This window comes from Paludibaculum fermentans, from assembly GCF_015277775.1.
GTDB classification, from domain to species: Bacteria; Acidobacteriota; Terriglobia; order Bryobacterales; family Bryobacteraceae; genus Paludibaculum; species Paludibaculum fermentans.
Window position 1 is genome coordinate 9,069,393 of sequence record NZ_CP063849.1, and the last position, 115,343, is coordinate 9,184,735.

Here is a 115,343-nt window from a genome sequence, read left to right on the forward strand (position 1 = left end):
CAGCCCCTCTTCCCGTAGAACTTCCGTACCATTCACTGTCAACCCGGCGTTGCAGGCTGTCTCCAGCCGCACGTGCTTGCCGCTCAACCCTGCCGGTGCCGGAAACCGGCAGACCACCCGCCCGTCCTGGCCCGCCGCGCCGGCCTCCAACGGAATCCGCTCCAGCCCTCTCACCTCCAACAACGCGGCGAGTAGCAGGAGTAGGCCCATAGTCCCGCCGTCTATTGACCCAGCGCCTCGTTCAGGATCCGGGCCAGCCGGACACCCGCCCGGCGCAGCTGCAGCTCAGTCGGCGGCAGCGCCTTATTGAAGTACTCGTCGCCCAGCGGAGCCGGACGCGCCTCCGGCAGGTTCGCATAAACCACATCGCGCGAAACGTCGCGGGATTGCCAGGCCCAGTCAACGAGCGAACCCTTGGCCAACCGGCGCCGTTCAAAGAATCCGGGCTTGCGGCCCAGCGCCGCCTTCAAATTGGCATCCTTCTGCTCGGCCATCTCCAGAATGCTGGAGTCCCACGTCGAGTGCAGGTTGCTCGGCTTGCCGAAATACAGGACTTTCACGTCGTTGCCGCCGCGGTCATGCTTCTCGCCCACATGCAGGGGTTGGTGCATGTCGCTCACCAGGTGCACCAGGAACTTCAGGGCTTCCGCCCGGTCACGCTGCGCCAGGTTCTTGTTTCTCAGGCGGCTCTCCATCTCCGGAATCTGACCCACTACACAACCGGTTTGCGGGCAGAACTTCTTCCAATCCCCACGCGGGATGTCCAACGGCAGGTCGATGAAGTGCCACGTTGAGGTCTCTCTCCTCTGCGGCCTCACCTCATCCGCCCATGACGCAATGCTCTCCAGCGACTGGCCGTCCAGCAGCTTCTGCACCTCGGCGCGCGCCTTTGCGTTCAATTGCCTTGACGCAATCTCCGCGATCAGCCGGTGCCCCTCACGCCCCCAACCAAACAACGCGGGCGCGCTCACCAGCAGCAGCCCGAGGCAGGACACGCGAAAACGGCTCATCTCTCCAGTATCTGGGAGACAATCCCCGGCCCACAACCGGAACAAGGATTTTGTCACCAAGCGCGCGTAAGCGAACATCAATTGAATGGGGAGGCATCTCAGTCCCCCCTGGCGCGGCTCCGTTCAGGCGCCGCCGGTTGGAAGGAACAACAGATCTTCATGACGTACGCTCGAGCGCGGCTTGGTCCGGGCCTCACCGGTGCCGGACTCCTCTTACTGCTGACCATCGCCGCCTATGTCTACCAGATGCCTTCCACCTTCTTTCCTTATTTCGGAGGCCCCTGGTACTCCGATTGGGCCGGCTTCGTGGTCTGCTTCCTCGCCTACGCGAGCGTCAGTCTGCCGTTTGACATCTGGGGCGGCTACACTCTGCCCTGCAGCCACCAGCGCCTCTGTCTGCTCTTTCCCGAGTTCCTCATGAAGTGGTTGCGCGGCGTCTTTGTGCAAGGCGCCGTCATGACGTCATCCGCGCTGGTCCTACTCCAGGCTGGTAAACATTGGGGCGTCTGGGGCGCCACCGGCGCACTGCTGGCGCTTCAGATTACCTTGCTCGCCCTCCAGTGGCCGTTGGCCCGCTGGACCGGAGGCCTGGCTCCTGCGCCTGCGCTTCCAGGCTCCGGCGCGGTGACTGTGCTCGCCGTGGATATGGGCTTCACCGGCGGCCCCGCCGGTCTTCCCGGCCTGGAACGCAACATTCAGCCCCAATCCTGGAACACCAGCCTCTCTCCTCCGGCCCTGCTGGCCGAGCACCTCCGCCGCCAGGGCCTCATCAAAACCGGCGCCCGCACTCGCGGCGTCCTCCTCGCCCTGGGCTGGAACCTGCTCGGCTTTGTGCTGTCCGCCTCTCTTCCCTGGGGCGGGGTCGACACAATCTTCTCTTTATTGGAAACTTTGCTTGGCTGTACGCTTTGGTCGTTCCTCGGCCTGCTGATCCTGCCCTCGTTCAGCCGGCCCGGGACCCTCGAAGCCGACCGTTACGCCGCGGCCAACGGAGCCACGCGGCCGCAATTGGAGGCCGCCATCTGCGAGATCGACCAGTTGCAGGACGAGGACCTCAGCCGCCCCCGCTGGCTGGAAACCATGAGCTCGATACCCTCCGTGGAAAACCGACTCAACGCACTCGACTCGAAGCACCAACCTTACGGCGCGTGGCTCGCCGCCCGCACAACCTTATACCTGTCCTGGGCCAACTTCGGATTGCTCAGCCGCGCCGTTCATTTGAACGTCGGGCGGCCGGAGCTGTGGGTCCTGCCGCCCGGCGATTGATTCACTTGGCTGTACTGAATGCCTTTACAGCCCTAGAAACAAGACGATACCGTTCCAAATTTCATCCACTACATTGGCCAGCTCATGATCGGAATCCACTTCCCGCAACTCGGCGCAGGTCCTGGTCCTCACAAACGAACGGGATACGCCCACCGGCACGACATCATCGTGCACCCCGTGGTAGATCAGCGTGGGCTGCGTCAACGCCGGTTCGTCTTCATACCGCAGCGCGTCTTCCATCAGCTGCCAGCCCAACTCCGCCAGGCCGCCCTCGGCGTAGTTCATCGTTTCGATCACACCGGTCCGCTGCCAGGCCTCCATCGCTGCCGCGCCGAGCTTTTCGCTCCACAGCCGGCCGAAGCCGAACGCCGGAGCCAGCAGGACCGTCTTCTCCACCTCGGGGTGACGCGACGCGTACAGCGCCGCCAGATACCCGCCCATGCTGGAACCGATGATGGATACCGGCCGTCCGGCCGCCGTCCGCTCGATGATCGCCAGCTGTCCTGTGATCGTCAGATTGCGGAAGCCGCCCTCTGCGAGGTCCGGAACCAGCAGTTCCACGCCTCGCGCGGCAAAGTGCTGGTGAAAAACACGAGCCTTCCTCGATTGCGGAGAAGAGGCAAAACCATGCAAGTACAGGATCGAATTCATGCTCTCCTGTATGTTACCGGACCCGCGACACCGAAATTCAGGCCGCCCTTCGTTGCAATATATCCGGACTGTCGGTAGAATCGGAGCTTTGTGGACTTCTTGGAGGTTTCATGTCTGTTGAAGCAAAAGTGAAGCAGATCATTGTCGAGCAGCTTGGCGTCGACGAAGCACAGGTGGATAGCACCGCCTCTTTCGTTGACGATCTCGGTGCGGATTCGCTCGACATCGTCGAACTCGTCATGGCGTTTGAAGAGGCGTTTGACCTCGACATCCCCGACGAAGACGCGGAAAAGATCCAGACGGTCAAAGACGCCGTCGAGTACATCGACGCCAAGGCGAAGAAGTAACAGCCTTTAGGCGCCGGTTCCTAGAACACTCTTTTCCCCCGGGAGAATCTCATTGTCACGTAGGGTGGTAGTCACCGGAGTGGGTTTGCTTTCCGCTCTCGGCCATACGGCCGAAGAGACTTGGGCCGGCATCCTCGCTTCTCAAAGCGGCATCGAACCGATCACTCAGTTCGATAGCACGCAATTCAGTGCCAGGATCGCGGCCGAAGTGAAGAACTTCGATCCGCTTCAGTTCATCGAGAAGAAAGAGCTGAAGAAGGTCGGGCGTTTCATTCAATTCGCGGTCGCCGCCTCGGATGAAGCGATGAAGGCCTCCGGACTTCAGGTGACGCCTGACATCGCCGAACAGGTGGGTGTCTACATCGGAAGCGGCATCGGTGCCTTTGAAGTGATTGAACGCGAGCACCGGAACCTCCTCGAAAAAGGGCCCAGCCGCATCTCCCCCTTCTTCATCCCTGCCACTATCGTCAACCTCGCCTCCGGCAACGTCTCGATCCGGTTTGGGGCCAAAGGGCCCAACTCCGCCACCGCGACAGCCTGCACCACCAGCGCGCATTGCATCGGTGACTCCTTCCGCCTCATCCAGCACGGCTATGCCGATGCCATGATCTGCGGCGGCGCCGAGGCCTGCATCACGCCGATGGGTGTGGGTGGATTTGCCGCCCTGCGAGCCCTCTCCACGCGCAACGACGATCCGCATGGCTCCTCCCGCCCCTGGGATAAGGACCGTGACGGCTTCGTTGTCGGCGAAGGCGCCGGCATCCTCGTCATCGAGGAGCTTGAGTTCGCCAAGGCCCGCGGTGCGAAGATCCTGGCCGAAATCGTAGGCTACGGCATGAGTGGCGATGCTTATCACATCACCGCCCCGTCCGAAGACGGCGATGGCGCTTTCCGCGTCATGCGCAACGCCCTCAAGGACGCCAAACTCGCGCCGGAGTCCGTCGACTACATCAACGCTCACGGCACCTCCACGCCCGTCGGCGACATCATCGAATGCAAGGCCATCAACCGCGCCTTCGGTGACCACGCCACCAACGGCCTGGCGGTCAGTTCCACCAAGTCCATGACCGGTCACCTGCTCGGCGGCGCCGGCGGTCTCGAGGCAGGCATCACCGTGCTCGCCATCCGCGACCAGATCGCACCGCCCACCATCAACCTCTACGAGGTGGATGAGCAGTGCCAGAACATCGATTTCGTCCCTCTCACCCCGCGCAAGATGAAGATCGATTACGCCCTGTCGAACTCCTTCGGGTTCGGCGGCACCAACGGCAGCCTGATCTTCAAGCGCTACACTGAATAAGTCCCCTTCATCCGGCGCGCCCTTCCCTCACGGGGAGGGCGCGTCTCTATATCTCCGCGAGGTGCCTATGAAGATCCTCGTCGCCCTCAAACAGGTGCCGGCGCGCGACTCGCAATTGAAAGTCGATGCGGCTGCCCTCTGGCTGGACGAGTCCGATTTGAGTTTTGAAATCAATGAGCCCGACGCTTACGCCCTGGAAGCAGCTCTACAGTTGAAGGAACAACACGGCGGCGAAGTCGTCGTCCTCTGCGCCGGACCCGAACGCGCCACCTCCGCGATCCGTGAGGCGCTGGCCAAAGGGGCCGATCGCGCCATCCACATCGAGGACGACAGCCTGGGCGCTTACGATACGCTCAGCCTCGCCCGCCTGCTCTCCAAAGCCGCTTCGGCTGAACAGCCCGACCTCATCCTCACCGGCCTCCAGTCCGACGATCTCGGCAGCGGCCAGACCGGCGTTGTGATGGCCGAAGTCATGGGCCTGCCCCACGCCACCATCATCATGGCCGTCGAGGTCGACGGCGCCTCCCTGCGCGTCAAACGCGAGCTCGAAAACGGCTGGTTCCAGCATGTTGCCATGCCCCTGCCCGCCGTCCTGACCATCCAGAGCGGCATCAACAAGCTCCGCTACGCTACGCTGATGGGCATCAAGAAGGCCAAGACGAAGGAAGTGAAGCACCTCACCGCCGCTGACCTTGGGGTCGCGCCGGCCGCCACCGTCCGGCTGCAGAGCGTCTACCAGCCCCAGCGCGTGAAACAGACCCAGATGATCGAGGGCAACCCTGCCCAGCAGGCCGCCACGCTGGTCGAGAAACTCAAGTTTGAAGTGAGGGCGCTATGAGCGGCATTCTCGTAATCACTGAACAGTCGGGCGGCGTCTGGCACAAGATGTCCTTCGAGACGCTGGCCGCCGGACAGCAACTCGGCCGCGAACTCGGCCTGCCCGTCCGCGCCTGCGTCTTCGGCAAGTCCACTCCCTCCGCTGACTTGGCCGCCTATCAGCTCGACGCGGTCATCGCCGTGGAGCACGATCTGCTCGAGCAGTACACCGCCGATGGCGTCACCGCCGCCCTCGCCGGGCTCGTCAAGGATCTCCAGCCCGACTACGTCCTGCTGCCGCATACCTACCAGGTGCGCGACTTCGGCCCCAAGCTGGCCACCCGCTTCGAACGGGTCCTGCTCAGCGACGTCATCGCGTTCAAGGTCGACGGCCAGAGTGTCGCTTTCGAGCGCCAGCTCTTCCAGGGCAAGCTGAACGCGTCATACGCCTCCGCAGCCGGAGCGCCCGTGTTTGTCTCGCTCCAGGCCGGCGCCTACCGCGCCGAAACCCTGGTGGCCGGTTCCGCCCCCGTCGAAACCCGCAATCCGCTTCTCGAGGCCTCCCAGATCCGCCAGAAGCCCGAAGCGCCCTTCCGCGAGTCCGCCCGCGCCGTCGATCTCTCCGCCGCTGAGCTGATCGTCGCCGTCGGCCGCGGCATCAAGGAAGAAGGCAACGTCCCACTCGTCCAGGAACTCGCTGAAGCCCTCGGTGCCGAACTGGCTGCCTCCCGCCCCATCTGCGACTCCGGCTGGCTCCCCATGGAGCGCCAGGTCGGCAGTTCCGGCCAGACCGTAGCCCCCAAAGTCTATCTGGCCGTGGGCATCTCCGGAGCCATCCAGCACCTCGTCGGCATGAAGGGCTCCAAGTGCATCGTTGCCATCAACAAGGATGCCGCCGCCCCCATCTTCGAAGTCGCCGACTACGGCATCGTGGGCGATCTGTTTGAGGTGGTGCCCGCACTCACCGAGGCTGTGAAGAAGGCTCGATCCTGAACAGGTTCAGGCTGTACTTGAAAGTATTGCTTTAGCCTCAGGAATCGCTTCTCGTACACTTCGTAGCTGAGCCAACCCAGCAAACTGGAACCGGCCAGACCCGCCACCAACAGGGCGATCTGGCCGGTTCCTTTTTGTAAGCCCATCGCGGGATAGGAATAGTACAACGCATACGCCAGGGGCCAGTGCCAGACATACATCCCATAACTGTGGCGACCGAACCAGACGAGCACCGGATACTCCAGAAACCCGCCGCCGCGCGGTGCGGTCACAATCACCGTCAAAACGACGGCAAACGCCACCGCAAACACGGTCAAACCGGTGGCTAAAACCGGCGGATGGAGATAGTGCGTGCCGCGGCCGGCCGCCAACACCGCCAGGCTGGCTGCACCCGTACCCCACAGTGCGGTTTTGAGCCACGGACGGACCAGCACCACCCACGATGTCTCCCGCACCAGTACGGCCGTCATGGCGCCCATCATCAGCGCGTCCGACCGCAAGATCGTATTGCGGTAGATCCAACTCGGATCCCAGCCTAACCAAATACATGATGTTCGTGCCGCAAGCACAAGTAAACAAGCAATATTGCACCATCTAAAAAGCCGTCGTGCCGGCAGCAGCCAAACCACCACCGGCCAGGCCAGGTAGAACTGTTCCTCCACGGCCAGCGACCAGAAATGGCCTAGGATGTGCTCGAGTCGTCCATCCGCCGGCAAAGGCACCCAATTGTTCAAGTACATCCAATAGTAGATTCGATCTGCTTGATTCGGAAGATACTTATCCCCTAAAACGACAACTGTTGGGAAGGCAAAAAGGAGCACCGTCAGAGCCGCGAAATAGAGCGGGAAGATACGCAGGATCCGCCGCATCCAAAAGGTGCTGAAGTAGTTCGGAGCCTGACGCGTATCCAGCAGAATTCCGGTGATCAGGAAGCCCGAAAGCACGAAGAAGAGCTGCACGCCTACCCACCCGAGGCCGAGAATACCCTTCCATGGATGCATCAGGTCAGGTGCTCTAAAGTGAAGTAATAGAACAAGAAGCAGCGCAATCCCGCGCAGTCCATCCAAGGCGGGAATGTGGGCTTTCGGCGCGACACCGGAATCACCAGTCACGCTTGCTTAGTGGGCAGGAAAGACGAATGCTCTCAGCGCGGCGCGTCTTTCAGGACGCCTGGAACCCGCGGACCCGGGTGGCGCAGGCTCGACCGCGCAGGAGCGCCAAAGAGCGCAATATAGACCAACAGGCTAAGTGCAATGGCGAAGGTGCAGACGAAGGCAAGAATCACACGGCGGCCTACTCGATCCCGATAGGCATCGAGTTGATCGATCTCGGCAATGAGCCGTTCAATCGCCCGTGACTCCTGGTCAGTGGGGAGTTCCATCCCGCCCTCGTTCCTTCTAGAATGCAGCAACTAAGGCGTTTCGTCCAGTAGCGCAGAGTAGTCGGATAGAATCGATTGCTCGTTCCGATTGAACTTCTTTTTGAACTGCTGGCTCTTAAGTCGATCAAGGCGTTCAGTTTGTGACAGAGTGCGGAGAGAATCCATTTCGCTCTGCACCTTGGCCCTGCGGTTGTCATCCAGCGCATTGAACTGCTGGAACATGTCGCGGGCGCGCTGCTGATGCTCGGAGGGCAGCTTCTGGAAAGCCTCATACCGGCGCTGCAGCGCCTCCCGCTCGTCGGCCGGCAGCGCGTCCAGTCTCTGCATCCGCATCTCGGCCTGTTTGCGGCGATCGGGCGGCAGCGTCTCCAGAGTTCGTTTGCGTTGATCCTGGGGCATGCCCCGGATCCGGTCTACCGGTCCGCCGGACGGTCTCCGTGCCGGCTGGGCAAGCGCGAACAGGGGCCGGCAAATGACCATTAAAGCTATAAACTGCAGTAGCTTCAGTGGTGTCATTTGTTGCTCAACTTTAGCTGCTGCAGCATCTCCAGATCCTGCAGGGTCTGCTCCACCTGCTGGACCTCAGTGCCGGCCATCAGGGGCTGCTGATCCTGGGGCTGTGGGGCGACGATCACGAAATACGCGGCGAGAACAGCCGCCGCGGGCAGTACAGGCTTCCAGGAGATCTCTCCCAGCCATTGCCGCAGCCGCACCTTCCAGTTCGGTCTCGCTTCGATTCGGGCCAGCAGCCTGGCGTCGAACCTTGTGTCGACCGGCCCGGGCTCCCACGCGTCGAGGGCATTCCAGACCCGCTGTTGCTCGGCGCAGAATTCTATACAGAAGAAGCAGTTGGCGATATGTTCTTCAAGTGATGCTTTGCGCAATTTGTCCAGCCGTCCGGCACAATACTCCACTAGCAACTGCGTATGGTGTTCGGATTCCAGTGGGCAACCGGGATGCTGAGTCATTTCCGCATCAGGCGTACTGCGCCAGCCTCGCGCGCAGGCTCTCGTACGCCCGGAACAGCAGTGACTTCACCGCCGACTCCGAACAGCAGAGCACCTTCGCGATCTGAGCATACTCCATCTCTTCGTATTTGTGCATCAGGATTGCGGCCCTTTGCTTGGCAGGTAGCTTAGCGATAGCCTCCCGCACCTCATGGAGCTTCACTCGATGCACCAGTACGGATTCCACGCTGGGCTGTCCGTCCGTCAGCCGCCGGGTCGCACCGCTCGTGCTGTCGTCCTGGAGGCTATCCTGCGACTTGAGGTTCTTCTCGTCGCGCAACCAATTGAAGGCCAGATTCGTGGCGATGCGGAACAGCCAGGTGGTGAACTTGGCGGAGGCTTCGTAGCTCAAACGCGAGCGGTAGACCCGCAGGAAGACCTCCTGGGCCAACTCCTCGGCGATGGCTTTATTTTGGACCATGCGGAATAGAAAGTTGATGACCGGTGTCCGATGCCGTTCCAGCAACTGCGCAAAGCAGGCAGGATCCCCATCCCGCACACGCAGCATCAAGGCCGCATCGAGATCGATCGCAGCCGCAACCGCCACACCCGATTGAACCCGTCCAGGAGTGGAAGGTTGCAGAGAGATCCCGCTGGTCATGCCTCTGATGACGCAAGCGAGGCTGCGCTGGTTTACAGCAGGTAACAGAAATTCACTATCGGCCCGTCCGGTTTGGGGTACTACTCTTCCTTCAAGGAACGGTCCATTAGATCATGCAGGCCTTCCCTGGGAGATTTACCCTCTCGAAGGATGGCGTACATCTGCCGGGTGATCGGAAGTTCCACACCTAGCCGCGCGGACAGGTCCATCGCCGCGTAAGTTGTCTGGACCCCCTCCGCCACCATGCGCATCCCGCCGAGAATCTCCTCCAGCTTGCCGCCCTGGCCCAACTGGTACCCGACGGTGCGGTTCCGGCTGAGCTCGCCGTTGCAGGTCAGCACCAGGTCACCAAGACCGGCCAGCCCGGCCATCGTCCGGCTCTCGCCGCCGGCCGCCACGGCCAGCCGGGTAATCTCCGCAAGACCCCGGGTGATGAGGGCGGCCATGGTGTTGGCGCCCAAACCCAGGCCGGCGCAGACGCCCGCCGCGATGGCGATCACATTCTTCAGCGAGGCCCCGATCTCGACCCCGATCGGATCGCTGTTCGTATACAGGCGGAGCGTCGGTCCCGAGAAAGCATGCTGGACGGTTTTGGCCAGTTCCGCATCCTGGGAGGCGATGACGATGGCGGCCGGCTCGCGCCGCGCAACCTCCTTGGCGAAAGTGGGTCCGCTGAGCACCCCGATGCGAGGCGCAAAACGAGGTGCGATCTCCTCGTGGATCACTTCACTGATGCGGGCCAGCGAACCGTTTTCCAGGCCCTTGGTGGCGCTGACGAACAGCATGTCGGGATGCAGTACCGGCAGAAGCTGGCTGTAGATCTTCCTTGCGTGGTGTGAGGGCATGACGCCCAACAGCACCTCCGCCCCCACGGCGGTCGCCTGCAGGTCAGAGAGAACCTCGATGTTCATCGGCAGCGCGTTGTCGGCCAGGTAGATGTCGTTGCGGCGCGTTGTGCGCATCCGCTCCGCCAGATCCTGCTCGTACACCCACAGCCGGACTCTCTCGAAGCGCGGCGCGAGGACGATGGCCAGGGCCGTACCCCAACTGCCTCCGCCGATGACTGCAAGATCCTTCACTTACTTCTTACCCCCAAACCGGAAGACGTTTTCGGTGCCGGCGCGCAGGCGCTGGATGTTGGACTTGTGCCGCCAGACGACGAAGGCCCCGCAGAAGGTAACGGCCAGCATCACGGGCCACTCGGGGTGGTAGATTAGCCAGACACCCAGAGGGAACAGGGCGGCACCCAGGATGGACCCGAGCGAAATGAAGCGCGTGACGGCGACTACCAGGACAAAGACAATGATCACCCCCAGCAAAGCAGCTGGGGCGAGGGCGAGCGCGGCGCCGGCAAAACTGGCGACGGCCTTGCCGCCCTGGAATTTCAAGAAGATCGGGAAGGCATGCCCCAGGACGACGGCCACCGCCGCGGCGGCCATCCACGACAGGTCGCCGTTCGTGAAGTGGCTCATGATCCAGACGGAGAGCCAGCCCTTGCCGATATCCAATAAGAGCGTGAGGATGCCGATGCCGCGGCCGGAGGTGCGCAGCACGTTGGTGGCGCCGATATTGCCGCTGCCCATCGACCGGACATCCTGACCCGTCTTCAGCCGTACAAGAATGTAGCCGAACGGGACGCCGCCCAGCAGATAGGCGGCCAGCAGAATCAACAAGGGAGTGGTCATACTTCTTGGGAGGCTTCCAGGGGATACGTCGCGAACTTGGTGTAGACGGAGCCGGTGGCGGTGGGGCGGCTCTGGTAAAGGTGGAACTCCTTGGCGGTGTACGCGCCGAAGTCGGAGTTGGGCAGGTCGGCGATCGCCTTTTTGAGAGGGAACAGGTCCACCGTGGTCTTGATCCGGGCCAGGGTCAGATGCGGGTGGAACTCCTTGGTCTCCGGCGGCACTCCGATTTCCGTACAGGCATCGTCGCAGTCCTTGGCCAGTTGACGCAAGGCGTCGGGCGCCTGAATGCCCGCGTAAAGCACATGGGGATGATGGGGATTCGGGAACCAGCCCAACCCGCGGATCCCGATCTTCATGGCGCCAGGGCGCGGCACCTGTTTGAGGGCGTCCTTCAGCTCATCCAGCCGCTCCACCGGCCACATGCCTACAAACTTGGTGGTAATGTGCAGATTGGAAAGCGGACTCCAGGCGATGTCCGCCTTCGGCTGCAGCAGCTTCAGCAGCAGTTCGAGGTTGCGCCGCATTTCGTAGGGCACGTCGAGACCGATGAACAGACGCATATGACTTGGGACGCTCGCGGGAATCCGGGAAGGTATTTTGAGCTGTCAGCTCCCCCTTCGCCTCGCTATCCTCGTACTTAGCGTACCCTGACGTGCTTTGATATGCATCCTCGAGTCCTGCCTCGCTCCTTCTATAAGCGGCCTACGGTGGAGGTCGCTCGCTCCCTGTTGGGCCAGATCCTGGAGTTCAACGGCCGGCGGGGGCGGATTCTGGAAGTCGAGGCGTACCTCGGCGAAGGCGACCGGGCGGCGCACTCCCACCGCGGCATCACTCCGCGGACAAAGGTGATCTTCGGTCCTCCGGGGCATGCCTATGTCTACTTCATCTATGGGATGTACTACTGTCTGAACGTCGTGGCGGAACCGGAGGGTGTGGCGGGCGGGGTCCTGATCCGTTCAGTGGAAGGCGCAGGCAACGGACCGGGCAAGTTGACGCGCTCGCTGGGCATCACCCTGGAACAGAACGGCTGCGATCTGACGAAAGGGCCGATTCGAGTGCTGTCGGGGCCGCCGATCGACCATGAGGCCATTGAGGTGACGCCGCGCATTGGGATCCGACTGGATGCGCATTTGCCGCTACGGTTTGTGCTGCGCGGCTGATCGCATTCTCCGGCCGCGGACATTTCCACCGATTCGCCAAACTCGGCCTGAAAATCCTTGATTCCTCAGTCCGGCAGCAGTACTATGCTTCCGGGAGGATTTGCCCCGTGCGCACCTATCACACCCCCCAGGTCGCGGACTGGCTCCGCGAGGCCTTTGTTGTGTTCGTCATCCTGGCAGCGCTGCTGTCGCTGCTGGTATTGGTTATCCCCTCTAACGCCTGACCTCCAGCGGCCGGCCGGAGTAGCTGATGGGACTCCGGCCGGCCCGGCCGATTCAATTTCACATTGAGATATGCTCGGGAGCATGCTTCGCGCTGCGCTCCTGCTCTGCCTGGGTTGTGCCCTTGTCTCCGGGCAACCCGGCTGGTGGATGAACGAGCCGATCCGCTGGGTCCAGACGAATCTGCGCGAGACCGATGCGGCGATGGATACGGGCCGGCTGGCGCGGCAACTGGCCGAGATGCGGGCCAACGTCGTGCTGATGGGCATGGGCGGGATCTGCGCGTATTATCCGACGAAAACAGAGTTCCATTACCCGAGCGCCTATCTGCCGGCGGGCAAGGATATGTTCGGCGACATTCTGCGCGAGGCGCACGCCCGACACATTCGCGTGGTGGGCCGCTACGACTTCAGCAAGACGCAGAAGGCGGTTTACGAAGCGCACCCCGAGTGGTTCTTCCAGAAGGCCGATGGCTCGCCCGTCGTCTACAACGGCTTGTACTCCACCTGTATCAACGGTGGTTACTACCGCGGGCAGGTGATGAAGATCCTCGCTGAGGGGCTGGAGAAGTACGACGTCGACGGGCTGTTCTTCAACATGTTCGGCAACCAGCCGACCGACTACAGCGGGAACTACGTGGGTCTGTGCCACTGCGATGCCTGCAGGAAGAAGTACCGCGACGAGTATCACCGGGAGATTCCGGAGAAGCCGGACGAAATCTATCGGGAATTCCTGCAGCAGAGCGCACGGGAGGTGTCGCAGGCGATCGGCCGGCTGATTGGAGAGAAGCGCGAGCGCGCCGGGTATTTCAATTACATGCAGGAGTTCACCGACGGCATCATGTCGGAGTCGAACACCGCCGTGAACCGACCGCTGCCGCTGTGGCCATATGCCACCAGCGACAATGTGAACCGCGCCCGCAACAGCCAGCCGGACAAGATGGCGGTGGATCTCAACATGCAGTTCGTCGATTACGCCTGGCGCTTCGCGACCGTGCCGCCGGCGGAGATTGCGCGGCGTATGTGGCAGGCGCTGGCGCACGGCGGAGCCCTGACCTTCGAGGTGAACGGCACGCTGGACCTGCAGGACCGTCAAGCCTATGAGACGGCTCGGCCCATCTTCCAGTGGGCCGCCGCGCACGAACGAGAGTACCTGGGGCTGCATAGCGAGGCGCGGGTCCTGTTGCTGACGAAGAGCGGCAGGAATAGCGCGGAAGATGCCTCCTACCGGGGCCTGTTCCGGCTGCTGAGCGAGGAACATATCCCCTTCGCGGTCTCCAACAATCTGGAATGGATCGGCGCCCACCCCTACGATCTGGTGATCGCCTCGGATTGGGCTCCCTCGCAGTTGAAGCGCTATGTGGAGCAGGGTGGCCGGCTGTTGCTGGTGAGTTCGAAGCCGCCGGAGTTTGAGGCGGCGATGGTGGTGGGGACGCAGGCGGATGTGAAGGGGTACGTTCGCGTGCGCGATCACAGCGCCTTTCCGTCGCTGAAGTCCACTGATCTGCTGATGCTGAACGGGGGCTTTACTCAACTGGAGGCGGAAGGGGGCGTGCCGCTGACGCTGGTGCCTCCCTCCATGATTGGACCGCCCGAGAAGATCCATGTGGATATGAAAGACACCGACACTCCGGCGGTGTGGGCGCGCGCGGTGGGGCGGGGCCGGATGACCTGGCTGCCCTGGAACCTGGGCGCGCTGTACTACCGGCTGAGCCTGCCGGCGCACGCCGCATTGTTCCGGGACCTGGTGTCGGCGCTGATGCCGAAACGGCAACTGGTGACGAACGCGCATCCCCTGGTCGAGATGACGCTCATGGAGCGGGAAGGGGAGACGCAGGTGCATCTGATCAACCTCTCAGGCCACTCGCAGACGGCCACGTTCGAGCCCATCCCCATGCAGGGCATTGAGGTTGCGGTGGAAGGCGTCTTTCGGAAGGCCCGGACGGTGCGCGGCGCGGGTGAGTTGAAGGTGTCCGTTGTGGACGGGTATACGCGCTTCGCCGTGCCGCGGTTGGCGGACTACGAACTGGTGGTGCTGTTCCGCTGAGCTGTTGGGAGCGCTCAGGCGGCGGCGATGGACGCGGCCACCCTGCGGATCTGTGCTCCGATGGTCAGGCGCAGTTCGGGCGGCAACAGGTCCTTCTGCGGAAGGTCTTTCCAGGCGCGCGCTGTCAGTTCGGCTGTTGTGCGCACCGTGTCCCAGGCCGGGGCCATGGGCAGGCCGGCCCGATCCGCGAAGCGGCGGACCTGATCGAGGGTGATTTCATGCAAGGCGCGGCTGCCCCCGAACGACAGAGCCAGTTGGTCTTCGCGGAGGTAGGGCAGGGTAGAGACGTAGTCGTAGGCAGGCGCCAGCGTCGGGACGCGGCCATCGGGGTAGAGCAGCGCCCAGTTCTTGAGGTGCATGTCGCCGTTACCGATGAGGACTGAAAAGACGATGCGCCGGAGGAAGTCGCCGGTGGCGTCGCCCGCCGTCTCCGCACGGAGCACGGCCGCGATGTTGGCGTAGCTGCGGCCCTTGTGTTTGTCCTCGGGTAACTGGCCGAAGACCTGGGCGAAGTCCTCCATGTGGATGCGCCTGCCGTTCGCCGTGCGATCAAAGCGCTGCACCGCAAGGGCTTGGCCGGGAAGGCGGGCAAAGTCCGCCGGGAGTCCGCCGATCTCGGCGACGGGCAGCAGGCGTAGGGGTGGTACCTGGATTCCGATGGCCCGCGCCAGTTCCAGCATCACGAACTCGTTCTCCGGGACCGACGGGCATTGGGTGGAGGGTAGTTTCACGATCCAATTGCCACCAATGCCTTGCGCCGGGATGGTCAGGCCGCCCGCTGCTTCCAGGATGGCCGGGAACTTCAAATGCGTTCCGGCCAGCGAGAAGCGAATGGCTCCGGGGCGCGGCGGTTGCGCTGCCGGTTTGACACTGTCCATGGGACGGATCACGACGGCGCCACTTAGGTCGGCGCCCAGCACCGCCATCAGGGAGAACTCGCGCTCCAGATGGACGCCTGCCTTGGCCGCGAGGTATGTCCGCAAATGCCCCTCCGGCAGTAGGTTTGCGAAGAATGGCGGGAGCCGACGGAGGGTCGGGCGGGCGCGGGTGACCAGTCCGCCGCTGGAGGCCTTGAAGCCCAGGCTGAGCGTGGCGCGGCCTGGATCGTCCACATAATGCTGTTCGAAGGAGAAGAGATGTTGGTCGCCCGCCAGCCGGGTGAGCGTGCCGGCCAGGCGGTCGTGCAGATAGACGCCGAGGACGTGCGTCCGCTCAAGCTCAGGCGTCATCGCCGGCCTCGTCGTCGGGATCGGTGGCGTAGAGCGGGCGGTCGTCGTCGCTGGCGGGCTGAGCGTAATCGCGGACCATCGATTGGACGGCGGGCACCAATGGCCGGGGGATGAGCAGCAAGTCGAAGTCGAGGACGCGTACGAGGTCGAGAAGGGTGTTGAAGCGGGGTGTAACCTTACCCGACTCGATGGCAGAGATGTGGACCTGCGGGAGGCCGATGCGGCGGCCCAGTTCGAGCTGGCTCCATTTGCGGGCGCGGCGAGCCGAGGCGAGGGCTTGGCGCATGGCTTCGGGCAGGCCTGCGAGTCGCTGGGAATCGATATGCGCTGGCATATGGACCTGCAATCAACATATGCCATCGCATATCGCCTGTCAATCAAATTCGATCAGTAGATATGCGATCACATATCAATGTAGATCATCAATATGCTATCGCATATGAAAGAGATAGCCGGAAACGCGCGCTACCCCCGCACCACATACACCTCGCCCGGCTTCGTCTCAAACTCCACGATCTCGCCCTCCGCCTTCTGCGGCCAAACCGTTCCATCCGCCTGCCGGACGACCTGCGGCTTGCCCTTCGGCCACGGATTCACCAGCCGGACTTTGGCGCCTTTCTCACTCCTGATACTCAACGCAGTCACCCGCGACCCGTTCCAGGCAGCGGAAACGAGGAACGCTCCAGCGGCGCGCAGGTCCCGGAAATTCGCCGGACCGAGGTTCTGCGTATTCGGGAACAGCCGGATCACCCCGCTGTAACTCTGCAGCAGACACTCATTGAGGACCGCGGGTAGCGAGAGGTTCTCCGTCCAGACGCCCATCTCCATCATGTAGTCGTAATTGGTCTCATCGCGATAGCGGCCTCCGGTCTGGCGCAGGCGATCGTTGGCGACGCCGAGCGGGGTAGTGCAGTAGCGGACTTCGCGCTTAAACCAGTCGAGATCCAGCATCCCGAGCCGGGCCCGCGCCAGCGGCTGCCAGACGAGGTCGTTGCCGCCCTCCAGTCTCACGGTGCGGGCCGTGCGGCGCGCGATTTCCAACTGGTCCCTGCGCTGGTCGAGCCCTACCTGTTCTCCGGGAAAGACCGGAGCCAGCGTCACCGGCACGTTGTAGACATACTCGGCCGGGGCGTCGAGCACGTCGAGCCAAACACGGCCGTACGGCCCTTCCACATCGGGATACGGCGCCAGATTCTGGCGGACCTCTTTCCAGCGCGCCAACTGATCCCGATCGGTGTTGAGACGCGCGGCGGCTTCGCCGACGGCATCGAGCAGGAACGCGGTGAGGGCGATGTCGATGATGCAGTCGCGGTTCAGACGGAAGTCGACGGTGGCGCCCCAGTTCTCGGGCGAGACCGTGGGGGCGATGTGGTACTTGCCGTCGTCGCCCTTCTTGACGAAGGCAACCAGGAAGTCGGCCGCGGCTCGCAGCATGGGGTAAACGCGGCGCAGGTACGCCTCGTCGAGCGTGTAGAGGTACTGCCACCACAGGCTTTGGACGGTCCAAGGCGTTTCACAGATCTCGTAACCCCAGGGCGGGGCAGGGTAGGGGTTGGCGGCGCTGGGTACGGGATAAGCGGAGTGCGGGAAGTAGGCGCCGGGCAGGCCGAACTGCACGCGGGCATTCCACTCGGCCATGGGCATGAGCGACTCCACCAGCCGCGTATAGGGCTCGTGCTGCTCGACGTGATTGCTGGAAAAGACGCCCCACCATACCTGCTGGGTGTTGTAGTTCATGTGGTAGTCGCCATGCCAGGCGGTGCCGATGCGGCCGCTGCTCCAGTTGCCGAAGAGGCCGGGTGCGATCTTGCCGGGCTTCAGGCAGCAGGCGAGGACGTACTGATTCTGGTACCAGGTGCGCTCCAGATCCTTGTCCTGGAACCCGACGGCGGAGTGATTCCAGAACGCGGCCCACTGCCTGGCGGAGTCGGTGCGCAGGGTGGCGACGGGCACGGTGGAGAGGCGCGCGGCCTCATCGCGGGCATGGTCTGCCGCGTTCACGTGATCGCGGGGTGTGAAGAGCGTGAGGTCGAGCCGCAGGGGCTGGGCCGCGGACGAGGTCAACAGGACCCGATGACGCTTCGGCTCCTCCGGTTGGACGCTCCAGTTGCCGGCCAGGATCCCGTGAAGCGAAAAGTTGGTGTCCTTGGGCGAAGCGGGCGGGTGGGGGACGGCGTCGGTAGGCGCGGTCGCCGGGAAGAGTTGGTAGCCCGAGAAGCGGTTGCCCTCGGCCCACAGTTTCGGTTCCGGCAGTTTCGCCTGATCATCCCAGTTGGCCTGATAGGCGACGGAGAGGACGGGCACCGGGCCATCGCTGGACAGGCTGATATGGCCGTTCTCGCGGCTCACGAAGCAGGTCAGATGGAAGGGGCGCACCGTTCCGCGCAGGTCGTCGTGTTCAAAGGTAAGGGTCGCGGCACCGGTGGCGATGTCGAGTTCCTGCCGGACCACGCGCACCAGGCGCGAATCCCAATGCAGCCAGATGGTGCCGCAGGGCCAGGGCCGCGGCCAGGGCTTGCGGTAGGAAGACTGCATAAGGTCGGAGTATTCGCGGAAGAAGTCGATCTTCGACTCCAGGAACGTCATCTCCGGCTTGCCCTGCCGCTTGGCCTCGTCGCCGGCGCGCTTCCACAGTTCGAGCACCTGTTGGAAGGTCTTGATGTGCGGGACGTGCTCGTCACTGACGCGGATGTCCCATGCGTCATTCTTCCCAATGTGGAGGCCCAGGGCGTCGGGTCGTACGGTGAGGCACACACCGATGTCGCCATTGCCCAGCAACAGCCCTTCAAAGAACGTCGGCGTGGGTTGAGTGCGGACGAAGGGATGGCGGCCTGCGAGGGCCCTGCTGTCGAGCGGAGCCGAGGGGGATGCCTGCGTTTGCGCGGCGGCCAGGGCTGTGGGCGCGGCTGCGGTGGCGCCTAGGAAAGTCCGGCGGGTGGTGTCCATGGGTGCCTATTTCGGGCCTCCGGCATTGGAGTATTCAGGTCTGGAAATCAGATCCCGTGGAGCCACAGTATCAGATGCGGCTGGGAGCGCCCAAGCGGTTCGCACCCGCCCAGCTACGGTTGTGTAGGAGAAAGACCGGGTGATTTCCGGCGGAGTACTAAGGGAGTTCTACGATGGTTCGCGCCCGGCATGCCCGTTAGCATCTTCGGTAAGAGGTACGCATGAAGATTCCGGCCCTGCGAATGACTCTGCTCTGCGCCGCGGCGAGCTGCTGCTTTGGTCAGGCAATGGTGGAACACGCGGCGGCCGCGGCTGTGGGCACGGCCGGCAGCGTGGGTGGCAAGGCGATCAGCAACGGCTTGGACAAGGTCTTCGGCCGTGTGGCGGCGGTGACGAAGGAGGCGGAGGGGAACCCCGAGCCCGAGGCGAAGGTCAAGGCCCAGGCGGGCACGAAGTCCATGGGCGATTCCTCCAGCACCTCTGGAGCGGCGCATTCGCGGCGTACTCGAGTGACACGCAGGAGCACGGCGGCGGCCGAAGCCTCGGAGCCGGCCGCTGCCTACGGTCCTGCGCGGAGCTACGCCGCAACGCCGCCGCGCATCGTGGCCACTCCGCAGGAGTTCGCCAAACTAACAACTGGCGCGCCCAGGAGCGAACTGGCTGAGCGCCTGGGGACGGCCTCATACAAGATCAGCGTGCCCGAAGAAGGGCACCTGACGGAGATCTATCGCTACGCCAACCACGGCGTGGCGGTAGGTACGGTGCGGGTGGTGGATGGAGTCGTGTCGGAAGTGAAGCCGGCGAAGAACTAGCGGCCGGCCCAAAGGGTCCAGGCTTCCATGAAATCCTTACCCCGGAAGCGCGTCGTGCGGGGGCCGATGTGTTCGACGCCGGGCAGGAGTACGGCGTCGGGTGATGGCGTGGAGCGTGTGGTGGCTTCCTGGATGATCTCGACGGGCCCCTCGATGCGGTACGGCGGGATCTGGCTGAGCTTGCGCAAGGCCTCGTAGGCGCCGGCTTCAATCCGCATGTTGGCGGTGGTTGCATTGTCCGAGATGCAGGCGTAGTAGCCGACGCCTTCTTTGACGGCGACGGTCACGGCCTGGGGCACAATCGCGTGGAGGTCTTCCGTGGCGGCCTGGTCTCCGGTGAGCAGGATGACGGGCGTGTTGTACCAGCCGGCGAGCGCGCTGCGGGTTTCGATTTCGCCCACCTCTTTGCCGTTCATGAGCAGCTTCTGGATCCCTTGCGAGCTATAGCTGTGGGCCATGACGGCACGCTCGCGATTGGCGCGCGCGTGCTGGCCGATGAAGGCGATGGCGGAGAATTTCCGTTCCAGCAGCATTCTTGGTCCAAGTGCGCCGATGACGAGCCGTCCGCCTTCAATTTGGAGAGCGGACAGGGTGCGGCTGCCGTCATGGCCATCCCAGACGACGACATCGGCTCCGCCGGCGCGATTGAAGCCGCGGATGGCGGCGTTGATCTCACCGGCCAGCAGCTTCTGGAGTTCGGGATTGGTGGGCTCAGTCTGCTCCTGGCGGCAGATGCCGGCGACGCCTTCGGCGTCCGTGATCAGCAGAATCGATTTGGATGCTTGCGCGGCGGCGCAGGCGCAGAGGGCGGTGGTCAGGACGAGTAGCTTGCGTAGCATGACTAGCCCATTATGGGGCTGACGGGGGCGGGGTGTCTCCGTAGAGATAGGTCGTGATGGCCTTCTCCACCTCGGCCTTGGTAAAGCATCGGACGGGGATAGTCTGCCCACCGGTAGGCTGGACCTCGATGGGGTCCACTTTGGGAGCCAGAACCCGGAGCAGGGGTGCGTGGTCGCGGCTGCCGGCGAAGTCCGGTTCCAATGCTATGAAGCGGTAGCGGCCCGGAACGATCCGGCTGGCGTACTTGAGTGATTCCGGATCACCTTCGGCGACATTGTCATCCTGCTCAGTCAGCAGTGGTTGCTCGGGGATGGCCAGCACCATCCATTTCTTCTCAGGATCAGCCGGCTGGTTTGTCAGTTTGTAAGTCACGTTGGGTTTTGGTGCCAGGCGGATTCGTAGGGCCGGCGCGGGGGCTCCCCTGATCTCAATGACTCCGCATTCCATACGTTTGTCATTGAAGATCACGCTTTCAACGTAGGTACGGTCGTACTTGAGTCGGCAGCGGACCCTCCATCGACCGGCCGGGACCGCGGGCAGCGTGAACCGGCCGGTCTCGGAATCGATGTCGGCAGACGTAGCGAAGAGCTCGGAGCCTGCGTCGGCAGAGTCCAGTGTGGTGGTTCCGGCTGGGTGGACGACGGTGTGGCGCACTGCGCCGGTAGGGGTGTTCTCAACTACATAGGAAACATTGCTGCCCGGCTGAATCAGGCGGCTGCCCAAACTGTCTTCCGCGATTCCGCTGACGGGGATTCCGGGCCGCAAGACGATCGGAAAGGGAGCCGGTGCGGCACTGCCCACAATCAAGGGGAAGTTTGCCGTGGCCGGCGGAGTGGCCCCCCGATCCCTGGTGGTGGCCACGAGGCGGTAGGTGCCGGGCGGCGCCATTTGGAATAAGAAGGAGCCGATTTCCTCGTCCGAGTTTCCGGATATGGATGCGAAACGGCGCTCTTCACCGGCGTCGGCTGGATAGATCTCCATCGATACCGGCTCTTGCCAACGAACCCCCGGCGCAGCGGAGAACGGGCCGGTGAGGGAGTTGACGGGGGTAGCCCGCAGGTGAAACTCGAGATGAGGGTCGAGTCCTGGCGCGGCCGCGAACGGCTGCGCCCCGGCGCGAGTAGGGCTGTCGGGATAGAAGACGGGCATCCACATGGAACGAGCCTCGAAACCGTTGCGCGGGACGGCATCGAGCAGGTGCTCGGTGGGCAGAATGGCGTTGCAGCGGGTGAAAGCGACATACCGATCGGGAGCCACGGAGTCAATCCGGAAAAAGCCACGATGGCCAGTGACGGCCATGTGCAGCCGGCTGGCGCTGCCTTCCTGCACCGCAACAGGGGAAATGAATACATGGCAGTCGCCAACGGGTTCACCCTCATCGTTCAGGACGCGGCCGGAGACGACCGTGGGCGCAGAGAACGTTAGCTTCAACCCCTCAGTCTCCTGGCCAGGCTTCATCTCCACTCGGATCCCAATCTGTGGGCCACCCAGCGGGCCAGGGTTCTGGTGGTGGGAGACAGTCAGAAAGTAGTGTCCGGGTTTCACGCCGGCAAAGCGGAATGCCCCATTGGCGTGGGTGGACGTGGATTGGCCTAGATTCGTCTGTCTTCCGTCCTCGTCCACCAGGCGCAGGCGCGCATCGTTGATGGGCACTCCAGCCGAGTCGACGACGATTCCGGAGAGAGTCCCGGGAGTCTGCTGCGCCATCGCGCCAAGCACGGCGAGGAAGAGAACGGCGAAGCGGCTGGGCATTTCAACGAGCCCCTTTCTTCGCTGCCGGACGATTCCCGGATATGGCCCTGAGGATAACTGCCGGCCCGGGACCTTCCTTCAGTTGGACAGGTGTGCCCGCAGCTCGATACTCCGCCAGGAAGTTGGCGTCGAGCCAGGCTCCGGGCTCGATGTCATCGAAGGCATAGATACGGTAGGCGCCCGGGTGAAGTCCCGTCAGGCGGAAGTTGCCTTGCTCGTCGACGCTGGTGGTGGCGTAACGGCTGGGAATCGAGGCAGCGGCATCATCCGGGGCCGCCAGGATGATGGTGGCGATTCCCTCCTGCACATGGCCGCTGACCTCGGCACCGTTCGCTCCGATGAGGATGTCGAGGCGAGCCGGAGTGGCGGGTGAGATGAGGAAGGGCTGGTCGAGGACGTCGAGTTTGCCCAGCGTCACTGATTTCAAGTAGCCGCCAGGTGGAAGGGGACTGAGAGCAAGGGCCCAGCGCCCGGCCGGCACCCCAGGGATGACGAAGGAGCCATCGGGCTGGAGTGTGGAACGGTCCAGATTGACCGGTGCGGATTCCAGTGAGCGGAGACTGACGGTGAGCTTGGCGGGAAGCGCTGGGGCTCCGGAGATGCGTACGCGGCCACGGAGGTCTATACAGGGCTGAAGAGGCAGTTCCACAGTTGGCGCCCCCGCTGCGGCGCTGACTTCTTCGCGAGCGGAGTAACAGCGGCCCTGGAGTTGGACAGTGCCACTCAATGTATAGCGTCCGGGGACGAGACTCCGATACACGGGACGCTCATCCCCGGCCATGATGGACTGGCCGCCGACATAAAGGTCCTCAAGGATTCCAGTGGGGCGTGTTTGCAGGATCAGGGTTGCAAGGCTCGTGCCTGGAGCAGGTTTTGGGATTGCGACATCCTTCGGCCACAGGATACGGATGCCAAGCATGGCCTCGGCCGGCACCTGCGCGGCTATATTGAAGCCCGCGAGTTCGTCGCCCGGCTTGATCTCGACGAGCACCGCCTCGTGGAAATTGAGAGTGGAAGGATAGTAGGAGGTATAGCGGCGATTGAGATCGACATTGGCGTTCGCTGGAAACAGTTCCAGCCGCGGCAACACCGTGTAACCCACCGACAGGCGATAACGCCCGGGGATCAAGCCATCAATCTGGTAGTCTCCTGACCGGTCGACGGTTCCGCCTCGCCCGAAGTAGTTACTGATTGTGCCTTCGACGGGCCGAGCCGTGACGGTTGGATTCATCGCAGCCGCCGATAGCCCCGTGATCGTCCCGCTCACTTCCCCGAGCGCGGGCAGCCTGATGATCAACCCGGACTTGTTCTCATTTGCCCCGAGCGTAATGATTTGGCCAGGCGCGTCGGGCCGGCGTGCGCCGTAGTTCATCGGGGCGTAGCCGGGCCGGGTGACGCTGATGCGGTAACGGCCGGCGGGTAGCGCTCGCAGAAGGAACTGGCCGTCACCTTCCGTGCCGGCTTGGCCTCGGACATCGTCGCGGCCTTCCAGGGTGATTTCGACCGTGGCGCGGTGTAGCGGCGCGCCCGTGACGGAATTGACGACGCGGCCCGCAATCGAGCTGCTGCGCTCCGGCTGGGCGAAGGCTCGGCCCATTCCTAGAATTAGGAGAACAACGGAAAGTTTATACCGGACCATTTCGAGGCACTCCGGCTGTAATTCTCAATTATTCACTATGACACGTTTGGAGAAGTCTGCAAGGGGCGACATTCTTCTTTAACGCGGATCTCCGGCGATGTAGTGATGGATGATCTTCTGGACCTCCTCCGCCGCGAAGCATCTCACATTGAGGGTCTGATCCCGGCCGCCCACAACTTCCACAGGCTTCACTTGCCTGCCGAGAAGCCGGAGCGCGCGTTCATTCAGACTCACACCGCCCTCCGGTTGTTCCACGCCGAACAGATGGTACCTTCCGGGCATTAAGCCGTCGCCACGGCCAGCATCCGAGTGGATGAGCCTGCTCGGGCTGCCATCTCCGAATGGAACCGCGTGAAGTGCACAATTGGACTTGGCAGCCGCGGCGATGTCGACAAACTCGAACTGCAAATTGGGGAGCTTACTATTTGTACGTATTTTCAGGATTGCGGTCGAATCCGGGGTCACTTCGATCTCCTGGTTCCCAACCGGCGCTTCCCCATACTGCATGGATTCCACCCAGGCGGGCCGCTGTAGTTGTTCATAGCGGACAAGCCAGCGGCCCGGCGCCACTCCGGGGATCTGAAAGCTTCCCTCCTGGGGGCTAACCCGGCCGGTGAGGGTCGTGAAGGGGCCACCCGGCCGTGCGGGCGTCAACGTGAGGATGCCCACGGAAGCAGTTCGTGCAGATCCCATGGGCGGAACTCCTCCCGGCCGGATTCGCTGACCAGCGGAGGCGGGCGCTGCTGTGGCGGCTCCAGCATCAGGCCACTCCACCTTGCCGAGGACCGTCGTGCTCATTCGCAACTGGAGTTGGACCAGTGGCGGCGCGGCCGGTCCGACCACCACCTTGCCGGCCTCGGAAACCAGCAAGCGCCCGAACTGATCCGTCGTCCAGGCTGTGAGGCTGTAGGCGCCGCGCGGGATCATCTCGAAACGGAAAGTTCCCGTTTCCACGTTGAGGTAGTCGGTCCACTCCAGTGAATCCTCAGTGTCTGGCCCCTCAGGGATCAGGCGGATCTCCGGTGCCGTCGACCAGGACAGGCCCGGAGCTGGTGTCACCGTGCCGCGGATGGTGTGGACGGGGACGGACCTCAGCTGGAACTCAAGGCTCACCTCGGCTCCGGAGGCGACACTGATCTCGACGGCGTCCGAGCGGGTTGTGCCGTTCTGGTAGAACGTGCGCTGCCACGTTTCTTGCGGCTCGAACCCGTTCGGGCCGACGATGTCCAGGATGTGCTCAGCCGGGAGATCCTGCTCGCAGGTCACCACGAGGGAGTAGCGGTCCGGTGCGACGGATTCCAGGCGGAAACGGCCTTTGTCGTCAGTTGATCCCCTGCCGGCTTCCGGAGGAACCGCGCCGCCCAGCGGCACCGGCAGCAGGGCGACGCCGCATTGGGAAAGAGGCTCTCCGCCGTCGTTTAGGACGACTCCGGTGATGGTTCCCGCGGGCTTCAGGCTCACCGCGATGGCAGTGGTCTCCTTGCCGGCGCGGACTTCAATGCGGGTGCCCTCCTGCGCCAGGTTGAGCGCGCCCGGGTACTCGCTGTGCGCGGCACTCACAATGTAGATTCCCGGGGGCAGTCCACCCGCTGAGAATCCTCCTGCCGAGTCGCTGGTGGCCAGCTTCGTGCTGTCAGTCTTGGCAGTGCGGCCGATTGTCACCCGGGCACCGGCAATGGGCTCACCTGTCGCCGCGTCGACCACACGCCCGCTCACGGAGCCTCGCTCCGAGGGCGGTTGGCTCTGTGGCCGGCCCTGATTGGCGGGATACGCGCTGGTCTGGCCCCGGACCGCTATCGCACACAGGCAGAGGGCAAGCAGCCATCGTTGCACGTCACTGCACCCTTCTCGTGGCGGTGGAGCCCACGATGGTTTTGACCGCGATCTCCGGGGCGCGGCCTTCGCGCAATTCCACGGGCGTGCCCAGTCCTGCGTAGTGCGGCAGGAACTCCGGATCGAGCCACGCCTGCGGGGCCAGTTCTTCGAACGCGTAGATTGTGTATGCGCCCGGGGGCAAAGCTCGGAACTCGAAGCTGGCGTCCTCATCCAGGCCTGCCGTGAAGAAGAAACGCGGGCGGCCGGCTCGCTCGCCCTGTGGGGCGGCCAGGACCACTGTCGCCCGGCGGTCGTCCACACGGCCCCGGAGTTGAGCGCTCACCGTGCTCACTACAATCTCCAACGGGTCGCGATTGTCATTGGAGACGAGGAGACCTCCGTTCAGGACATCGGTTCGGCCTAGCAGGGCCGATTTGACGTGGCCGCCCGGGGGGATGGCGTCCACCGCCAGATCCCACACACCGGCAGCAACCGCTGGGATCGAGAACGAACCATCTGGTTGCACCTTGGCTGATTCCATGCGCAGGATGCCAATCTCGGATCCGCTCAAGCGGACGCTCATCCTCGACAGGGCTCCACCGTTCGGGCCTTCCAGGCGGATGCGGCCCTTAACGGACGGGGCGGGTCGAAAGTAGAGGGGGACGTCGAGGGTGCCGCCTGTGAGGTTCACCTCCTGGCGGGCCGAATAGAGTACGCCCGTGGCCTCAGTCGCGCTCGTAATCACATATCTGCCCGGCGCCAGGGCGAGCGTCTCAAAGCGGCGCTCGGGGCCCGTCGCGATCTGCAGATGGTATCCCGATTCTCCGTTGACCTCCCGGATCCGTGCGGGGATGAATGGGCGGGCTGTGAGCGCCCCATTGGCCCGCTGGACAAGCGGGCTGTTCCCTCCGGGCAGTCCGAAGAACGGGAGGCTCAGGCGGATCGGTTCCATCTCCTGGATTGACACATTGATGCCCATCGCCTCGCTGGCCGTACCCAGCAGGATCGGAGCGGCCTCGCCTCGAGCCGGAGTGGCGGGATGGAAGGTGAGTGCCGGGACCTGGCGCGGAGCCGGCTCCAGCGAAACCACCGGCCCGGGCTTTTCATCCGCGATCTCCTCGCGCTGTCGAGCCGAGACAATATAGTAGCCGGCAGGCAGATGGATGATCCGGTATTGGCCCGCATTGTTGGCTCGCGCGCTGCCTTCGGGGCTCCAATCCAACTGGCCGCGTCGATAGATTCGCCGGTATGCCTGGACGAATGCGCCCTTGGCCGGGCCTCCGCCGGCCGCAACGATGCTTCCACTGATTGCGCCCAACTGCGGGAGCCGGACGATGAGCCCGGACTTGTTCTCGTTGGGCCCCACTGTCACAATCTGGCCTGGATTGGAAGGGAACCTGGCTCCATAGTTCATGACGGCGTAGCCGGGTTTGGAGACCTCGATCCGGTAGCGGCCCGCCGGCAGCAGCCGCAGCAGGAATTGGCCATCGGCATCGGTGGGCGCCATGCCGCGCACATCGTCCCGGCCGTCCAGGACTATGGTCACCGCGGCCCGGCGCAGGGGTGCCCCGGTGACCGCATTCACCACGCGCCCCGCAATGGAGCTATTCCGTTCCGGCTGCGCGGCGGCCGTGCGGGCGGCGAGGATCAGTAGAATAGCGGCGGTTTGATATCTGACCATATCTTGCGCCTCGGCTGCGAATTGAGAACATTACTATGACATGGATTGGGGTGAAATTGGTTTCGTCATAATTGGCAGGAGCTGCGGGTAAGGCGCTGAAGGATTACCGCGCTTCTCCGGCCACAAAGTTCGCCACGATCTTGAGCAACTCGTCCGTCGGGAAGCATCGGATCTGGACCGTCTGCTCCTGGCCGGCGGAGAGTTCAACTGGCTTGACCTCACGGCGCAGCAGTTCGTTCACCCGTTCATTGATCATGCCGCCGCCTGCCCCCTGTTCCACCGCGAAGAACGAGTAGCGGCCCGGCCCGAGGGGCCTCGCCTGCACCGGTTGCCCCGGAACCACGACGCCGATGATGCTCGTACCCCTGGGGCCCCCGCCGTCCGCCGGCACTGCCTGAATCATCCAGTAAGTCTTGGCCTGGGGCGGCGCACCCTTCAGCTCATAGTGGACCTCTGGTGCCTTGGTGCCTGTTCTGAGCAGCAGGGTGCCCGTCGAGCCCTGCACAATTTCAATGACGTCGCCCTCCACCAGTGTGTCGCCGTATTGCATGGACTCGATCCAGGCGGGCCGCTGATACGACTGGTATTGCACGCGCCAACGCCCCGGCGTGATGCCTTCCAGTTGAAAAGTGCCATCCGCGGCACTCACCTGGGTGCTGTGTGATTCCAGGTTCTGACTGGGGCCGGCCTCGCTGAGCATGATGGATCCCCTGACCGGTTGTTGGCCGGAAGGCCCACCCATCGGCCCCACTCTCATGCGGACCGCCGCTTGCCCATTGCCTGCTGCCTCGGATGGCGGCTCCTCCACCTTGCCGGTGAGCGCGATGGAAGTCTGCAGTTGGAGCGTGACCGGCGGGGGCGCTGTCTGCCCGACTGTGATGCGCTGGCTGGCGTACCAGGCGGGCTGGGATCCACCCCGGAACGGGACCGCCTTGAAGCGATACGCGCCGGGGGGCACCATCGGGATGCGGAACCGGCCGGACTTTCCGGCCGCCGCCGAACCGAAGTTGGATCCGCGATCCGCGGCACTCTCTTCCGGATAGAGCATGACATGGTAGCCGTCGGCCGGCGGGGATCCATCGGGGGCGATCACGACTCCGGTAACCGTTGTGACGAGCTGAGGTTTCGCGCGCAGCTCGACTTCCACATTGGCGCCGGGTACGACATTGACCGTCGACGCGCCGGCCGCCGTGGGACTATCCGGGTAATAGATTGGCTGCCAACCGGCGCCGGGCTCCAGCCCTCCTGGTCCGACAACGTCCAGCAGGCGCTCGACGGGCAGGGCTTGGGAACACCGGACAGCGAGCAGGTAGCGATCCGGTGCGACCGGCGCGATGCGGAACTCGCCATCTTCGTTCGATTGCGCGTAGTTGTTCTGACGGATGGGCACTGTCCCGATCGGCGCCGCCGACAGGAAGACTCCGCAGTCCGGCAGCGGTTCGCCGTCATCGCTCAGAATGCGGCCTGAGACTGTGCCTGCCGGCGTCAGCTTCACCACAACGCCGGTGGTCGCTTTGCCGGATTCCACGTCCACTAGTAACCCGGCTTGGGGCAGGCCCAGCGCGCCGGGGTACGACTGATGGTTGGCCTGCACGTAGTATTGGCCCGGCTTCAGATTCGCGGCCGAAAACTGTCCGGCTGGATCCGCGCTGGCGGAGACCATTCCGCCGGGGCCCAATGCCTGCACTGTTACCGTTGCCCCTGCGACAGGTTCTCCCTTTGCAGCGTCCACCACGCTTCCGCTGATCGAGCCCGACGGCTGCTGCTGCTGCTGGTCCTGACGCCCGCTGCCAATTCCCTGAATCTGCGCGGGGCAGGGGAGACAAAAGCAAAGGAGAAAGAACAGGCAGCGCATGTTATTGGCTCCGCCTTTCCGCTGGAGCGCCGGGGATTGCGGTCACCTTGATATCCGAGGCTCGGCCTTCTCCAAGCTCAACGGGAGTGCCGAGACCGGGGTAACTCTTCAGGAACTCCGGATCGCGCCAGGCCCCCGGTGCCATTGATTCGAAAGCGTAGATCCGGTAGGCGCCCGGAGCGAGATTTCGGAATTCAAAGTCTCCGTTCTCATCCGCACCGGTTGCGAGGTAAAAGGATTGGACGCTTGCCAGTTCGCCCTGCGGGGCCGCCAGGATCGTGCTGGCGAAGCCGTTCTCGACATGACCACGGAGTTGCGCCGCGCGGGTGCTGATGACAATCTCCAGCGAATCTTTGGTGTCCGCCGCAATGACCATGTCCTTGGCCAGCACATCCAGCTTGCCCAGCATCATGGACTTCAAATACCCGCCCAGGGGAATGGGCCCCGGCAAGATATCCCAAATCCCGGGTGGGACGTCTTTGAGGATGAAGGAGCCGTCCGCTTGGACCTCGGCGCTCCTCCTGTCAATGGGTAGGTTTTCCCCGGAATTCAGGACAACCTGCATACCGGAGAGCCGGCCGGCGCCGGGCCCTGTGATGCGCAGATGACCGGAAAGATTGACGCACGGGGAGTAGGAGAGCAAAGTGTCGACAGAACCGCCGGACAGCGCAATCTCCTTCCGCGCCCCGTAACACTTCCCCTCGACCTCCATCGAACTCGCCAGGATGTAACGGCCGGGATTGACCGGCTGGTACTCCACCTGCCCGTCCATCGTGGCGGTGAACGCGTGCATCGGCGCGCCCGGACCTCCATCCGTGCCTCGGATCCAGACCGGCGCTCGCAGCATCCCGAGGCGAGGGGCGGCCCCAGGTTGGCTGAACTGCGGGGTCACGCCCGGCGGCAGTTGAATCCACAAACTGACCCGCACCGGCGCCATCTCCTGGATGGGGATGTCGATATCGCGGCGCGCCTCGCCGGAGCCGATGTCGAGCGGCACTGCCTCCTGTTGGATCACCGTGGAGGGATAGTAAGTCAGGGCCGGCACCGCCTTCTGCTCGGTCTCCTGCGGGGAGCGGGGCGTGCCCATGCGAATCACCGGCATGTTCACCTGGTACGCGGCCACGATATAGCGGCCGGGCCGGAGGTTGCCGATGTGATACTGGCCCCGATCATCGATGGTGGCGCCCCCGGCCTGGATCCAGCCCAGCCTGCCGCGCGGGAACTCCCTGCGGAACACGCTGACGTAGGATCCGCGGGCGATCATGCCGGACGTGCCGAGGATGGTGCCGCTGATCGAGCCCAGGCGTGACAGCCGGACCATGAGACCCGACTTGTTCTCGTTCGGGCCGAGCGTGATGACTTGGCCGGGAGCACCGGGATAGCGGGCTCCGTAGCCCATATCCGAATAACCGGGCTTGGAGACATTGATCAGGTAGCGGCCCGCGGGCAACGCTCTCAGCAGGAAACTGCCGTCGGCGCTAGTGGGCGCCATGCCGCGAACATCGGACCGCCCCTCGAGAATGATCTCCACGGAGGCTCGGTTCACCGGCGCGCCAGTGGTGGCATTCACCACTTGGCCCGCAATCGAACTGCTTCGCTCCGGCTGCGCGGCGGCCGTGCCGGTCGCCAGGATTAATGCAATGAAGAGGCGTTTATTCCGGAGCATTCTGTTGCGTTGCGGCTCAATTACTCACGCATTTACTATGACACCGTTCGGTGGCAAGCGAAAGCGGGGCGCTGGCTGTCCTACCGTTCTTCCCCCGCGATGTAGTTCGCCGCCATCTTCTGAACATCGGCGACGGAAAAGCACTTCACTGCAATGGCCTGGTCGTTGCTTGCGGTAATCTCCACAGGCTCCACTTGCCGGCTCAACAGTTCCAGCAGGCGGTCATTTACCATGCCCCCGCCATTGGATTGCTCCAGCGCGAAGAAATGATAGCGGCCGGGCGCCAGCGAATTCGCCGTGATCGAGTGGCCTGGCGTGCTGTTGCCCACATAAGCCTGGTTCCCGGAGCCCTCCCGCGCCACCGGCAACGCCTGGATCATCCAGTATTTCTTGGCATCACCCGGCGGATCCTTCAGCTCATACTTGACCGTCGGAGGACTCCCGCCCAGCACGATGCTCAGCGTTCCAGGGGCGCCTTCTACTACCTCAATCTGTTGGTTCTCCGCCGGCGTGTCCCCATAATGTATGGTCTCCATCCAGCCCGGCCCCTGGTACGACTGATAGCGCACGCGCCAACGGCCCGGGGTCACACCCTGGATCTGGAAGGCGCCGTCCTGTGCATTCACCTGGCCGGCCTTCTGCCCGAGCGGCAGGTTGGGCCCCGCCGGCATCAACATCACTGATCCCTTCGCTGGCGTGAATGGCGTGGCCTTCGGGCCTCTCAGGCCGGAAAAAACGTTGAGGGTCAGCGGAGCGGAGGCAGGCGCCGAACTCGCATGTGGATCCTCTACCTTGCCGCTGATTGTCATCGACGGCCGGAACTGCACGGTCATCGGAGGGGGAGGGGCGGAGCCGACGCTGACCGCCGCCTCGGCCACATTCGCCTGCTCCGGCGCACCATCCTGGGTCATCCCGAACAGCCTGTAGTTGCCCGGCTGCACCATGGTGAAACGGAAACTGTTGCTGGGTTGGACCATGGCGACGGCGGCCGGCTGCTGCGAGCCAACGATACTGTCCGCGATGGCGAGCTGCAGCATCGGCTGGTTCTTCCAACTGGCGCCCGGTGCGGCTGTGATGACCCCGGTGAGTGAGGTGACGGCAACCGGTTTCATATGGAACTCCACCTTCACGTCGGCCCCCGCGGTGACTCCGAATGACGCTCCGCCTCCGGCCGCTGGATTGTCGGGAAAGTAGCCGGTTTGCCACGATTCGCGCGGATCAAACCCCTCCGGACCTACCATGCTCAGCAGGTTCTCCACCGGCAGGTCTTCCGGGCAATTTGCCTGCAGGATATAGCGGTCCGGCCCAACGGGAGCCATGCGGAACGCCCCCTTGTCATTCGACTGCGCAAACCCCGCGGGCTGCCCCGGCGAACGGCCCAGCGGTGCATGCATCAGCATGAGATTGCAGTTGGACAGCGGTTCCCCACCATCGTCAAGTACACGGCCGGACACTGCTCCAGGCGGTGAGAGGGTTACCGTGACGCCCTTGGTCTCCTTCGCAGGCAGAACCTCCGCGAACACTCCGGTCTGCGGCAAGCCCAGCGGGCCCGGATAGTTCTGATGCGCCGCCTGCAGGTAGTATTGGCCCGGAGGCAGCTCATCGACCGAAAACTGCCCCGAGGCATCGGTGCTCACGGTGCGCGTACCGGCCCCGCCGCCCGAGCCAAAAATCAGCACCTGGACCTCCCGCGCCGGTTCGTTGGTGGCGGAATCGACCACCCGGCCGCTGAGGGAGCCGGCCGGCTGCGCAGCAGCCTGTGTCCCCGTGGTATTGAAGAACTGATTCTGCTGGGCGCCGGCTGCCAGCGCGAAGGTCGCGATACACAACAGCAGCCGCCTCATCTCAAGGCCCCTTCCTTGCACCGCCTGACCCCGGGATCGCCTTCACCTTCAGGTCCGGAGCACGGCCTTCCTGCAACTCCACTGAAGTCCCGCTATCGGGGTAGTTCTTCAGGAACTCCGGATCCAGCCAGGCCTGCGGTGCCATCTCTTCAAACGCATAAATCTTATACGAACCCGGCGTCAGCGCCCGGAAATCGAAATCGCCATTTTCGTCGACTCCAGACGCCGCGTAGAAGCTGAGGACGTGTGCGAGTTCGCCCTGCGGCGCGGCCAGTATCGTGGTGGCGAAGCCTTCCTCGACATGGCCATGCAGGTCGGCGCCACGCGTACTCACTACGATATCCAACGGGTCCCGCGTCTCCGCCGTAATGAACATGTCCTTCGTGAGCACGTCCATCTTGCCCAGCATCATCGATTTCAGGTAGCCGCCCTTGGGGATCGGCTCCACGACAATGTCCCACAAGCCCGGTGGCACGCCTTTCAGCACATACGAGCCGTCCGGCTCCACTTTGGCGTTCTCGACCCCCATCGGCGCGTTTTCGCCCGAAACCAGGCCGACCGTCATGTTGGACAGCGGACCCGCGTTGGGGCCGACCAGGTGGACATGCCCTGACAGATAGATGCTCGGCGTCAGTGTCAGTGTCACCTCCACGGCTCCGCCCGAGATGGTAATCTCCTGCCGCGCCGAATACTTCTTGCCCTCCGCTTCGGTCATGCTCGACACGATATACCGGCCCGGCAGCAGCGCCTGGGCCTGGTAACGCTGTTCGCTGCTGGCGCTCAAAGCCTGCGCCTGGTTGCCCGTGGAGCCACCCACGCGTTGTAGCCAGACCGGCAGGTACATCCGCGGGCCCGGCCCGCCGCCATTCATCTCTGAATGGCTCGCTTCCACCTCCGGCGGCGCCTGCACCCGGACGCTCAAACGCACGGGCGCCATCTCCTGGAGCGCGATATCCACATCCGTCATCTCCGCCCCCGGCTTGAGGTCGACCGCACCGGCTTCCTCTTCAATCACCGACGAAGGATGGTAGGTCAACGCGGGCATCGCCCGCGGCTCCGGCTCACCCGGTTCGCCCGGCCGCATCACCTGCGGGGGTAGGAACTGGTTCTGGCGCGCTGCCACGACATACTGCCCGGGTGGCAGGTGAAAAATCCGGTATTCACCCCGGTCGTCTGCATTCGCCCCTCCGGCGTACACCCATTCCGGCTTACCGCGCGGAAAGGAACGGCGAAACGCCTGCACATAGCTGCCAGTCGCCGGACCGCCGCCCACACCCGTCACTGAGCCGGTGATCGCCGACAGTTGCGGCATGCGGATGATCAGGCCCGACTTGTTCTCGTTGGCCCCGATGCTGATAACTTGTCCAGGACCACCCGGTTTGCGCGCGCCGTAGTCCACCGGGCCGTATCCATTTTTGGAAGCCCCGATAAAGTACCGTCCCGGCGGCAAGGCCCGCAGCAGAAACTGCCCCTCCCCATCGGTAGGCGCCGTGCCTCGGACATTCTCACGGCCCTCCATGACGATGCTCACCAGGGCCCGGCGCACGGGCGCTCCAGTCGTTTCGTTTAGCACACGCCCGGCGATCGAGCTGTTGCGCTCCACCTGCCCGGCCGAGCCCACGGCTCCGAGGATTACCAACATCAAAATGGAACAAACTCTATATATTTGGGCGCTCTCCACCGGCATTTTCTAAACATTTACTATGACACCGCCGGCATCGCCGCAGGTTCCAACAAAGTTTGGTGAATAACAGCGGAACCTCCGCGTCCTGCCGCCCCTGCACGCTGCCCCCGGTCCGGCCCTCCAATTGGTGATATGACGTATGGGATGCAGCGACGCACTTTACTTCGGACAGCGGCCGGCGCGTTGGCGGGCTTTGCCGCCGCAGTGCGCCCGGCCCTGGCGGCCGACGCCGACATCGAGATCACTCCCCGGGCCGACGGTGACACCATCAGCCCGCACATCTACGGCCACTTCATCGAGCATCTCGGCACCGTCATCTACGACGGAATCTGGGTGGGCCGCAATTCGAAGATCCCCAACGTCGACGGCATCCGGCTGAAGTTTGTCGAGGACATGAAACGCCTCGCCGTCCCGAACCTTCGCTGGCCCGGCGGCTGCTTCGCCGACGGCTACCACTGGCGCGACGGCATCGGCTCGGCCTCTGCCCGGCCGCGCACCTACAACTACTGGCAGGCCAGCCTGCCGCCCGGCTTCGACCACACCGAGACCAACGAATTCGGGATCCACGAGTTCATGCGTCTCTGTCGCCTCACCGGAGCCGAGCCCTACCTCGCCGCCAATGTCGGCTCCGGCTCCCCCAAGGAATTCCACGACTGGGTGCTCTACTGCAACGCGCCCGTCGGCACCGTCTCCCTTGCGGCCGAACGCGCCGCCAACGGCGACAAAGCCCCCTTCGGCGTGAAATGGTGGGGCGTCGGCAACGAATCCTGGGGCTGCGGTGGCGCGATGAATCCCGGTGAATACGCCACGCTCTACCGCCGCTTCATCACGCAATTCCCCGTCTACGAGCCCAAGCCTTACCTCGTCGCCGTCGGCCCGCGCGGCCATTCCAAGGACATGGACATCGGCTGGACCACAGGCTTCTTCGAGAACATGCTGCCGCAGCACCGCGCCAAGGTCGATGGCTACTCCCTCCACTTCTACACCGACTTCCGGAACACCAGGGAAAAGGTCGGCCAGTTCGACGCCGCCGGCTGGTACGACGTCATCCGCGAGGGCCTGCGCACGGAAGAGGTGATCGATAAGCACTGGACCGCCATGGGTGCCTACGACAAGGCCCACCACACGAAGCTGATCGTCGACGAGTGGGGTGTCTGGTATCCGCCAGGAGAAGAGACGGCGCCGAACCACCTGCTCAGCCAGCCACTCACCTTGCGCGATGCCCTCCACACCGCGGTCTCCTTCGATGTCTTCAACCGCCATGCCGGCAAGATCGCCATGGCCAACGTCGCTCAAACCATCAACTGCCTGCACTCCCTGTTCCTGGCGCAGGGCGACCGTTACGCACGCACGCCCGTCTATCACGTCTTCGACATGTATCGCGGCCACATGGGTGGCCGGTTGGCCCAGCTCAACATCCGGACCCCCGAGCGCAAAGTCCCCTCGCGCAATGGAGCAGTCACCCTGGCCGGACTATCCGGCTCAGCCTCCACGAAGGACGGCCGGATGTCCATCACCCTCACCAATCCGTCCCTCGACGACGCGGTCGCCTGCCGCATCCGCCTCAGCGCAGGGACGGCCTCAGAAGCCCGAGCCACCGTTCTCACCCATGCCGACAAAGCGGCCCGCAACACCTTCGACCGCCCGGACGAGGTGAAGCCCGCGGCCCTGCCCATCACCGTGCGCGGTGGCAGCGTGGAAGTCACCCTGCCGAAACAGTCCGTCGTCTCCATCGAACTCCGCCTGGGCTGAAACACGGGCAGGGTGGCAAATCTGGTGTAATCAGAAGCGGTTCCAGCCGGACTCGAATCCCCTTGGAACCGCCCTCTTTATCCCATGAGACTCCCCCTTCTCCTGACACTCTTCGCGGCCCTGGTGCCGCTGTCCGCCCAGAACCCCGTACCCGCGAAAAACCGCATGGTCGTCGTCATCAGCCTCGACGGCTTTCCCGCCTACGCCTTCGACGATCCCAATCTGCCCGCACCCACCCTGCGCAAACTGATCAGCGACGGCGCCTGGGCCAGGCGCATGACCACCGTGAATCCCAGCGTCACCTGGCCCAACCACACCTCCATCGTCACCGGAGTCCTGCCCGGCGAACACGGCCTCTTCTACAATGGCTCGCTCACCGCCTCCGGAACTCCGCCCGTGCACAAAGTGGAACCCTGGATCGAGAAGGAAAAGATGGTCCACGCCGTCACGGTCTACGACCAGGCGCAGAAAGCCGGTCTCACCACCGCGCAGGTCGATTGGGTCGCCATTCACAAGGCGAAGACCATCACGTGGGCCTTCGAGGAGGTGCCCTCCGTCGATGGCGTAGTGGAACAGGAGATGATCGCCAAAGGCCTCGTCACCGCCCGGGAAGTGGAACAGTTCCGCCAGGCCAACATCTTCCGCCGCGACCAGATCTGGGCCGACGCCGCCAGCTACATCATCCGCGAGCACAAGCCCAACCTTATGCTCTTCCACATGCTGAGCCTCGACTCCACGCACCACACTTACGGTCCGAAGACTCTGGCCGGCACAGCGGCCATCGCCTTCCTCGATGGTCAGGTGGCGCGTATTCTCGAAGCCATCCGCGGCGCCGGCATGACCGACCGCACCACCGTGATCATCGTCTCCGATCACGGCTTCAAGAAGTACAGCAAGCAGATCCGCCTGCTGCCCGCGCTCGCAGCGGCCGGCATCACGTCCGGCGTCCAGGTGATTCCCGAGGGCGGCACCGCCATGATCTATCTCGATCCGGCCCGTGCCGCGGAGCTGGCTCCGAAGGTCAGCGCCGCGATCGCGGGTGTCGAAGGCGTGACGCAGGTCGCCGGACCCAAGGAATTCCCCTCGCTCGGCTTCCCCGATCCTGCCAGGGATCCGCAAATGGCCCACCTCGTGGCGGCGGCCCGCGACGGTTATGCCTTCACCAACACGCCCGGCGGAGCGGCCTCCACCGAAGTACCGCAAATCGGCGGCAGCCACGGCTTCCTGAACTCCGAAGAGGACATGGATGCCATCTGCATCGCCTCCGGTTACGGCATTAAGAAGGGCGCCACCCTCGACCGTGTCCGCAATCTCGATGTCGCGTCGACCCTGGCCAACCTGTTAGGCGTCAAACTGCCCGATTCGAAGGGCCGCGTGATCTCTGAGTTCCTTAGGTAAGAAGCCGGACCAACGGGCCGGTGCCCGTCCTCACCGGCCCGTGCCTGACGGCGCGGCCATCTGCCCGTTGTTCAGGCGCAATTTGGAGAGCCAGGAGTTCTGTCCCCGGAACAGGAATTCCATCGCGATGTTCCCGCCCACATTCGCCAGCATGCTGTAGTTCCCCATGCGGAAGGCATCTTTCACTCCGTACCGGTCCGGATACCAGCCATAAACGGCTGTCGTTGCCCCCGCATACGGAGCAACGATCGCGGGAAATGACAGGACCCGATGCCCGTCCTCTCCGCGCCGCGCAGTTACCGTAGAAAACACGGCATGCCCCAGCCGGCGCATCGCGCCCTTGCACTGGCACGGATAGTACACTGCATCTTCATCGAAGGCCGCCGAAAGCGCATATCGCGTGGTGGTGCTCACCGCGGCGATCCCAAAATTGGAGCCCATGCGTTTGCCGAACCCCTCCGCGCCCTGGCCCCATTCGGGAATGCCGTTGCCCGCCTGGCTGATGCCGGCTGCGAACGCAGCGCCCGCGATAGGGTAGGGGCCGAAGGCGGAGAACAGGTAGTTGCGGAACTCCGTCGCCTCCGTCGGCTTTGAATACCCAACCACTCCCGTCGGCCGTGCGAGGGTCGCATCCTCCTGCGGCCGTAGCGTACCGGGCGGCGTCCTGGATGGGTTCTTCTCCGTGGACGGCGGCTGGGCCCACGCCAAGCTCTGTGCTCCACCCAGGCAAAGGGCGGCGAAGAGCAGCACTGCGCCAGTGCGGCCCCACGCTCTCCGGGCCGGCTCACTCTTCGCTGGATGATCGCCTGGCGAGCGGCCGGCGGCAGGCCTTTGGTTGACAGTGGACATGGGATTCCCTCCAGTGGAAGTGCGGCTCACTTTGGTTGCTACTGCACGAGGCGGTCCAAACTTCCGAACTGGCAGGATACCGCGCCGGGGGACCTCAGGCACAGCGCACCCGGCCCACGGTCTGGCCGCCATCAGCCGGGCAGGGCAGCGGGATCGCCCTCTCTCCTCGCCCAATAGGCGTCAGGTGACGAAATGAGGTCAACTGGCCCGCTCCGTCGCCCACCTCATTGTGGAAACGGCAGGCCCGGCTCGGCCCGGCCCTTCCGTCATTTCGTCTGGGATCGGGAAGATCCTGGCTCCGGGCCCGGCAACAATTGCCGGAATCCGCGCTTCGCTACAGATCCAGCGCGCATCGGAACCCAATCAACCCCGACCGGTCCTTCGCCGGCGCCATCAGCAGATACTTCCCGTGCTCATTCAACTTGTATGTATTCGGGAAGTACCACGCGGAGCCCTGCGGCCAGTAATACGACCCGCCCCGCAGCACCGCCGCGCGCGTGTGTTCGTCCGTATACTCGTCCGTCCACTGCCACACATGCCCCACCATCTCCTCCACCCCAAACGGACTCGCGCCCTTCGGATACGCCCCCACGTCGGAAGGCGCGCGCACCGTCCGTCCGGTCTCCTTGGGCGGCACCGCTGACGCATCAAATTCCGCACCCCACGGATACAGCCGGCCATCCGTCCCCTGCGCCGCGTACTGCCACTCCCACTCATGCGGCAGCCGAGCCCCGGCCCAGGCGGCATACGCCCGCGCATCCTCCAACGACACCCAGGTCACCGGCTTCTGCGCCCAGCCCTCGGGATAGTTGCCGTTCTTCCAGTCGCGCAGGAAGTTATGGTCATCCGCCGGGTGATACTGTGTGGCGTCCATGAACTTCTTGAACTGCGCATTCGTCACCGGATGCTTCATCAGGTAGAACCCGGGCATCTCCAGCATGCGCCGGTGGTGCCGCCGCGCCGACGGCTCGCCCGGATACTGAACATCCACACCCACATCGTTCCCGCCCTCGATCATGATGCCCGACACCTGAAATTCAAAGCGGCCCGCCGGGATCTTCACATACCCTTCCGGGCTCGCCGTCGCCGCGCGTGCGGCGGGAATCTCCACTCGCGTCTGGCCCAGCGCCTTCCACTCCTGCGCGTAGCTCCGCAGTTCCCGCGCCGACATCTCGCGCATGCGAGTCAGGAACGCCGGCAGCTCCGCGTCCGGCTGCGCCGTGACATAGATTGCGCCGTACCCCAGCGCCTCCATCTCGAAGTTCAACACCAGCCGCCCGCCGTCCCGCTCCGCTTGCAGTTCCCGGCCATGATAGACGTCGAAGAAGCGCAATCCAGCCGTCGCCGGCGCCTCCAGTTGACGCCCCGCCACGTCGTACGCATTGCGATTCACCAGCGTATACAGCGTACCCGCCGCACCCGGAAACTTCGTCGCGAAAATCCCATGCTGCAGCGTCGGTGTATGCGGCGCCCATTCCGGACTCACCAGCAGCGAGGCAAACTGCCGCTCAATCGTGGCGACACGCCGCAGCGCCTCCCCGTCGCGAGGCGTGATCCCGTTCCAGATCCCCCACACGTTCTCCCAGCTCTCATAGCCCACGCCGTTGAAGAACGCCGCCTGCAGTTGGTCGTTCCGATCCTTGGCCCAGCGCGCGCATATGTTCACCATGTGCCGCGGCTCCAGCCACTTGTAGCGGCTCACCCCGGGCACCCACGGATACTTCCAGTACCCCCACGACATCGTGTTCCACGCCAGTTGCTCGTCCGCCTCCAACGCCGTCTCGGGCTCCAGCACCACCGGCCGGCCCGCCTGGTCCGCGGCAGTTTTATACGACAGCGGCAGCCCGTGGAACGTGTCGCCATTGATGCCATCCGATCCGGTCTCGGCCGCAATGCGAGCGGCGGCCGCCCAATACGCCATACCCGCCTCGCGCGTGCCGGTATCCCACGGCATGGTCGGCCAGAATACTTTTACGCCCCGCTTGTGGAAGTCCGCCACCATCTGCCGCAGGCCGGCTGGGCCGCCGGGCAAATCGTAGTGAAGGTCGAACTGATTGCGGATGTCGATCCCGATGTTCGGATACACCGGCCACAGCAGGATGCTGTCAATCCCGCCGTAGCGTTGCGTCACGTCATCCAGGAACCGGTCCACCGTATACCGCCGCGTCACCGGATCGTAGAGGAACCGGTCCTCCACCATCACCTGCGGCTGAATGAAATTCCTTTGGGACCACAGTAGCTCAGGGCGGGCATACTCGGAGCCGTTGTAGCCCATGCGGATCAGCTTTTCGTGGCGCCACTGCTTGAGCTGTCCCAGCCAGTCCGCGAAATCGGCCGGCTTGGCCGGACCCGGCAGAATCTCGCCATCCGGCGGATATCGCGTATCCTGGGCCTCCAGCGGGGTCATGGTCATCAGCAGGCCCAACAGGCCCGCGGCACCCAGCGCACAATGGCAATTCATCACTTCACCATTCTGCCTCCAAGTACGCCAGGCCCGTCTGGCCCAACTCGCCACGGAAACCCGCAGCCCGCACGCGCCGCAAACAGAGCCGCGCACGCAAGTGAGCGAATAGCCCACAGCAAGGCTGCAGTCAACTCATCCGCGCGACCGTTCACTCGAGCACCAAGCTTGACATATATCCGTAACGGATATAGTATCCAAACATGCCGAAGAAGAAAACGGAGCAAGGCCCGCTCACCCCCGCCGTTCTCCACATCCTGCTGGCTCTATCCACCGGCGAGCGGCACGGCTACGGAATCATGAAGCAGGTCGAAGCGGACTCGCAGGGCAAAACGAAGATGGGACCGGGCACCCTCTACGGCTCGATGGGGCGGATGATGGAGGCCGGCCTGATCCGCGAAAGCGACAAGCGGGTTGATCCCGGGATGGACGACGAGCGGCGCATCTATTACGAGCTCACCGGCGCGGGCCGCGCTGCGCTGGAAGCGGAGCTGCAGCGCTATCGCGGCGTAGTGGCGGTGGCGGAAGGACGGACCGCATATGGCCACTGATCGCGCGGTCCGGCGCTACCGGGCCTGGTATACGGCACTGCTGCGGCTGTATCCGCGATGTTTCCACGACCGGTTCGGCGAGGCAATGGCGCAGACATTTCACGACCAGTGCCGGGAGCGCCGCAACGCCGGGCGGAGCCTCCTGGGGCTCGCCCTATGGATTTTCTTTGAGACCTCGGCGGGCATCATCAGGGAGAACACAATGCACGTGACAGAATTGCGAAAAACGATCCTGCGCGTGGCGCTGGGGGCGTTGGCTTTCTGGATGGTGCCGTTGGTGGCATCCCAGTTCGTGGAAGACTGGCACTGGGGCGTCGGCGGGTTCGTCTTCGCCTATGCCATGTTCTTCGCAACGGGCTTGGCCTTTGCCCTGATCGCGAGGAAGATGAGCGCCTGGTCGTACAAGGCAGGTGTCGCTTTAGCGCTGGCATCGGGTTTCGTCATGGGCTGGTCCACCATGGTCCACATCTCGGAATCGGAAAACCCGGCGAACTTCGTTTACTTCGGCGTGCTCGCGGTGGGCGCCATCGGAGTCTGGCTGGCGCGCCTGGAAGCGCGAGGCATGGCGCGAGCAACGTTCGCGATGGCGGCAACGTTGGCCGTGATAGCGGCCTTCGCCCTGCTGCGGTCATCGGGCGCACCCTCGTCGGGGCCAGTGTGGGATGTCGGAGTCGCGCACGGTGGGTTCGTGCTCTTGTTCGCCGCGTCCGGTCTGCTGTTCCGGCGCGCGAGCTTGGCGGAACTGAAGTAAGGGCCGGCGCGAAAAACAGCTTCCAACCCTGAACCTTGCGGGGCGGCATCTATGCTGCGCGGAGCTTGAGCCTCGCCTCGTCAAGACTCTGGAAACTGCGGCATTTTTGTCGATCGAACCCTCGGTTCTTGCCGCGCAATTCGCACCTCTTGTGCCGAACCTTTGCTTCTGAACCGTTCGCAGTCGCGTTGCGGCTGCACTAAGCTGGTAGCCAGGGCGTGGAGTTTCCGAGCCGGCGGGGGCTGGTTTGATTTTGCGAAAGCGAGGGCGTGGATGTCTAAAGTTCGTGTCGCTGGATTCAGTGTCTCGTTGGACGGCTTCGGCGCTGGGATTGAGCAGAGCCTGGACAATCCCCTGGGCAAGCGCGGTCCAGAGCTTTTTCAGTGGTTCTTCCCTACAAAAACCTTCCGCGCGATGCGGGGGCAGGAAGGCGGATCTACCGGAGTGGACGATGAGTTCGGTCGACGCGCAATGGAAAACTTCGGCGCCTTCATCCTGGGTCGCAACATGTTTGGCCCGGTCCGTGGTCCATGGCTAGACGACTCGTGGAGAGGCTGGTGGGGTCCCAATCCGCCCTACCATGCACCGACCTTCGTACTGACGCACTTTGACCGGGAACCCCTCGTGATGGAAGGCGGGACGACCTTCTATTTCATCAGCGGCGGAATTGAAGAGGCGCTGAAGCTGGCAAAACAGGCCGCAGGCGACAAGGACGTCAAAATCGGAGGCGGAGTCTCCACCGTAAGGCAGTATCTGGAGGCCGGGCTGATCGATTCCCTCCATCTTGCAGTGGCACCGGTAGTCCTCGGTCAAGGGGAGCCGCTATTTACGGGGATTGACCTGCCAGCGCTGGGATTAACTGTGAGCGAACACCAAGCCACTGAGCGCGCAACTCACGTTGTGCTCACGCGGAACTAGCTAGCCCTCTAGCCTGGCCCGGGATCCCCGTCAGCGACGGCTGCGCCCCATGGCCGCCCGCGCTTCTCAGTGCTGCGATGATCCTGGGCCACCCCGAACGAATCGGCCGGAATCACCCGGCGGCGGCGCAGGTCGTTCTCCAGCGTGCTGACTAGAGAATCGGCGGCGCAGGGGTGCATCACTTTCTGCGAACGGCGACCATCTGAATCCCGTCGACCGTGATGATGCAGATGTGTCCGGCCCACGCGGTACCCGTCGCGTCGGGTCTCCCATTCCGGAGGCTAGTTCGGCCGGACTGAAGTCAGACCGGCCCGCTGACCCGACCGGTCCGGCTCGACAAGCGCCCTGGTTGGCCGCGGTTAGCCCTTCCATTTCCAACCAACATCACCGCGATCGCAACGGTTCGGATAGTCCTAACGCGAGTTCGTCTGGGAGGCATGCCGGTGGTCGAACGCCCTTTGCGGCATCGAGTGTCACTTTGAGTTAGGCACTGTTCCCGTCGGTACAAACGGCGCCTCGCCGCGGAGATGACAATCCCTGGGGGCAGTCCTCCACGGCGTGCAGGCGGCCGCTTTTTGTTACTTGCGCAGAGAGCTGAAGCCCGCGCGCATTTCCTCGGACATGAACTTCGGTTGCTCCCAGGCGGCGAAGTGTCCACCCTTGGGCAGTTTGTTGAAGTGAATGAGGTTGGGATAAGCCCGCTCGGTCCAGCTCCGCGGAGCTTGATATAGTTCGTCGGGGAAGACGCTGACGGCAACCGGGATGGAGACACCTTTGGCATTGAAATACCCCTTGCCCCAGAACTCCCAGTAGAGACGAGCTCCAGAAACCCCGGTGTTCGTCAGCCAGGCGATCGTGATGTTATCGAGAATGTCGTCGCGCGTGAGGCCCTCCGACTCGCCATCGAACACGCGCGCGATGAGCGCCAGGCTGCGAGCGTCGTGATCGAGGAAGTACGCGGCTAAGCCGACGGGCGAATCCGCAATTCCGTACAGCGTCTGCGGTCGCAGCCCCATCTGGTACCCGTAGCCGATCCCCTTCTGATAGACGAACTGCAGACGCTCGTACGCCAGTTTCTCATCGGCTGAGAGACTCGCTGGCGCCGGCGCACCGGAATAGGCCGAGCCGTCGATCTCGGCTGGATAGACGCCGGGCATGTTGGTGTGGATGCCCAGCAACTCCGGTGGTGCCAGCAGTCCCATCAGGTCGACGACGACCGCACCCCAATCGCCGCCTTGCGCTACGAACTTTGAGTATCCGAGCCGCTGCATTAACACGACCCAGGCGCGGGCAATTCGGTCCGGGCCCCACCCGGTGCTGGTGGGCTTGCCCGAGAAGCCATAACCTGGCATGTTCGGAATCACCACGTCGAACGCGTCAACCGCGGTCCCCCCGTGCGCCGTCGGGTTGGTCAGCGGTTCGATGAGCTTGAGTTGCTCGACAATCGAGCCGGGCCAGCCGTGCGAGATGATCACCGGCAAAGCGTTCTCATGCTTCGATCGCACGTGAATGAAGTGGATATCAAGACCATCGATTTCGGTGATGAAGTTCGGCACGGCGTTGAGGCGCGCCTCGATCTTGCGCCAGTCGTAGTCCGTCGCCCAGTAGCGTGCGAGCTTCTGAACGGTCGCGAGCGGCACGCCCTGCGTAAAGTCGCCGACGGTTTCCTTCTCGGGCAACCGAGTGGCGACGATGCGTCGGCGCAAGTCGATCAGGTCTGCCTCGGGGACATTCACCTGGAACGGGCGAATCGCCGCTGAGCCGGCCAAGTTTGCTAGCTTTGCTGTTGTCATTACTGTCTCCTTCGCAGCCACTTCGCAGCCGCGTGTTGGCATGACTCAAAGCACGCAATGCGCCCTTCCTAAGCCATTGCAACTGAAGGAGACCCGACTTGGAATCAACTGGTGAATATGGCGACGATGGTGATTCTGGTGAATTTGGCGGATCTTGCGGGGCTTTCAGCGAAACTTAAAATCCGTCTTGCGGATGCCCAACGCCTTGATGCGATGGTCAAGCGTCGACGGTGGCACCCCGAGCTTCGCCGCAGCCCCCAAAGTTCCAGCGACTCGGCCTCGGCATTCTGCGAGCGCTGCCTCGATAATCTCCCTCTCCCCGCGTGGCTGGCTTGGAAGGCGAGTCGGCGCCGCCCCTCGGGGACGGGGCTGCGCCGGTCGCGTCGACAACCAGGCCGGGTCGACGGCAAACACCTCGCCTGCGCCCACAATTACGGACCGCTCGATGACGTTCTGCAACTCACGGATGTTGCCCGGCCAGTCGTAGTGTTGCACCAACTCCAGCGTCTTCTTGTCAATCGAGTTGAAGCGCTTGCCCGACCGGGCCGCGAAGCGTTGCACGAAGTACTCGACGAGCATCAGGATGTCATCTGCTCGTTCCCGGAGCGGCGGCACCTCGATCGGAAAAACATTCAGGCGATAGAACAAATCCTCCCGGAAACTTCCGTTAGCCACGGCGGCCGTCAGATCGCGGTTGGTCGCCGTAATGACTCGAACATCGACCCGAACCGTCTGCGCGCCTCCAACCCGCTCGAACTCACGCTCCTGCAACGCTCTGAGGAGTGCCACCTGGGTATCGAGAGGGAGTTCACCCACTTCATCCAGGAAGATCGTGCCGCCGTCGGCCATTTCGAACCGGCCCAGCCTCCTATGGAGGGCGCCTGTGAAGGCTCCTTTTTCATGACCAAATAGTTCCGACGAAATCAGGGTAGGCGCCAGGGCGGCGCAGTTTACACTGACGAACGCGCGTCCGGACCTCCGGGATCGTTTGTGAACGGCACGGGCGATAAGTTCCTTGCCTGTTCCCGTCTCTCCGGAGATGAACACGGTGGAGTCCGTCGGCGCCACATTGGTGATCCGCGACAGTGCGGCCTGCAAAGGCTTGGAGGAGCCGACAATTTCCTCGAACATTGACACCCGGTCGACTTCGTCGCGCAGGGCCAGATTCTCCCGGTAGAGCTGATCCTTGAGAGCACTGATGCGCGTCTCGCGCTCCTGGAGATCGGTGTAGAGTCGCGTGTTCTCCATGGACATCGCGGCGCCCGAGGCCAGCAACCTCAGGACCGCCATGCGCGCGGGCGTGAACGCGTGAGGCGTCAGGCGGTTTTCAAGATACAGCACCCCCAGCAGTCTGGTCTGTTTGAGGAGAGGAAGGCAGAGCACTGAGCGAGGGCGGTGCTCGCGAATGTACTCATCTGACGCGAAGATGTTCTGACCGCCGGCATCGTGCAGGAGCACCTTCTCCTTGGTCCGCAGAACATACTGGAACACCGAACCCGGCAGAGCTACGGCTGTCACGCTCGCCTGCTGCAAGACGACATTCAAGTGATCGCTGCTCGTGGTCACCTCCGCCTCAATGCGATAATCATCCCCTCGAGGAAGAATCAGGAGACCTCGTTCGGCGCCCGCATGCTCGATGGCCGTGCGCATCAGGGTGTCGATCAGCTTCTCCAGCACGATCTCGCCCGCTACGGCTTCCGATACCTTGATCACGGTGGCCAAATCGAGGTGCTCGACTGACGTCTGGATCGTCGCGGTTGCATCGGCGACGGCTCCTTCGGTTCCAATCTGAGGATGCAGTTGCTCGAGTTGTTGAGCCTTGGCCTCCGCTCCCCAACGGCGATAACAGGCGCGGGCATCGCGGAGATAGGTCGTAGCGATCGCCTCAAAACCTCACGCGGCATAAAAGCGTCCCGCACGCTCGTTGGATACCGCCGCGTTGTGTACGGAGCCGTTGGCGTGCGCCAGACGAATCGCACTTTCGTACAGCGTCTCCGCGTCAACGACACGGCCTTCGATCCGCGCGACTTCGGCACGAACGAGCGTGGCGCGTTCCGCGAAGTTGGCAGGGCAGTGTTCAGCCCATACCTCGAGTTGGGCGTGGTGAGCCGCCAACGCATCCATTTGCAGAACCTTGCCGTCCGTCTCGGCAGACTCCACACCTCCAGCGTGGGCAAGAGCCGCATAAAAACGATAGTCCGCGGTGACGATTTGAGATGGTGCTGTCCACAGCAACCGCTGCGCCTGCTGTGCGGCAGCGACGGCCGAAGCGAAGTCGCCGGCAAAATAGCGCGCTTGCATTTTTCGTGTCCAGTAGCAGAACTCGGCGAGAGACAACATTGGATTGCCCGCCAGCTGCCGCTCCGCGTCCAGTTCGTCGTACTCGTCGTAATTCAGCGAGCCGAACTGCGCGGTGGATCCGCGAAGGGTCCGTACAAGACCGAGCTCCGATCCGCAGACGTGAATCACATAACCGAAGCCCACTCGCTTACCGAACGCCAGACCATTGTCGGCCTCCGCTTGAACCTCGACGAGCGGGTCTCCCGCCACCAGATAATTCGCTACTAGCTGTTCCCCTCGGTAGGCAGCAAATGTGAGGTCTCCAGCTCGATACGCAAGGTCAAATGCACGGCGCACCAGGTCGCGTTCGGTTGCGACATGCTTCGCCCAGGGGACCACGCCGTTCGCGAATGTAATGTAGGTCCGGGCTTGATAGCGCGTCAAGCCACGTTTCTCCACCAGATCGTAGCCGAGCTGACCGAAGCGATAGCCATCCTTATAGTTGTTGAACTGCGGTCCGGCCAGCATGGAGAACCACGCATAACCGAAGCATGAGCCATCGCAATTGCCATACTCAAGGCTTAGGCTCACCATGCGGCACACGACGAGCGCCATTAATTGATCGTCGTAGAACAATGTAGGCGTCACGATTTCACTGAAGACATCCAAGGTGTCGAGGAACTCGGCGTCGGTGGCCAAGGGCAGATCCACCAACTGTTCAATTGTCCGGCTCCCGAGCAGCGTCCAAATGCGTTCATACTCCGGCATCACGTCGTCACGGGTCGGATGATTTGACCACACAGTGCCCTCCTGGCGAAGCCAGTCCAGGAATACTTCTACTCCACGATCACTTTGATCCGATGCAGTGTACAGGGTGAGTCGCAGGCGCGTCACTATACAGAAGTCGTGACGATTCCTGGTGCGTTGCACCAGGCGCGAGAGTCGATCCTCGGCGGTGCCCATGTCCGCAGTCAGGAGCTCGCACTCGGCCATCAGGTACTCGATCCAGAATACGAGCGCGTAGTTGCTCTCCCAGGTCTCCTCTGTCAGGAGAGCGCTGCCGGCTCTGAGGTACTTGAGTGCCGAGTCATATGCCGTTGCGTTCTTCGCCCGCCGTCCCGCGATCAGATTCAGGTCGGCGATCCATTCCCGCTCATTGATCGACGCGACAAGGTGCGCACCGCGATTGAGTTGATTGACGATTTCGAAGATGGCTTCTTCGCGCTTAGCCGGAGGCGTGTGGGTTGCGAGCAGTGTGCCGATGCGCAGGTGCGCCTCAGCGCGCTGCTCCTTCGGGATCAGCGAGTACGCGGCTTCCTGCACCCGGTCGTGCAGGAATCGATACGAATTATCCGCGCGAAAAATAAGACCCGACCGCACCGCTTCCCAGAGATGGTCGTGCATATCCGCGGCTGTGCCCGGATACGCCATCTGCAACATCTCGAACTCTGCGCTATTGCCCATGCAGGCGAATTGCTGAAGAGCTTGCTGGGTTTCAGTCGGCAAGCGATTCAGTTTTCCGACCATGAGATCGACGACGTTGTCCGTGAAATCCTTGGCATAAATGCGCGGAAGGTCCCAAATCCACGCCCGCTCGCCGATGTCGAACGTGAGCAGGCCTTCATCCGCCAGAGTCGAGATGAATTGAATTGCAAAGAAGGGGTTCCCCGTCGTTTTTTCGTGAATCAGTTCCGCCAGGGGCGACGAGCGTGCCGGTACGCCGTGGAGGGCATCCGCCAAGAGTTTCCCCAGGTCGTCGCGGCCGAGCGGCGTGAGCACGATGTCCTGGATTACTGCACCGGCCTGGCGGATCGCAGCCAATTTACGCATCAGCGGGTGATCGGCACTCACCTCGTTGTCCCGATACGCGCCAATGAGAAACAGGTGTTGGAGGTCGCCGCCGGTCAATAGATCTTCGAGCAGGTTCAGTGTCGCTGCATCGAGCCATTGCAGATCGTCAAGGAAGAGCGCCAGCGGGTGCTCGGGGCGAGCGAAGACCGCGATGAACCTGCGAAACATGAGTTGGAAACGTCTCTGCGCTTCCTGCGGTGGAAGTTCGGGCACCGGTGGCTGTTCACCGATGACATGCTTCAATTCCGGGACGAGATCGACGATCAACTGCCCATTCGGCTCCAGCGCTTCCCGCAGCGCGTCACGCCATTTTCCCAGGTCAGCATCGGTCTTGCTAAGGAGCGGCCGAATCAGGCCTTGGAATGCCTGGGCGAGCGTGGCATACGGAATGTCGCGCTTGTACTGGTCGAACTTGCCTGATGCAAACAGACCGCGGGGAGGGACCAGCGGCTTGTGGAGTTCATTTACGACCGCCGACTTGCCAATGCCGGAATATCCGGAAACCAACACCAGTTCCGGCCGGCCGCCTGCGACGATTCTATCGAACGAGGCGAGCAGGGTCTCGATCTCATCGTCCCGCCCGTACAGCTTCTCGGGGATCATCAGGCGATCCGGGATGTCGTGCGCCCCTAGCGCGAAATTGTCGATACGTCTCTGGGACTCCCACTGCGATAGACACTGCCGCAGATCGCTCTCAACGCCCGCCGCGGTCTGATAGCGTTCCTCCGCCGCTTTGGCCAGCAGCTTCATCGTCATCGCCGACACAGGAACTGGGACACGGCTCAAGCGCTCGGCGGGCGCCACCGGTTGTCGAGCGATGTGGGAGTGCACCCATTCCATCGGATCGGAAGCCGTGAACGGAAGGCTGCCAGTCAGCATCTCGTAGAACGTGACTCCAAGTGAGTAAAGGTCGCTGCGGGAATCGATCGAACGATTCACTCTTCCTGTTTGCTCTGGCGCCATATAGGCGAGCGTTCCCGCAATAAATTCGGGGGGCTCGGGAGACTGGCGTTCCCGCGGGAGTCGTGAGGCGATTCCGAATCCGGTGAGACGGACGAGAGCGGTGTCAGGGTCCACGAGGACGTTGGCAGGCTTGAGATCCTTGTGGATCAGCCCACACCCGTGGAGTCGACCGAGGGCGCCGGAAAGTGCTACGGCAAGACGGAGGAACTGGCCGATCTCCATCGGCTCTTGGACGAGGCGCTCAAGGGGTGCTCCTCCGGCGTAGTCCACAACCAGCATCGGCTGTCCGTGCTCGCGGGAGAGATCCACTGGCCGCAACGCCCAAGTGGGGTCCAAATGCTCTCGAATTGCATACTCATGTGTCAGGCGATTGACGTTCTCGATGTTTGATCGTTCAGTGCTGGAAGAGATGGGGATGAACGTGTGTACCTCTGTCGCGGCGTCCTTCCGTTTCAGTTTGCAGAAGGCACGGCCGGCGTCTCGCCACAGCACATCTAGCGAGTCGTCTTCCCACGCAGCGCCTAACAAAACGGATGCCTTCATCGCGCCTGCCCGCATCTCAGGGCAAGAAGTTTTAGGACGTTATCAACTTCATACTGCATGATGAATTGAATCTCCTCGTCAGACACGTGCGACTACTCGGTGCGCCAAAAACAAGCAGGCACCGATTGCAGTTTTTTGGGTCCTCTGTCGGCCCACTCCTGAACGCAAAGGCGACGATCGCCTATACCGCTCTCAAGAGTCGCATGCGAGCGCGGTGAGCAGTGGTGATGCCCAGGTTGATTGTTCCACAACTGGCGTTCCGATCAAATCGGAAATGGGCCGCACACAGTAAACTTAGATAGGCGAAGCCTCTCCGCTCGGCCCGAATACGAGACATCATTCAGAATCCATTCAGGTGCGACATTAAGGTGCGACCCCACTTGCCTTCGTGCCAGATCCCCACCGAATCCCCAGCTGTGCGCTGATCCCGGCCACCTCACACAAATCCCTCTGAATCCCTAAAATGAGATCTCTCTCCGTTACTCTCCGGGTGGCGGGCATCCGCGGAATGCGGGTCGCCCCGAGCCGGCCTTCCCCTCCAGTTTTGGCATGTTGCCGCTTTTGGTAACAGGCAAGGCGACCGTACTCACCTTTCTCGCCACAGCCAAAACAAATCGCAGCCCCGCCTCTCAGTCGGGCCCGCCCATACCAGCCACCCGGCCCCCCCTGCGCCAACCCCTCCCCCAAGTTCTAGCCTGCATCCAGAGCCGAGGATTCCCCCCCTGGCCCCACCACCACTCCCCCCCCCCTGTTTCCCTCATGAAGCTTCCTTCAGTCACCGCGGAATCAAATCTTTATTTCCTTTATATTCAACAAACCTCTCCCCAAAACACCCCTCAACCCACCCGTTACCCTGGAATCGCGCCGGCTCCCACGCCGGCTTTTTTTATTTCTACGGAGATTCGTCATCATGGCTTCCGCCGCCCAGATCACCGCCAACCAGGCCAATGCCCAACGGTCCACCGGACCCGTCACAACCCAGGGCAAAGCCCGTTCCGCCCAGAACGCCCGCCGCCACGGCCTCACCGCGCGCACCCCCCACATCTCGGAAGACGACCGCGCCGAATTCGCCGCCCTCGAAGCTCGTCTCCTCCGCGAGACCCACCCCAAGTCCTGTCTCGAGGAAGAGGTCTTCCACCGCATCCTCGCCCATACCTGGAACCTCCGCCGCATCGAATCCTTCGAGTCCGCCATCCTCGCCGAAACGGACCCAATCGCCTTCTCCGAGACTGATGCCGCCCGCCTGAACCACTTCGCCCGCTATCGCCGCGACCTCGAGCGCTCCCTCTACCGCGCTATGAACGAACTCCGCAAACTCCAGACCGAACGGGCTTCTCTCCAGTTCCAGGGACCTTTTGCCATCCATGCCATCGCCGAATCCACGCCAATGGCGGAGGTGACCACCCTGCTGCCGCAGCTCCGCGAGGTCTTCAGCGGATCCCATACCGACCAGGTCACGGCCCGCGTCCGCTTCACAACCGGTTCCAAAACCGCTGTCCAGTTCAGCAAGTCCTTGACCGCCAAGTGGCTCAAGAAGGTCAGGGCCGGCGGATCAGCGGCCACGCCCGCCGCCTGAGAAGCTCAGCCGCTTCCCACGAAACAAAGCCAGTCTCCGCCGCAAAAAAAATCGCCCGGGTCACGACCAATGCGTGCCCGGGCATGCTCTTCGAAAAATGAATATTGACTTCACGTCGTGGGGGCGCCAGCCCCCGAGCCACAGGAGTGTCTCTATCCGGGTAAGTCTCCCGCCACGGTTCGGGCGAGCCCCGCCAATGGCGCTGGCTTCACCCCCCCACAGGGCGGAATGGCCACAACTGGAGGCCGTGGCTGGAGGAGGCGGCGGGCTCTGCTGGGGCAGAGCCCGCCGGGGATGACCCTGCCGGAAACTCGTTCCGCGCAGCTCTCCCTCTTCCGCCGCCCACCCCGGGCACGCCTGCGGCCGGGCCGTCCGCGGGGCAGTTCCGCCACACGGCCATCGCCTCAGTCGCCTAGAACGTGGCTCGCACGCCCAACTGCACCAGGCGCGGATTGTTCACCTGTGTGGTGATCAGCCCAAACTGCGCACTGGTATACGTCGTATTCGGGTTCCCGAAAATCGGCGTATTCGTCGCATTCAACGCCTCCGCCCGGAACTGCGCCTTCACCCGCTCCCGGATGCTGAACGTCTTGAAGATCGACAGATCCAGGTTGCGCGTCGCCGGCCCTCGCACATTCAGGAACCGGCTGATGTTGCCGAAGCTGAACTGCGCGGACTGCGAGAACGCCGCCGGATTCAGATACCCGTTCAGCCGCTCCTGTGTCGAGCCCTGGGTGGCAACCGCCAACCCCGTCGCATTCGGCCGCTGATAGCTGGCGCCAATCACGGAATTGTTGTTCGGCTGTGAGATCGATAGCGGGAACCCTGACTGCACGGTAATCACTGAATTCACAGACCATCCCCCAAGGGCGAGATCCAGAATCCGGTTGCTGTTCCGCAGATACGGCCGGCCCCGTCCCACCGGCAGGTCGTAGCTCACCGCCGCCGTAAACCGGTTCGGCACATCCTGCGTGGACAGGCTCCGCTCGGCCGACAGATCGTAGGCGTTCTGCGGGCCGGACACGGTCGCAATCTGGTTCGTGCCCGCCAGGCTGATGCCCGACAGATCATCCGTACTCCGCGACCACGTGTACGACGCCAGCAGGCTCAGGCCCTGCGACAACCGCCGCTCCGCCCGGAAATAATAGGAGTAGTAGCGCGACGTCCCCGTCCCGGAGCTGTTCAACGTCACCGACGTGAACTGCGGGAACGGCCTCAACAACTGATTGCGGCTGATATTCGCCGTACCCACCGTGCCCACTCCGCCATTGCCGAACAATGGATTCGCCACCGGGGCGGTAAGCGACGATCCCTGCGAAGAGTAAGGCGGGTCCAGTTGGTTGATGTTCTGGCCGTTCCGCAACAGCCCCAGCGAGCGCGAGCCCAGCACGCCCGCCGTGATCACGAATCCGGCCGGCGCCTGCCGCTGGACTTCCAGCGAGATCTGCTGCACATACCCTGCCGAGCGTGTCGCCGGATCGGTAATCGTGATCGCCTGGCCAATGCCCGACAGGCCGCCCAGCGCATTGCCGGTGGGCTGCAGCAGCCCGTCCGGATACGGATTCGAAAGCGAGGCCGCCGGAGTGAAATTGCCGTCCGTCGAGGCGTTGATATTCGTGGTCTGCGAATACCCGATCGTGTTCTGGAACGTAAAATAGGTCGGCGCCCAGAAGATCCCGTAACCGCCGCGCACCACGGTCTTGTCATTCGCCGAGTAAGCAAATCCCAGGCGAGGCCCCGGCTTGATGCCCTTCGGATCAAACGTCTGCGTCGGGTTGCCGCCCACGCCCGCATACTGCACGACACCCTTCAGCGCCAGCGCCGGCAGGCTCAGCGGACTCGCCGCTGTCCGATCGAACCCAACAATCAGGTGATCGTTCACATCCCGGATCCCCGATTCGTACTCGAACCGGAAGCCGAAGTTCAGCGTCAGCTTCGGCGAGAACCGGAAATCATCCTGAACGAAGCCGCCGTAGTAGCGGATGTAGTTGTTGAAGTTGGTAACCACGTTCATGCTGCCCGAAACCGGAGCCCCCAGCAGCAGCGTCGCCAGGCTGCTGCCCTGGCCCGTCGTGGAAACCCGCGGATTCGGGCGCGTGAATACATCCGAGAATCCGAAGCTCGACGGACCTGCGGTCGGCACGCCCGCATCGTTGATGCTGCGCCGCTCGAATCCCGCCTTCCAGCTATGCCGCCCCTGGAACTTCGAAACGCTCGCGTTGAAGCTGCGGGAATAGAACACGTCCTGCGAAGCTCCGCCGCCGCCGAAACTGCTCACGTCGGACATCGTGATGGCCGGAAAGGCCGGGTTGGGCGTGGCAGCTACCAGGGCAGGCGGCAGCCCCAGCGAAGCGAGGTTGAACCCCTGGCTCGCCTGCGTGCTCCGCGTGTAGAACCGGTTGAACCCCCAACGCAGCACCACCACAGTGGTCGGCGTCGGCGTCAGCGTGGCGTTGGCCTGCGTCGCGTCGATCTTGCGGTCGCAGCAATAAGTCTGGCTGGGCGAGCCCGCGTTCCCAAAGAGATTCGGCGCGTTGATCTCGAACGTCTTCTGGAAGATGTACGAGGCCGACGCCCGCAGCCACGGCGTGAACTGGTGATCGGCCTTGGACGCGAACTGGTCGCCTCGATTCGGATAGCTCCCTGTCAGGTTGAGATTCGGAGCACCATGGTAAGCCGTGGCCGAGTTCGGTAGCGGATAGTAAGAGACCAGGGCCTTTCCTACGGAGTTGATCCGATCCGCTGGAATCACGTTGCCCGCGAACGGCGTGCGCGTGCCCGCGGTAGTCGTCGTGGCCGGATCGTAGATCGTCTGCTGCGCGCCGCTGCGGCCCACCGTCTGGCTGAAATCGCCTTGCCGCTCCAGCGCCGTCGGTACGGACAACGCGAACGTCGCGGCGTCCTTCTGACGGTACGCCTCCGTGGCCGCAAAGAAAAAGGTCCGATTGCGGCCGTCGTACAGCTTCGGCACGTACACCGGGCCGCCCAACGAGCCGGCCCAATCCCGGAACGGCTGATCCGCAATCCTCTGCCCGGCCCGGTTCGCAAAGAAGTCGTTGGCCAGCCAGTCCGTCTGCCGGATGTGGCCCACGGCGCTGCCGTGCAATCCGTTCGTACCCGACTTCAGCAGTGTGTTGAATGCACCGCCGCCCGTCCGCCCCGCTTCCGCGTCGTAGGTGCTCGCCTGCAGTTTCAACTCCTGCACGGCCTCCGGCGAGGGCACAATCACCGCCCGGTTCGTCGAGTCGCTGATCGAGATTCCGTCAACCAGGTAGTTGTTCGTCCGCAACGGCCCGCCCGCAATCGAAATCTGCGCATTGGCGTTCTGGTCCTGCATGCGCGCAAATTTCGGATTCCCGGCAAACACCACCGTCTGCGCCAGCTTCGCCATGTAGAACGGATTGCGCCCCAGAATCGGCAGGTCCGTGATCTTCTGGCTGTCGATCACCTGCCCCGTGGAAGCATCCGCAGCCTGCAGCAGCGGAGTGCTCTCCGTCACGTTGATCTGTTCACTCACCTGGCCCAGTTCCAGCCGCAGATCCACCGTAATCGCGGTCTGCGTCGGCACCACCACGCCGCTGCGCTCCAGCCGCTTGAAGCCTGGAGCCTCGGTCACCAGCCGGTAGGTCGACGGATTCACTGAAGTGAAGACATACTCGCCCTGGTCGTTCGAAACCGTCTGGCGGCTCACCTGCGTCTGCTGGTCCGTCAGGCTGACCCGCGCATTGGCGACCGCCGAATTGTTCGGGTCCGTCACCTGGCCGCGAAGCGTCCCATGGAAAGTCTGCGCTCCCAGCGATGCAGCCAGCAGCAGTAGCGTAAGCGGGATTCTGGTCAACATAGTTCTCCTTCTCAACGGGGGTAAGGGGGAATGGAGGGCGTCTGTGGGGCGAGGCTCGAGGCCTCGCGAGAGCGAACGGTCGGCTGGCTGGCACTCCTCAAGGCCGCCCACCCGGTAATACAAAGGAAAATAGCGATAGGGACTCATGACGATCACCCTTCCTGATCTCGCAAAGACACACCTGTAGCCTCTGGCCCGGATTCCTCTTCCGGCTGGACACAGCGCACTTAAGTTGTTCTTGGGGTTTGGTTTGAACGGAAGATCAGGGTCAACAGCAACAGCCGCGGGAGGAGCGGACCGGCAATACAAGCTCGTCAGTTCTTCGATCAGTAGACATTATAGATCTACAATAGGGGATACAAACGAAAGCGTCAAGATAAAACGACCAAATCTGTCTACTATAATTGGAGGCAGGCTGCTGATGCCCAATGTCCCGGACTCAGCCGCCCGGCCCCAGCCGTACTCTGCTACGACAGCTCACTCATGAACTTCAAAACGATCGCGATTCACGCCGGGCACGACCCGAAGAACCATCTGGGCGCGGCCATGCCCCCCATCTACCAGACCTCTACCTTCGGTTTTCGCGATGTCGGTCAGCCCGGCCCCTACGACTATTCCCGCAGCGGCAACCCCACCCGGGCCGCCCTTGAGGAATGCCTCGCCGCGCTCGAAGGCGGCCGCCGCGGCTTCGCTTTCGCCACCGGCATGGCCGCCGAGACCACCGCCCTCATGCTCTTCTCGTCCGGCGACCGCATCCTCGTCCAGAACGATCTCTATGGCGGCACCTACCGCCTCTTTGAAACCGTCTTCCGCAAACAGGGCATCACCGCCGAGTACGTCGACCTGCGCGACCTCGACGCCCTCCGCGCGGCGCTCGCCACGCCGGCCGCCGCCATCTGGATCGAGACCCCCACCAATCCGCTGATGAACCTGACCGACCTTGCCGCCGTGGCCGGTCTGGCCCGCGCGCACGGCGCCATCACCATCTGCGACAACACCTTCCTCTCGCCCTACTTCCAACGCCCCCTCGATCTCGGCATCGACGTGGTCATGCACTCCACCACGAAGTACCTGAACGGGCACTCCGACGTAGTCGGCGGAGCCTTGATCGCGAAGCGGGAAGACCTCTGCGACCGCATCGGCGTCCTCCAGAACGCACTGGGCACCTGCGCCGGACCGCAGGACTGCTACCTGGTATTGCGCGGCATCAAGACCCTGGGTGTTCGCATGGAAGAGCACAACCGCAATGCCCTGGCCATCGCTCATTGGCTGCAGGCGCATCCCGCGGTATCGGAGGTCCTGCATCCCGGTCTGGAATCGCACCCCCAGCACAGCCTGGCCCTCAAGCAGATGACCGGCTTCGGAGGCACTTTCTCGTTCCGCGTGAAGGGCGGGGAAGCGCAGCTCTACAAGCTGTTGCGGGGGGTAAAGGTGTTCCTGTTGGCGGAATCGCTAGGCGGAGTCGAGTCCCTCATCGATCACCCGGCCACCATGACCCACGCCAGTATCCCCCCGGAAGTGCGCCAGCGCATGGGCATCGGCGACGACCTCATCCGCCTCTCGGTAGGCCTCGAGCATGTGGACGACCTCATAGCGGACCTAGACGCTGCCTTGGCTCAATAGCAGCGACCGGAAAAACCAAGGGCGCCCGCCAGACCCGTTTGGTCCAGGGGGCGCCCTTTCATGACACCGTTATGTAAGACCCGCCTACACCGTAGCCTCCAACTCGCCAGCCGGCGCCCGGCCAGTCCCCCGCGCCAGCACGGCATCCAGCGAATACCGTCCCGCCGCGGCCAGCCCGATCGCAATCGCAGCCAACAGATACAACGAGGCCAACTCGGCCGACTGCCCGGCACTAAGATGCCGGTAAATCGCCACCAGCATCGTGAACCCCACAAACCCCGCGCTCACGCGGGTCAGCAGGCCCACCGCCACCAGCAGCGATCCAATCGATTCGGCCAAGGCGGCAGCCACCGCGAATACCCCCGGCAGGGGGAACCCCAGTCCGGCCACACCCGCCACGAACCCCCATTCCTGACCTTGGAAAACATACCCCGACGCGGCGGCCAGTTTGCTCCAGCCGTGCAACCAGAACAAGCTGAACCCGGCCCCCAGGCGCAGGGCCAGCAGCCCCGCATCCAGAAGCCGGTCGCTTCGATACGACGAAAAGGAGATCAGGCCCATGGGCGTCACCGCGACGAACGGATCGTGTTCTCGGACAGCAGGCGTTCCACCGTGGCGGTGAACTCAGCCTTCAGCCTGGTATGCTCTTCGCCCGTGGCTTTACTGGCGAAGCCGGCATGCGCGCCGCGCACCAGCCCGTCCCGCCCAATGAAGAATGTAGCCGGCCAGGTGTTCAAGTTCACCGCCTGGGGCAGCTTGTCTTTCAAATCGGACGGCTCGCCGCCCACCAGCACCGTGTACTCAATCCCGTAGTTCTTGATGAATGCCCGCAAGCGCGTCGGATCCTTCAACTGCTCCGCCTCTTCAAACGACAAGGCGACAATCTCCAGCCCCTGCTTCCGGTACTTACGGTAGAGCTCGGCCAGGTACGGAGCCTCATCGTGGCAGTTCGGGCACCAGCTGCCCGTGATGTTCAGCAGCACCACCTTGCCCCGGAACCGCGCATCCGCATCGGTCACCGTGGCGCCGTTCAGATCCGCCGCGCTGAAGTGGATCGGCTGGCTCGGATCCTTCACGGAAGTCCAACGCGAGGGATCCGCCGGCTCCGGCAGTCCTTTGACGCGCGCTTCCGCGCTCTTCACCGCGGTGTAGCGCGTCTTGCCATTCTGCAGGATCCCCAGCGTCCCGTCCCCATTCACCGTGACTTCCAGCAGCCCGGGCCGTGCCCCCGAGAAGTGGCTCAGCAGGAACTTCCCATCCCGGTACGTGCCCGTGAGTGTCCCCGTATCGCCATCCACCCGCAGGATCGTCGCCGATACTTCCGGCCCGGATTGCCGCGCAAAGAACCGCCACGCCGCCTCGCCCTTCGGGCTCTTCACCGCGATCTCCCACTGGCCCGCGATGGACGGAACCTTCTCCTCCGTCACCGCCACCGGCGCATAAGGCTTGGCCTGAAACACATAAGGCGGGCGCCCCGTGCGGCCATAAGTGCCCGTCAGTTGACCGTTCTCCAGCTTTGCTTCGAGCTTCGTCGCGTAGTGGTCGAACTGCAGCGACAGCACATTGTTCTCCAAGGTGCCGCCCGTCGAACGCACCCGTTCGTCCCCATTGAAGAACGCGCCCGACACCTTCCCGTTCTTGCTCGTGATCTCAAAGCGGAACGGGATCGGTAACTCGTTGACGACAACCGTCGCGTCCCAAAGGACGGGAACAGCCGGTGTGGCCGCGTACGACGCGCTGGCCAACAGGAGCGAGGCGATGGTGGCGCCGCGCAGGATAGAGCTGGATGTTCTCATGTCTCGGATACCTTTCTCACTCGTATTGCTTCTCGCCAGCCGGCTCTGCGCGGAGCCTTCCGTCTCGCTCAACTACATCGGACAAGGTCACCACGCCAGCTTCAGGCCGAGTTGCAGGTTCCTCGGCGTCGCGGCGCTCGTGATCGTGCCGAAATTCGCGGCCCCCAGCGTGTTGCCCGGAGTGCCGAATCGCGGCGTGTTGGTGAACTGGAACGCCTCGAAGCGGAACTGCAGCCGCAGCGCTTCCTGCAGTTGCCACGACTTCGCCGCCGAGAAGTCCCAGCCGAACTGGCTCCGCTGCCGCAGGATGTTGCGGCCCGCATTGCCGATGGTGAATGCGGCATTCCTGGCCAGGGCGGCCGTGTTGAAGTCCTGCTGCACCGTGCGCGTGGTCGAGAACAGCTCCCCCACCACATTCGGCCGGTTCACGATGTTGATGCTGCCCGTGTTGGCCGGATTGCCCGAAACCACAACGCTATACGGCAGGCCGCTGGAGGCCGTGACAATGCTGCCCAGGCTCCATCCGCCCACCACGGCGTCTACCACCGGATGCACCGACTTGCCGAAGGCGCGGCCGCGGCCAAACGGCAGGTCATACAGCGTGCTGGTCACGAAACGGTGCGGCACGTCCTGGTTGTCGATCGCTTTCTCCAGGCTCATGTAGCGCGGATCCTGATACCCGCAACCCGACGCGTTGCCCTGTGCCGAGCCGCCGCACGTATCGCCGATCGCCTTCGAGAACGTGTAGGAACCCAGCAGCGTGAAGCCGCCCGAGAACCGCTTCTCGATCTTCGTCAGCAGCGCGTGATAGTTCGAGTTGCCGTCATAGCGGTGGCTATACACCTCGGCCAGCGGCGAGGTCGTGATGCCGGTGCCCGGAATCTCCAGCGATTTGTAGATGCGCTTCGAATTCAGTGCCCCCGCGCCCGGCAGCGAGAAGTTGCCCTCATACTGCCGCACCAGGTGCAGCCCGCGCGAACCCGAGTAGCCCACTTCGGCAAACCAGTCCTTCGGCAGTTGCCGCTGGATATTGAAGTTCCACTGGTGCGCGCTCGACAGCTTCGGATCGCGCTCAAACGAGCTGAACTGCAGCCCCGTGGCTTTCGTGAAATCAGTGGAGCCGGAGGGCGGCCCGCCCGCCAGAACCACGGCCGGGCTCGTCGTGCTGCCCGCCAGGCTCACGCCGTAAGCAAAAGGCGGATTCCCGATCAGGAACTCGTTATCCCCGAACGGCTCCATGTAGGTGTAGTACAGTCCGTATCCGGCACGAATGACCGTGGCGTCGTTCGCCTTGTACGCAAAGCCCACGCGCGGCATGAAGTTGTTCTTGTCCGTCGTGACCAGCGCCCGGTCGTAGCGCGAACCGTTCGCCGCGTAGACCAGCTTGGCCTGCCCCGGAACCGTGTCGATGTCAAAGATCCCCATCTTGTTGTACTTCTCCACCCACGGCGGCGAGACCTCATACCGCAAGCCCAGGTTCACCGTCAGCCGGTTGGTGATCTTCCAGTCGTCCTGCGCATAGAGGCTCAGGTTGTACGTCCGCAACTGAACGTTTACCGGAGTATTCCAGCTCCACGAGTTCGAGTAGCCCAGCAGGAAATCGGCTGCGCCGTCCCCCGTATACTGCGAGTTGAAACTGTAGTTGCCCACCGCATTCCGCTGGTTCAGGATGTTGTTCTGCGACCGCAGGAACCCCGCCCCGAACTTGAAATTGTGCCGCCCGCGGATCCACGTCAGATCCCCCGAAAGCTGCCGGTTCTGCGAGTCGCGATCGACCGGATTGAAGCCGCCGATGCCCAGCGCCCGGTAGCCCGTGAGACTCATCTGCGAGAACCCGCCGGGAATCGTGTTGTCGCCGCCCTTGATCCCATACTTCGCGTTCAGCAACTGCCCCTGCGTCGAGGCCGGATTGTCGCGCTTGAACAGCGTGAAGTTCCAGCCCGCGCGGACCGAGAGCAGCAGCGTCGGTGTGAAGATGTGATTCCAGCCCGCGCCCGTGTTGTAGCCCTCGGTGATGTAGTCCAGGTTGCCGCCGCCATAGGCGGGCGCCGGCAACGAGGGCGTATCCGGCACCGAGACGTCCTGCTTGCTCAACCGCCAGAAGGCCGTATCCTTCGTGCCCAGGTTCTGGTCCACCCGCACGTCCCACTTGTCCACGTCCTGCCAGCGCGGCGACAAAAACGTGTAGTTCGACGCCAGGTTCGACGACAGCGGAGTGGGATACAGATTGATCAGCCCGCTCGCCACCGGATCGAGCCGCGAAGAGGGGATCACATTGTTTGCGAACACCTGCCCGTTGGTGGGATCCACCAGCTTCTTGGAGGTCAGTTCGCCAAAGTCGCCCGTCCGCATCCGCAGCGTGGGGATCGTGCTCACCACTGTGCTCGTCTCCCGCACCCTCGTCCCTTCGTAGTCGCCGAAGATGAACGTCCGGTTCCTTCCGTTGAACAGCTTCGGAATCACCCCCGGAGCGCCAAACGAGAAGCCATACTGGTTCCGCTTGAACGGCGGCTTGGCCGCGCCGGCCGGCGTGAAGTAGTTCAACGCGTCCAGCTTCTCGTTGCGCAGGAACTCGAACGCCGACCCGTGCACCTGGTTCGTCCCTGACTTCAGCGTCAGGTTCACAATCGCCCCCATCGCGCGCCCGAACTCGGCCGAGTACGCGTTGGTTTGCACCTTGAACTCCTGCACGGCGTCAATGGAAGGCTGCACCATCTCGGCCCGCCGGCCCGCTCCGGCCAACTCCACGGAATTGTTGTCGATGCCGTCGATCAGGTAGTTGTTCTGCGTCACCCGCTGGCCGCCCGAACTGAAGCCGCCAAAGCGGCTGCCCGGCGCCGACGGCACCGCCCCCGTTGAGAGCAGGGCCAGGTCGCCGTAGTACCTGCCGTTGAGCGGCATCTCCACGATCCGCTTGTTGTCGATCACCTGGCCTTGGCTCGCTTCGACAGTGTTGAGCTGCTGGCTCTGCTCGACCACGTCGATCTTCTCCGAAACCGAGCCAACCTCGAGTGTGAAGTTCACCTCGAGCCGCTGATCTACGGCGAGGGCGACATTGCCCAGCGTCGCGAGCTTGAACCCCGGCTTCTCCGCCGCGACGTCATACCGGCCTGGGCCCAGCAACGGCACCGTATACAAGCCGGACTCGTTCGAAACCGCGGTCCGTTCCACGTTTGTACCCGCATTCTTGACCTTTACCGAGGCGCCGGCCACTACCGCTCCACTGGCATCCGCCACCCGTCCGGTAATCTGCCCTGTCTGCCCGTAAGCCGCCGATCCGGCCGCTAAGCTCAATCCGATCAATAAGATTGCGTTAAAAGAGAGACGTTTCTGCATGTTGAATTCCCACCTTCCAGCTCCTCGCTGGCTTTACTAGAGTAAACCGATCTATTTTATATACTACTATGTCGATTGACAAAGGGGAATAAAAAAGAGCCGGCTAGAAACGGTATCTCACCCGCAGCGTGATCGACCTCGGCACACCCGGACAGCCCGCATCCTGCGACGAAAAGTCGTCCGCGATATAGAACCGGTCCGCCAGGTTGGTCGCCGAAACCACCGCCGACACGTTGCCGAACCGGACGCCCAGTGACGACGTGAGCAGCGTGTACGACGGCAGCCACTGCGGGTTCACGACGTTATCCCGCAATGGCCGCGAGCCCACATACGCCGCACTGTTTGTCCACGTAAACCTCGCAAGCTGCAGGGTCACCCCGCCGCCCGCGATGTTGGCCGGACTCATCCGGACCCGGTATCCGCTGAAGTCGGTCGTCAAAGTCGTCCTGAACTCGATGTGCCGCGCATTGTGATGGGCGTAGTTGGCGAAGACCGAGTGCCCGCCCTTGGGCAGCCGGGCCCGCAACTCCGCCTCAAAGCCCCGCACCCGCGAAGTGGCGTTCACGAACGTGAAGTCGTCCGGGCCGGATCGGAACGAGCGCTGCCCGTCGATCTTCCTCATATTGAAATAGGAGGCCTCGCCGCTAAGGCGCCCGCTGCGCACCCGCAACCCGCCCTCCACATTCCGGGTCACCTCCGGCCGCAGCAACTGCGGAATGATCACGTTGTTCTGCGTACTCAGGGCCGGAACCTGCGGCCGGAAACCCTGCGCGAAGTTCCCAAAGGCCACCACATCCAGCCGCTCGCCGCGCAGCAGTGCCACGTCCGCCGCCACCCTCGGGCTCAGCTTCCACTTGTCATACCCTGCCTGCACCGGAGTATCCAGCCTCCGCAGCAACTGGTCGAAGTGATCGAACCTCAGCCCCAGGGTGATGCCTACACGGTCAACCTGCACCCTGTCTTGCAGATAAGCACTCTGCACCGTCTGGTTGAACAACGAAGTCACCGCCGCGCCGCGAATGCCCTTGGGCCCGTTGGCCGCATTCGCCACCGGATTCACATAGTCCGGACCTGTGAATGTGGCCGGATTCGTGAAGGTTGGACTCGCCTGCCGCTGGTCGTTCCCCTCGAACGTGGCCCCGCCCAGCAGCGAACTCTTCACCCGGCCCTTCGCCGCGTCCCAGCGGAGCACCGTGTCGTGGATCCACGTATCCTGCCGCGTATTCGTCTCCGACCACCCCTTGTTCGAGACTGTCGGGGCCGGCAGAATAGTGATGCCGCCGGTCACGAAGCGGTCGTAGCGGTTGAAGTTGAACGTATTCGTCAGCAGCAGGCGCGGCGTCAGCTCCGTGTCCACCTTCCCGGTGAACGAGTGCAGTTGCCCCGAAAAGCCGGCACCGTCGATCCCGAAGTTGTCTTCCGGAGTGATTCCGTACAGCGGCCGTCCATTGCGCAACGGAATGATGGAACCGCGGCCCGCCTCCACGTCGCTGCCCCAGTAGTTCAGCCGCACATTCAGCAGCTTCGAGAACGTGTGGTCCACCGCGAGCGTGCCGAAGTTGGTGTCCCGCCCGGTCTTCTTCTGATACCCATCCGAGCGCGCCAGGGAGCTCGCGCCGGCGATGCGTCCGCGGCTCCATGGAACATGGAACGACCCCTGCCCTTCGAAAGTCGAGAAGCTGCCCACCCCAAAGACCAGCTCCGCGCTGGGCCTGGGTTGCGCCTCCGGTACGGTGAAGAACTGCGCCGTGCCGCCGATGGCGCTGCGCCCATAGACCGACGATGCCGGCCCTTTCACGAACTCCGCCCCCTGCAGCATATTCACCGGAATCATCGTGAGGTCGGCGCTGCCGTTCGCCTGCCGGAACGGAACCCCATCCAGCAGCACCAGCACATCGGCCGTATCCCGCAACCCGCGCGTCGAGATCCTTGTATATACATTGCCCTGCGTGGCATGCTGCAGCCCAGCCACGGTCCGCAGGGCCTCATCGAAGCTGCCGGCGCCCGTGTCGCGCAACTCCTGGGCGCTCACCGTCGAGACCAGAAAGGGTACGTTGAGGGTCTCCTCCTTCACCTTGCTGACGGTCTCCACAAAGTTCGCCATCGGTGCCAGCGCGAGTTCGATCGCCAGCTCCTTCGATCCGCCGGCGGCCAGTTCGAACGGCACCTCTCGCGGGGAGAAGCCCGCCTGGCTGACCGTCAGGTGGTAGGTACCCGCCGGCAGGGCGGAGAGGGACACCCGCCCGTTCTCGTCGCTCTGGGCCGAGCGGCGCGCCGAGCCGGACAGTTCGGCCCGTGCGTCCCGGATGGAGGCTCCACTGGAATCTGTCACCGTCGCGGTGACGGTCCCTGCCGGAGCGGGGTCATTCGGTGCTTGCCAGGAGTGGGCTTGCAGTGTGAAAAGAAGCGCCAGGATCAGCGCGTTGAGTAGGATTCGCATGATTTCGAACTCTGTGGAATAGGAGAGAAACGCCGTTTCCAGCGTTTGGAAAGCGACCGGTTCCAGTACATGAGCAGGCCCGTGACCGACAGCGCAAACGGCGCCAGCCCGATCAGGACATACAGCACCATCACTGCGTACACCGCGATGGGCCCCAGGCCAAAGCCGCCGCCAAACCGGCCGAAGTGCAGCGGCAGCATCAACTTAATGAATTTCGTACCAATCGAGTTGGTGGAGAACCGGTCCACATGGATCACCTGCCCGTCCGCCGGCTCCAGGTAGACATTGGACAGCCCCACCCGGTGCCAGTCGTTCGGCTCCTTCAACTTCACGCCAATCGCCTTGCCGCTATCGTTCGGGAAGCTGATATAGACCGCCCGTGCCCCGGGCATCGCCGCCTCGGCTAGGCGCAGGTAATCCTCATAGCGGATCCGCCGGTCCGCCAGCCGCGTCCTCGCCGGTGGGCCGTTGAAGGCGCATGGGTCGATCTCTCCAATGCGGGCCGTGCGCGTCACCCAGGCCGTGGCGGACTTATACGCATCGGGAAACGCGAAGTACGCGCCGGTGAACGTGACGAATCCGAACAGCAGCGAACTGTAGAACCCCACAACCTTGTGAAGATCGTAGTTCTGGCGCTGCCACCGGCCGCCCCGCAGGTAGTGCAGGCCCGCCCGCCAGGTCCGACGGCCTGGCCACCAGACCACCAGTCCGGTGAGGGCGAGGATCATCCCGGCAATCGCCACAATTCCGTTCACCAGGCGGCCCGTTTTGCCGCCCAGCAGATCCGCATGCAGGCTCCAGAGCCATTGCAGGAACTTGTTCGTGTAGTCATCGCGCCCAATCAGCACTGCGCGGTACTGGTCCACGAAGTTGTGGACCCGGTGCCCCTCCGGTGTGGTGGATCTCAGGTTCCAGGCCGTCTCCGGCCCGGTGTCGAAGGCCGCATTGAAGACCCGGTCGCGCGGATGCTCGCGCAGCACCGCCGCAACGAGGTCGTCCAACGGGAGCCGCCGGGCGTCCGGTTTGACGCTCGACGTCCCGGGTGTCGACATGTAGTTCATCTCCACCCGGAACACAACGATGGCTCCGCTGAGCCCGACAACGCCGAAGACGAGTCCGGCGATCAGGCCCAGCCAGAGGTGAATCTGGTAAAGCCATGCCCGAAACCGGGTACGGCGCGGCTGGTCGGCAAAGGTAGCGAGTGCACTCATGGGAAAAGGGGAATCCGGCCTTAACGCTGGGAGTAGGCCGACAGGGGCGGGCGGACAGTGTCCACTCAAACAGGGAGTGGACTACAAGCTCTTACTTTTTGACTGGTTTCACGGGCGTGGGCGGCGGCGGCAGCGGAGCCGGATCGAGATATCCGCGCGTGCCGTCCGGCCGGATTGGGCCCGGTCCGAAGCCCAGATGCTCGCGGTCGACGTTGTTCTCGCTGCACGAGTACTCGGCCAGCAATTGGCCCGGCTCGCCGGCCACCCACGTCCGCGAGTAAGTGAACGGTTTCGTATAGAACTTCGGATCCTCAATCAGCGTCTCGACGTGCAGGTGGTCGGCATCGGGCCGGGTCCACCGCTCGACGACGTGCAGGGTGTCGCCATGCGGGCTCCCGTTTTCGTCGGCCCAGACCTGCGTGTCCTTAAACCCAATGGAGTCAATCACCAGCGTGTCGCCCTCCCAGTGCCCGATCTCCTCGCCGAAGAACGAGGGATCGGGATCCTCGGAGTGCTTCCGGCCATCCACGGGAATCAGCCGGTAGTAGGTGTAGAAGTAGAGGAACGACACCAGCTTCGGAGTCTGCATCACCATGAACGGCAGGCCGCTGGCGTTGTGCCGCGGAATCCCGCCGATGATGCACACCGCTTCCGGATCCACCGTCGCCGTGGTGTTGTGCTTCCAGGCCGCCTCGCCGGCCGGCGTCAGCGGCAGCTTCAGGCCCGGCAGATCCTTCGCGATATTGCCCACCGGCTTCGTGTTTCGGGTTCCTTTCCAGAAGCCGTTGAAATCGGGGCGGCCATCCGCGGTGCGCGGTGTTGGCTTGGAAGTGCCTTTCTTATCAGCGCCAATCAGATCACCATAAGGCGATTCGGCGGGCTGGTCGGTCGGCTTCGGGGCGGTCGACTGAGCGGCCAGGCGGTCTCCGGCAATCAGGAGGACTCCAGCCAGAATTGTGAGTGCTGAGTGGTTTTGGATGGGCATAGGGTTGGTTTGGATCTTGACTATAACACGAAAACAGTTATTGTAGATAGAATTAGTCGTCTGATGAAAGGAGACTCAATTTGAAGTCAAGATTTGCGCTGATGGCGGCCGTAGCTGTCTTCGCGGCGGCCGTTCCCGTGGTGGCCCACCACTCGTTCGCCGCTGAGTTTGATGCCAGCAAGGCAGTCCGGTTGACGGGCACGCTCACCAAGATTGAATGGACGAATCCGCACTCGTACTTCTACCTCGACGTGAAGAACGAGAAGGGCCAGGTGGAGAACTGGGCCTGTGAGGGCGCCGGCCCCGGAGCCCTCTCCCGCCGTGGGTTCAAGAAGGGCGATATCAAGCTGGGCGACACCTTGATTGTGGATGGATACCGGGCCAAGGACGGCTCCCGGTTGATCGACGGCCGCCGCGTGACGCTGCCGGACGGTCGCAATATCTATGGCGGCACGCCCGGCGATGGTGGACCGGGCGACAACGCTCCGGGCCGCTAAGCACTGGAGTTACCGGACGGGCGGGCGCTTCTCAGGGTGCAGGTCGTGGCAGCCTCGGCAGGTGGCCTCGAGGCGGCCAAAGGCCTGAAGCGCCTGCTCGAACCGGCCCGCCCGTGCTGACAGCAGCACCTCGCGAGCGGCAGCCGAGTTTTGGGCCGCCAGGGCCCGCACATCCTCCTGCCCCGCCTTCTTCCACTCCGCTTCCTCCGCCTTGCCCAGCGCCGCCAGCTTTCCGGCCAGCTTCGCGGACTTTTTCGCATCCCGCGCGGACAGCGCCTCCCACAACTCCTCTTTCCACTCCTGCGCGGCGTCCATCGACTGCTTGCGGTGCTCCGCCGTACCGGCTGAGGCGAGCACGGCGAACACGAATCCGGTGAGTAGTTTACAGCGCATGCGGCTCCTCACAGAAACCCGATCGCCCGGCCCGCCAGGCCCACGCCCAACCACAGCGTGAGCGAGACCACAGCAGAGAGCTTGGCCAGCCGGCCGGGCTGCGTGCCCGGTGCGATGTCCTGTGCGCGCCGGTGGAGGGTCAGGTAGAAGGCCAGCACCAGGACGAAAAGCAGCATTTTCAGGCGGAAGGCCGGATGGTAGTAGCACTTCATCGCCTCGGCGGAGACCAATAGGGCGCCCGAGACCACCGCCCCGGCCAGTCCCATCCAGAACAGCGGAGCGAGCTCCCGGCCCACCTTGGAAGAGACCGTGCGGCTCAGCCCGATGCCGAGAATGGCCAGGTCGCCAATCAGGATCGCTCCGCCGAGCGCGGTCAAGGCCACCAGGTGCAGCATCTCCACCGAGGCGAAACCCCACTTCGAATTGCGCATCACATCGAACAGCGGAGCGGCGGCAAGCCATTGAAAAATAGAGAGGAGAGACATGTTCAGTAGTAGGCGATGGCCCTTCCGGCCAGGATAATCCCGGTCCACAGGGTGAGCGAGGCAATGGCGGCCACCCGGGCCTGTCCGGGCAGGGTGTCCTGCTGATCCCACTCCGCCACCCGGCGGTAGACCGTCGAATGGAAGATGAGAGGGTTCAGCCCGGCCAGCACGAGCAGCAGGATCTTGATCCGGAAGGCCGTGTTTCCATAGGACTTCGCGGCCTCGGCCAGAAACAGCAGCACCCCGCTGACGAACATGGCGGCGAACCCGATCCAAGTCAGCGGCAGGATCCGGCCGGCCACGCTGGACACCGGTTCACGTCTAAGAACCAGTCCCAGCAGGCGCAGGTCGACGATGGCCACGGTCCCGGCCAGCAGCGCGATGGCCAGCACGTGCACTGTTTCAATGAGGGGAAAGAGCAGATCGGACTCGCGGATGACGGTGGCGAACTGCGTGTCGTTGAGCCATTGGAAAAGGTAAGGGACATTTGTTTGCAGCATCCTGGGGATCCTGGAATGGGCGGTGAGCCGGTGACCGCGGCCCAGGTTGGTGACCGGGCCGCAGCCTTCTGAGTATAGTAGATTATATCCGTCTACTAACTATAGATTGATTTAGTATACGTCAGATTGCCGGGTGGCGAAATGGGGGTGGAGAGGCGTTGGGAGGGAAGGATTGGTGAGGCTGAAGGGGAGACGGAGAGGCGGACGGGGAGTGGGCGGGGGGCACGAAGAACGGCCAGGGGATTGAGTTCCGCCGGGTCTGCCTTTCGGACGGCGGCTGGGCGGAGGAGGCGATCGCAGGAAGAGTACTTCAGCCATCCGCAAGGAACCTGAATCTCGGAGACGCGCCAGAAGCCTGGTGCTTGGGGAAGGCGAGTACGCAAGGCGAAAGAAGAGCCCCGGTCCTTGTGATCCCAAGGGTCTGGACGTTGCGGACGATTGCGGCCAAGAGGCGGCAGCCGACGAGGGAGTGCTTGGAAGTGCCAGGTTTGAGCCTGAGGCTCGTGGAGCGGCATGAGACGCCAACTCTTCGGACTATCGATAAGGCCGGGTACCGTCAAGCACTCCGGTAATGAACTTTGAAACTTGGACCACAGCCTAAAACTTCAATTGCTGGACGCGGCCTTGCGGATGCTGCCAGTTCCGGCAAGCGGTCCAACGAATATGATGCAATCGAGAGGGTTCAGCTTCCTGAGCGCTGTGCCGCATGGTGTCGCGCCTATGCGGCGACGCCGGTTTCCCCTGCCTCGCAACACTGCACTCTGTGCCCAAGAGCGCTCCCAGGAATCTAACGAGGTCTGCGATTCTTCGCGACGCAGTGGATCAGCCGTTCCCGCTGCAAGATGACGGAATCGAGATCGGCGGATTCCCAACCGTTCGCCGAGCACTCCTGTAACAGGTTTTCTGCGCAAGCCATCAGGCTTCTGATAAACGGATCAGGGGCAAAATCGAACTGGTGCATTACATTCGTCCCGCCAACCATTCTTTGGACGAACCCAACTTGCCAGGATTCTCGGCGCTTGGCGAAGACCCGGACCAGGTACGGCCCATCCATGAAACTCACTTCAGCATTCCGCCTTCTACCATCAACGAGAGCAACCGCAGCCTCAAGACACCACCTCACTACAACTATCGGGAAATCGCTCCAATGCGGTTCTGGAAAAGCCAGTGTTCCAAATTCGCACCAGATTTGGCCGCAAATGCTTCCGTGGTTGGAACGGGTGAGAGTTCCCGGCAGAACGCGGAGCAGGAATTCCGTTGTCATGTTCACCAGAAAGTTCCAGCGTACCTGAGTGCCATTGACTGCTAAAGGTCAAACGGATGCCCAGGGAATCCAGGAAGCAACGGCACTAAGCAATCCGCCATGAACTGAAGGCTGCGGAGCGCAACACTGCGGAGGCTGAACTACCGGCGTCCAAGGAGCACTTGGCGGCTCTGTTCGGTCAGGTTGACAAACCCCTGGAAGTGGGCGGATGCGGCCCCATCGTTCGCGACACCAGTGAGTACATCCAGGCGAACGGCCTCGACGAACAGCGAACAGCTTCGTGGGTGCGGCGGGTACTGCGACTGTATGGTCGTGAATGCGGCAGACGTCCTCGTGTGTCACTCCCCATCTCGCCGCGAAAGTATCCATCTTCGGCGGCGACAATTGGCTGGCCGCTATTGCCTTGGTCACTTCCCACCGGTGGCCACAGGATCGTTCACCAAAGCCGCGTGTTGGACTCGCTGCCGCCGGTGGACTTGCGGTCTTGAGTGCCGCAGCACAACCGTCGCGCAGTTCGAAAACCGCCGGCGCGTCGGAACTAGACGGGAGACAGGAATCCGCGGTCCTGAAGCATTTGAGCAAAAGGTCTGACAAGCCGGGTCCCACTCCACCGTTCCGCCAATGGACGCCCAGCCGCCATGATCCCGCCTCCACCAATCCCGTCACTCTGCCGGAACGGCGGAGATCCCTGCGGCCCTGATCGCCCCATCGAGTTGAGAAGCAGTGATGACAGCGGAGTCGTAGCTCACGAGAAACCCGCTCTGTCCTTCTGCGAAGCCGAATCCAGTCACACCCTCCATATCCAATAGGCCCTCCAGTGACGATGGGGAGGCTGCGCCCTCCATCGAGTATTGGCGAGACGGTCCCCGCGGATGCAGCCGCTCATACTCTTCCAGGTGGCCACGCCAAATCTGGGCTCGAGCGGCATTCACAGGAACATCGCAATGGCCCTTCTCGTAGCAGTCCACCAGCAGCCGAAGCGCACTCGACTCTCCCTGCTCCGCGGCCCGCTCCAGCCACATCAGCCCCTCCTCGGTATCCTTCTCGCCTCCCTCCCCGAGCAGGAGCATGAAGCCGAGATCGTACCGAGACTCCGCTTCACCCGCCTCCGCGGCCAGACGATACCACCGGACAGCTTCCACCAAATCCTGAGGACCGGCCCAATCCCCGGTCGCATACGCAACTCCCAATGCGCGTTGTGCGTGAACGCTCCCCAGCCGGCCGGCCCGCAGGAGTTCCCGCTGATATTCCGGATTCGACTCATAAGGCTGCAACTCGCGATGAGCCAGAAACCAGATTGCCTCGGGATGTTCCTGGGCGGCAGCGGCCCGCATTAGTCCCAGCATGGAGCCGCGCATCAAATCATCGTCACAGGGAGTGCACCAAAAGTAATGATAGGCGAGCTGATACTCCGCCTCGCAATCGCCGAGATCGACCCAAGGCTGCCAGAGACGCACGACGCCTTCCCAGTCATCGCCATCGAGCGCCTGCTTTGTTTTTGCGAGTAATTCCTGACGCAGGGGTTCTTCCACGGATCAATGCTAACAGGAGCGCTCGGAGGGTTGGCCCGCGCGGCCCGCAACGCCGCATCTCTGTTCTCGAACCAGGAGTTTCTCGACGAGCATCGAGCCTCTGGGCACGTCGGCGCCCTTATCCCTCACGCTTCTGCCCGCTGGTCCGCCCATTTCAAGATCGCGTCCAGCGCCGGACACAGAGCTTGGCCCCAGATGGTCAGCCGGTACTCCACCTTGGGCGGAACCTGCGGATACGCCTGGCGGTGCACGATGCCGTCCGCCTCCAGCGCCTTCAGTTGTTGCCCCAGCATCTTCTGCGTAATTCCGGGGATGGCCCGCTCGAGATCGGAAAAACGCAGAACCTTGCCGCCGAAGAGGTGGAACAGAATCACCAGCTTCCATCGGCCTTCCAGCAGCCGCAGGGCTGCTTCGACATCGGCTGCCGCCGAGACGGGCGTGTAGCGTTTGGACATGACTCGCTCCTAACTTACTTTTTCGTGCGTACTTCCCATTTTAGGAGTAGCATGGCACACTTGCCTCGTGACAGCCAGAACAGGTAACTCCCAATGACAACCACCCATAGCAACTACCCCTTCCCGGTCGCCTCGGAGGAGTTCCAAGGCAAGCGGGTCCTGGTGACCGGCGGAACTAAAGGCGCCGGCGAAGCCATGGTCCGCCGCTTTCTTCTAGCCGGCGCACGCGTCTGTACCGCGGCACGGTCCCCGCTGCCCGCCGGTCAGGCGCCCACCCTCTTTGTGCAGGCCGACCTCGGAAGTGCCGACGGCATCCGCGCGTTAGCCGGCCGAGTTCTGGACGAGTGGGGCGGAGTCGACATCCTGGTCAATTGCGTGGGTGGCTCGGACGCGCCCAATGGGGGCTACTCCGCTTTGACTGACGAACACTGGCAGACGGCGCTCAACATGAACTTATTGGCTGCCGTGCGTTGCGACAGGCACTTTCTGCCCGGCATGATCGAACGCAAAGCCGGCGTCATCCTGCACGTGGCCTCGATTCAGCACCGGTTGCCCTTGTACGATTCCACCCTGGCGTACGCAGCCGCGAAGGGGGCGCTCAGCACCTACAGCAAAGGGCTCGCCAACGAGGTCGGCCCTCTGGGCGTGCGCGTCAACATGATCTCCCCCGGCTTCATCGAAACCTCCGGCGCGCATGGCATGATCGTCGCCTTGGCCGCGAGCCGGGGCACCGACGAGAGCACGGCACGCCAGGCCATCATGGACACGATTGGCGGCATTCCCATCGGCCGGCCGGCACAGCCTGAGGAAGTGGCCGAACTGGCCGCGTTCCTGGCCTCCCCTCGAGCGGCGTCCATCCACGGCAGCGACTATGTGATCGATGGCGGCACGATGCCCACCACGTCCTGACCGGGTGGCCGGCCCGGGACGTCTCGGTGTGTGACTCGCCGGATAGGCGCTTGATCTCTGAAGCCGTCAGGGGCTGGGGACGTCCTGAAAGCGTCCCCAGCTTTCGCACCGCCGCACCTGTCCTGATCAGCGGTGCGCCCTGACGCACTTCTCCCTCAATTCCGGCATTAAACCGTCTTCATTGCCCGTCGCTCAGGATTTATCTTCTCTTTCCATCCAAGCGCTTACAGCCGTACCCTCCTGAGTTGCTCGTCCCCATGGTGTACAACCTCGGCCAAGGAGCAACCACATGGAAATCTTCAAACCGGCGACGGACGGCTTCACGCCGTCGCGCCACTTTCTGCAAACCAGCGGCGCCGAGAACTCCCTCATCCTGGGAGACGACTCGGCCAGCGTCATCACCTGCATCGAGGACCAGGGCCTCTTCAAGGCCCTCCGCGACGACGTCCACCAGCACGTCGCCCCCGCCACCCGCCTCGAGCAGCACATGGCCGACTCCATTGCCGAGGAACTTTGGCGCAACTCCCGGCATTCTCTCGTCGAAACCACCGCCCTCTGCGTGGCCATCGAGCGCGATTGGGAATCGGTCACGAAGGAGTGCCCCAACGCCGATCCCGCTTACCGCACCTACGTCGCCATTCGCGACAGGAGCGCCCGCGACACGGCTTGTATCCGCACCAGCCAGGACTTCGAAGCCCGCACTTGGCGTCGCAGCCGCGCCGACCTCGCCACCCTCCGCACCTACAGGACGAAGCCCCGCTAACGTCCGAAACCGGAGCCCAACGCCATGACGAAACGAACCCGTTGCCACCGCCGCACGCCGCACGCCACCAACCGGCACAGCCTCTACCGCCTGCCTGCCGGCATCGAAGCCAGCCTCTGCCAACAGTCGTTGGAGCAGACGGAGGACATCGCTGACCCGCGCTTCCGCACCCTGTTCGTCCAACGCCTCCTTCTCCGAGGCCATGAGCGCCGCCTCTTCCAACTCGAAGCCAAACTCTGGGCAGAAGCCCTTCATGTCAGCAATGGAGCCCGCCGCCAGGCCGTGCTCTGGATTCACCAGAACCACGCCGAGGTCCTCCAAATCCTGGGCCGCTACCACGCCTGGATCTGTGCCCGAATCACCGCCGTCCAGAAGGCCCTCCGCCCCTTCCTCGCCCAGGAGCGCGCTCGCCAGGCCGCCAGCACCCCTGCGGTGTTCGCGGCCGCGGCCGGCTCTAGTCGACCCATCACCCTGGCCGTTCCAAACGAAGCCGACGGCCGCCACCCAGCCCGTGACGCAAACCGGGCAAGCGCGGAGTCGGTCGCACCCCTGCAGTCCCTCAGGCAGCCGTCCGGCACCTCCAAGCCAACGCACTTCTCCCCCAATTCCGGTATTGAGCGATTGGCTGTCACCGCATCCGAAACTCTTTATTTCGTTTCTTTTCAACAAAAGCCCTCAGAAATGGGTCAATTTCCCTTGACTCCCCACGTTACCCTGGAATCGCGCCGGCACCCACGCCGGCCATTTTCATTTACAAGGAGTTTGACATCATGGCTACCGCCGCTCAGATCACCGCCAACCAGGCCAACGCAAAACAGTCCACCGGACCCGTCTCCATCCAAGGCAAGGCCCGCTCATCCCAGAACGCCCGCCGCCACGGCTTCACCGCCCAGCACCTTAGCATCACGCCCGAAGACCGTATCGCGTTCACAGCCCTCGAAGCTTCCCTCCGCCTCGATACCCGGCCCGCCAACTGCATCGAGGAGGAGATCTTCCACCGCATCCTCACTCACACCTGGAACCTCCGCCGCATCGAATCCTTCGAATGCTTGATCCTCGCCGAAACGGACCCATTGGCCGAAACCGACCCGCACGGCGCCCAACTCGACCGCTATGCCCGTTACCGCCGCGACCTCGAACGCGGCCTCTACCGAGCCATCAAGGAACTCAGCAAACTCCAAACCGAGCGAGCCGCCCTCGCCCAGCAACACCCCGATGTCGTCAAAGGCGTCCGTGAGAACGTCCCCTTGGCCGAAGTCACCCGCCTGACCAGCAACACCGATGAACTCTTCTTCTACGAAGGCTATGGCCGCCCAAGGCGCGCCCTCGAACACCTCACCACCGGCATCGACACGAACCACCCCGACAACCAGGACCCGCTCGGCGGCCTCCAGCCGATCCGCATTCCACGAAACGAAGCCAACCCCGCCGCCGCAGACGGACTGCCTGACAACTTCTACAACGTGTCCAAGCGCTGAAGACCACCCCAGCGCCATGTCACGCCGAGTTGACGAAACGAAGCCGCTAATCATCGACGAAGCTGCCGAGCATTGACGAAGCCGTCGATTATCGATGAAACCGTCGAGCATTGACGAAACGAAGCCGCCATCAGACTCCGCCGCGAGTCGCATCACCAGTCGGAGACCATCTGGCCCTGCTCTTTGACAATTTCACATGTAAGCCCCACTCAGGGGAACCGTAGCGAGCAACCATCACACCCCGCGTGTGTCCGGACCCAGTCCCGGAGCGGCAGCGACGGGCTCCCCCGAGGTCTTCCCGCGCCTGCTCCGAAGTCCACCCGGAAGCCTCTCGTTCTCCCCAAACCATCCGCCCACCCCGTCGGGAGGGCGGACGCCCTCGTCGGCAGCCGGTCCCCTGACCGGCTCTCTTCTCTTCTCAGGTTCCAAGCCTTGCCGCAACCCGACGAAACGAAGCCAGCTGCCAGGCCCGCCACCAGCAACCCAAGCAGCCGGAGTCCCCTCTTAGCCCTGAACAGCCGGCCTCCAGCGCGGCGGAACTCATATACGCCCCAGTCCGCTCGCTTCAGTCTTTGAGCTAAAGAAACCTTTATGAAATAGTGGTGGAAAGCACTAGTCCACCCGCGGAAACCGGCCAGATTCCGCTTTGTGGGGGCAGGGCTTCGTGTTAGCTTATGGACTGTTGTGAACCCGCCGACCTGGCCGGAATTGAGAATCCTCGTGCATTTCTCGCCACTACTGCGAGTGTCCCGATTAGGAGTGAACTTTGAGCCGGCCTGATGATTGCCTCGCCCCTCTCTCTTTGCGGGATGAGCAATTCCGCAAAGCCGTCGAGGACTCGGAAGCCGGACATTTCCAGGTCAATGCGGATGGCACCTTCCGTTGGGTGAACAAGGCGTGGCTGCGCCTCCATGGATATGCAAGCCCATCCGAAATCATAGGCCGCCATTTCAGCGCCACTTTGTTGGCCAGGGATGTTGCTGAAGTTGAAGCTCTACTGACTCAAGTTTTGGCCGGCGAACCTGTGCGTGCCGGCGAGTTCGCCCGGCGCATGCTGGATGGCCGAATCGGCTATCACACGTTTACCGCTCATCCGATAGTGGAGGACGGTGTCGTCACCGGCATCGAGGGCTTCATCATCGATAAGGAGTCCATCCACAACCTGGAGGAACTCCGCCGGCTGCTATTCAACGAGATCATGGACGGCTTCGCTATGCTTGAGCCGGTCGTGGACGAGTCTGGCCAAGTGGCCGACCTGCTCCACTTGGCTGCGAATCCAGCCTTCGCCCGGTGGGCGGCCCGTCCGGTGGACGAAATCAAAGGCCGGTCGGTCCGGGAGCTGTTTCCCGAAACAAACCCGGATTGGGTGTTGGAGGGCGCGGAGGTCCTCCGGACCGGCACACCGGCCCGGTTGGACGTCTCTTCCCCTGAGCGCGAGCAATGGTTCGAGATGCTCCTGTTCCCGATCAGCCCCGGCCGCCTCGCGCTCATGCTGCGCGATGTGACGGAGCGCCACCGTGTCGACGCCGTCCTGCGGGAGAGCCTCAAACTACTGCATGCGACCCAGGAAATTGCGGGCCTCGGCAGTTACGTCCTCGATATCACCAGGGACCGCTGGACCAGTTCCGGCGTGCTGGACGAAATCTTCGGTTTGGATGCGGGCTTCGAAAAGTCGCTCTCCAATTGGCTCCAGATCGTTCACCCGGACTTCCGGCAGACCGCCTCTGACCACTTCCAGAATCACGTGCTCGCCCGCCGCGGCCGCTTCGATCTCGAATACAAGATCGTCAGGCTGTCCGATGGGCAGGTGCGCTGGGTGCACGGGCTCGGCGAATTGGAGTTCGATCCGGCTGGGCAGCCCATTCGCATGATCGGCACCATCCAGGACATCAGCGAACGGAAACAGCACGAGACTGAGCAGGAATGGGCCGTCGCGTTCCTGCGGCTGCTCAACCGGGCCGGCAGCGTGGATGAACTCGTGCGCAGTGTGATCGACTTTCTCCTCTCCATCACAGGCGTCGAATCGGCGGCCATCCGGCTCCGCGAGGAGGACCGGTTCCCTTACCTCTACTCCTCCGGGTTGCACGAGTCCTTGAAATGTCCGTGGAAATCGCCGTTCCAGCATACGTTTGAAGAGCCGCCGGTGCTCTGTCTGTGTGGAGCCGTCCTCTCCAGCTCCGCCGAGAACGGCCATGCCCAGCTTCGCTCCAATGGGTTCACCGCGGAAGGCAGTTACTGGTCTGGCCACTTCTCTTCTGCCGCGGCGGCCGGCTTCCACCCCGGCGCCGCCATTCAGCTTCGGCCCAACTGCCCGCTGCGGGCCTTCGAAACACTGGCCCTCATCCCGCTGCGCTTCGCCGGCCGAACCCTGGGGCTGCTCCAGTTTTGCGATCCCGCTCCGGCACGGCTGGATGGCCGCCTGATCCCGCTCCTCGAACGCATGGCCTCCAGCCTGGCGATTGCCGTCGAACAGCGCCTGGCGCAAGCGGCCCTGCGCGAGAACGAAGAACGCTACCGGATGATCTCCGAGAATACCGGGGATGTCATCTGGCTCTACGACCTTGAGGGGCAGCGCTTCACTTACGTCAGCCCCTCGGCCCGCAAGTTCAGCGCGCTACCCTTGGAAGCCTCCATGTGGCGGAGCCTGGCCCAAATACTGAGTCCGCGCTCTTACGAAGTGGCCAGGCGCAAGATCGATCGGCGCATCGCGGCGGTGGAAGCGGGCGACCTCACCGCGGTACATGCCGTCGACGAGCTCGAGCAGATGCGGGCCGACGGGGGTGTCGTCGACACGGAGGTGGTCACCACGCTCCTGCTGAACCCGCGAGGGCGGGTGCACAAGATCCTCGGCGTCAGCCGCGACATCACGGAGCGGAAGCAGTCTGAGGCGCGCCTCATGCAGGCCCAGAAGATGGAGTCGGTGGGCCGCCTGGCCGGGGGCGTTGCGCACGACTTCAACAACCAGCTCACCGTCATCAACGGCTACAGCCAGTTGATGCTCGCAACCCTGCCCGCCGGCAGTCCGCTCCGCTCCCATGTGGAGCAGATCTACGCGGCCGGTGAACGGGCCGCCAGCCTGACAAAGCAGTTGCTGGCCTTCAGCCGTAAGCAAATGATGAATCTGCAGGCTCTCAACCTGAACCAGGTGGTGCTTGCCCTTCAGCCCATGCTCACCCGGCTTGTGGGCGAGGATGTTGAGGTCCGCGTGGTCCAGTTCTCCGGCTCCGCCGTCGTGCGGGCCGACCTGCATCAGATGGAACAGGTCATCATGAACCTGGCCGTCAATGCGCGCGACGCCATGCCGGCTGGAGGCGTTCTCCTCATCGAGACCTCGCTCATCGAGTGGGACGAGTTCGCGCTCATCGATCACCCGGACCGGCGGCCCGGCCGCTTCGTCCGCCTGGCTGTCGGTGACACCGGCCACGGCATGGACGAGGCGACGCGCACCCGCATCTTCGAACCCTTCTTCACCACGAAAGAGGTGGGCAAGGGCACTGGTCTCGGACTCTCCATGGTGCAGGGCGTTGTGTCCCAATGCGACGGCATCATCGAGGTGCGCAGCCGGCCCGGTGCCGGTGCCACCTTCGAAATCTACCTGCCCGCCGTAGCCGCCGAGGCGCCGGCCCGTGGGGAGGGGGATTCCGCCGAGGCGCCCGCGGGCATTGAAACGGTCCTTGTCGTCGAGGATCAGCACGCCGTCAGGGAGTTTGCTGTCCATGTGCTCGCCTCCTGCGGTTACTCCGTCATCGACGCCGCCGGTGCAAACGAGGCCCTCGAAATCGCACGCGCAGGCCGTGGCGCCATCGATCTGCTCCTGACCGACGTCGTCATGCCCGAAATGGATGGCGTCGAGCTGGCGCGCCGCATCCGCGAGATCCATCCGGACATGAAGTGGCTCTACATGTCGGGCTACAGCGGCGCCGCCATCTCCGAGCGAAGCCACCTCGATATGCGCGCCGAGTTCATTCAGAAGCCCTTCAGTCCGGAGCAGCTGGCACTGAAAGTCCGCGCGGTTCTCGGCGGCCGGGCCTAGCAGTCTGTGGCGTAGGTCCCGCCTGCGCGACTTTCGCCACAGGCTGCTAAGGTCGCCTGGGGCCTACACCTTAGCCGAATCAGGTCAAGCTCCTATAGTCCGATTCCGCGGCAATGTCGATCACTTCGTCATGATTGGTGGAGTACTCCGGCTGGTCCCACTGCTGCTGCTCGCCGCGCACGTGGCCCGGACTGCGGATATTGAAGGCAACATACTGATTCTGCGGAAGTTGACGAAGAGAACCGTGACTGCCTCCGCAGGCGCCTACCAGCGCGGGACCCCCGTCGAGCTGGGCACTGACCCTACAGTCGACCCCCTGGCCTACGAACGCGAGCACGTCGTCGTCTACCTCGAAGGCGCCCTGGGCGCCAAGCCCGTTAACGCCACCATGGAGCAGAAGGAGCGACGTTTCTTCCCCGACCTCCTGGTCATTCCCGCCGGCTCCACCGTCTCGTTCCCCAACCTGGACCCCATCTTCCACAACGTCTTCTCCCTCTCAAAAGCCAAGTCCTTCGACCTCGGGAACTACCCGCGCAACCAGTCGCGCAGCGTCCCCTTCCAGAACCCTGGCATCGTCTTCGTCAACTGCCACCTCCACCCCAACATGGCCGCGGCCATCGTCATCGTGCCCAACCGGTTCTACGTCCGCGGCGACGCCGAAGGCCGTTTCACCCTCTCGCAGGTGCCCGCCGGTGAGTACACCCTGGTGGCCTGGCACAAGACGGCAGGCTTCTTCCGGCAGAAGGTGCAGGTCTCCGAGACCGGCACGGTGAAGGTCCAATTCTCCATCCCGCTGGGTCCGGAAACCACCGCCCAACACGTGCATGACAGGTGACCCATGCGATTCGCCACACGGACCTTTCTCTACTCCTTCACGCCCTTCGCACTGTTGCTCACGGGTAGCTTCTGGGCGATTCAGGAGATGGTGGAGTCCACCGTGCACGAGCGGCTCAGCGCCGCGCTCCGCGACACCCAGTCGTTGATCGCCCGTGTGCGGTCGAAGGGCGAGTTGCAGAACAGCCGCTTCCTGCGGGTCATCGGCGAAAACGCCGCCCTCAAGGCCGGCCTCCAGTTGATGGCCGCCGAGCCCCACAGCGCCGACGCGCGCCGCACGGTCGAAGACCAGTTGCGCGACGTCGGCGAGAAGCTCGGCTTCGACCTGCTCACCGTATCCGACACGCAAGGCAAGCCCCTGGCCGGAGTCATTCGCTCGGCCGGGCGGTTGATCGCCATGGACATGACCGCCATCCAGCCGCCCAGCCGGGGCTTCCTGAATCTCGACGACCGCACCTACCAGGTGACTTCCATCTCGCTGGAACAGGCGGACGAACTGATCGGCACTCTCGCGGTCGGCGAGACCTTCGACTTCTCCGGCTTTACCACGCCGGCCGTGCTGACCCGCAACGGCAAGGTCCTGCTCTCCAGCATCCCGGGCATTGCGGCGCCGCGGTTGGAAGCCGCACTCAAGGCCTGTCAGCCGCAGGCCGAATGCGAAGTGACCCTCGGGGGTGACAGTTACCTGTCCCTGCCGCTGGAGAGCATGTCCTTTGGGGATGGCTATCTGTTGCGCAGCTTACAGAATGTCGACTCCGCCATCGGGCCGGTCCATGCCATCTTGCGCCAGGTCTTCCTCGTGGCCGGGCTCGGCGCGCTGCTCGCCGCCATGGTGGTGAGCCTTCTGGCGTCGCGCTCCATCGTCAAGCCCATCGCCAGTGTGGCCGAGCAGCTGCGGGAGTGCGCCCATACCGGCCGGCTGCCCGAGTTCCAGACAACGCCCGGCGCCACCTACGAGATCCGCGAGTTCACGCGCAGCTTCAACCGCGCCGCGGCCGCCATCCGCGAGGCCCGCCAGTCGCTGCACCGCGCCTACGTCGAGTTCAGCGGCTCGCTCGCCAATGCGCTGGATGCCCGCGACCGCTATACCGCCGGCCACAGCCGCCGCGTCAGCGAAATGGCCTGCGCCGTGGCCCGTGCCATGAACTTCAGCACGGAAGACCTGGAGGAGATGCAGATCGGCGCGCTGCTCCACGACATCGGCAAGATCGGCATCCGCGACGCCGTCCTGCAAAAACCCGGCCGCCTCACCGACGAAGAGTTCGACCTGATCAAGCAGCACCCCACCATCGGCCGCCGCATCATGGAGGGTGTCCAGGGCTTCCAGCCCTACCTGCCCATCGTGGAACTCCACCACGAGAACTGGGATGGCACCGGGTATCCAAACGGGCTGCTGGGCGAGGAGACGCCGCTGCCGGCGCGCATCGTCCATGTCGTCGACACCTATGACGCCATGACGACAGACCGGCCCTATCGCAACGGGCTGAGCCATGACGAGACGCTCTCATGGCTGCAGGAGAGCGCCGGGCGGCTCTTCGATGCCCATGTAGTCGAGGTATTCACCGAGCTGGCGCCCACCTTTGCGCGCCGCCGGGCCGAAGGCTTCTGCCTGGAGAACTCCATGCTCAGCCTCGTCGAAGCAGTGGCGGATCCGCCGCTCCCGGCCAGGGAATCGAGTGAAGCATGAGGCTCCTCGTCGTCATCCTGATGCTGTGCGGCGGGTTGCCGGCGCAGGAGGCGAACTCCGGTTTCGAGCTCCGCACCGCGCTCAGTGCCGGCGGCTTCTTCACTGACCGTTTGACCGCTCCACCCCGAGACGGCGCCCCAGCGGCGGCAGGAACTCGCGCGGTCTTCTATCCGTCCTGGAAGATTAACCGCCATTGGACCGTCGCCGCCACCTACCAGGTGTACACGCGCCCCTACTTCTACGAGCAGTTCAACACCCAGGGCCACGGCCTGAAAGGCGACCTGCTCCAGGCGCACTTGAGCTATTCGCAGTTCTGGAAGAACGGTTCGCTGGTCGTCCGCGCCGGGCAGCTCTCCTCTGCCTTCGGGTCGTTCCTCCTGCACTATGACGACATGGCCAACCCGCTGATCGATATGCCCGCGACGTACGGCTACTACTACAAGCCGATCACGACGCTCGGCCAGGCCGGCGCGCAGGCGGACCTCACCGTCTCCCGGTTCGACTTCCGCGCCCAGCTCGTGAACTCATCTCCGGCCAACCGGCGTAGTGTCTTCGATAACGACCAGTACGGCACCTGGGCCGGAGGAGCGGGCGTCACCCTGATGCAGGGCCTCCGAGTCGGCGTCTCCGCTTACCGTGGTCCTTATCTTCATCGGGGGTATGCCTTCTACCGGGCCGGTGAAGCGAAGCCCCGTGATCTGCCGGGCTCGGCCTACGGCCTGGATGTCGAGTGGGCGCGCGGCCACTGGGACGTCACCGGCGAGTGGCAGAAGTTCCAGCGGGCCTATCGCGTCGTCCCTTTTCTCAACCAACACTCCGGCTATGCCGAAGCTCGCCGGGTGCTCCATCCGCGCTGGTATGTGGCGGGCCGCGCCGGCTACACGCGCTCCAGCCGGAACCCGGCCAACGACATCTATGAAGTGACAGTCGGCTACCGGCCCAATTCGCACCAGTTGCTCAAGGTGGGCTATCAGATCCAGCACGGTCCGGCCACGCCCGGCGCTTCGGGCAATACCTTCGCGATCCAACTGGTTACGACGCTCCGCCTGATCTCGATTGCCAAGGACTAGAAGCCCACGCCCTTCAGTACCGCCAGCAGGTCCTCTTTGCTGCGCGAGCCGCTGAGGAAGCGCACCACCTGGCCATTCGCGTCGATGATGAAGACGGTCGGGATCGAGCGGATCCGGTACAGGCTATGCGCCTTCCGGCTGGAGTCGTCCAGGGTAGGGAAGGAGAGCACTGCTTCTTTGGAGTACTCTTTCGCGACGCTCTTGCCCTCGTCGTTGATGCCGTAGACGTACAGGCCCTTCTTGCTCAGGCGGTCATAGATGTCGGCCAGGCCCGGCAGTTCGCGGCGGCACGGCCCGCACCAGCTGGCCCAGAAGTTCAGCAGCACTACCTTGCCGCGCAGGTCCGACAGCCGCACCTTCTCGCCTTCCAGCGTCTTCAGTTCGAAGTCCGGCGCCGGCTTGTTCAGCAACAGGGAGCCGGTCTGGCCGGGGATCGGCACAGCGTCCACCCGCTTCGCGTTCTTCGGCGGCAGGAACTCGAAGGTGGAATCCGGCACGGCGTCGTCCCAGCGGAAGCTCGAGAGTTCGAGGGTCATGCGGAACAGGGTTCGCTCCCCGTTGCGGGTCCGCGTATTCGCCCAGACGACGTGGCCGATGTCCAGCGTTTCCGGCTGCACGGCCATTTCGATATAGGTACGTCCGTCTTCCGGGTCCTCTTTCGACATCACCCGGAGCAGCGGCCACCTGTCCTTGCGGCCCTCGAACTTCACCGGCGCCACGCCGTTCTGGTCCGCGCTCTCGGCGTTCTTGAACATATTCGCCAAACCCGGCACAACCATGCGGGTAAAGGTCTCGGCGAGGTCCCGCTCATTGTCGGAATCGCCCCCCGTCTCTTCGCTGTCCAGCGGAGCGCCCTCTTCCTCGGTGAACTGCTTCAGCTTCGGCACATAGGCCCAGCTCTTCTGGCCGTTGGAGATGAGCTGGTATTCGTCCTTCTCCTCCGCCTCGATGCGCAGGAACGACTTGCCTTCCGGACCGCTGGCCAGCTTGAATTTGGCCGTGGAGAGGGTGCGGGCCGCGTTCTTGCCCTGTTGCCCTTCCAGCACCAGCGTGCCTTCCATCGAATAGCGCTTGGCGGCCTGAGCCCGGGCGGCGGCGTTCTTGATCGTCTTGCTGAGCTCGGCTTGCGATAGCTCCTGCGCCGGAGCAATGGAAAGGAATACAGAAAAGGAAAGTATTACGGAAAGTACACGCATCAGAGGCCTCGGATAATGACCTGATTGTTCATTATCCGAGGATTTGTAGCCCCGCGCAATTAGCGGGATTGCAGGTGTTTGTAAAGGTGGTGAACGAACGCCAGATTGTCGCTTTGCACATAGTGCATGGTGCCACCCATGCGCGAAAAGCTCTTGCAGAATCTCAGGTAATAGGCCGGATTCGTCTTGGGCGGTTCGCCCTTGGTCCAGTCCCAGCCGCCGCCGTCCTGCAGGTCGACGACATAGATAGTCAGTCCGCTTACTGTGGGCCGGCCGGCCTGCAGCCGCAGGTTGTTCACGCAGCTCAGCGTCTTCTCGAATACCTGGGGCGCCATGATGGCGGAGCCGATGGAGAGCACCACGCCATTGTCGAGCGACTCGGCCGAATCGCCGAACAGGCGGAAGTCCAGGCCGCCGGCGCGGCCGATCACGGCTCCGTCGAACATCGGATGGTTGGAGATGATGTCGTAGCCGATGCCCGGATGCACGGTGGCCGGTACCTCGTGGCGGAAAGCCTGCGCCAGGATGGACGCCTGCTTCCACTTGTGCTCGACCGTGATGCGGCCGCTGGGCAGAGCATGCTGGCGCATCTGGCGCAGCAGGTCGGCCCGGGCTCCGGTCAAGGGATGGCCGGGTTCAGTCGCGATCGCCTGTTCCAGTTCGCCCTGAGTGGGCAGGGTGACTCCGTCTTCCCAGATGAACCGGCCCAGCGAGACGCCGTAGCCTTCGCTGCGCAACGCCCCGGCCAGCAGGGCGAGATGGATGTTGCGGCCGGTCTCGTCCCAGGCTCCGAAGGTGCCTGTGGCGACATTCTCTTCCACGCTCTCGGTGGAGCGGCCCAACCAGGAGTACTCCCAATCGTGGATCGTGCCGGCGCCGTTCGTGCAGACGTGGGTCAGCCAACCGGAGGCCATCATCTTCTCGAGGATCAGGGCCGAACCGTTCCGCAGGAGGTGTGCGCCGTACATCAGGGCGACCCCCGCGCCGCGCTCGCGGGCAGACTGGATGGTTCGGGCGCACTCCGCCGTGGCCTGGTCGACCTCAGGGGTGCAGGCTTTGGGCTCGGCGTCTGGCGGAACCAGGATCTGTTCGACTTGCGTGAGACTCTTCCGGGTGGCGAGGGGGAAGACCTTCAGGGTCTCCCAATTCATACTGGCAGGCTTCAATACACGGGTCCTTTCTGACCCTTCAGTATCTCAGGCCAGGGGGCAGCCGTGGCACAACGGCGGTTCCGAAGCTTCCACTTGAAGTGTTGTATGGGCGATGCCGAAGCGGCTGCGCAGGCTCTCGTGGACCACTCCGAGAAAGCGGTTGTCCAGCCGTTCATGGTTCACCACCAGGTGGGCGGTGAGGGCGGATTCGGTGGTGCTGAGGCTCCAGACATGCAGGTCGTGCGCGCCGGTCACGCCGGGCATGGCCAGAAGGGCGGCCCGGACCTGCGGCAGGTCGATATTGGCCGGCACGCCATCGGCGACCATGCGCCACGATTCGACGCAAACCGGCCAACTGCTGCGCAGGGTCATTGCCACAATAACGAGAGCCAGGGCCCCGTCGATCCAGCGCCAGCCGGTGACGGCGCTGATGCCGGCGCCGGCCAGCACGGCCAGGGAGACCCCCGCGTCGGTCGCCATATGGAGGTAAGCGGCGCGTGTGTTCAGGTCGTGATCCGACCCCTTCTGGAGGTTCCAAGCCGTCCAGCCGTTGACCAGCAGGGCGGCCGCGGCGGTGGCCATCACGACGCCGTACTTCAGCGGGTTCTGGTCGTTCCAGTGGGTCACCGCCTCCCAGGCGATGAAGCCCAGCGTACCCAGCAGGACTACCGCATTCACAAAGGCGCAGATGGCCGTGAGACGTCGGTGGCCGTAGGTGCGCTCCGCGGTGGCGGGCTGGCGCGCGGCGACACGGGCGCCCCAGGCCAACAGCAGGGAGAGAGTGTCACTGAGATTGTGAGTCGCGTCGGCCAGCAGGGCGGCCGAACCGGTCCAGGCCCCTATTGCGAACTCGACGGCGACCAGGAGCCCGTTCCACACGCTGCCCCAGGCGAAGGCCGAATCCGAATGGTGATGGTGGCCGCTACAGGACATCCCTTGCTCCTCTCTTCTCTTCCGCACATACCCTACACCCCTATACTGCGCCTGAGTGGAGTGGATGTCAATGGATACCCCTGGGGCCTATACGCAGAAAGGGCGGCGCACCCGGTCAGGTGAGCCGCCCAGTCGGTTTTGGCTAGAAGTTAAAGCGAAGACCGAACTGCATGGTGCGGGGATCGGTCGCGCTGGTGATCTGGCCGAAGTTGGAGGCGCCCATAGTGGTGCCGACGCCCCACCAGGACATGTGATTGGGTGCGTCATAGAACTCTGCGCGGAACTGCAGGCTGGTCGTTTCGTTGAAACGGAAGAACTTCTGCAGGGACGCATCCCAGTTGTTGACGCCCGGCCCCATGATGACATTGCGGCCGAGGTTGCCGAAGGTGCCGGCGGCGGGCAGCGCGAATGCGGCGGTGTTAAACCATTGCAGGCGCTGGCCGCCGCCCTGGTTCCAGTCGCCCACCACGTCGGGCCGCTGGCTGGTCTGGCCGATGCCGGCCTGGTCGGGGTTGATGCTCAGGTTGAGCGGTGTTCCGGTCTGCAGCGTGGTGACGCCGGAGACCTGCCAGCCGCCCAGCGTCTTCTTGTACCATTCGGCGCCTGTTCTCCAGAAGGGCAGCGGATAGATGTAGCTGAACACGAAGACGTGCGCGCGGTGGTAGGAGGCCAGGCCGCGCTCGGCCTTGAAGTTGTAGCTGTCCATGGGCTGCTCGTTGTAGGCGCTGGCGTCGGTAATGGCCCGCGACCAGGTGTAGGCGAGGTTCAGCAGCCCGCCGCCCCGCATCTGCCGCTTCACTGAGGTTTGCAGCGAGTTGTAGATGAAGTTGGAACCGGTGACGTACATATTGATGTTGGCGTAGCCGGGGTAAGGGCGCAGGGCGTTCGTGTTGACGCCCGGGTTCTTCTGGAGCGTGCCGGCCGGCAACTGGTTGTAGTTCAGGGTGCGGGCCAGGTTTGCGGCGCTGGAGCCGACGTAGGCGACGTCCAGCGTCGTCATGGAGTCGACCTTGTGCTGCACGCCGAAGCTCCAGTTCATGATCCGCGGCACTTTCATGTCGGGGAAGTGGGCATTGGAGATGGCGGCCGGATAGCTCAGGCGGCTGCCGCCGGTAGGGTTCTCGATGTTGGCATCGTAGATATCCGACTGGGAGATGAACGGCGGGTTGTTGATGGCGCTGAAGAGGAAGTTGCCTTCGACTCGTTCGTAGAACACGCCGTAGCCGCCGCGAAGCACGGTCTTCTGCTTGCCCGTGAGATCGAAGGCGAAGCCCAGGCGTGGCCCCCAGGTGGCGCCGTACTTATTCGCTGTTTCTTTGGGAATGCCGCGGAACAGGGCCAGCACGGCCGGATCGCTGGTCTGGGCAATGCGCTTTTTGGCGGCGTCGGGGAACTCGGTGCCGCCCAGGACGAGACCGTTATAAGGATCATAGCTGCCGGCCAGGATCTGGCCGTTCGCCGGGTTGATCTTCGGGGCCTTGTTCAGGTCGTAATACTGCGGCAGCCACATGACGCAGTTCTGCAGCGCGCAGTATTGCGGCTGCATGTACTGGTAGCGGAAGCCCATGTTGATGGTCAGCCGGGAATTCACTTTCCAGTCGTCCTGTACATAGGGCTCGATCTGGGTGAAGCGGTACCATCCTTCGCGGTTGGTGTTCGCCTCGGTGTACTGCGAGAAATTGCCCAGCAGCGCGTCGCCCATGGCGTTCCCGGTGGAGTTGGAGTGTCCGGTGGCGTAGGTGATGGTGCCGTTTACGGCGGGCCAGTTGTCCTGATTCTTGCGGCTGCGCATGATGAGGATGCCGGCCTTGAGGTTGTGGTTGCCCAGGTATTTCGAGAAGTCGTCCTTGAAGTTGAACAGCCGGTTGAAGTTGTTCCAGTTCACGTTGGACGCATTCAAGGCGTTGTAGCCCGCGATGCTGACGGTCGGGATGGTGTTGTTCGTGCCGTAGACCATGGGCAGGGTGATGCCCTGGCCGGCCCGGGTGTAGTCGTTCAGGAACACCGGGTTGGCGGCAAAGTCACCCTGGAGGATCACGTTGCCGCTGAACGAGGCCTGGAACGTGTTGACCGTGGTGGCGTTGGCGATGTGGGTCCACTGGGCCTTGGTGTTGGTGCCCGGGATCTTGCGGGTGTAGGTCACCAGGGACGTGAGGTTGTTCAGGTTCGTGTAGTAGTCGTGCAGGAAGTGGACCGAGATTTGGTTCTTGTTGCTGAGGATGTAGTCGCCTTTGATGAAGTACTGCGTGGCGTCGTTGGGGGCGGTGGTGGGGAAGACGAAGTTCCCACCCGACCCGTTGAAGTTCGGGGCGGGGAAGTTCTGGATCAGCCGCGACATGTTCTTGCTGATGCGGCTATCGGGGATGATGCCCCCGGGGAACGCGGCGCCGGTGTTGGGGTCCTTGGGCCAGGCGGAGGAGGCTAGGCCGGAGAAGTCACCGTTGCGAAGCGTCTGGGTGGGGACCACCCAGGTGTTGATGGCGCCCTGCCGCAGCCGCTTGAACTCCATGCCGCCGAAGGCGAAGAGCTTGCTCCTGTCGCTGTTGAACTTGCCCGGGATGTAGACCGGACCGCCCAGGTTCCAGCCGAAGTTATTGAAACGCAGCTTCTGCTTGGTGATGGCGTTGAAGGCGCGGGCGTCGAAGGCGTCGTTGCGGACGAACTCGTACAAACCGCCGTGGAAGTCCTTCGTGCCGCTCTTCATGGCGAGGTTGATGATGGCGCCGGCATTCTGGCCGTACTCGGCGCTGTAGTTCGTGGTCAGGACTTTGAACTCGGCGATGGCGTCGGGATTGATGTTGACGAAGTTGTTGCCGCCGCCGCCGTTATCCTTGTTGTCCACGCCGTCGATGTTCCACGAGAACGTGTCGGTGCGCGAGCCGTTGGCGGACTGCGCGCTCATGTTGGAGCCGTAGCCGCCGAACAGGTCCATGGCCGAGCGGTTTGTGGTGGAGACACCGGGAATCAGCGACAAAAGCTGGGTGAAATTACGGCCATTCAACTGAAGATTGGTCGCCTGCTGACCCGTAATGAGACGGCCGACCTCGCCGGAACTGGTTTCCACCTGGGCTGAGTCGGCGCTGATGGTCACCGAGTCGTTGACTGATCCCACTTCCAGGGTTGTTTCGACGTCGGGTTTGGCGTTCACGGCCACCACCACATTCTTCTGGGTGGTCCGCTTGAAGCCCGGCGCTTCGACGGTCACTTCGTAGAGTCCGATGGGAATGCTCGGCACGACCCAGTTGCCGGATTCATTCACTGTAGCGTTCCTGACCTGGCCGGTGTCGACCTGCAGGACGGACACTTTCGCGGTGGTGACCACGGCGCCCGAAGCGTCGTGAACCGTCCCCGAGAGTTGTTGGGTGGTGGATTGAGCCCAGATGGCGATGGCAGACATTGCCAGGGTGGTCAAGAGTTGGACCGATCGATTCATTGTGCTCCCTTCCGACGTGGATGAACCTGAGGCTGAACCTCGAATGCTGGTTCATTTTTGGTTGGAATAGGCCGGAAGAATAGGCTCACGACAGTCCTATACGGTCAAGCCCGATGGTGGTGCCTATTTTTCAATATGTTACCGGGGCGTTAACGATTTTACGCATCTAACGTATTCGACGCCCGGAAATGGAGCATACAATGGGGCTCGATGCGTGAAACGTTAGCGGAAAAGTCTCGTCGCATCGCCCTTGAACCGGTTCCCGAGGAGCAGGTCCGGGCCCAGCTTGAGCGGGTTCTCGCCAGTCCGCCGTTCCGGAACAGCCGCCGCTGCCAGTTGCTTCTGCGGTATGCGGTGGAGAAGGCCTGCGAGGGCCACATTGATGAATTGAAAGAACGGGTAGTGGGCAGCGCGGTCTTCGGCCGGGACGCCAGCTACGACACCAACCAGGACGCCGTGGTCCGCAACGCGGCGGCCGAAGTCCGCAAGAAACTCGCCCAGTATTACCTGGAAACCGGGCACGTCAGTGAGCTACGCATCGACCTGCCGCCAGGGTCTTACCTGCCCGAGTTCCACATTTTGGCGCCGGAACCCAGAATCGAGCCGGTGCCCGAAGTGCGAAACGCCCGCTGGCCGATCTGGGCGCTGGGCGTGCTGCTGGGGGCCAGCCTGTTTGGGGCCGGAGTGTACATGGGGCGGCCCAAGCCGGCACCGACCACAGTGCTCGATAAGTTCTGGCAGCCGGTGATCGAATCAAAAGGCGAAGTGCAGTTCTGCATCGGGCAGACCAAGACCCACTCTTACGTGGGCAGGCTGCCGACCACACCTTCGGGGGCGGTGGATTCGAAGGCCACCATTCCGGTCTCGAAGCTGGTGTCCAACCTGGATCGCTTTATATGGATGGGTGATTCCGTGGCGCTCTCGAAGATCAGCGGGTTCCTGAACACGCGGGGCAAGGAGGCGCGGTACCGATGGGCGACTTCCACGCCTTACTCCGAACTCCGAGGCAAGAGTGCGGTGATGATTGGGTTGTTCAACAACGCCTGGACCATCCGGCTGACCGAGGGGCTGCGTTTTTCCCTGGTTCGCAATGAAGCCGAAGGTTGGCGCGGGGTGAAGGATCTGACATCGCCCGACCCGTTTAGCTGGCGGGTGTTTCGCAAACAGGGTGCGTGGACCGACGAGACAGACTACGCCATGGTGACGCGCGTGCTGGACCCCAACACCGAACAGTTCGTCGTCGCGGCGGGAGGGATCACTCACCTAGGGACGATGATGACCGGGGACTTCCTCACGAATCCTGTATACCTGAGCGAGGCTTTGCGCGAGGCCCCCGCCGACTGGGCCAAACGCAATATGCAGATTGTCCTGGAGACCCACGTTGTGGGGGGTACACCGGGTCCGCCCAAGGTATTGGCCATCCACTACTGGTAAGGATGGCCGTCAACCCTACATCTGCCTGAGGCTTGTGCCCGGCCGGGGAAACTGATAAGTCATGGCTTGGACGATCCTGGAGGATCGGCACATGCCTCGCGTTTATAGCTTTCATGTTTCACCCAAGCTGCCGGAACGGCTGAGTTGCCTCAACGAGCTTTCCCTGAATCTTCGCTGGTCGTGGCACCACCCCACCATCGAGCTCTTTCGCAGCATCGATCCCGATTTGTGGGAGGAGACCGGCCACAATCCGCGTTGGATGCTGGGCCGGGTGGATCAGCGACGCCTGATCGAACTCGCAGCCGATGAGGCCTTTCTGGCCCAGATGGACCGGGCGGCCGACGACCTGGAGGACTATTTGGGCAGCGTAGGCCGGTTTGCCCTGGAGCATCCGCTGGATCTTTCGCTGGTAGTGGCCTATTTTTCCGCGGAGTTCGGTTTGTCGGAGTGTATCCCCAATTATGCCGGCGGCCTGGGGATTCTGGCCGGGGATCACCTGAAGTCGGCCAGCGACCTGGGGCTGCCGCTGGTGGGGGTCGGCCTGTTGTACCAGGGCGGCTATTTTCACCAGTACCTGAATGCCGATGGCTGGCAGCAGGAGACCTACCCGATCAACGACTTCCACACCCTGCCTATTTCGCCGGTGATGGACGGCAACGGCGCGCCGCTGTTCATCTCAGTCGATTTCCCGGGCCGGCCTGTCTTTGCGCGGATCTGGAAGATCCAGGTGGGGCGGATTCCGCTCTACCTGCTCGACACCAACGTCAAGCAGAACCGGCCGGACGACTGCAAGGTAACGGGCGCGCTGTATGGCGGCGACCGGGAGCTGCGCATGCAGCAGGAGATCGTGCTGGGCATTGGCGGCATGCGGGCACTGAAGGCCCTGGGGATCCACCCCACGGTCTGTCACATGAATGAAGGGCACTCCGCATTCCTTGGCCTGGAGCGGTCGAGGATGACGATGGAGGAGTTCAATCTGCCCTACTACCAGGCGCGGCAGCTCTCGGCGGCAGGGAGCGTCTTCACGACGCATACGCCTGTGCCGGCGGGCTTCGACCGTTTCGACACCTGGCTGATGGAGAAGTATTTCCGGCAGTACGCGGACACCCTGGGGCTGACCTTCGAGCGGCTGCTGGACTACGGGCGGCAGGACCAGTCGCGCCGGGAGGAGCCGTTCAACATGGCCTTCCTGGCCGCGCGGCACAGTGCCTACTGCAACGGTGTGAGCCGGCTGCACGGAGAAGTGACGCGCAAGATGGCGCATGAGATGTGGCCGGGCTATTCGCTGAACGAGGTGCCCATCGGGTATGTCACGAACGGCATCCACACGCGCTCGTGGATCTCGATGGAGATGAGCGCGCTGCTGACCCGCTATATGGGGCCCCGCTGGGCGGAGGAGCCCCCCGGCAAGGCGATCTGGGAGCGGATCGAGCGGATTCCCGATGGAGAGCTGTGGCGTGTGCACCAGATCCGGCGGGAGCGGCTGATCCACTATGCGCGGGCCCGGTTGTCGAGCCAGTTGCGGCGCCGCGGCGCGACGGATTCCGAGGTGGCGAACTGCGCCGGGGTGCTGGGGCAGGGTGTCCTGACAATCGGCTTCGCGCGCCGGTTCGCGACCTACAAACGAGCGACGCTGTTGCTGCGGGATCCGGCGCGGCTGAAGCGGATTCTGAACAATCCAGAGCGGCCCGTGCAGATCCTGATCGCCGGCAAGGCGCATCCGCACGACAACGAGGGCAAGGAACTGATCCGGCGGATCATTCACTTTGCGCGCGATCCAGAGGTGCGCCGCAGCATTGTATTCCTGGAAGATTACGACATCTCCGTGGCCCGTTATCTGGTGCAGGGCGTCGACGTCTGGTTGAATACGCCGCAACGGCCGAATGAAGCCAGCGGCACGAGCGGCATGAAGCTGCTGGCCAACGGCGGGCTGAATCTCTCGATTCTGGATGGCTGGTGGGATGAGGCGTATACGCCGGAGGTCGGCTGGGCGATCGGTCACGGTGAGAACTACACCGATGCCGAAGCGCAGGACCAGATCGAGTCAGAGGCGCTCTATAACCTGCTGGAGCACGAAGTGGTGCCGCTGTTCTACCAGCGGGACGCGGCCGACGTACCGCGCGGCTGGGTGAGCCGGATGAAGTCGTCGATGACCCAGTTGTCTCCCGTCTTCTGCACGAATCGCATGGTTGCGGAGTATGCCGAGAGGTTCTATGTGCCGGCGCACCGGCGGCATGTGCGGCTTGCCGCCGACGGAGCGGCGCGGGTAAAGCCGCTGGTGGAGTGGCGGCGCCGGGTGCTGGAGTTTGGCCGCCAGGTGCGTGTGGTCAACGTGGATTCGAGCTTGCAGCAGGAGACGCAGGTCGGCTCCGAGGTGAAGGTGACAGTCCGGGTCCAACTGGCGGCCCTGGCTTCGCAGGACGTGAGGGTACAGATCTATTACGGCGCCGTGGATGCCGATGGCAGCATCCCGCGAGGCCAGGCCGTGGAGATGGAGCACCAGGGCCAGGTGGGCGGCGACCATCTCTATACAGGCCGGTTCGAGTGTAGGGACAGCGGCTCGAGCGGATTCTCAGTGCGTGTGATCCCGTATCACGAGGACGCCATCGTCCCGTACGAGATGCCATGGGTGCAATGGGCGGAGTAATCCGCCCAACACTTTAGGAAGACCAGCGGCCCGAAAGTGCCGCCGGCGGATGCGCGATCGACTGGAAGCGGACCAGCCGGACCTCGTCGGTGTTCTTTAGCGAGGCCAGCGGCATGAGGCCCAGGTCCGTGATGATGCCCGCTCCGCGCTCGGCCATGAGGACCTCGGCGCAGGGTTGGGCGACACGTTCGCCGTCGCGGGTGCGGACGTCGACGGGCAGGCCGCCCAGGTTGGCGTAGCGGCCGGGACGCATGCTCCATTGGTCTTCGCTGAACGCTTCGGCCATGAGGACGGCGCAGACGAAGGCGGCGTTGCCCCACAGGTATTCTTCATGGTCGAGGTCGGCGCCGAGTTCCTCGAAGGGGAAGAGCTCGCACTCATCCGACTGTTTGCCGTAGGGCATGCGGAGCAGGAAACGCGGCAGGATGAGGCCGACGGAGGGTGCGATCTCTGAGCGGCGCAAGGCTTCCCAGTTCTCACTCTTGAGCGGCGTCCAGTCGCTGTAGTCGGGCGCGGCAGCCATGGACGGGCAGCCCAGGAACGCCGGCGAGGCGGCGGAGATCCAGGGCGCGTCCAGGGCTCCGGCGATGGTGCCGAGTTGCATGAGCAGGCGGAGGTCGTCGTTCCCGTAACCGAAGGTGTAGTTGCCGACGATCACGCCCCACGGATCGCCGCCGGCGACACCGGTGGAGGACTCAGCCAGGGCGCGGAAGGTACCGGATTCGGGCAGACCGTCGAGATCGGCCAGGTCTTCCGCGAGTTCTTCCTTCGAGATATCGAGGATGTAGATCTGGAGGTCGGTGCCGGTTTCGACGCGGCGGACGAGGAAGAAGAGGGAGCGCCAGGCGGCTTCGAGAGACTGCAGGGCGGAGCTGTGGAGGAGGGCGCGCATCTGCACGTTGGACGCCTGGTCGATCAACGCACGGCGTTCGACGACGCTGGCGTCCTCAGGAGCGACTACGTGGGGCGCGACCTGCGCGTCCAGCCAGCGGGCGAAGGCGTCCTTCGATTTGGCGCCGCGGCCGCCCATGCGGGTTTCGGTGGCCTCGACGGCCTGATCGAGCAGGTTGCTGAAATCGAACTTCGGGGCTGGGCCGGCGGGTGCGGCGGGGGGCGGCGGAGGAGGCGGCGGTGGGGCTGACCTGGACTCGGTCACCATCTTTTCGGGGTTCTTGCGGGCTTCGCGGAGGCCGCGGAAGAACTCGGTGGATTCGTAGATTCGGTCCGGGTGAAAGTCGTCGAGTTCAGTGAAGCGCAGAGTGCCGGCGGCCGGGAGCTCGATGCGCGGATTGAGGCGAGCGAGTACCTCATCGAAGTTGTCGCGGTCGACGAGGATGGGCCGCCTGGCGGCGAGCTTGCGCCCTGTCTCATTGACTCCGCGGTTGGCCCTGCCGCTGAAGTCGCCCAGTACCAGAATGCGAAACGGCGTGCCGGGATCCGGGGTGGCAGCAGCTCTCTCGCGACCGGCGGAGACATCCAGATTCACCCCGCCCAGACTATAAGTTTTATCCATCAAGCCCTCGATTCTTACGCAAGGATAGCGCCAAAGTCACGGCAAGGCGAGAGCCCCACCCCAGGTTCACGCAATATTCTTTCGACGTATCAGTTCCGCTTCAGCAGCCAGACTTCCGCGAGCCGGGAATGCTGCCGCCAATTCAGATGGCTCTCGTCGGTTGGGATGGTCCAGGTGAGCACCAGGCGGCCATCCTTGAGGAGATCCGGAGCGACGGGAAACTCCTTGAACTCGCCCATCTGCCTGCCGTCGAGGGTGGGGGTGGCGCGCTGGCCGTCGATGCTGAGCAGGCTCTGGCCGTAGCCGCCGGTTCGCACGACGTAGGTGCCGTTGGGATCCAGGCCTTCATAGACCATGCGGGCCGGCCACATGGTGGTCTGCCAGGAGAGGCGGGCGCGGCTGCGGCCGCTATCCCACCACCAGAAGGTCGGCTCGGGCGCGCGGAAGGATTCGGGTTCCTGCTCGGCGTCGCCGTCGACGTGAGGCGATTTCGCTTCGTTGCCGATGTCGTCGTAGAAGCTGCCCGGGCCGGGTTGTTCCCAGGCGGCCAGGGCGTGCAGGCGGGCGGTTTTGTCCTGTTCGGAAGGTAGGGCTGCCACCTTTTTGAACTCGTCCTCCAGCCACCAGCGGTTGTTGAGCGGAGCGTCGACGAAGTCGAGGACCGCCCCGCGTTCGGCTCCACTGGCGTGGTACTTCTCGACGCTGGTCTGGAGTCCGATGGATTGGAAGAGCTTCTCGCACAATTCAGAGATGCGGGCTTTGAGGTCCGGGCTGACGGGCGCAGAGACGGCGCGGTTGAGGATCGCTTGCGACTGGCTGATGGCGTCGGCTGAGCTGCCTGGCTTGGCCGCGGCCAGGACGCGGTTGACCTCGGTCTCCAGATCGGATTCGTAGATCATGCGGCGGCGGACATAGGAGTCGTAGACGGCGCGCAGGAGGCACATCTGCCAGCGCCAGTTGGATTCGAGCTGCGGCGCCCTGGCTTCGAGACCGCGCCAGGTGAGGAGGGTGCCCTCGACGGCGCCATTGGCGGCGAGGGGGCCCTGCCAGTTGCGCTCCAGCGCCAGGATCGCGTCGGCTATTTCCCAGGCGAGGGCGGAGGAGAAGTGTAGGCTGGCGTACTCGCGCAGGATGGTGCGGACGGGGGTGTTGGGGTCCCAGGCGAGGGCGCTCCAGACCACTTTGTTGACGTCGTCGTGCACGCCGTCGGAGTAGGAGATGAAGCCGTCGCTGGCGGCGGCGTAGCGGTTGTGGATGGCGGCGTACTCAGAGGGACGCGGATTGACGGCTTCGCGGCCCAGCGTCAGGGCGTAGGCCTGATCCCAGTGGGGCACCTGGTACTGGCAGATCTTGTTGTGGGTGAGGTCGGGGTAGAGGCGCAGGCCGTACTGGCGGGGGAGGCGCTGGCGGGTGCGGGCGATGGGCGGGCTGGAGGGGCCGGCGACGAGGCCGCCGAGCCAGGCCGGGTGCTTCTGCTCGATGTAGCGGTAGACCCACTCCTCTTTCTCCTTGTCGAAGCCCTGCAATGAGAGCCAGACCCTGGCCTTGGGATGGAGTGGAGCCATGCGTTTGGCGACGTCCTCGAGGAACGGCAGGACGAGTTCGGGCGGGTTGGAGCCGGGATCGCCGCCGGGCACAAAGACGCCGGTGAGGACGCGGCTGTCGGCGAACACCTCGTCGAATTTGCGGAGCAGGGCTTCGCGTTTGGCTGTGTCTTTCAGGTCGATATCGGCGGGCGTCCAGACCCAGTAGTCGAGGCCGTACTTGCGGCAGATTTCGGTCATGGCGCGGTTCATCTCTTTGCGCGGGACCTTCATCAGGGGATTGTGCCGGTCGTCCTGAAACGGGATGTTCTCGATGCTGTTCACGCCGAAGAGGGCGAGGTCGCGAATGTACTGGTCGAACTGCTGGATGGTCCAGGCGTCCCAGCTATTGGCGGTGTTCCGGTAGCCGAGTTGATGGCCGCGGATGGGGGAGGCGGGGGACGTGGAAATGGCGAGCGGATCCACGCTGAGTTTGCCGCGGCTCCACTCCGCTTTACGGAGGAAGGCGCCTACGCCGTAGAGCAGGCCGCGCGCGTCAGCACCGACGATCCAGAGGGATTGCCGCGGGCCGTCGGTGATCAGTTGGTAGCCTTCCGCACGGAGGGGCGGCAGACCGGCTGCAAGGCCGGCGGGCGGCTGGGTGGTGAGGATGATGGCCGGGTGTCCCTGGGCTGGATTCGCGGCGATGGGCAGTTTGATACCCGTACGGCGCTCCACTTCCTCCTGGAGGACGGTTGCCGCGGTCTGGCCCGCTTCCGCGCGGAGGACCACCGCCGCCTGGCTGAGGTCCAGAGCCGCCGTCTGGGCGGAGATGCAGGGTGAGGCGACGCCGAACAATAGAGCCGCTACGGGCCAGGATCCGAGGAGAGAGAGCTTCATCACAGTTCACCATCATCGCAACTTCTTCGCGCGGGCCGCGGGCCCTTGAATACTCAGTGCGGATTCGCGGTGATAGCATCATTGCGGGCCTGCGCCGCCGGCTGGAACTGCCGGGCCGCTGCCCAGATTCGAGTCTTCGATATGCGTTCTTCCTTCCACCTGATTGCCTCCCTCGCGAGCCTGCTTGCTGCCCTGGCCTCCGGAGCGCCGGCTGATGGGCCCATCGCCGACACGGCTGCCGGCAAAGTGCGTGGTCTCGCTTTGCCCGCGCCCGGCGGCGCCGTGTTTAAGGGGATCCCCTTTGCGCAGCCGCCTGTGGGCGACCTGCGGTGGAAACCTCCGGTTGCCGCGCGGCCCTGGACCGGAGTGCGTGAGGCCGTGGAGTACGGCGCCCCTTGCGCCCAGGTTTCGGCCGAATGGAATGCAAAGACCGCGGCTGCCGGCAGCGAGGACTGCCTGACGCTGAATGTATGGACGCCGCAATGGCCGGCTCGCGGCGCCAAGCCCGTGATGGTTTGGATCCACGGCGGCGCCAACATGGGCGGGTCTGCTCGCGGTGCGGGCGGCATCGAGCCCGCTTTCGACGGGGCGAAGCTGGCGAGCCAGGGCGTGGTGGTGGTGACGGTTCAATACCGCCTGGGTATTTTCGGGTTCTTCGCGCATCCGGAATTGACGGCGGAGTCGGCCCAGCACGCGTCGGGCAACTACGGTCTGATGGACCTGGCCGCGTCCCTGCAGTGGGTGAAGGCCAACATTGCCCGGTTTGGCGGGGATCCCAGAAACGTCACGATCTTCGGCCAGTCCGCGGGCGCGATGGACGTTGGTTACCTGATGGCGTCGCCGCTGGGCAGGGGTTTGTTCCAGCGCGCGATCGCGCAAAGCGGCACCGTGCTCATCGGCGGGCATCCCACGCTTACCCTGACGCAGGCGGAAGAGGCCGGCCGGGGCTTGGCCGCCAAGATGAACGCACCGGCGGCGGGCGGGCTGGCCTACATGCGCAAGCTTTCCACGGCCGAGGTGCTGAAGGCTTCTCCTCCTTATGGAGGCGGCGGTCCGTTGCGGCCGGCGCCGGATGTGGACGGCTACTTCCTGACGAAGTCTCCCGCCGAGGTGTTTGAAACCGGTGGACAGGCCGCTGTGCCCCTGATGATTGGGAACAACGGCCGGGAGTGGAACTTCACCGGCCAACCCGAGGCGCTCAGGAAAGGGATCGCGGGGGCCTTTGGGCCGCTCACTGAGCAGGCATTGAAACTCTACGGGATGGAGGGCGGGGCTCCGGTGGAGAGTTATCCTCCTTACGGCAATGCGGGGTCGCAGTTCTCCACCGACACCTCGTTCCGCTGCCCGTCCGTGCTGATCGCGGGTCAGCATAGCCGGCACGCCCCCACCTACCAGTACGAGTTCACGGTGGGGCCGGTGGAGAAGGGTACGCCGCATTCCGGTGAACTGCAGTATGTCTTCGGTGTCAGGGGCGTGCAGGAAACCGCCGATCCTGACGCCGTGCAGACCCAGCGCGTGCAGGGCTATTGGGTGAACTTCGCCAAGTCCGGCGACCCGAATGGCTCGGGGCTGCCGAAGTGGCCGAAGTACGAGTCCACCAAGCGCGAGTATCTGGAGCTCAGCAACGAGGGGCCGGTGGTGAAGTCCGATCTGCGCGGCAAAGTGTGCGCGTTGTTCGGTGAGGCGGTCCGCCAGAGGACAGGCCGGCCGTAGCGGCCATTCACGGGTCCGGTTGAAGGGGCGCGTGCGCAACGAGGTGCAGGTATCTTTGATTGGGTACGTGCAGCGCCCGCCCCTCCATTACTGAGGCTTGCATTGAGGCCGGAACGGTCTAGGAGTTGTGGATACTTCGGCCGCAGGCGCAACACCTGGTGCGGTCGCTTGTCGGGCCTCGGCTAGCGGAGGACCTCCAGGGGCCGCAGATCGACCACCGGAGACGGGTAGATGTCCGAGCCTACTACGGCGTCGTTGGGCCGTCCGGCGATGTGCCCGGCCTGTACATCGTAGAAGTAATAGTTGCTGCCGGCCTTGGCTTCGTATTGGTTGCCTTGGCCGTCCGTCAGGCGGACACGCCCGCCCAGGATGTCGTTCACGGCTTCCCGCCGCTGGTCGGAGGCGGCCATGCGATCCCAGAACGCCTTCTGCTGAATCTCCGCCGAGGCGTGCATCTGGTTCAAGGTATTGCGGACGTCCTGCGCAGCGGCTTGCCGGTTGGCCGCGATCCACTGGTAGTTGTGCTCCCAGTTGCCCTCGATATAGCCCCCGATTCGCGCCAGCAGCGCGCCACTGCCGGCCGGACCCATGTAGCCTTTGATCTCGGTTTCGAAGTTGCCGCCCAGCAGGTCGGGACTCTGGCTCCACAGCATGCGTGTCATGCCGAGCAGGCGGCCTTCCACGGGGCGTCCATTCCTGCTGGCGCGGAAGCTGATCTCACCGAACAGGTGCTGGAAGCCATGGACGCCCATGCGCTGGGGCACCTGATCCGCCTGGGCGTTCAGGTCGTTGCGATCCTGGCGCTGCACGATCTCCAGCCCGCTGAGGCCCAGTTCAGAGCCCCAGACCTGGCGCAGATACCACTCCGCCATCTGGAGTCCGCTCTGGTGCGCTCCGGCGCGCCAACCGGGTCCAAGTTGCGCCGGCGGCATGCCCTGGCGGCCCGGCACCAGTACCTTGTCGAGACGCACATCGTTGAACTGGATCAGGGAAGCACTGTCCGGGCTCCAGATCCGGATGCCTCCGCGCACGTCGGTATTCGAGATGCGTTGGATGCCGCCTTGCACGTGCCAGCCCTCGGGGATCGGGATGACGAACGCGCCTTCGTTCGCCTCGCGCCATTTGGACATGCGGGGCAGGGCGGCCGGAGGCGCATTCGCCGGGACCGCTGCTGAGCCGCCGCCGCCATACTTGAAACTCTTGAGGATGGCCGTCATGACCGGCTGTTCCCTCGCGAACTCGGCTGCCGGAGCGGCGATACCGTAGATCATACCGGTGCGGGCGCTTGTCTCCGCGCACAGTATGGCTCCGCGGCTCTGCCGCTGGTTAAAGAAGAAGCGCGCGACGGCACTGCGATTGCCAGGCTCGATGGCGAGGTCAGAGACTTGAGGGAAGGCCTGCCAGCCACCCGAGAGGTTCATCTTGAGGGAGGTGACGCAGTCCTTGGTCCTGCCCAGAACCGGCATAATGAGCACGAACTTCGAGGGCGACGCACCCAGGATGGTGACCACGCCGCCGTCGTATTTGCGCACCTGCCAGCCATCGGGCAGGTTGACGCTGAAGCCGCTGTCGTCGCGATATTCCTTCGCCATCCCTGTCAGCACGAACAGCACCGCCAATGCATAGTTCCTGATCATTGCCCCTCTGGATGAAGTAGCGGCTCCGGCGGCAAGATTGACTCATCTGGATTGGATTCCAAGCGGCTGGACGCAATCGTTCACTTTCCATCCTCTACACTCCAAGTGATGACCAACCAGTGCCGCCTTTTGTTTACAGTGGTTTTCGCCGCCTGCTTACCAGCCCAGCAGATGGAGGACGTCCGTTCGCTACGGCTGAAGCTCTCCGCCGGAGACCTGCCCAGCGCGGAGTCCGTCCTCGAGGTTCACCGGGCGGCCAAAGGCGAAGACGCGGAGTATCTGATGGGCTTGGCGTGGCTGGCGCGCGGAGCCGCTCTCGTGGGCGACTGGGCCGCCGCTTCGACTTACGCGGAACGAGCCTCCGGCCTGGCTCTGGCGCAGTTGAAGACTCCGGCCGATTACGAGAGCCATCGCGAGGCAGTCTATGCGCTGGGCACGGCGCTGGAGGTAAAGGCCCAGCAGATGGCGGCCTCCGGGCAGCAGGCAAAGGCCCTTCGATTCCTCGAAGGCAGCCTGAAGACTTATTCCGTGGCGCCGTTCGGCCTGCGGGCTCGGCTGTGGAAACGCTGGAATCAGATTGGCCTGGTGGGGACAAAGGCTCCGGCTTTCGTTTCAGAAGATGCTCTTGGAGCGGCGATGCCCGCACTGGATGAATGGCGCGGCCAGCCCGTGGTGCTGTTCTTCTGGGCCGAATGGTGCGGCGACTGCAAGGCGCAGGCGGAGGACTTCCGCCGTGTTGTGGGGCGCTACGAACCAAAAGGTGTCCATTTCGCCGCGCCGACGCGTTTCTATACCGCCGACCGCGCCGCCGAGAAGAAGCGCGTCGAGGAGATCTGGCGGAGTGTCTACGGCCCGCTGCCGTTGGTCCGCGTGCCGTTTAGCGATGCAGCCATGCTGCGGTATGGCGCATCGGCCACGCCTACGTTCGTCCTGATCGATGGCAAGGGCACCGTACGGCTTTACTCGCCCACGAGAATGACGGAAGAACGATTGTCCAGGGAGATTGAGAAGCTGCTGCGCTGACCGCCCGCCGGCCGGGCCACTGCAGAAAGTTGTTCCGCACCCGCCTGAGCCGGGTCAGATCAACTAACACGCGCAGTGACGGGCTGCGCCGGACATCGCGGCAATGCTACTAGTTCAGGAAGTTCAGGAAGATACCCTCAGCGACGAGATGCTGGTCCTCCGGTTTCAGTCCGCGCCGACTGAAGACGAGGCGAATCCGCACGCGGACGAGCTTTTCAGCCGCTACAAACGGAAGGTAGCCGCGTGGTGTTACCGGTATGCCGGGGACCGCGAGACGGCCCTCGATCTGGCCCAGGACGTGTTCCTCAAGGCGTATCAGAACCTGAAGGGCTTCCGGGCGGACTCAAAGTTCTCCACATGGCTTTTCACGATTATGCGCAACAACTGCCTGAATCATGTCCGCCAGCGTTCCGGGGAGCCGCTGGACGCCAGTGAACCCATTCTGGTGCTGGAACCGGTGGACGCCCGCGGGTGGGATACCTCGGCTGTGTTGGAGCGGGAAGCGGCGCTGCGCGCGATGCGGGCGCTGATCCGCGAGACCCTGGACGAGACGGAGCAGCAGGTGATGGTCCTGCACTATTCGGACGAGCTGCCGCTGGAGGCCGTAACGCGAGTGCTGCGCCTCACGAATGCCAGCGGCGCAAAGGCGTTCATCGTCAGTGCCAAGCGGAAACTACAGACCGCGGTGCGGCGCCTGCATGCAAGGCAGGACCGGAAAGGGTTCGCACTGGGGCAAGGAGAAGGGCGATGACACTCGACGATAGGGACCTGCTGAAGCAGTTGTTTGGGGCAACAACGGAGTGCCAGGCTGTGGAATCGCTGGCTGTGCGCGGGCCGATCGAAAGTGCCGCCATTCAGGCGCATCTGGGCAGCTGCGCGCATTGCGCCGCGCAGCGGGCGGCCTACGTTGCCTTCCTCGAGCCTGCCCCGTGTGCCGCGGATGCCTTTGCCGTCAACTGGGTGGACAACCGCATGCGGATGCCTTGGAACCGCGACGCCACGCCGCGCGCTTCCTGGTTTGACCGCCTCTTCGGAACGCGCGCACTGGCCCCCGCCGCCATTGCGCTGGCCGCTCTATTACTGACGGTTGGCGTCGGGGTCAGAAGCCGTTCCTCTGTGCCTTCGACACAGGACCTGTTGCAAAGCGCCGAACGTTCGCAGAATGTGGAACTGATCGCGCCGAAAGGCGACGTGGCCAGAGCCCCCGAGGAGCTGCGCTGGGGCGCCGTGGCAGGCGCGGCGCAATACCGCGTGAAGATCATGGAAGTCGACCGTGTGCTTCTCTGGCAGGCCACCACGGCTTCTCTCAATGTCCGCGTGCCTCTTGATGTCCAGGGCAAGTCGCTGCCCGGCAAGCGGATGATCTGGCAGGTGGAAGCGCTCGACGCCGGCGGCAAGGAACTCGCCCAGAGCAGCCAGAGCTTCCGTAAGAAGCTTGCCCCGACTCACTAGATCAGGACCTGAGCACTCACAATGACGCAAACCACGAAGTTCATGTTGACTGCTCTCAGCGCTGTGTCGCTGATGAACTGGCCGGCGGCCGGCCAGCAGAAGCGGAATCCCGCACCCGCCGTAGGCTCGGAAGTGCGTGTCCTGGACGAAACCCAACCAGCCGGCGGCACTGTTCAGCTGAAACTGAGCCTGACGGAGCCGAAGCCGATCTCGAGCGGTACGAAGCGAATGGCGCTCGATCCATTTGCGTTCGACGCCGTCTTTGGGATCTCCCTTTGGAGTCCGCTGGGTGATGTATTCGGTGTGGCCCACGTCGACGGCGGGCAACTGGCCGTAAACTCGATGTCGCCGTTGTCATCCTTGGGGACTGTAGTCGACTACCCGATCCTCACCGTCGCGGCGCACATTCGGCCCGATGCTGCCGCCGGGATGACTGTTCCCCTTTCATTGGATCCCGGCTCGACATTCGTTGACGCCCTCGGCTTCGTGGAGCCGTTTGTCCCATCGAAGCCGGGTATCCTGACGCTCGCTGGCTCGGCTTCCATTCACAATGTCGTGCCCGGCGGTGGCACCTGGCCGGCCGGCACGGTGATTCACGTGGCCGGTTCAGGCTTCGATCCCGCGGCCAGGGTCCGCACCAAGTTCAAGACGAAATCGGTGTTGGTGGTGAACCCGTCCGAGATCCAACTGGTTCTCGCCGAGACTGTGGAAATGGACGCGCAGAAGATCAACGTCACGAATCCCAACAAAGACACGGTGGACTACTTCTCGTACTTGCGCGCGGTGCCGCAGGGCGCCAGCGTGCAACCTGTGGTGGCCTCGGCGCACCCGATCTTCCCGCGATCGTTCCAGTTCCTCCAGGTGAGCACCACCCAGCAATCGCAGGGCGTGCGGGGCACCCAACTGACCGCGCTGGCCATCCAGAACTCGAATGCGGCTACCGCACAGATCCGGCTGGAAGCCTGGACCCCCGCCGGCGGTGTGCTTGCGAGCGCCTCGCTGGCGCTGGCCTATGGCGAATCGATCACCCGCGAGTTGGGCGAGTACTTCCACTCGAAGTTGAGCCCCGGGACCATGGTGCGCGTTTTTGCGACGGTTCCGGTTCAGGTAGTGAGCTTCACCGCTGATACCTCCACCGGTGACCTGAAACCCTTCATTTCGACGCCGTTCTGATCCGGTAGGCCCACGAGAGCAGCGCGAGCACGATGCCGGCCAGGCTGGCGAGCACTGGAAGGAGCGTCGAGCGTGGCGTGCGGGCTGAGGCGTCACCGTTCAGGACGTACCCGGCCCAATAACGAGGGTGCGCTAGTGCCTGGCCCGAGCGCCGGAACGACAGCCTCGCTTCCCGCAGCGCCGCGGAGACCGTCTCGCCGGCGTCCAATGCGGAGTAGAAGGTCCGCATGAACTCGGCCGACGGCCGGTCCGAGATGCGCCACAAGGTGGATACTGTGGATTTCGCGCCAGCGCCCAGGAACGCCCGGCTGATGCCCTGGATCCCTTCGCCAGCCACAGCCTGACCGAGTTCTGTATCGCAGGCGGCCAGCGTGACCAGAAGTGTCGTGGACAGATCCAGCGCCGCGACCTCGCGCGCGAACAGAAAGTCGTAGGGCCGCCCTGCGTCAGGGGAGGTAAAGACCAGCCGTGAGCGGTCCGGGTCGACGCTATCGGCCACGGCGTGCGTGGCAAAGTGCAGCAGCGGGACTCCCTTTAGGTTCACAGCGCTGACGAAGCTCTTCAAGTTGGAAGCTCCGGCGTGAACCAGAGTGCGGCCGGAGGTCGCGGAGGCGGCTGCGTGCGCTTCCTCCGTGGCGCCTGGCAACTCCGCCAGTCCCTCCGCAAACAGCGCGGATCCGGACGCCGAGGCAGGCGCCCGCGGACTGGCGAACGCGACCAGCATCGCCCTCCAAGGCGAGAGCCAGCCTCGCTCCGCCCGCTGGCCGGCCAGCATGGACGAGGAGGGCAGATAGCTGACCGCAAAGCGATCGATGAGCAGTTCGTCTGAGCCCGGCAGCCGCAGGGATTCGAAGGGCAGCGACTGGAGCCGGCCATCGCCGACGATGATGAGTTGGGAAGTTGCAGGCTGGGGTAGTTTTGCGAGGACACCCAGCGTCGCGGTGCCAAGCTTTGCCGATGCGTCCTGCCATGCTGCCTGCCCGGACCGCAGTGTGTCGAGATAGGCGTCGATCATGCCTGCGGCCGGCGCGTCAAAGCGCAGCAGTCCGGCCGCCGCCGGCGTGATCCAGATGACTGCGCCATGCGGGTCCGCCAGCCAGAACTCCAGCAGGGCCGAGCCTGGTGACAGCCGCTTCTGGATTCCCGCAATTGTGGCCGGCCCCGCCTGGACGCTGATGCGGTCTTTCAGCGCACGAGCGCGGCCCTGCTCCATGTAGTGAAAGATTTCCTCGAGCTTAGGCGAGTCCTGCTCCACCAACAGGGTGATCGCGGCATCGTAGACGTCGCGCTTGTCACCAAGGAAGCCGGCTCTCAAACCGACGGTCGAGATGCTGGTCCGCATTGCCTCGATGGCGGCGATTGCCTCACGATAAAGGGCCAGGGCCTCCGCGGGCTGGCCCATGTCTTCCTCGACACGTCCGAGCTCGTACTGCGCCTTCCACTTCTCTTCCGGAGCATTGATCTGCTCCGCCGCCTGCAGCGCCCGCGCGGCCTGCTGGCGCGCTACCGGTGCAAGGTGCCTCCGACGGGAGGATTCACTCAGGTACAGCAGCGCCTGCGTAGCCTCCCTCCGGTTGCCCGAATCCAAGGCCAGCTTCAGCGCGCGCTCGAAGTTGGGTCGCGCCTGGGCGGGGTCTTCCAGGTCCAGCGCCAGGGCAATACCCATGTTCTTGATGACGCCGATTTCGCCGTCCCGGTCGTGGTTGGCCGCGAACAGCGCCTGTGCCTCGCGGTAGCGGTCGAGTGCTTTATACGGGTCGCCCAGCCGCCGGTACAGCACGCCCATGTTAGCCAGTAGCTGCGCGCGTTCCCCCGGAGCCAGTGCACTGCGAGCCGAGGATAATTCCTGATAGATCGCCAGCGCTCGCTGATATTGCCCCAGCTTCTGATAGAGCACTGCGATGTTGGCGCGCGTCATCTGCAAGCGCCGGGCGTGCCAATCTTCCTGGCCGTGCCTGCCCAGGATGTCGAGCGCCTCGTTATACCGGTCGTGCGCTTCGCTGTAGCGGCCCAGAAAGTAGTAGACGTTTGCCTCGTTGTTGAGCAGCGTCACTTCCGCTGAGGTGATCCCCGCGCCGCGCGCCACGCCCCGGGCGGCTCCGTATGCGGCCAGTGCTGCCTCATACTCGCCGGAGTTCACCCGCGCGCGGCCTACGGTGGTGCGGCAGTCGACCTCCGGCTTCGGCAGCTTGAGCGCTGCGTTGAGCTTGGCGCACTCCGAGGCGTCCCGGATCGCCTCTGGATACTTGCCCGCGGCGAATTCTGACTCGGCCTGTGTAGCCAATGCCTGGGCCTTGGATTGTTGCTCCGCTGAGACGGCGCCCTGCGCCAGGCACACGGCAGTGAAGCTGCAGCAGAGAATGGACAGACTTCGCACCCAGGCTTGATTGTAGCCTTCAGCCGCCGCTCTGGCGTTTCGCCGAACCCTGTCTACGCGCCGCCGCCATTGAGCACGGCCCCGTAGGTCTTCAGGTACTTCATTCCCGTATCGCACATGATGGTGACGATGTTGGCCTTGGGGCCAAGCTCTTCCGCCAGCCGGAAGGCGGCCACCACGTTGGCTCCGGTCGAGGTACCCGCGAAGACACCTTCTTCCCGAGCGAGTCGCAGCGCCATCGCCGTGGCCTCCTGCGTCGAGACTGCCTCTATGCGGTTGGCGATCCCCGGCTGCCAAAGGGGTACGATGTAACCGGCGCCGATCCCGTCGATCTTGTGTGAGCCCGGGGCTCCGCCCGAAAGCACGGGCGACTCGGCCGGTTCCACCGCGACGATCCGGATCTGATCATTCTTTCGCCGCAGTCCTTCGGCATTGCCGCGCAGTGAGCCGCCGGTTCCCACGCTCTGCACGAAGCCGTCGATGTCTCCCTCCGTTTGCAGCCAGATCTCTTCCGCCATGCGGTGATAGGCGGCCAGAGGGGCCGTGTTCTTCATCTGGTCGGTCCAGACGGCGCCTGTCTCCGCGGCAATGACCCGCGCGGCTTCGATCATGTCCTGCGTGAGCTGCTTTGTCATGCCGCCGCTTTCGCTCCGCACGATCTGCAGCCGCGCGCCCAGGATCCTCATGTGATCGAGTTTCTCCTGCGAGAACGCATCCGAAGTGACGATGTGCAGGGGATAGGCCTTCACCGCACAGACCAGCGACAACGACACGCCCGTGCTGCCACCTGTGTACTCGACGACGGAGCCACCTTCCGACAGCCGCCCTTCCGCCTCGGCCTGTTCGATCATGGCCAGCGCCATGCGGTCTTTCATGCTGCCGGTGGGATTCTCGCTCTCCAGCTTCAGCAGGATGCGGGCGCCATTGTCCGGCGCCACCCTGCGCAAGGCCAATAACGACGTGTTGCCGATGTTCTGGAGGATGCCCCGCTGCAAGCCGCTCATGATGCAGTTCTACCAGGAACCCGCAGAGCCTTGCTGAGAGCCTCCGGACTGGCCGCTACTTATACGGCGTGAAGGAGACCCCGACCGGACCATCCGCCCCACCCTGCAGCGAGCCAGAGTCTGGCCAGTAGAGTTCCGTCATGAACGTCGATCCGGCACTGGCCCCGCCGCGCGTCACGCGGTAAGTCTTCGACATGGTGGAGACCCCGAAGGCCATTTCCCCTTTCGTGTCGAAGCCCGCCTTCACGCGCATGCCCGCCTTCCAGCCGCCCGGCGCGCTGGGGCCCGGTTTCAGGTTCTTATACGTCACCGTCACCGTGAACTCATCCACCTGGTCTTTGCCCTCTTCCTTCGTCTTCAGGTCGATGGGCGGAGTGATCAGGTCTGCGATGTAGCAGCACCCGAATGCTTCGGCCGCGCTCTTCACCTGGAACGGAGCCGTGCCTGTGATTGAGACGTCGAAATCCAACTCGTAGTATTTGTTGTAGAGCACTCCGTGAAACGAGTGGTCCAAGGAGGTGACACCCTGGAACTCTCCGTCCAGCTTCATCTCCAACTGCACGTCCGTCGTCCCGTTGTTCGGATAAATGTGGGAACCGTTCGACACCATCACGAACACCCGGCCGTTCGCCTCGGCCAGCGCCTGCACATCCTCCAGGTCAAACATCTGCATGAATTCGCCCGCTTTCTCCAGGTGCGATCCATGCATGGTGTAGACAAACGCCTTGGCCAGGCCCTGCGATGTCAGGGTGAAGCGCAGCTTGGCTTTGTCCTGCCAGAGGGGCACGTTCGTTTTGTCGAAGGTGACCTGATACAGCCGCGCGCCCAGGTGCGGATAGGCGAACCTCTCGCGGTAGGACACCGTGCTCTTGCTCAGCGGCCACGCCACCGGCTTTACCGCGCCTCCGGTCAGCAGTCCATAACCCGGGTACCCGTCGATAATCCGGCCGCCCACATAGCGGTCGCAGAAGGTCCACCAGGCTTCGTGCAGCGGCCCGAAGACCTTCTCGAGTCCCTCCACCGGCATGGTCGAGGTTTCCGATTCCATCAGCTTCAACACGTCGCCGATGCGCGCATCCACCACTCCGGGCGAGGCCGGGGCCAGCGTCTGCAACAACAGCGACGCCCCGTAGCCGTGCCGCCGGGCCGCTGCCGGACTCCACCAGTCAGCCACCTCCAGCGGCTCAGTGTACAGGAAGTACATGTTCTCCGACGCGTTGCCGGAGATGTAGTTGCCGTCACCCGACATCGCACGCTCCAGCCACGTGGCCGAAGCCTCTTCCATCCACAACCAGCCGCTGCTGCTGTTGCCTTCATACTGCGCCTGCATGATGTGCAGAAGCTCGTGGCCGGCGGTGATCCGCGCGTCATCCAGTTCCTTCTGCCCGCCGCCCTGCAGCGTATCCAGATTGATGCAGAGGCCTGTGTTCTTCTTCCCCCAGATGCCGGTCTCCGAATTGCCTGCCGCGCCTGAACTGCCGCCCAGCACCAGATTGGACCAGCTGTTGTAGGAGAAGAGGTAGATCTCGATCGCCGAACCGCCGCGTTTGTTCCAGTCCAGCCCCATGCTCGCAATCAGTTTGTAGGCGTCTTCCAGGTCGTTGCCGAGCGTCTTGATCAGTTCGCCCGCGCTCGACGGGGCATGCAGGATGAAATGCTCGTCCCGCGACGTGTTCGGCTTCAGCCCGGCCATGGCCCACAGCATCCAGCTCACCTTGCTATTGCTGGTCAAGGCGCCCGTCCGCGCCCGCGCCGCGCGTGCCGTCGTCTTCTCCGGCGTCTGCGCCGGCAGCGCCACGGTCAGCTTGCCATCCTGCACCTGGCCGGAGAAGAACGCAGGCCCGTCGTCACTGCCCTCGGGCTGCATCAACAGCGTCACATCGCCGTCCGGGGTGCCTGCCACGTCCAGCGTCAATGTCACTGGAGCCGCCAGGGCTGTAGGCAGCCCTTCCAAGCGGAAATAGGGCGTGACACGATCGCTCGCAGGTTCCCTGGGCCGCGTCGTGGTCGAGATCTTCAGATTCACCGGTTCGGCCAGCGCGCCGGCCTCCGCCGTAAGTTTGAACCCGGGCGCTTCGAAACTGCCGCCCTCGGGAGTCACCCATCCGTCGGAGGCCACCTGCCAGTTCGATTCCGCCCAGGCACCGGTGAGTTTGACGAAGGCCTGGCCGGTCGTAGCGTCGTTCACGCACAGGCCCGGAGTCGAAGTCACGAGTTTGTACTCTCCGGCCGGCAGGACCTGCCGCAGGTTCGCACGCATCGCCAGGCACCACTCCGGACTTGTTGCGTCGCACGCCTGCTTGCCCATCGTCGATGCCAGGACTTCCTCGCCCGCGGCATTGAGCAGTTGGAACGATAGGGAGGCCGTATTCTCCGGGAACTGGTACCAGGTTTCGATCTTCGTCAACACCGCGTCGTCCGGCAGCCGCAGGGCCGCCTGGTCCGTCGTCCGGCACGCTTCGGTGTTCCATACTTTGGAAAGTTGAACTACCCGCCCGCCTGCCGGGAGCGAGGCGCCGTACACCAGGTCGCTGCCGGCGATGCCCAGCGTGACGGGGTACAGCCCGGCCAGGACGTCGGCCAGCGTCACCACAGTGACCTCATAGAAGCCGGGACGACCCACCGCCAGGCGCGCGCCATTCACTTCCAGGTCTGTCTTTTCCAGTTTCGCCGCCAGCGCCGCATTCGCGATGTTGAAGGGCCGTTCCAGGCTGCCGTCGCCCGGCAGGGCTCCGGCCGCAATCTCAGGAGTTGTCGCCCCCAATCCCTGCACCATCAGCCGGACTTCCTCACCGGGCTTCGCGGGCGCCAGTTCGGTCACCGCACTCCCATCAGGGTGATACGCTTCCACAATCCACGACGCGTTCACCTGCCGGTACACGGGGCGTGGAGCCGCATCCAGGATGGGTAATCCGCGCGAGATCTCACCCCCGGCCGTCTTCACCTTGAGAGTGACCGAGCCCGCTTTCAGGCCGTAAGGAAGTTGGACCGTCAGCCGGTCGGGCAGTGTCTCCAGCAGCGCCGCATTGAGCACAACGCTGCCCTGGGTGACGGTCACCGTGGTGCCGTTCAGGGTCGACGGATAGGGCGGTGTCGCGGGTCCTGACTGGGTGGCCAGGTAGTTGCCCCTGATGTAGACCAGCGACCCCGGGGCGAATTCGTACAGTCCGCCTCCGGCATTGAGGACGGCGTTGGTTGAAGCAAATTCGGGTTTGGTCTGTCCCCACCCGAAGGAAGCAAAGCAAAGTATGGAGAGCGTAGCCAGTGTCCGCATAAATATGCACTCCGCGGGGTACAGCGTTCGGGCCCCCGTCTGCAGACTCAGTATACGCTTACAAAAGATAATAAGGTCTGAAATCAGAAGTGATGTGTCTGCCCCTCGCTCCGAACCCATATGGGTGAATGAGTGGGGATAGAGCCGTTCACCGCGCCGTGAATCGCCCGCCAGGCACGCTCTTGCGCATTTTTCTGTTGCAGGTAGGTGCACTATGTGCCATAGTGCACCTGTGGTTCCCTTCCGGCTGTCGTTTGTGCCCGGCATCCCGTTGTTTGAGCAGGTCGTCTACGCGGCCCGCAAGGCGATCGTCAGCGGAAAGCTCCGGCCGGGCGACGCCTTCCCTTCCATCCGAGGGCTCAGCCGGGAGTTGAAGATCAACCCGAATACGGCCCACAAGGTCATCGCCCATCTCATCAACGAAGGCCTGCTCGAGGTGAAGCCCGGCATCGGCGCCTTTGTGGCCGAGCCGAGAAGCTCCACGCGCGCCCAGCGCCGGCAGTTGCTGGAGACGGAGCTGGAGCACCTGGTGGTGGAGGCCCGTAAGTTGGGCCTGAGCCTGGCGGACGTGCAGGACGGGATCGCCGAACACTGGCGGAAGCTGGAACCGCCTTCCGGAGAAGACGCATGAGCATGGCAATTCACACCGAGCGCCTGACCAAGCGGTATGGGGGCACCGAGGCGCTACGCGGCCTCGACCTGGACGTGCCCCGGGGCTCCATCTACGCCTTTGTCGGGCCGAACGGGGCAGGGAAGACCACGGCGATCCAGACCATCCTTAACCTGCGACAGCCGACCACTGGGCGCGCGGAGGTGATGGGCGCGGACAGCCGCGCGCTCACGCACGAGAACTTCCAGCACATCGGGTACGTTTCGGAGAACCAGCGTTTGCCGGAGTGGATGACGGTGGAGGAGTTCTTTGACTACCTCCGGCCGCTCTACAAAACGTGGGACGCGGACCTTCACGCTGAGCTGCGCCGCCAGTTTGACTTGCCGCCCGGCCGCAAGGTGAAGCAACTGTCGCGCGGCATGAAGATGAAGGTAGCCCTTGCCTCGGCGCTGGTGTTCCGGCCACAGCTCCTGATCCTCGACGAGCCCTTCACCGGACTGGATCCACTCGTCCGCGAGGAGCTCATTCAGGGCCTGCTCGATCGCGCTGAGGGCATGACGATCTTCGTCTCCTCGCATGACCTGGCGGAGATCGAATCCTTCGCCAGCCATGTCGGCTATCTGGAACAGGGCCGGCTGCGTTTGTCCGAGGAGATGGCGGTGCTCGCCGAGCGCTTCCGGGAAGTGCAGGTGGTGTTCGAGGGGGAGGCTCAGCGCCCGGCGCCCTGGCCGGAAGATTGGCTGCCGCCGGAGACGTCGGGATCGATGATGCGCTTTGTGGATACGCGTCAGGATCCTGCCCGCTGGCCGGCCGCCTTCCCGACCGCACGTAGCATCGAAGCCCAACCCATGACCCTCCGAGCCATCTTCGTGGCCCTGGCGCGCAGCGGCCGCAAGGGAGAACAGCAATGAGACTGGTCCTGCACCTGCTCCGCAAGGACATCCGCCAGTGGTGGTACGAGAGCATCGTCACGCTGATCGTGCTCTTCACTGCTGCTTTCACTGCAGCTGAGTCCATGAATGCGTCGATCACGCTGGTGGTGTCGTTCCTGTTCCCTTACCTGTCGCCCGTGTTGCTCGTCCTGCTCGTGGGGCGGGTCATCCAGGCGGAGCGATGGCCTTCTCCTTTGGAAGACTGGCGAACGAGGCCGATCTCCCGGCTTCACATCCTCTCGGCCAAGTCGCTGTTTGCCGGATTGTTTGTCGTTCTCCCCTGCTGGCTGGGCCATCTGATTGCCTTCCGCAGTCTTGGGTACAGTACCCGCCTCTGGTTGCAGGAATCACCGCTTTTGCTGTTCGGCACGCTGGTGCTGTTTGTCCTCCCCGCGGCGGCCGTGATGGCGGTGACCACCCATGTCGGCCAGGCGATTCTCACCGCCGTGGGACTGCTGCTGGGATCACTTCTGGTCAGCGCGAATCTGTCATCGCATAACTTCTCGGCGGCTCCGCCCAACTGGCGGGTGACGGCGATGCTGCTTGCTCTGTTCGCCGTCGTGGCCCTGGCTGCCCTTTACTGTCAACTGCTCCGCAACCGGACCTGGATGGCTCGTGGCGTCCTGGTGTTGGGCTGCATGGCGGTCGTGTGTTTAGCGTCGTGGCGGCCGTTTCGCGACAGCACTGCCCTGCGTGACTGGCTCAATCCGATGCCGGACACTCTGCGGCCGATGGCGCTGAAGATATCCGCGCCGAAAAGCGGCCTTTTGTCGACGGCGCCTGGATCGAGCGCGGACATTGTGATGCTCCAGTTCCCCACGGAACTCTCCGGCGTGCCCGAGGACGTGATCACGGAGGCGAGCACAGGGAACGCCGTGTTACATGCTGCTGACGGATCAGAGTACCGGTTTGGCCTGGCCCGAGGGGATCAATCCGTGGGAACCCGCTGGAGTTATGCGCTCATGATGCGGCGCCAACGGTACGACGTGTTGCGCGTGCAGCCCGTGGAACTGGACCTGCAATTCTGGGTGTACGTCTACTGGAATCCAGATCTATACACCGCGACGGTGAAAGACCGGCGCATCACAGTTGGGGACCTCTTTGAGTGTTCACCGAATTCACTGTTAAAAATGGCGAGCGAAAGGCCGGATCTCGAGTGCTCGACCGCGAACTCGAATCTTCGGCGATTGGAGTTCAGTTGGCCGTCGAAGACGGGCGCCGTGAAACTTCCGGCGACGGCCTACGGTGACGACAGCTACGACTTCTTTCGATCCAGCGGAGGCCGGGTGCTGCGCCGTGAAGTCTTCTCGGGCAACCTGCTGCCGTATTGGGATGAGGGAACGCAAGTGCAGGTTCGCCACTACAAGGCCGTCTACCAGTGGCACAAGACGGTTCACCTGTCCGGCGTCCGCCTCGACGACTACCGGCAAAACGAGTAGCCGCGGGCTCCTCGCATCAGGCCCATCACTGTGCCGCCACTTTCACCGGTAGTACGCCTGCGGTCAGCGGGCCGACCTTGACCGTCACGTAGTGGTCGCCGTCATACAGGCCCGGCACCTCCACCCAGACGTCCAGCACTCCGGCGTCGGTCGTGCTCATTGTGGCAGACACCACTCGCAGCTCCTTCATGCCTGTGTAGGCGGTCACCGGCAGCACCGGGGTTGACGGAACTTCCAGGGAAGCCGCCTGTCCATCCGGCAGCGCAGGGCTCACCGCCCCTTGCCCTGTCAGGCGGATCAGCATTCGCTCACCCGGATGCACCGGATTCTCCGGATTGATCAGCGACCCGTCTTCCTTCCGCGCGTACAGACCGTTGACCAGCGCTTCCAGGTACTGCGGGTTGGCTGCGGCCACGGACATCACCACGGATCCGGCCCGTGCGCCATTCGCGTCCAGCGCCTCAAGCGTGTACGAGCCGGGTTGGATTCCGCTCGGCAATTGCAGCAGGAACGTACGGTCTTTATAGGAACGGATGGGTACCGGCGCGCCGGCCAGTTGGAAGGAGTAGCCGGCCATCGAAGACGGCAGCCCGCCTGGCTCCGCGTCCTCCGCGGCCAGCGGCCCGGGCATGTACGTGTCGAGTTTGGCGAAGAAGAGCGCCCCGCTCGCCACCCCGCTGCGCGATGCGTCGGCGAAGATTTGCTGCCGGGACAGGGTCGAGATCGAGAGCCGCTTGTCGTAATCCTGCGGTGCCACCATGGTGTAGACGGTCACGGTCCGCACCTGCTGGTTGGACGCCTGGAATCGTACGGTGTAGGACCGGTTCTCCACCGCTGCGGGCGTGGCGGTCACCGTCAGGTCCACTGGAGTGATACCTGTGGCCGGGGTGATGGTCAGCCAGTCCGGTAGCGG

At 63.6% G+C, this 115,343-nt stretch carries 85 protein-coding genes (2 of these 85 cut by a window edge); 33 read left to right on the forward strand and 52 right to left on the reverse strand.

All coding sequences use genetic code 11. The annotated features are described in order from the left end of the window. A protein-coding gene (locus tag IRI77_RS35970; protein WP_194449739.1) for a hypothetical protein crosses the window boundary here: on the reverse strand, positions 1–150 show its beginning. Its footprint begins 420 nt before the window's first position; the window shows 150 of its 570 coding nt (coding positions 1–150); its start codon is at positions 148–150; its stop codon lies off the left edge, out of view. A 71-nt stretch (positions 151–221) separates the two neighbouring features. Beyond that, positions 222–1,010 (reverse strand): S1/P1 nuclease, encoded by a 789-nt coding sequence (locus IRI77_RS35975; RefSeq protein WP_194449740.1) that lies wholly within the window; start codon positions 1,008–1,010, stop codon positions 222–224. Positions 1,011–1,169: 159 nt separating this feature from the next. Between IRI77_RS35975 and IRI77_RS35980 the strand changes: the two genes are divergently transcribed. Further along, on the forward strand, positions 1,170–2,276 hold the full coding sequence (locus IRI77_RS35980; RefSeq protein ID WP_194449741.1) for a hypothetical protein: 1,107 nt from the start codon (positions 1,170–1,172) through the stop codon (positions 2,274–2,276). Between the two features lie 24 nt (positions 2,277–2,300). Here IRI77_RS35980 and IRI77_RS35985 read toward each other — a convergent pair whose 3' ends face one another. Beyond that, positions 2,301–2,927: a YqiA/YcfP family alpha/beta fold hydrolase gene (locus tag IRI77_RS35985; protein WP_194449742.1), complete on the reverse strand. Its 627-nt coding sequence runs from the start codon at positions 2,925–2,927 to the stop codon at positions 2,301–2,303. A gap of 110 nt (positions 2,928–3,037) precedes the next feature. On the opposite strand from IRI77_RS35985, the gene acpP reads away from it, so the two are divergent. From acpP to IRI77_RS36005, 4 genes are all read left to right on the forward strand, one after another. Further along, on the forward strand, positions 3,038–3,274 hold the full coding sequence (gene acpP / locus IRI77_RS35990) for an acyl carrier protein (RefSeq protein ID WP_194449743.1): 237 nt from the start codon (positions 3,038–3,040) through the stop codon (positions 3,272–3,274). A 52-nt stretch (positions 3,275–3,326) separates the two neighbouring features. After that, positions 3,327–4,574: a beta-ketoacyl-ACP synthase II gene (gene fabF / locus IRI77_RS35995; RefSeq protein ID WP_194449744.1), complete on the forward strand. Its 1,248-nt coding sequence runs from the start codon at positions 3,327–3,329 to the stop codon at positions 4,572–4,574. Positions 4,575–4,641: 67 nt separating this feature from the next. Next, on the forward strand, positions 4,642–5,412 hold the full coding sequence (locus IRI77_RS36000) for an electron transfer flavoprotein subunit beta/FixA family protein (protein WP_194449745.1): 771 nt from the start codon (positions 4,642–4,644) through the stop codon (positions 5,410–5,412). Continuing rightward, positions 5,409–6,383: an electron transfer flavoprotein subunit alpha/FixB family protein gene (locus IRI77_RS36005; RefSeq protein ID WP_194449746.1), complete on the forward strand. Its 975-nt coding sequence runs from the start codon at positions 5,409–5,411 to the stop codon at positions 6,381–6,383. The genes IRI77_RS36000 and IRI77_RS36005 overlap by 4 nt, the downstream gene beginning before the upstream one ends. On the opposite strand, the gene IRI77_RS36010 is transcribed toward IRI77_RS36005, so the two are convergent. The 8 genes from IRI77_RS36010 to thpR all read right to left on the reverse strand — a co-directional run bounded on the left by IRI77_RS36010 (position 6,311) and on the right by thpR (position 11,617). Next, positions 6,311–7,495, reverse strand: a complete 1,185-nt coding sequence (locus tag IRI77_RS36010) for an acyltransferase family protein (RefSeq protein ID WP_194449747.1) — start codon at positions 7,493–7,495, stop codon at positions 6,311–6,313. The genes IRI77_RS36005 and IRI77_RS36010 overlap by 73 nt on opposite strands. Positions 7,496–7,527: 32 nt before the next feature. Next, positions 7,528–7,764 carry a hypothetical protein gene (locus IRI77_RS36015; RefSeq protein ID WP_194449748.1) on the reverse strand — a complete coding sequence of 79 codons (237 nt, stop codon included), beginning with the start codon at positions 7,762–7,764 and terminating at the stop codon, positions 7,528–7,530. A gap of 30 nt (positions 7,765–7,794) precedes the next feature. Further along, positions 7,795–8,163 (reverse strand): DUF3106 domain-containing protein, encoded by a 369-nt coding sequence (locus tag IRI77_RS36020; RefSeq protein ID WP_194449749.1) that lies wholly within the window; start codon positions 8,161–8,163, stop codon positions 7,795–7,797. Positions 8,164–8,276: 113 nt separating this feature from the next. Next, on the reverse strand, positions 8,277–8,648 hold the full coding sequence (locus IRI77_RS36025; RefSeq protein ID WP_194449750.1) for a hypothetical protein: 372 nt from the start codon (positions 8,646–8,648) through the stop codon (positions 8,277–8,279). 91 nt (positions 8,649–8,739) lie between these two features. Continuing rightward, the gene (locus tag IRI77_RS36030; RefSeq protein WP_194449751.1) at positions 8,740–9,372 is read right to left on the reverse strand and encodes an RNA polymerase sigma factor; all 633 of its coding nucleotides are present in this window, start codon (positions 9,370–9,372) and stop codon (positions 8,740–8,742) included. Positions 9,373–9,452: 80 nt separating this feature from the next. After that, positions 9,453–10,451, reverse strand: coding sequence for an NAD(P)H-dependent glycerol-3-phosphate dehydrogenase (locus IRI77_RS36035; protein ID WP_194449752.1), 999 nt, complete (start codon positions 10,449–10,451; stop codon positions 9,453–9,455). Further along, the gene (gene plsY, locus IRI77_RS36040; protein ID WP_194449753.1) at positions 10,452–11,057 is read right to left on the reverse strand and encodes a glycerol-3-phosphate 1-O-acyltransferase PlsY; all 606 of its coding nucleotides are present in this window, start codon (positions 11,055–11,057) and stop codon (positions 10,452–10,454) included. Beyond that, entirely contained in the window at positions 11,054–11,617 is a 564-nt protein-coding gene (gene thpR / locus IRI77_RS36045; RefSeq protein WP_194449754.1) for an RNA 2',3'-cyclic phosphodiesterase, read from the reverse strand. The genes plsY and thpR overlap by 4 nt, the downstream gene beginning before the upstream one ends. Before the next feature lie 102 nt (positions 11,618–11,719). Here thpR and IRI77_RS36050 point away from each other — a divergent pair, with 102 nt between their 5' ends. Together IRI77_RS36050 and IRI77_RS36055 are read left to right on the forward strand one after the other, a co-directional pair. Continuing rightward, positions 11,720–12,217, forward strand: a complete 498-nt coding sequence (locus tag IRI77_RS36050; protein WP_194449755.1) for a DNA-3-methyladenine glycosylase — start codon at positions 11,720–11,722, stop codon at positions 12,215–12,217. Between the two features lie 306 nt (positions 12,218–12,523). Further along, complete coding sequence (locus IRI77_RS36055; protein WP_194449756.1) at positions 12,524–14,485, forward strand: alpha-amylase family protein; 1,962 nt, start codon at positions 12,524–12,526, stop codon at positions 14,483–14,485. Between the two features lie 14 nt (positions 14,486–14,499). On the opposite strand, the gene IRI77_RS36060 is transcribed toward IRI77_RS36055, so the two are convergent. The 3 genes from IRI77_RS36060 to IRI77_RS36070 all read right to left on the reverse strand — a co-directional run bounded on the left by IRI77_RS36060 (position 14,500) and on the right by IRI77_RS36070 (position 18,660). Further along, the gene (locus tag IRI77_RS36060; RefSeq protein WP_194449757.1) at positions 14,500–15,714 is read right to left on the reverse strand and encodes a type II toxin-antitoxin system HipA family toxin; all 1,215 of its coding nucleotides are present in this window, start codon (positions 15,712–15,714) and stop codon (positions 14,500–14,502) included. Then, complete coding sequence (locus tag IRI77_RS36065) at positions 15,704–16,048, reverse strand: helix-turn-helix transcriptional regulator (RefSeq protein WP_194449758.1); 345 nt, start codon at positions 16,046–16,048, stop codon at positions 15,704–15,706. The genes IRI77_RS36060 and IRI77_RS36065 overlap by 11 nt, the downstream gene beginning before the upstream one ends. A gap of 131 nt (positions 16,049–16,179) precedes the next feature. Then, on the reverse strand, positions 16,180–18,660 hold the full coding sequence (locus tag IRI77_RS36070; RefSeq protein WP_194449759.1) for a glycosyl hydrolase family 95 catalytic domain-containing protein: 2,481 nt from the start codon (positions 18,658–18,660) through the stop codon (positions 16,180–16,182). 221 nt (positions 18,661–18,881) lie between these two features. Between IRI77_RS36070 and IRI77_RS36075 the strand changes: the two genes are divergently transcribed. After that, entirely contained in the window at positions 18,882–19,472 is a 591-nt protein-coding gene (locus tag IRI77_RS36075) for a hypothetical protein (protein ID WP_194449760.1), read from the forward strand. On the opposite strand, the gene IRI77_RS36080 is transcribed toward IRI77_RS36075, so the two are convergent. From IRI77_RS36080 to IRI77_RS36120, 9 genes are all read right to left on the reverse strand, one after another. Next, positions 19,469–20,311 carry a M55 family metallopeptidase gene (locus IRI77_RS36080; RefSeq protein ID WP_194449761.1) on the reverse strand — a complete coding sequence of 281 codons (843 nt, stop codon included), beginning with the start codon at positions 20,309–20,311 and terminating at the stop codon, positions 19,469–19,471. The two genes, IRI77_RS36075 and IRI77_RS36080, sit on opposite strands and share 4 nt — an antisense overlap. Positions 20,312–20,321: 10 nt before the next feature. Further along, positions 20,322–22,064, reverse strand: coding sequence for a carboxypeptidase-like regulatory domain-containing protein (locus IRI77_RS36085; RefSeq protein WP_194449762.1), 1,743 nt, complete (start codon positions 22,062–22,064; stop codon positions 20,322–20,324). Between the two features lies 1 nt (position 22,065). Next, on the reverse strand, positions 22,066–23,661 hold the full coding sequence (locus tag IRI77_RS36090; protein ID WP_194449763.1) for a carboxypeptidase regulatory-like domain-containing protein: 1,596 nt from the start codon (positions 23,659–23,661) through the stop codon (positions 22,066–22,068). A gap of 120 nt (positions 23,662–23,781) precedes the next feature. Next, on the reverse strand, positions 23,782–25,536 hold the full coding sequence (locus IRI77_RS36095; protein WP_194449764.1) for a carboxypeptidase-like regulatory domain-containing protein: 1,755 nt from the start codon (positions 25,534–25,536) through the stop codon (positions 23,782–23,784). A 1-nt stretch (position 25,537) separates the two neighbouring features. Then, positions 25,538–27,199 carry a carboxypeptidase-like regulatory domain-containing protein gene (locus tag IRI77_RS36100; protein ID WP_194449765.1) on the reverse strand — a complete coding sequence of 554 codons (1,662 nt, stop codon included), beginning with the start codon at positions 27,197–27,199 and terminating at the stop codon, positions 25,538–25,540. Between the two features lie 103 nt (positions 27,200–27,302). Continuing rightward, positions 27,303–29,054, reverse strand: a complete 1,752-nt coding sequence (locus IRI77_RS36105) for a carboxypeptidase-like regulatory domain-containing protein (RefSeq protein WP_194449766.1) — start codon at positions 29,052–29,054, stop codon at positions 27,303–27,305. Between the two features lies 1 nt (position 29,055). Beyond that, the gene (locus IRI77_RS36110; protein ID WP_194449767.1) at positions 29,056–30,720 is read right to left on the reverse strand and encodes a carboxypeptidase regulatory-like domain-containing protein; all 1,665 of its coding nucleotides are present in this window, start codon (positions 30,718–30,720) and stop codon (positions 29,056–29,058) included. 80 nt (positions 30,721–30,800) lie between these two features. Next, positions 30,801–32,564: a carboxypeptidase-like regulatory domain-containing protein gene (locus IRI77_RS36115; protein ID WP_194449768.1), complete on the reverse strand. Its 1,764-nt coding sequence runs from the start codon at positions 32,562–32,564 to the stop codon at positions 30,801–30,803. Position 32,565: 1 nt separating this feature from the next. Next, positions 32,566–34,206 carry a carboxypeptidase-like regulatory domain-containing protein gene (locus tag IRI77_RS36120; RefSeq protein WP_194449769.1) on the reverse strand — a complete coding sequence of 547 codons (1,641 nt, stop codon included), beginning with the start codon at positions 34,204–34,206 and terminating at the stop codon, positions 32,566–32,568. A 186-nt stretch (positions 34,207–34,392) separates the two neighbouring features. On the opposite strand from IRI77_RS36120, the gene IRI77_RS36125 reads away from it, so the two are divergent. Both IRI77_RS36125 and IRI77_RS36130 read left to right on the forward strand, forming a co-directional pair. Then, positions 34,393–36,000, forward strand: a complete 1,608-nt coding sequence (locus IRI77_RS36125) for an alpha-N-arabinofuranosidase (protein ID WP_228486501.1) — start codon at positions 34,393–34,395, stop codon at positions 35,998–36,000. An 84-nt stretch (positions 36,001–36,084) separates the two neighbouring features. Further along, positions 36,085–37,398, forward strand: a complete 1,314-nt coding sequence (locus IRI77_RS36130; RefSeq protein WP_194449771.1) for an alkaline phosphatase family protein — start codon at positions 36,085–36,087, stop codon at positions 37,396–37,398. 30 nt (positions 37,399–37,428) lie between these two features. On the opposite strand, the gene IRI77_RS36135 is transcribed toward IRI77_RS36130, so the two are convergent. Then, complete coding sequence (locus IRI77_RS36135; protein ID WP_194449772.1) at positions 37,429–38,247, reverse strand: hypothetical protein; 819 nt, start codon at positions 38,245–38,247, stop codon at positions 37,429–37,431. Positions 38,248–38,581: 334 nt separating this feature from the next. Continuing rightward, the gene (locus tag IRI77_RS36140) at positions 38,582–40,708 is read right to left on the reverse strand and encodes a formylglycine-generating enzyme family protein (protein WP_194449773.1); all 2,127 of its coding nucleotides are present in this window, start codon (positions 40,706–40,708) and stop codon (positions 38,582–38,584) included. A 203-nt stretch (positions 40,709–40,911) separates the two neighbouring features. On the opposite strand from IRI77_RS36140, the gene IRI77_RS36145 reads away from it, so the two are divergent. The 3 genes from IRI77_RS36145 to IRI77_RS36155 all read left to right on the forward strand — a co-directional run bounded on the left by IRI77_RS36145 (position 40,912) and on the right by IRI77_RS36155 (position 42,928). After that, on the forward strand, positions 40,912–41,259 hold the full coding sequence (locus IRI77_RS36145) for a PadR family transcriptional regulator (protein ID WP_194449774.1): 348 nt from the start codon (positions 40,912–40,914) through the stop codon (positions 41,257–41,259). Then, entirely contained in the window at positions 41,249–42,010 is a 762-nt protein-coding gene (locus IRI77_RS36150) for a hypothetical protein (RefSeq protein WP_194449775.1), read from the forward strand. The genes IRI77_RS36145 and IRI77_RS36150 overlap by 11 nt, the downstream gene beginning before the upstream one ends. Before the next feature lie 273 nt (positions 42,011–42,283). Further along, on the forward strand, positions 42,284–42,928 hold the full coding sequence (locus IRI77_RS36155; protein ID WP_194449776.1) for a dihydrofolate reductase family protein: 645 nt from the start codon (positions 42,284–42,286) through the stop codon (positions 42,926–42,928). 8 nt (positions 42,929–42,936) lie between these two features. Here the strand turns inward: IRI77_RS36155 and IRI77_RS36160 are convergent, their stop codons facing one another. From IRI77_RS36160 to IRI77_RS36170, 4 genes are all read right to left on the reverse strand, one after another. Then, positions 42,937–43,107: a hypothetical protein gene (locus IRI77_RS36160; RefSeq protein ID WP_194449777.1), complete on the reverse strand. Its 171-nt coding sequence runs from the start codon at positions 43,105–43,107 to the stop codon at positions 42,937–42,939. Between the two features lie 399 nt (positions 43,108–43,506). Beyond that, positions 43,507–44,763 carry an epoxide hydrolase family protein gene (locus IRI77_RS36165; RefSeq protein WP_194449778.1) on the reverse strand — a complete coding sequence of 419 codons (1,257 nt, stop codon included), beginning with the start codon at positions 44,761–44,763 and terminating at the stop codon, positions 43,507–43,509. A 123-nt stretch (positions 44,764–44,886) separates the two neighbouring features. After that, positions 44,887–46,434 carry a sigma 54-interacting transcriptional regulator gene (locus IRI77_RS38265; protein WP_228486865.1) on the reverse strand — a complete coding sequence of 516 codons (1,548 nt, stop codon included), beginning with the start codon at positions 46,432–46,434 and terminating at the stop codon, positions 44,887–44,889. Positions 46,435–46,614: 180 nt separating this feature from the next. Next, positions 46,615–50,358: an ATP-binding protein gene (locus IRI77_RS36170; RefSeq protein ID WP_228486503.1), complete on the reverse strand. Its 3,744-nt coding sequence runs from the start codon at positions 50,356–50,358 to the stop codon at positions 46,615–46,617. Between the two features lie 910 nt (positions 50,359–51,268). Here IRI77_RS36170 and IRI77_RS36175 point away from each other — a divergent pair. Beyond that, a complete protein-coding gene (locus tag IRI77_RS36175) occupies positions 51,269–51,934 on the forward strand; it encodes a hypothetical protein (RefSeq protein ID WP_194449779.1) in 666 nt (221 codons plus the stop codon). Between the two features lie 412 nt (positions 51,935–52,346). On the opposite strand, the gene IRI77_RS36180 is transcribed toward IRI77_RS36175, so the two are convergent. Next, positions 52,347–55,775 carry a carboxypeptidase-like regulatory domain-containing protein gene (locus tag IRI77_RS36180; RefSeq protein WP_194449780.1) on the reverse strand — a complete coding sequence of 1,143 codons (3,429 nt, stop codon included), beginning with the start codon at positions 55,773–55,775 and terminating at the stop codon, positions 52,347–52,349. Positions 55,776–56,258: 483 nt separating this feature from the next. Here IRI77_RS36180 and IRI77_RS36185 point away from each other — a divergent pair, with 483 nt between their 5' ends. Continuing rightward, positions 56,259–57,398: a trans-sulfuration enzyme family protein gene (locus tag IRI77_RS36185; RefSeq protein ID WP_194449781.1), complete on the forward strand. Its 1,140-nt coding sequence runs from the start codon at positions 56,259–56,261 to the stop codon at positions 57,396–57,398. Between the two features lie 84 nt (positions 57,399–57,482). Here the strand turns inward: IRI77_RS36185 and IRI77_RS36190 are convergent, their stop codons facing one another. The 6 genes from IRI77_RS36190 to IRI77_RS36215 all read right to left on the reverse strand — a co-directional run bounded on the left by IRI77_RS36190 (position 57,483) and on the right by IRI77_RS36215 (position 67,166). Next, positions 57,483–57,959, reverse strand: coding sequence for a DoxX family protein (locus IRI77_RS36190; RefSeq protein WP_194449782.1), 477 nt, complete (start codon positions 57,957–57,959; stop codon positions 57,483–57,485). Between the two features lie 5 nt (positions 57,960–57,964). Further along, positions 57,965–59,194, reverse strand: coding sequence for a TlpA disulfide reductase family protein (locus IRI77_RS36195; RefSeq protein ID WP_194449783.1), 1,230 nt, complete (start codon positions 59,192–59,194; stop codon positions 57,965–57,967). An 87-nt stretch (positions 59,195–59,281) separates the two neighbouring features. Next, positions 59,282–62,530 (reverse strand): TonB-dependent receptor, encoded by a 3,249-nt coding sequence (locus tag IRI77_RS36200; RefSeq protein WP_194449784.1) that lies wholly within the window; start codon positions 62,528–62,530, stop codon positions 59,282–59,284. A gap of 103 nt (positions 62,531–62,633) precedes the next feature. Further along, positions 62,634–64,970 (reverse strand): TonB-dependent receptor, encoded by a 2,337-nt coding sequence (locus IRI77_RS36205; RefSeq protein WP_194449785.1) that lies wholly within the window; start codon positions 64,968–64,970, stop codon positions 62,634–62,636. Beyond that, positions 64,946–66,181, reverse strand: coding sequence for a PepSY-associated TM helix domain-containing protein (locus IRI77_RS36210; protein ID WP_194449786.1), 1,236 nt, complete (start codon positions 66,179–66,181; stop codon positions 64,946–64,948). Before IRI77_RS36210 ends, IRI77_RS36205 begins: the two co-directional genes overlap by 25 nt. 91 nt (positions 66,182–66,272) lie before the next feature. Continuing rightward, positions 66,273–67,166 (reverse strand): hypothetical protein, encoded by an 894-nt coding sequence (locus IRI77_RS36215; protein WP_194449787.1) that lies wholly within the window; start codon positions 67,164–67,166, stop codon positions 66,273–66,275. An 80-nt stretch (positions 67,167–67,246) separates the two neighbouring features. Here IRI77_RS36215 and IRI77_RS36220 point away from each other — a divergent pair, with 80 nt between their 5' ends. Further along, positions 67,247–67,663, forward strand: coding sequence for a DUF6152 family protein (locus tag IRI77_RS36220; RefSeq protein ID WP_194449788.1), 417 nt, complete (start codon positions 67,247–67,249; stop codon positions 67,661–67,663). Positions 67,664–67,672: 9 nt separating this feature from the next. Here the strand turns inward: IRI77_RS36220 and IRI77_RS36225 are convergent, their stop codons facing one another. The 5 genes from IRI77_RS36225 to IRI77_RS36245 all read right to left on the reverse strand — a co-directional run bounded on the left by IRI77_RS36225 (position 67,673) and on the right by IRI77_RS36245 (position 72,292). Continuing rightward, positions 67,673–68,056, reverse strand: coding sequence for a hypothetical protein (locus IRI77_RS36225; RefSeq protein WP_194449789.1), 384 nt, complete (start codon positions 68,054–68,056; stop codon positions 67,673–67,675). Positions 68,057–68,064: 8 nt separating this feature from the next. Next, complete coding sequence (locus tag IRI77_RS36230; protein ID WP_194449790.1) at positions 68,065–68,541, reverse strand: DUF6644 family protein; 477 nt, start codon at positions 68,539–68,541, stop codon at positions 68,065–68,067. 2 nt (positions 68,542–68,543) lie between these two features. Then, positions 68,544–69,041, reverse strand: coding sequence for a DUF6644 family protein (locus IRI77_RS36235; protein ID WP_194449791.1), 498 nt, complete (start codon positions 69,039–69,041; stop codon positions 68,544–68,546). Between the two features lie 1,926 nt (positions 69,042–70,967). Beyond that, the gene (locus tag IRI77_RS36240) at positions 70,968–71,837 is read right to left on the reverse strand and encodes a tetratricopeptide repeat protein (RefSeq protein WP_194449792.1); all 870 of its coding nucleotides are present in this window, start codon (positions 71,835–71,837) and stop codon (positions 70,968–70,970) included. Positions 71,838–71,962: 125 nt separating this feature from the next. Continuing rightward, a complete protein-coding gene (locus tag IRI77_RS36245) occupies positions 71,963–72,292 on the reverse strand; it encodes a winged helix-turn-helix transcriptional regulator (protein ID WP_194449793.1) in 330 nt (109 codons plus the stop codon). Between the two features lie 93 nt (positions 72,293–72,385). Between IRI77_RS36245 and IRI77_RS36250 the strand changes: the two genes are divergently transcribed. From IRI77_RS36250 to IRI77_RS36280, 7 genes are all read left to right on the forward strand, one after another. Next, a complete protein-coding gene (locus IRI77_RS36250; protein WP_194449794.1) occupies positions 72,386–73,201 on the forward strand; it encodes an SDR family oxidoreductase in 816 nt (271 codons plus the stop codon). A 289-nt stretch (positions 73,202–73,490) separates the two neighbouring features. Then, on the forward strand, positions 73,491–73,964 hold the full coding sequence (locus IRI77_RS36255) for a hypothetical protein (protein WP_194449795.1): 474 nt from the start codon (positions 73,491–73,493) through the stop codon (positions 73,962–73,964). A 770-nt stretch (positions 73,965–74,734) separates the two neighbouring features. After that, positions 74,735–75,442, forward strand: a complete 708-nt coding sequence (locus tag IRI77_RS36260) for a hypothetical protein (RefSeq protein WP_194449796.1) — start codon at positions 74,735–74,737, stop codon at positions 75,440–75,442. A 766-nt stretch (positions 75,443–76,208) separates the two neighbouring features. After that, entirely contained in the window at positions 76,209–79,475 is a 3,267-nt protein-coding gene (locus IRI77_RS36265; protein WP_194449797.1) for a PAS domain S-box protein, read from the forward strand. A 130-nt stretch (positions 79,476–79,605) separates the two neighbouring features. Continuing rightward, positions 79,606–80,310 (forward strand): hypothetical protein, encoded by a 705-nt coding sequence (locus IRI77_RS36270; protein ID WP_194449798.1) that lies wholly within the window; start codon positions 79,606–79,608, stop codon positions 80,308–80,310. A gap of 3 nt (positions 80,311–80,313) precedes the next feature. Then, positions 80,314–81,996, forward strand: a complete 1,683-nt coding sequence (locus IRI77_RS36275; RefSeq protein ID WP_194449799.1) for an HD-GYP domain-containing protein — start codon at positions 80,314–80,316, stop codon at positions 81,994–81,996. Further along, the gene (locus tag IRI77_RS36280) at positions 81,993–83,066 is read left to right on the forward strand and encodes a hypothetical protein (RefSeq protein WP_194449800.1); all 1,074 of its coding nucleotides are present in this window, start codon (positions 81,993–81,995) and stop codon (positions 83,064–83,066) included. Before IRI77_RS36275 ends, IRI77_RS36280 begins: the two co-directional genes overlap by 4 nt. Here the strand turns inward: IRI77_RS36280 and IRI77_RS36285 are convergent. The 4 genes from IRI77_RS36285 to IRI77_RS36300 all read right to left on the reverse strand — a co-directional run bounded on the left by IRI77_RS36285 (position 83,063) and on the right by IRI77_RS36300 (position 89,779). After that, on the reverse strand, positions 83,063–84,262 hold the full coding sequence (locus IRI77_RS36285) for a redoxin domain-containing protein (RefSeq protein ID WP_194449801.1): 1,200 nt from the start codon (positions 84,260–84,262) through the stop codon (positions 83,063–83,065). The genes IRI77_RS36280 and IRI77_RS36285 overlap by 4 nt on opposite strands. A 59-nt stretch (positions 84,263–84,321) precedes the next feature. Further along, the gene (locus tag IRI77_RS36290; RefSeq protein ID WP_194449802.1) at positions 84,322–85,413 is read right to left on the reverse strand and encodes a hypothetical protein; all 1,092 of its coding nucleotides are present in this window, start codon (positions 85,411–85,413) and stop codon (positions 84,322–84,324) included. A 45-nt stretch (positions 85,414–85,458) separates the two neighbouring features. Then, complete coding sequence (locus IRI77_RS36295; RefSeq protein ID WP_194449803.1) at positions 85,459–86,346, reverse strand: cation diffusion facilitator family transporter; 888 nt, start codon at positions 86,344–86,346, stop codon at positions 85,459–85,461. A gap of 142 nt (positions 86,347–86,488) precedes the next feature. Further along, complete coding sequence (locus IRI77_RS36300; protein ID WP_228486504.1) at positions 86,489–89,779, reverse strand: TonB-dependent receptor; 3,291 nt, start codon at positions 89,777–89,779, stop codon at positions 86,489–86,491. A 210-nt stretch (positions 89,780–89,989) separates the two neighbouring features. Between IRI77_RS36300 and IRI77_RS36305 the strand changes: the two genes are divergently transcribed. Further along, a complete protein-coding gene (locus IRI77_RS36305) occupies positions 89,990–91,213 on the forward strand; it encodes a hypothetical protein (RefSeq protein ID WP_194449804.1) in 1,224 nt (407 codons plus the stop codon). A gap of 91 nt (positions 91,214–91,304) precedes the next feature. Then, the gene (gene glgP / locus IRI77_RS36310; protein ID WP_194449805.1) at positions 91,305–93,860 is read left to right on the forward strand and encodes an alpha-glucan family phosphorylase; all 2,556 of its coding nucleotides are present in this window, start codon (positions 91,305–91,307) and stop codon (positions 93,858–93,860) included. 13 nt (positions 93,861–93,873) lie between these two features. Here glgP and IRI77_RS36315 read toward each other — a convergent pair whose 3' ends face one another. Both IRI77_RS36315 and IRI77_RS36320 read right to left on the reverse strand, forming a co-directional pair. Next, positions 93,874–95,373 carry a type VI secretion system contractile sheath domain-containing protein gene (locus tag IRI77_RS36315; protein ID WP_194449806.1) on the reverse strand — a complete coding sequence of 500 codons (1,500 nt, stop codon included), beginning with the start codon at positions 95,371–95,373 and terminating at the stop codon, positions 93,874–93,876. 89 nt (positions 95,374–95,462) lie between these two features. Then, positions 95,463–97,796, reverse strand: a complete 2,334-nt coding sequence (locus tag IRI77_RS36320; RefSeq protein WP_194449807.1) for a glycoside hydrolase family 20 zincin-like fold domain-containing protein — start codon at positions 97,794–97,796, stop codon at positions 95,463–95,465. A gap of 141 nt (positions 97,797–97,937) precedes the next feature. Between IRI77_RS36320 and IRI77_RS36325 the strand changes: the two genes are divergently transcribed. Beyond that, positions 97,938–99,509: a carboxylesterase/lipase family protein gene (locus IRI77_RS36325; RefSeq protein WP_194449808.1), complete on the forward strand. Its 1,572-nt coding sequence runs from the start codon at positions 97,938–97,940 to the stop codon at positions 99,507–99,509. A gap of 182 nt (positions 99,510–99,691) precedes the next feature. On the opposite strand, the gene IRI77_RS36330 is transcribed toward IRI77_RS36325, so the two are convergent. Beyond that, the gene (locus IRI77_RS36330; protein WP_194449809.1) at positions 99,692–101,146 is read right to left on the reverse strand and encodes a hypothetical protein; all 1,455 of its coding nucleotides are present in this window, start codon (positions 101,144–101,146) and stop codon (positions 99,692–99,694) included. A gap of 138 nt (positions 101,147–101,284) precedes the next feature. Between IRI77_RS36330 and IRI77_RS36335 the strand changes: the two genes are divergently transcribed. The 4 genes from IRI77_RS36335 (at position 101,285) to IRI77_RS36350 (ending at position 104,794) form a co-directional block, all read left to right on the forward strand. Beyond that, positions 101,285–102,169 carry a TlpA family protein disulfide reductase gene (locus tag IRI77_RS36335; RefSeq protein WP_228486866.1) on the forward strand — a complete coding sequence of 295 codons (885 nt, stop codon included), beginning with the start codon at positions 101,285–101,287 and terminating at the stop codon, positions 102,167–102,169. Between the two features lie 103 nt (positions 102,170–102,272). Next, positions 102,273–102,920: an RNA polymerase sigma factor gene (locus IRI77_RS36340; RefSeq protein ID WP_194449811.1), complete on the forward strand. Its 648-nt coding sequence runs from the start codon at positions 102,273–102,275 to the stop codon at positions 102,918–102,920. Continuing rightward, on the forward strand, positions 102,917–103,621 hold the full coding sequence (locus IRI77_RS36345; protein WP_194449812.1) for a hypothetical protein: 705 nt from the start codon (positions 102,917–102,919) through the stop codon (positions 103,619–103,621). The genes IRI77_RS36340 and IRI77_RS36345 overlap by 4 nt, the downstream gene beginning before the upstream one ends. A gap of 21 nt (positions 103,622–103,642) precedes the next feature. Then, positions 103,643–104,794, forward strand: coding sequence for a hypothetical protein (locus tag IRI77_RS36350; RefSeq protein ID WP_194449813.1), 1,152 nt, complete (start codon positions 103,643–103,645; stop codon positions 104,792–104,794). Here the strand turns inward: IRI77_RS36350 and IRI77_RS36355 are convergent. From IRI77_RS36355 to IRI77_RS36365, 3 genes are read right to left on the reverse strand one after another with little or no spacing between them, the layout of a single operon-like run. Beyond that, entirely contained in the window at positions 104,775–107,171 is a 2,397-nt protein-coding gene (locus IRI77_RS36355) for a CHAT domain-containing protein (protein WP_194449814.1), read from the reverse strand. The genes IRI77_RS36350 and IRI77_RS36355 overlap by 20 nt on opposite strands. A gap of 53 nt (positions 107,172–107,224) precedes the next feature. Continuing rightward, positions 107,225–108,175, reverse strand: a complete 951-nt coding sequence (locus IRI77_RS36360; protein WP_194449815.1) for a PLP-dependent cysteine synthase family protein — start codon at positions 108,173–108,175, stop codon at positions 107,225–107,227. A 55-nt stretch (positions 108,176–108,230) separates the two neighbouring features. Beyond that, a complete protein-coding gene (locus tag IRI77_RS36365; protein ID WP_194449816.1) occupies positions 108,231–111,449 on the reverse strand; it encodes a hypothetical protein in 3,219 nt (1,072 codons plus the stop codon). 214 nt (positions 111,450–111,663) lie between these two features. On the opposite strand from IRI77_RS36365, the gene IRI77_RS36370 reads away from it, so the two are divergent. The 3 genes from IRI77_RS36370 to IRI77_RS36380 are packed head-to-tail and all read left to right on the forward strand — an operon-like array spanning position 111,664 to position 114,430. Further along, the gene (locus tag IRI77_RS36370; protein WP_194449817.1) at positions 111,664–112,080 is read left to right on the forward strand and encodes a GntR family transcriptional regulator; all 417 of its coding nucleotides are present in this window, start codon (positions 111,664–111,666) and stop codon (positions 112,078–112,080) included. A 2-nt stretch (positions 112,081–112,082) separates the two neighbouring features. After that, positions 112,083–112,970, forward strand: a complete 888-nt coding sequence (locus IRI77_RS36375; protein ID WP_228486505.1) for an ABC transporter ATP-binding protein — start codon at positions 112,083–112,085, stop codon at positions 112,968–112,970. Continuing rightward, positions 112,967–114,430 carry a hypothetical protein gene (locus IRI77_RS36380; RefSeq protein ID WP_194449819.1) on the forward strand — a complete coding sequence of 488 codons (1,464 nt, stop codon included), beginning with the start codon at positions 112,967–112,969 and terminating at the stop codon, positions 114,428–114,430. The genes IRI77_RS36375 and IRI77_RS36380 overlap by 4 nt, the downstream gene beginning before the upstream one ends. Positions 114,431–114,455: 25 nt before the next feature. Here the strand turns inward: IRI77_RS36380 and IRI77_RS36385 are convergent, their stop codons facing one another. Next, on the reverse strand, positions 114,456–115,343 hold the 3' portion of the coding sequence (locus IRI77_RS36385) for an SBBP repeat-containing protein (RefSeq protein ID WP_194449820.1). Its footprint extends 2,169 nt past the window's final position; the window shows 888 of its 3,057 coding nt (coding positions 2,170–3,057); its start codon lies off the right edge, out of view; it ends in the stop codon at positions 114,456–114,458.

Bases quoted from the DNA above. Each gene is read 5' to 3' on its own strand.
- IRI77_RS35975 (WP_194449740.1), bottom strand. From the start codon at position 1,010: ATGAGCCGTTTTCGCGTGTCCTGCCTCGGGCTGCTGCTGGTGAGCGCG.
- IRI77_RS35980 (WP_194449741.1), top strand. From the start codon at position 1,170: ATGACGTACGCTCGAGCGCGGCTTGGTCCGGGCCTCACCGGTGCCGGA.
- IRI77_RS35985 (WP_194449742.1), bottom strand. From the start codon at position 2,927: ATGAATTCGATCCTGTACTTGCATGGTTTTGCCTCTTCTCCGCAATCG.
- acpP (WP_194449743.1), top strand. From the start codon at position 3,038: ATGTCTGTTGAAGCAAAAGTGAAGCAGATCATTGTCGAGCAGCTTGGC.
- IRI77_RS36000 (WP_194449745.1), top strand. From the start codon at position 4,642: ATGAAGATCCTCGTCGCCCTCAAACAGGTGCCGGCGCGCGACTCGCAA.
- IRI77_RS36005 (WP_194449746.1), top strand. From the start codon at position 5,409: ATGAGCGGCATTCTCGTAATCACTGAACAGTCGGGCGGCGTCTGGCAC.
- IRI77_RS36015 (WP_194449748.1), bottom strand. From the start codon at position 7,764: ATGGAACTCCCCACTGACCAGGAGTCACGGGCGATTGAACGGCTCATT.
- IRI77_RS36020 (WP_194449749.1), bottom strand. From the start codon at position 8,163: ATGCCCCAGGATCAACGCAAACGAACTCTGGAGACGCTGCCGCCCGAT.
- IRI77_RS36030 (WP_194449751.1), bottom strand. From the start codon at position 9,372: ATGACCAGCGGGATCTCTCTGCAACCTTCCACTCCTGGACGGGTTCAA.
- plsY (WP_194449753.1), bottom strand. From the start codon at position 11,057: ATGACCACTCCCTTGTTGATTCTGCTGGCCGCCTATCTGCTGGGCGGC.
- thpR (WP_194449754.1), bottom strand. From the start codon at position 11,617: ATGCGTCTGTTCATCGGTCTCGACGTGCCCTACGAAATGCGGCGCAAC.
- IRI77_RS36050 (WP_194449755.1), top strand. From the start codon at position 11,720: ATGCATCCTCGAGTCCTGCCTCGCTCCTTCTATAAGCGGCCTACGGTG.
- IRI77_RS36055 (WP_194449756.1), top strand. From the start codon at position 12,524: ATGCTTCGCGCTGCGCTCCTGCTCTGCCTGGGTTGTGCCCTTGTCTCC.
- IRI77_RS36060 (WP_194449757.1), bottom strand. From the start codon at position 15,714: ATGACGCCTGAGCTTGAGCGGACGCACGTCCTCGGCGTCTATCTGCAC.
- IRI77_RS36065 (WP_194449758.1), bottom strand. From the start codon at position 16,048: ATGCCAGCGCATATCGATTCCCAGCGACTCGCAGGCCTGCCCGAAGCC.
- IRI77_RS36070 (WP_194449759.1), bottom strand. From the start codon at position 18,660: ATGGACACCACCCGCCGGACTTTCCTAGGCGCCACCGCAGCCGCGCCC.
- IRI77_RS36075 (WP_194449760.1), top strand. From the start codon at position 18,882: ATGAAGATTCCGGCCCTGCGAATGACTCTGCTCTGCGCCGCGGCGAGC.
- IRI77_RS36080 (WP_194449761.1), bottom strand. From the start codon at position 20,311: ATGCTACGCAAGCTACTCGTCCTGACCACCGCCCTCTGCGCCTGCGCC.
- IRI77_RS36085 (WP_194449762.1), bottom strand. From the start codon at position 22,064: ATGCCCAGCCGCTTCGCCGTTCTCTTCCTCGCCGTGCTTGGCGCGATG.
- IRI77_RS36090 (WP_194449763.1), bottom strand. From the start codon at position 23,661: ATGGGCCGAGCCTTCGCCCAGCCGGAGCGCAGCAGCTCGATTGCGGGC.
- IRI77_RS36100 (WP_194449765.1), bottom strand. From the start codon at position 27,199: ATGGTCAGATATCAAACCGCCGCTATTCTACTGATCCTCGCCGCCCGC.
- IRI77_RS36105 (WP_194449766.1), bottom strand. From the start codon at position 29,054: ATGCGCTGCCTGTTCTTTCTCCTTTGCTTTTGTCTCCCCTGCCCCGCG.
- IRI77_RS36110 (WP_194449767.1), bottom strand. From the start codon at position 30,720: ATGCTCCGGAATAAACGCCTCTTCATTGCATTAATCCTGGCGACCGGC.
- IRI77_RS36115 (WP_194449768.1), bottom strand. From the start codon at position 32,564: ATGAGGCGGCTGCTGTTGTGTATCGCGACCTTCGCGCTGGCAGCCGGC.
- IRI77_RS36120 (WP_194449769.1), bottom strand. From the start codon at position 34,206: ATGTTGGTAATCCTCGGAGCCGTGGGCTCGGCCGGGCAGGTGGAGCGC.
- IRI77_RS36125 (WP_228486501.1), top strand. From the start codon at position 34,393: ATGCAGCGACGCACTTTACTTCGGACAGCGGCCGGCGCGTTGGCGGGC.
- IRI77_RS36130 (WP_194449771.1), top strand. From the start codon at position 36,085: ATGAGACTCCCCCTTCTCCTGACACTCTTCGCGGCCCTGGTGCCGCTG.
- IRI77_RS36135 (WP_194449772.1), bottom strand. From the start codon at position 38,247: ATGTCCACTGTCAACCAAAGGCCTGCCGCCGGCCGCTCGCCAGGCGAT.
- IRI77_RS36140 (WP_194449773.1), bottom strand. From the start codon at position 40,708: ATGAATTGCCATTGTGCGCTGGGTGCCGCGGGCCTGTTGGGCCTGCTG.
- IRI77_RS36145 (WP_194449774.1), top strand. From the start codon at position 40,912: ATGCCGAAGAAGAAAACGGAGCAAGGCCCGCTCACCCCCGCCGTTCTC.
- IRI77_RS36150 (WP_194449775.1), top strand. From the start codon at position 41,249: ATGGCCACTGATCGCGCGGTCCGGCGCTACCGGGCCTGGTATACGGCA.
- IRI77_RS36155 (WP_194449776.1), top strand. From the start codon at position 42,284: ATGTCTAAAGTTCGTGTCGCTGGATTCAGTGTCTCGTTGGACGGCTTC.
- IRI77_RS36160 (WP_194449777.1), bottom strand. From the start codon at position 43,107: ATGCACCCCTGCGCCGCCGATTCTCTAGTCAGCACGCTGGAGAACGAC.
- IRI77_RS36165 (WP_194449778.1), bottom strand. From the start codon at position 44,763: ATGCCAACACGCGGCTGCGAAGTGGCTGCGAAGGAGACAGTAATGACA.
- IRI77_RS36170 (WP_228486503.1), bottom strand. From the start codon at position 50,358: ATGAAGGCATCCGTTTTGTTAGGCGCTGCGTGGGAAGACGACTCGCTA.
- IRI77_RS36175 (WP_194449779.1), top strand. From the start codon at position 51,269: ATGGCTTCCGCCGCCCAGATCACCGCCAACCAGGCCAATGCCCAACGG.
- IRI77_RS36180 (WP_194449780.1), bottom strand. From the start codon at position 55,775: ATGTTGACCAGAATCCCGCTTACGCTACTGCTGCTGGCTGCATCGCTG.
- IRI77_RS36185 (WP_194449781.1), top strand. From the start codon at position 56,259: ATGAACTTCAAAACGATCGCGATTCACGCCGGGCACGACCCGAAGAAC.
- IRI77_RS36190 (WP_194449782.1), bottom strand. From the start codon at position 57,959: ATGGGCCTGATCTCCTTTTCGTCGTATCGAAGCGACCGGCTTCTGGAT.
- IRI77_RS36195 (WP_194449783.1), bottom strand. From the start codon at position 59,194: ATGAGAACATCCAGCTCTATCCTGCGCGGCGCCACCATCGCCTCGCTC.
- IRI77_RS36200 (WP_194449784.1), bottom strand. From the start codon at position 62,530: ATGCAGAAACGTCTCTCTTTTAACGCAATCTTATTGATCGGATTGAGC.
- IRI77_RS36205 (WP_194449785.1), bottom strand. From the start codon at position 64,970: ATGCGAATCCTACTCAACGCGCTGATCCTGGCGCTTCTTTTCACACTG.
- IRI77_RS36210 (WP_194449786.1), bottom strand. From the start codon at position 66,181: ATGAGTGCACTCGCTACCTTTGCCGACCAGCCGCGCCGTACCCGGTTT.
- IRI77_RS36215 (WP_194449787.1), bottom strand. From the start codon at position 67,166: ATGCCCATCCAAAACCACTCAGCACTCACAATTCTGGCTGGAGTCCTC.
- IRI77_RS36225 (WP_194449789.1), bottom strand. From the start codon at position 68,056: ATGCGCTGTAAACTACTCACCGGATTCGTGTTCGCCGTGCTCGCCTCA.
- IRI77_RS36230 (WP_194449790.1), bottom strand. From the start codon at position 68,541: ATGTCTCTCCTCTCTATTTTTCAATGGCTTGCCGCCGCTCCGCTGTTC.
- IRI77_RS36235 (WP_194449791.1), bottom strand. From the start codon at position 69,041: ATGCTGCAAACAAATGTCCCTTACCTTTTCCAATGGCTCAACGACACG.
- IRI77_RS36245 (WP_194449793.1), bottom strand. From the start codon at position 72,292: ATGTCCAAACGCTACACGCCCGTCTCGGCGGCAGCCGATGTCGAAGCA.
- IRI77_RS36250 (WP_194449794.1), top strand. From the start codon at position 72,386: ATGACAACCACCCATAGCAACTACCCCTTCCCGGTCGCCTCGGAGGAG.
- IRI77_RS36255 (WP_194449795.1), top strand. From the start codon at position 73,491: ATGGAAATCTTCAAACCGGCGACGGACGGCTTCACGCCGTCGCGCCAC.
- IRI77_RS36260 (WP_194449796.1), top strand. From the start codon at position 74,735: ATGGCTACCGCCGCTCAGATCACCGCCAACCAGGCCAACGCAAAACAG.
- IRI77_RS36270 (WP_194449798.1), top strand. From the start codon at position 79,606: ATGATTGGTGGAGTACTCCGGCTGGTCCCACTGCTGCTGCTCGCCGCG.
- IRI77_RS36275 (WP_194449799.1), top strand. From the start codon at position 80,314: ATGCGATTCGCCACACGGACCTTTCTCTACTCCTTCACGCCCTTCGCA.
- IRI77_RS36280 (WP_194449800.1), top strand. From the start codon at position 81,993: ATGAGGCTCCTCGTCGTCATCCTGATGCTGTGCGGCGGGTTGCCGGCG.
- IRI77_RS36285 (WP_194449801.1), bottom strand. From the start codon at position 84,262: ATGCGTGTACTTTCCGTAATACTTTCCTTTTCTGTATTCCTTTCCATT.
- IRI77_RS36290 (WP_194449802.1), bottom strand. From the start codon at position 85,413: ATGAATTGGGAGACCCTGAAGGTCTTCCCCCTCGCCACCCGGAAGAGT.
- IRI77_RS36295 (WP_194449803.1), bottom strand. From the start codon at position 86,346: ATGTCCTGTAGCGGCCACCATCACCATTCGGATTCGGCCTTCGCCTGG.
- IRI77_RS36300 (WP_228486504.1), bottom strand. From the start codon at position 89,779: ATGAATCGATCGGTCCAACTCTTGACCACCCTGGCAATGTCTGCCATC.
- IRI77_RS36305 (WP_194449804.1), top strand. From the start codon at position 89,990: ATGCGTGAAACGTTAGCGGAAAAGTCTCGTCGCATCGCCCTTGAACCG.
- glgP (WP_194449805.1), top strand. From the start codon at position 91,305: ATGCCTCGCGTTTATAGCTTTCATGTTTCACCCAAGCTGCCGGAACGG.
- IRI77_RS36315 (WP_194449806.1), bottom strand. From the start codon at position 95,373: ATGGATAAAACTTATAGTCTGGGCGGGGTGAATCTGGATGTCTCCGCC.
- IRI77_RS36320 (WP_194449807.1), bottom strand. From the start codon at position 97,796: ATGAAGCTCTCTCTCCTCGGATCCTGGCCCGTAGCGGCTCTATTGTTC.
- IRI77_RS36325 (WP_194449808.1), top strand. From the start codon at position 97,938: ATGCGTTCTTCCTTCCACCTGATTGCCTCCCTCGCGAGCCTGCTTGCT.
- IRI77_RS36330 (WP_194449809.1), bottom strand. From the start codon at position 101,146: ATGATCAGGAACTATGCATTGGCGGTGCTGTTCGTGCTGACAGGGATG.
- IRI77_RS36340 (WP_194449811.1), top strand. From the start codon at position 102,273: ATGCTACTAGTTCAGGAAGTTCAGGAAGATACCCTCAGCGACGAGATG.
- IRI77_RS36345 (WP_194449812.1), top strand. From the start codon at position 102,917: ATGACACTCGACGATAGGGACCTGCTGAAGCAGTTGTTTGGGGCAACA.
- IRI77_RS36350 (WP_194449813.1), top strand. From the start codon at position 103,643: ATGACGCAAACCACGAAGTTCATGTTGACTGCTCTCAGCGCTGTGTCG.
- IRI77_RS36360 (WP_194449815.1), bottom strand. From the start codon at position 108,175: ATGAGCGGCTTGCAGCGGGGCATCCTCCAGAACATCGGCAACACGTCG.
- IRI77_RS36365 (WP_194449816.1), bottom strand. From the start codon at position 111,449: ATGCGGACACTGGCTACGCTCTCCATACTTTGCTTTGCTTCCTTCGGG.
- IRI77_RS36370 (WP_194449817.1), top strand. From the start codon at position 111,664: ATGTGCCATAGTGCACCTGTGGTTCCCTTCCGGCTGTCGTTTGTGCCC.
- IRI77_RS36375 (WP_228486505.1), top strand. From the start codon at position 112,083: ATGGCAATTCACACCGAGCGCCTGACCAAGCGGTATGGGGGCACCGAG.
- IRI77_RS36380 (WP_194449819.1), top strand. From the start codon at position 112,967: ATGAGACTGGTCCTGCACCTGCTCCGCAAGGACATCCGCCAGTGGTGG.